The sequence below is a fragment of the Streptomyces sp. NPDC048255 genome (genome assembly GCF_040652415.1).
GTDB lineage: Bacteria > Actinomycetota > Actinomycetes > Streptomycetales > Streptomycetaceae > Streptomyces.
Map to the genome: position 1 here is coordinate 1 of NZ_JBEZMA010000020.1, position 87,529 is coordinate 87,529.

Sequence of the window (87,529 nt, forward strand, 5' to 3'; positions counted from 1 at the left end):
GACGCAGATAACCCCGCGCCAACTGCACACCCGCCAGATACAGATCCCCCGCCACACCCGGCCCCACCGGCCGCAACGACGAATCCAGCACATACGCACGGGTATTGGCCACCGGAGCCCCGATCGGGGCTGCTCCGCCGTCCGGAACCAGTGCACCGCTCAGGGTCGACGCGACCGCGGCCTCGGTGGGGCCGTAGGCGTTGACCAGTCGGCGGCCGGCCGACCACCGGGCCACGAGCTCGGGGGAACAGGCTTCGCCCCCGGTCACCACGCACTCCAGCGACGGCAGCCCGCCCTCGGCGAGCGGCACGGTCGCCAGCACGGGTGCGGGCAGCATCACGTGCGTGATCGCCGCGGACTCCAGCAGCGCCGCCAGTTCATCGCCGACGACCTGGCCGCGAGGCAGCACGAGGGTGCCGCCCGACAGCAGGGTCATCAGCAGGTCGCCGAGCGACGGGTCGAAGTTGGGCGACACCGCCTGCAGCACTCGGGCACCGGCACCGATCTCCAGGTGCTCGATGTGCACCGCCGCCATGTTCACCGCGGCCCGTTGCGCCACGACGACGCCCTTGGGGCGTCCCGTGGACCCGGACGTGTAGATCACGTAGGCGGGGTGCCGGACGTCCAGTGGTGCGACGCGCTCCCCGTCGGACACGTTCTGCTTGGGCAGGGAGGCCAGTTCCTCCTCCGGCACGGCAACGAGGGTCAGTACCGGGGCCGAATCCTCCAGCATGTACGCCACGCGATCCGCCGGGTACTCCGGATCGACCGGCAGGTAGGCCGCGCCGGCCTTCCAGATCCCCAGCACGGCGGCCACCCAGTCGACCGAGCGCGGCAGGGACACGGCCACGATCCCCTCGGGTCCCGCCCCGCGGGAGATGAGGAACCGCGCCACCCGGTTCGCCCGCGCGTTCAGCTCCGCGTACGAGACCGATTCTCCGCGGCACACCACCGCGATGTCGTCCGGACCCCGCTCCACCTGCGCCTCGAAGAGGTCCGGCAGGGTGCGGTTCAGCTCGTCGGAGTCCAGCATCAGGGAGTGGTGACCTCGTGAATCAGACATGACTGGGGACCTTCGCTGGAGGCATTCATCCGGGACGGTGCAGAACTGGCAGCGGCAGACCCGGAGGGCAACGCAGGTGGCCGCGATCGTGTCGTGCGGCGGGCTCGACCTCCGCAGCGCACTGTTCCAGTTTCACCCGAAGCGGCCTTCGAAGGGCTGGAGCTGCATGAAACTGCCAGCTCCTCCTGCTGGCTCCGGCCGGCGGCACGCCGGAACCGGCTGCTCGCGGACAGCGGAAGGAAGCCGCCGCCGCGAGCCGTGGGTGTTGCTCCGGTCAGCGGATCCTGGCGAGACCGCGCGCATTGCGACGTGCGGTGCCGCGGGACACCGCGAGCGGGTCCCAGCCCTCGGGCCGTTCGGGCAGCAGGCTGGAGTCCGCCACGACGGACCCCGTGTGGACCTCGTTCATCAGGCGCCGGTCGAGGATCTGCCCCGCGCAGGCGATGCCTCCGACGGCCACGCCGGTGATCCCGCTGCCGTACCGGGTGTTGGCGCCCACGACGTACAGGCCCTCCACCGAGGTGCGGGTGTCCGGCCGGCTTCCGCCCGTTCCCCATTCCGCCAGGCCGAACGGGGTTCCTCCGGTGGAGAGGGTGTACCGCTCGTGGGTCAGCGGTGTGGCCGCCTCCAGGTGGACGATGTGCTTGCGGAACGGCCCGATGGCCTCCTCCGCGGCGTTCAGCATCGCCTCGGTCAACTGGGCCTTCCGCTCCCGGTACACGCCCTTGCGCCGGTACGGCTCACCGGAGGCGGGCCCCTCCTCGACGCCCCAGCGGTCGTAGCTCGGCGGGCACAGGGTCATCACCTGGAAGTTGCTGTGTCCCGGCGGGCAGACGTTGCGCGAGCCGGGGTCCTTGAGGGAGGCGAAGGACATGAAGAGGAACGGCACCGGGTCGAGGTCGCCGTCGGCCAGCCGCTTGTAGTAGCCGTCGATGTCGTTGTCCCGGTACCACCACAGGTTCGCGTTGGGGCGGCTGGGCAGCTCCGTGTCCAAGGCGATGTAGAGCGTGGCGAAGGGGAGACCCATCGTGGCGTCCCGCGTCTTGGACACCAGACGGCGGGGGAAGTGCTCTTCCCCGACCAGGTCGAGGACCGTCCTGCGGTAGTCCGCGTTGGACACGACGAGGTCGGACTTGATCAGTCGGCCGCCCTCCAGGCCGACCCCGGTGACCTTTCCGTCCTCGACGAGGATGCGTTCCACCTTGCTCTTGGTGAGAAGCTCCCCGCCGTGCGACTCCAGGACCTCCACCAGCGAGGCCGCCAGCATCTGACCGCCGCCCTCGGGGTAGTAGGCCCCGCGGACGTAGTGGTCGGTGACCGTGGCGTGCATCGAGACGCTGGCCTGGTCGGGGCCCATACCGTAGTTCGGCGACTGGGCGGCCAGGATGGTCCGTGCCTGCGTGGACAGTCCGCAGTGGTCGAAGAGGTCGGACAGGGTGCGGCGTCCCCACGTCACCGTGTTCGGCGTACGGGCCACCAGCTCGGTGATCGTCAGGTTCTCCGCCGACAGGAGCGCCGAGCGCATCTCCTCGCCCAGACCGGCGCAGATGTCGATGAACCGGTCGATGCCCGCCGCGTCGCCGGGCAGGGCCTCCTTCAGGCGCTGCCGGTACTGCGGCCAGCCGGCCGGCATGTCCATCGTGACACCCGGAGTGACGATCCGGTCGAATCCGGACTGGTCCATCTCCCGGTAGGTGACCCGGTCCTTGAGGCCGAGCCCGCTGAAGATCGCGGGCAGGACCCCGTCGGGGCCGCAGTCTCCGAGGTAGTGGACCCCCACGTCGAACTCGTAGGCGCGACGACGCCGGAACACGTGGCTGTTGCCGCCGGCGACGTCATGCTGTTCCACGACCAGTACCCGGCGCCCGCCCGCCGCCAGGTAGGCCGCGCACACCAGCCCGCCCAGTCCCGAGCCGACGACAACGGCATCCCACTCATCCTGAGCCGACATACCAGCGATTCCACCCTTCCAGTGATCCAACCCACGCGAATGCGCGATGGGGACATCGCGAAGACAAAGGGACCGCGCGTGCTGACACCGTGCCAGCGCGCACCCCTCGCGACGGGTACGGATGACCGGAAGGTGCCAGCGCTGTCCGCCTACAGGTAGAAGACGGCGCGGTATCCGGCCCACCGGAGTGCCGTCGAGCCCGCCGCGGCGGTGCGCACACCCGCCAGCAGGCTCTCCTCCCCGGTCAGCCCGTGAAGCCTCAGGTCCGATTCCTCGGCCCAGACCCCCACCCCGGAGTCGAGCAGGACGCCCAGACCCTGGCGCGGTTCGTTCAGGGTGGTGAGGTCGCGGTTCCCCAGGCGAAGGTGCGGGGTCCGGCCCGCTCGAGCCGCGTACGTGACGGCTGACCCGCGCAGCAGCACGTCGAGTCCACCGAGGTGGCGGTGGAAGAGGAAGGCGCAGTACAGCTCGTCGGAGAACTGGGTCTCCACAGCGCCCCGATAGCCGCGCTCGATGATCGCGAGCGCGCGCTGGGTCCCGGCCTCCATCACATCACTCCCAGGTACAGGGTCTTGCCCGCGGCCGCGACGTGCTCGGCGAACTTGGTCGGCGCGCGCAGCGGGACCTCGGGGATGTGCGCCACCGCGCCCCGGTCGTCGCTGCAGAAGCGGCAGGCGTACCAGTGGAACTGCTCGGGGAAGGCGCGGAGCATCTCCTGGATGACGGTGACCGTCGAGGGGTACTCCGTGGACCATGCGGCCAGGTTGCGCGGTTTGCTGTCCCCGAGGCCCTGTTGCGTCAGCATGGTCGCGTATCCGCAGGCCCATACGTGGACCTTCGCTCCGCTTTCGAGCAAGGACTGGGAGAGCCGCAGGACGCTGGTGACGATGTCGCTCTCGTAGGGGGAGCCCATCAACGTCATCAGCACGTCCGCGGCCGGGACCTTGGTCGCCATGTCAGTGCCACACCACCCTCACGTCCGGCTCCAGCACACAGGCCGCCACCTCCGCCATCTCCACGGCCCTCGCCCCCGGCAGGAGGCCGGACTCGTCGAGTCCGCGCTGGGCGAGCGAGAACCGGTCCACCCAGATCTCGCAGCCGGCCTCGGCCGCCGAGGCGGTCTCGCGAAGCGAACCCGCCACCGCCGCCGAGACACCGTCCTGGATGAACAGCAGCCGCACGCGGTGGCCGCTACGTGCCAGCTCACGGGCATCGCGCAGGAATCCCGCGCAGCCCGGCCCGGACCACGGCCCCTTGGTCTCCACCAGGAGTTGGGACGTGGCCGGGAGGTACTCGCTTCCCTCGTCGCTCATCACAGCCGTCCGCGTCAGCCGCAGCCGCCGGCGTGGCCGGTGTCGCCCGCCGCAGCGGAGAAGAGGGGCAGCTCGACGTGGTCCTGCCAGCCCTTCTCCACTTCCTCCACGGGCTGCCCCCGGTGAGCGGCGACGAAGGGCCTGAGGCGGTCGGCACCCCAGAACTTGTCCCTGCCGTGCACGAAGAACGGAACCCCGAACAGGCCGTCCTGGTAGGAGGAGACCAGGCACTCCAGACCCAGCTTGCGCACGTCCGGGTCGTCGGAGGCGCCGGCCAACAGCTCGGGGTCCAGCCCCAGGACGCCGGCGATCTCAGCCATGGTCTCCCGCTTGGTGATGTCCCGGCCCTCCTCCCAGCGGGCCCGGTAGGCGAGGTCGATGAACTCCCGGCCCTTGCCCTCCCGTTCTGCCACGAGGTAGGCCAGGTGGGAGATCTCCCAGTTGGGGTCCTTGTCGATGGGCCAGGTCATCGCCAGGCCCCGGGCCTTGGAGAGCCGTGCCGTGTCCTGGAGGATGTAGAAGCCCTTGGCCCGCGACATGGCGACGATGGGCAGTTCGACGTCTGCCTCGTCCAGCATCCCCTGAGTGATCTCGTCGGGCTCCCAGAAGGGGATCCACTCAATGGCGTCGGCCACATCGGCGTAGTGCTCGGTCAGTTCCCGGTAGGCGAACCAGGAGTACGGGCTGCGCAGGGAAAAGTACCAGCGCGGCTGCTTCTTCTTCTTGGCCATGGGAACAACTCCGACTCGTCGGGGGAGGAGGGTGGGAAGGGGCGCCAGCTAGATGATGATTCCGCCGTCGATCTGGAGCACGGCGCCCGTGATGTAGGAGGCACGGTCGGACGAGAGGTACGAGACCAGGTCGGCGACCTCTTCGGCACGGCCGAGGCGCCTGAGCGGAATCGACTGCATGGCCTGCTTCTTGACCTTCTCGCTGAGGTCGGCCGTCATGTCGGTCTCGATGAAGCCCGGTGCCACCACATTGGCCCGGATGCCGTACCGGCCGACTTCCTTCGCCAGTGAACGGGAGAACCCGATGATTCCGGCCTTGGACGCCGCGTAGTTGGTCTGAGTGGCGTTCCCGTACACACCGGCCACGGACGAGATGTTCACGATGGAACCGGACTTGCGCTTCATCATCTCGAAGATCACCGACCGGCACACGTTGAAGACGCCGCTCAGATTCACGTCGATGACCTGGTGCCAGTCGGCGTCCGGCATCATCAGCAGGGCGTTGTCCTTGGTGATGCCGGCTGAGGTCACCGCGACGTCGATCGGGCCCAGCTCGTTCTCGGTCTCGGCCACGAACCGGCGCACCGAATCACCGTCGGAGACGTCCGCCCGTACCGCCTGGGCCTTGACGCCCAGCTCCGCGATCTCCTGCGCCAGTTCCTTCGCCGCCTGCTCGTTGGACTGGTAGCAGAAGCCCACGTGGAAGCCGTCCCGGGCCAGCCGGAGGGCGGTCGCCCGTCCGATGCCCCGGGACCCGCCGCTGATCAGGGCCACTTTGGTTGCGCTGTTGTCGGTCACGCTTGCTGTTCCTCCCTCGGCCGGAGCTGTTCGCCCGGCCGGAATGCCATCACCATGCGCGAGAACGTCATGGCGACCTGGCCGTCCACGAGGCTCTCGCCATCGAAGACGACGGTGTCGGTCAGTGCCCGGAAGACCCGGACCCGGTGCTCCAGGACGTCCCCGGGGTAGACGGCCCGGTGGAACTCCACACCGGACATGGCACCGGCCAGCATGACCTGGCCGGCGAGGTCCGCCTCCCGCGATCCGGCGTGCACGGCGAGCAGTCCCGCGGCCTGGCCCCAGGACTCGACCAGCAGGGTCTGCGGGTAGGCGAACTCCTCCTCGGCGGCGTCGTCCCCCACGTGCTGGTACCACGGCTCGTTGCACGTGATCGCCTTGACCGCGCGCAGGCTCTCGCCCGGCACCAGCTCCAGCACCCGGTCCACCAGGAGCATGGGGTACCTGTGGGGCAGCATCCGCTTGATCTCCGCGGCGTTCATCACCCGTTGCCTCCGGCTCGGTAGCGCAGGCGGACCTTCGCGGCGGTCCCCCGGACGGTGTACGCCTCACCGAGGGCGGTCCAGCCGCCCTCCTGGGCCTTCCACTGCAGGTCGACCGTGAGCGTGTCACCGGGGAAGACGGCTCCGACGAAGCGCGCGGACTCCAGGGCGGCCAGGCTCAGCCCGGCCGTCGGAGCCGTGGCACGGGCGGCCCGGTGGACGCATTCGACGACGCACACGCCGGGGAAGATCGGGAAGTCCGGGTAGTGCCCCGCGAACACCGGCTCCTCGGCGCTGATCAGCGTCTCGGCGCTCGACCGCAGTACGCCCTCCCCGCCGTCGGCCCGCGCGGGCCGGAGTACCCGGATCACCGCGCGGACCGGACTGTTGTGGTGGAGCGACGTCACGACGCCAGCAGCTTCTCGGCCAGCAGGCCGTGCGCACGCTGGAGGGTGACGACGTCACGCAGCTCCGCCTCGGAGAACTTGACGCCGTACTTCTTCTCCAGCACGACGACCACCTCGAGGGCCATCAGCGAGTCCACCTCCAGGTCCTCGAGGAAGTGGGCGTCATCGGAGACGTCCTCCGCTTCTACGTCGAGGATCTCGGCGACGGTGGCGCGCAGTTCCTCCTTGTCCAGGACTTCTGGGGAGACGTGCTCAAGTTCGCTGATGGACATGGCAGATCCTTTCGTGAGGACGGTTCGTGGCAGGCCGGAGAACGGATGACGGGGTCAGCGCAGGCGCAGGATCGCGCAGGCCAGGACACCGTCCCGGTCGACCGAGGTGAGGGCCGCAAGGCGCCCCGCGGCCCGGGGGTCGTCCTGGGCGGCGGTCAGTACGGACACCATCTGGAACGCGGCGGTGGCCGCTGCGGTGTCGCCGATCTGGGCCGGGGACGGTACGTACCGAGGGCTCAGGCTGCCGAAGACGCTCTCCAGCCCTTCCCGCTCCTGCTCGCCCGCGGTCCCCGGCGGGTTCGAGGGGGACACCGCCCACACGTCCCCGCGGTCGGACCCGGTCCGGCTCAGCGCCCGGGTGACGCATGCGGCCAGCGACTGCGCCACGCCCGCCGGACCCACGATGCCCGGTTCGACGGTCACGACCTCGGCCAGGGCCTCGCCCTCCGCGACGGCGTCCGCCGGCCGGAGCCGCAGTACGGCGCATCCCTCGCCGAGGACCGTGTCCGCCTCGTCCTCGGACCGGGTGTGCCAGTCCAGCCAGGAACGGGACGAGGAGTACTCCTCCACCGCACCGCACAGCACGGTCCGGGCACGGCCCGATGCCAGGAGCCGGCGCGCGTAGTTGAGCGCCAGCAGACCCGAAGCACGTCCGGCTGCGACCGTGGTGTTCGGCCCCTTCAGCCCGTACCAGATGGCGCACTGACCCGCGGCGCAGTTCATGATGGCGTTGGGGATGTGCGAGGGGTCGATGTAGAAGGGCTTCTCGTGGACGAGGGTGTCCCGAGTGATGTTCATCATGCTCTCGGCGCTGCCGGTCGTCGTGCCGATGACGAGCCCCACGTCCGCGCCGCTCTCGACGGCGCCGTCGCCGGCCGCCTCGGAGATCAGTTCGCGCACCGTGGTGACGGCCAGGCCGGTCACCCGGTCCATGGACCGGGTGCCCTTGCGGCCCAGCACGTCCTTGATGACGAACCCCGGTACCAGGCAGACCTGTTCGTCGGGCCCCGTCCATTCCGTGGGATCCGGCGCCACCGCCGTCGGCCGCCCCGACCGCGCACCCTCGACGAAGGCCTCGCGGCCGATGCCGAACGGCGACACCGCCGACCAACCGGTAATCACCGGACCGCGCACCGCGGTCACCCCTCTGCTCACAGCCGAATCCTCCGACGTCTCGTGGTCTGGCGACCGGTCAGGCGCCGGGCTCTGTCTCGTTGTTGAAGGCGCGCAGGACACGGTCGTCAAAGGTGACGAGGCGCCCCTCGCGCCCGTTCTCGACGACTCCGTAGGCGTGGGTGATCGAACCGGTGGCGGTCTGCACCAGCTTTCCGTCACGCACCACGTAGCAGTCCAGCCGGGAGGTGTAGAGGAGGTTCTTGAAGATGTTGTCCACGGTGTAGACGACGTAGAGGTCCTCCTCCAGCAGCGCCTCGTCGAGCAGCGTCACCTGGGAATGCGTCACCGCGGGAATCCAGTTGGTCTCGGCCAGCAGCTTGCGGATCGAGATGCCGCGGGCGTCCACGAAGCGGTGCTTGGCCTCCTCCATGAGCCGCAGGTAGCCGGACATCTGGAGCCGGTCGAAGAAGTGCACGAACGGGTAGGGGATGCGGAACTTCCAGCCGTACGCGTTCTCGCCGGCCAGCAGCTGGTCCAGCACCGGGTCCGAGTCGGTGGACCCGCCGGAGACCAGGGGCTCCCCCAGGGCGGGCACGGCCGCGCCGGGCTCCGCGCCTCCGATGGCCGCGGTCACGAAGGGCTCGAGGCCGGCGGGAACGGGCAGCCTGCGCAGCATGCGCGTGTCGTTCTCGTCGTACCGCAGTACGGCGCGGACCTTCGAGGTCACGGCCTTCTTGGGCGCCCCGTCGCGCTCCACGGTGATGACGACCTTGAACGAGAGCTCCGAGGCGCCGTCCTGGGTCACCGGCTTGACCTCGATCGACGCCTCGTCGTCGACCACCAGCGCGGTCTGCAGCCGGGAGTCGATGTACGTGATGTCGAAGCCGAGGCCGTTCTCCTCGTAGAGGCGCCCCACCGGCAGGCCGCTGCGCCGGAAGTGCTCGATGACGGCCTTCTCGACCAGGTAGTTGACGTGCTTGAAGCCGATGATGGTGCCGATGTTGGCACCTTCGTAGCCAGGGGTGAGGACTACGGTGGTCGACTCGTTGAGCAGCGTCTTCGTCGCGGTTCCGGGCATTACATACTCCTAGAGATGAATTCGTCCAACAAGGCGGAGAAGAGCGCCGGGTCCTCGGCCATGGGGTAGTGGCCCTGCCCTGGGATCACGCGGAGCTCGGCATCGGGGAGGTCCGTGGCCAGCGTCGAGCTCTCCGCGGCCGCGAAGTCCCGGCTCCCGGTGACGACCAGGCAGGGCACCTTGATCAGGTCGGTGCGCAGCCCGGGGGTGCGCAGGTAGGTCTGGAAGAACTTCAGCCAGCCGTGCGGGCCGACGCGCTCGCACACGCGCCTCGCCATCTGGTGGCGGAGTTCCGGGTCGATCGGACGGCCCGGTCTGCTCCGGATCCCCTCCTCCATGAGGTGGAGGAACTTCTGCTGCAGTCCGGCGGCCACGTCCCATTCGAAATCGCCGGCGAGCCGCCGGTAGAAGGGCGAGACCAGGACGATGCCACGGATCCCGTACTGCCCGATCGGGTCGGCGCCCCGAGCGGCCTGCCCGCTGAGGAACTCCAGCAGCAGGTTGGCGGAGAAGGAATGGGCGATCACCAGCTGCGCTCCGCCGGGCACCTGGTCCAGGGCGGCGGAGATGCCTTCGGCGTCGTGTTCCTGCTGCCCCCACTGGGAGACGTACTCCGCACGCCAGGGCAGCTCGGCCGTCCAGGCCTCCAGGCCCGCGGGGGTGTTCTCCCACAGCCCGTCCCACACCGCGCCGCTGCCGGCCAGGCCGTGCAGCAGCAACCCGCGCAGGGTGGGGGCGGCATCCGCCGGGCGGTGCCGGACGTACAGGGGGCTCGGCAGTCCGGCCGGCGCCCCTGGGCTCCCGGCCCGCGCACCCCGGTCCCCGCGCGCCACCGGCGCCGGCGCGAGTGGGCTCACCGAGCCGCGCCCGGCGCCAGGAGGGCCAGCCCCGCGGTGGCGTCGTCACCGGTCCGTCCGGCCAGAGCGTAGACCGGTCCGGTTCCGCCACCCGCGTACCAGCCGACCGCTCCGACGCACTGGAGGACGCCCAGTACGGCCGACGCCTCGCCCCACACGTCGGAGAGGTCGTAGCGGCGGACCTGCGGCAGGAGGTCCCCGAGCGCTTCGCCCGGGCCTTCGCCCGGGGTGAACCACGCGCCGGGCGCACTGTCCGGCCTCGCACCGCCCAGGCTGTCCAGGCAGGCCTGGACGCTCGGGGTCCGTACGCTCAGGCCCACTTCGGCCCGCGGCTCGGCGCCCCGGGCCCGGGCGAGGTCCGGGTGCTCGACGACGACAGCGGCGGCGCCGTCGATGACGCGGTCCGCGCCCGTCAGTCCGCGGACCATCTCGTTGTCGGGCTCCACCCCGAGGACCAGCGCCCGGCCGGCCCGGCCGGAGGTGATCAGGGCGTCGGCCCAGCGGACGGCGTCCAGCCCCGAGGTCGGACCGTTGCAGATCATCAGGTTCGGCCCGCGCAGGCCGTGCTTGATGGCCAGCGTGGACGCGATCACGTTGCTGGACGCGTTCGGGGTGTCCATCGGGCTGATGCCACGGGTGCTGCCGTCCGCGGCGATCAGTTCCACCACGGAGCAGACCGTGTCCACGTTGCCGTAGTTGGAGGCGACCAGGACTGCGATCGTCTCTCCCGGTACGGTCAGCCCGTCCTCCCCGATCAGCCCGGCGTCACGCAGGGCTTCGTCGGCGCAGCACAGCGCCAGCTGGGTGGCCCGGTCCTTGTAGCGCAGCCCCTTCTTGCCGATGCGCGCCGCCGGATCCACGGCGGCGGAGTCCGCGCTGACGGCGCCCAGGAGGTCTCCCGCCGAGCTGACGCCCGGCAGGGCCAGGCCGACTCCGGTCACCACTGCGTTCACTCTGCCGCCTCCACTACTGCCACCGCGTTGATCCCGCCGAAGCCGAACGCGTCGATCTGCGCCAGCCGCACGTCGGCGGGCACGCTCACGTCGCGGACGAACCTGAACCCGGCCGCCTCGTCGGCGACGTTGTCCAGGCCGGTGATGGGTGGGATCCGTCCTTCCCTCATCGACTGCAGGGCCACGATCAGGCTCAGCACTCCGGATGCTCCCGAGGTGTGTCCCGTCATCGACTTCACGCCTGTCATGACCGGGCGCCCGATGTGCGGTCCGTACACCTCGTGCAGGGCGATGCCTTCCGCGGCGTCGTTGAGCTGGGTGCCGGTGCCGTGCACCATCACGAGCTCGATGTCCTCGGCCTTGACCCCGGCCCTGCTGTGCGCGTCACGGATCGCGGCCGCGATGCCCTGCGGATCGGGTGCGGTGGCGTGGAAGGCGTCGCAGTTGACGCTCACGCCGCGGACCCAGCCGTGTGAGGCGCCGGGGTCCGTGGGGGGTTCGCGCCGCAGCACGATCGCCGCCGCGCCCTCCCCCATGACCGTGCCCTTGCGTTCCTGGTCGAACGGGCGTACCTGGTCCGGCGGTTCCAGCTGGAGCCGGTCCGACAGGCCGAACATGCTCTCCGTGATCACGTCCACCCCGGCGACGATCACCGTGTCCGCGCCCTGGAACTCCAGCAGGTCCACTCCGAGTGCCAGGGCGTACAGAGAGGCCGAGCAGGCGTTGGAGATGGTGTGGGTGTCCTCCGCCCCGAAGCGCTCGCGCAGGGCGGTGCCGAAGTGCATCCGCGAGGCGTCGAACTCCTGGCCGTCGCGCGAGTGCAGTTCCAGGGAGCGCAGCTCCCGGAGCCCGGTGCCCACCAGCACCGGGATGCCCCGCAGGTCCTCGCCCAGTCCGGCGTCCCGTGCGGCCTGTCCCACCGCCTCCAGCAGCAGACCGGTGGCCCGGCCCACGACGTCGGCTCCGGGTTCGGGGCGGTTGTCCACCTCGTAGAGGTGCCGGGCGTTGTACCAGTCCCGGTTGAAGCCCCGCAGTTCGCCCAGCCCGCTCCGGCCCGAGCACAACTGGCTGAAGATCGTCTCGACGTCACCGCCCGTGCTCGCCACCGCGCCCACGCCGGTCACCGGCCAGCGGCTCATCGCTCTCCCTCGTATTTCCCGAGGATGACGATCGCGTTGTTGCCGCCGAAGGCCAGTCCGTTGTTCTGGACGATCCGGAGATCGGCCTCCACGGCCTCGTTGGGGACGCAGTCCACCTCGCACTCCGGGTCGGTGGTGACGTGGTTGATGGTGGGCGGAATGAACCGGTGCACGATGGCGAGCGAGCACGCGATCGCCGCGAGCGCACTGGCGGCGCCCATGGTGTGCCCGAGCATCGACTTGATCGAGATGGTGCGCGGCGGACCGTCTCCGTACACCTCACGGATCGCGCGGGCCTCGGTGATGTCGTTGGCCTTGGTGCCGGTGCCGTGCGCCGAGATCAGGTCGACGTCCTCGGGCTTGATGCCCGCGTTCTCCAAGGCGAGTTCCATGCAGCGTGCGACGCTCGTCTGATTGGGCGCCACCTGGTGGTAGGCGTCGCAGTTCAGCCCGTAGCCGAGCACCTCGGCGTAGATCCGGGCGCCGCGTGCCAGCGCCGACTCCAGGCTCTCCAGGACGAGGACGCCGGCGCCCTCGCCGGTGAGTATGCCCTTGCGGTCGGCGTCGAAGGGTTGGCACAGCTCGGGGGCGATCGTGCCCAGCCGGTAGAACCCGGCGAAGGTCTTGCGGCACATCGCGTCGGCGCCGCCGCACAGGGCGAAGTCCACTTCGCCCGTACGTACGGCGTCGAAGCCGTAGCCGATGGCGTAGTTCCCGGCCGCGCACGCCGTCGGGATCGTCACCGCTTCTACATCGGTCAGCCCCAGCTCATGGGCCACCGCCGCTGACAGCCGGCCGGCCCGGACCCGGCGCGCGATGGTGGAGTCCATCTGCTCGGGCCCGAACCGGATCTGGCTCTCGACGAGCTGGTCCAGGTCGAAGGACTCGCCGTCGGTCGTACCGATCGAGATCAAGCCCCGCTGCTCCCGGAGGCTCTCCTCCTCGAGTCCGGCGTCCTCGATGGCCATGCGTGCTGCCGCTACCGAGAACTGGCTGGCCCTGCCGAGCTCGTCCACATCGAGGTTGCGGATGTACTTCTCGGGCTCGAAACCGACGATCTCGCACCCGTTGGCGTGGGCGAATCCGTTGGTGTCGAAGGCGGTGATCGGTTTCGCGCCGCTCCGCCCCGAGCGCAGCCCTTCGGCGAACTCAGCTGCTCCCACTCCGATGCTTGAGAAGACCCCAAACCCGGTCAGAACCACTCTATGAGCTGTTGAGCTCGGACCATTACCTGCGAGATTCGTCATCGGATTCCTCAACCAGTCTCGGCCTGGACAGCGACAGGAACTACCAGCCGGCGGACTCGGCGACGACCTCGTTGACACCCTTGAGGTTCACCATGCGAGCAAGCTCGGCCTGGTCGATGACCAGCTTGAATTCCTTCTCGAGCGACGCCAGGATCTCGATCGCACGGAGGGAGTCGGCGTCGTGGTCTTCACGGAAAAGGCTGGTCTCGGTGACCTCGTCCTCTTCCAGTTCAAGGATTTCGCAGACGATCTCCTTGATCGTCGCGGCACGCTCGGCAGTCACAGAAGCCATGGTGTTTTAACCTCTCGATGTTCTAGTTTTCCGCACGGATCACTCATGCGGCAAAAACCGGAAGAGTGGAAGTGGCGGTGGGCCGTACAGAGCAGATGGCTCCGCGGCTTGCTATCAATCAGGCTCGAAACTCGATCGCCTTCCCGAACCGCACTCGGGAAACAATAGGTCACCTATGGCGCGATCCTCGCCGCCGATTCTCCAACCGTCAGGAAGATGCCATCCGGGATTCGAGGTCCCGGAGCAGTTCGCCCTGCTGGGGTACGAGATAAAAATGGTCACCCGGCAGCACTCGGAGTGCGAAACCTCCTGAAGCCACCTCAGACCAGGATTCCATGTCCGCCGCCCCCACATTCGGGTCCCGGTCGCCCACGTAGGCAAAAATCGGGCATTGCACGGGAATCGGTGACGACGCACGGTACGTGCCGACGATCCGGAAGTCCGACCGGATCGCGGGCATCACCAGCTCTCTCAGGTCCGGGTCGTCCAGGACCGCCGCGTCCGAGCCGCCCAGGCCCCGGACCTCCTCGATGATCGCCTCGTCGCCCCGCAGATGGACGTCGGAAGGTGTGACCCGGTGCGGAGCCGCACGGCTGGAGACGTAGAGTCCCTGCGGCCGGACGCCGTACCGGTCCTCCAGCCGCAGGGCCACTTCGTAGGCGAGTGACGCACCCATGCTGTGGCCGAACAGTGCCAGGGGCCTGTCCAGGAACGGCCGCAGCGCTTCGACCGCCGCGTCCGCCAGGTCGGCCATGCTCTCCAGGCACGGTTCGGCGATCCGGTCCTGCCTGCCCGGGTACCGGGCGGACAGGACCTCCACATCGCTCCCGAAGGCGTCGGCCCAGGAATGGAAGAAGCTCGCCGCCCCTCCGGCGTGCGGCAGGCAGACCAGCCTCAGGCGCGGAGCGGTGGGGCGGGCCGCGCGACGGAACCACCGGGCACCGGCACTGTCGACCGCGAGGGGCATGGGTTCCGGTGTCACGGTCTGCCTTTCTGGTTCTGAGAGCGCAGTCTTGCTCCGGCGGCACGTCCGGGGGTGACGGCCGCCGGAGCGGGGATGAGCCGGAGTCTTCACGGGAACTCATTCCGGACGTCATTACTGGTCCAGGGCGCGGGCGGACGCAACCGGCCCTACAGGAAGATGCCATCCGGGGCAATGGCGGGAAATCACATCGCTGCCCGGAGTCCGAATGGTGACAGCTGGCAGGACATTGTCATGCCGACCGGCCGCTGGAGCCCGGCCCTGATTCATGGGCCCCTTCCACTGTCATCAATCGGCCACTCCCGCTGAGCATCCGGCGGCTGGTCGTACGTTTCTCAGGGTTGTTCACGGGCCGCCCCGGCCCTTGGCCTTCGTGGCGCCGCTCCACCACTAGCCCTCCTGGGGGATGATCAATGCCACCGAACACCACGACGCAACACCGTGTGACCGAGCTGCGAACGCTGCAATCCGCGGTGAGACGAGGCAGTGAATCCGGCACCGAACGGCAGCACGCCAAAGGCAAGCTCACCGTCCGCGAACGCCTGGACCTGCTCTTCGACGAAGGCTCGTTCTGCGAAGTGGAATCCCTGCGGCGGCACCGTGCCACCGGATTCGGGCTCGAGGGCAACAGACCCCACACGGACGGAGTGGTCACCGGCTGGGGCACCGTTCACGGCCGGACGGTCTTCGTCTTCGCGCACGACTTCCGCATCTTCGGGGGTGCACTGGGCGAGGCGCACGCCCAGAAGATCCACAAGATCATGGACATGGCCCTCCAGGCGGGCGCCCCCCTGGTGTCGCTGAACGACGGCGCCGGCGCCCGGATCCAGGAGGGCGTGTCCGCGCTCGCCGGATACGGCGGAATCTTCGAGCGCAATGTCCGGGCCTCCGGCGTCATCCCGCAGATCAGCGTGATGCTCGGCCCCTGCGCGGGAGGCGCCGCGTACTCCCCGGCGCTCACCGACTTCGTCTTCATGGTCCGCGAGACGTCACAGATGTTCATCACCGGCCCGGACGTGGTCGAGACCGTGACCGGGGAGAAGGTCTCCCAGAACGGTCTGGGCGGCGCGGACGTGCACGCGGAGGTCTCGGGCGTGGCGCACTTCGCGTACGACGACGAGCAGACCTGCCTGGCGGAAGTCCGTTACCTGTTGTCCCTGCTCCCCTGCAACAACCGCGAGACTCCCCCTGCGGTCCACTCCACGGATCCGGCCGAGCGGCGCGGTGACGCACTGCTCGAACTGGTGCCCTCCCACGGCAACCAGCCGTACGACATGCGCAAGGTCATCGAGGAGATCGTCGACGACGGCGAGCACATGGAGGTCCACGAACGCTGGGCCGGGAGCGTCCTGTGTACGCTCGCCCGCCTCGGCGGCAACGTCGTGGGCATCGTGGCCAACCAGCCGCAGTCCCTCGCCGGCGTACTGGACATCCACTCCTCGACGAAGGCCGCGCGCTTCGTCCAGCTCTGCGACGCGTTCAACATCCCGCTGGTGACCCTCGTGGACGTCCCCGGGTTCCTGCCCGGCGTCGACCAGGAGCACGGTGGCATCATCCGGCACGGCGCCAAGCTCCTGTACGCCTACTGCAACGCCACCGTCCCCCGCGTCCAGGTGATCCTCCGCAAGGCCTACGGCGGTGCGTACATCGTCATGGACTCCCGCTCGATCGGCGCCGACCTGTCGTACGCCTGGCCCACCAACGAGATCGCCGTCATGGGCGCGGAGGGCGCCGCCAACGTCGTCTTCCGCCGCCAGATCGCCGCCGCCGACGACCCCGAGGCCGTACGCGAGCAGCTGGTCAAGGAATACGCCAGCGAACTCATGCACCCCTACTACGCCGCCGAACGCGGCCTGGTGGACGACGTCATCGACCCTGCGCTCACCCGGGAGACACTGATCCGGGCACTGGACATGCTGCGGGCCAAGCACGCGGCGCTTCCGGTGCGCAAGCACGGGAACCCGCCGACGTGAGCGCCCCGGGCCACCACCCCCTCGTCCGGACGCCGCCGGTGCCCACCCTGCTCACGGTGGTCCACGGCCGTCCGACGCCGGAGGAACTCGCCGCCGTCACAGCCGTGCTGATCGCTTCGGCACGGCCCGCGGACGACGGTCCGGAACCGCGCACCGGCAGGGCCGGATGGGCCGACTGGGCCCGGCCCGCGGACGGCCCCGCACAGTCCTGGGCCGCACGACCGGCCCGGCACACCTGGAGATGACCCGATGACCACCGCACCGACCACCGCGGCTCCGCTCCGGACCAGCCCTCGGAGCACCCTCGCCGCCCGGGGAACAGCCGTGTGGTGGTGGCCCATTCCCGGTACGGCGGACCCCGCCGACCTCGCCCTCCTCCACCCCGCCGAGCGGGAGCGGACGGAGCAGTTCGGCTCCCGGACCCGGGCGGCCGAGTACGTCACCTCCCGGGCGGCGGTCCGCCGGACGCTCTCCCTCCTTCTGGAGGTCGCACCGCGATCGGTCGAACTCGGGCGCCTGCACTGCCCCTGCTGCGGCGACCCCGAACACGGCCCGCCCACGCTCCTGAGCCCCGTCACACCGTGGTGGATCAGCATCTCGCACACGGCGGGGCTCGGGCTGCTCGCGGTGTCCGGGGCTCCCGTCGGCGTGGACGTCGAACGGATGCGCAAGGTGCCGGCCGAGGACCTGTCATCCGTGGTGTTCACCGCCTCGGAACGGGAGTTCGTCCTCTCCGCCCCGCCCGGGGAGGACCGGGTGACGGCGTTCCTGCGGGTCTGGACCCGCAAGGAAGCCACGCTGAAGGCCGTCGGCATCGGGATCTCCAGCGATCTCTCCTCGCTCGAGACGCACCCTCAGCTCCCGGGGACGGCCGAGGTGACGGCAGGCCTGCCCGGTGCCCCGCGCACCTGGCGGGTGACCGACCTGTCACTGGCCGGACCGTGGTCGGCCGCCACCGCTGTCGCCCGGTGCGACGAGGCCTCGGGCCCGGTGCACCTGTACCCGGCCCCCACTCCCTCCGCCGGGGCCCCGCTCGATCACGGTTGACCGGGAGGACGCCCTCGCCGAGGAGCTCGGCACCCACCCGGGCACGCGCAGGACCATTTCGCGCCAACTGCTGGGGCCCTTGGGCTGGCTGGGACTGGCCGCGCTCTTCGCCGTCGCGTCGCTCATGACCCGACCCATCGTCCGCAGCCTGGAGGCGAACCGGCCGGCCGCTGCGGCCACGGCTCCCTGATCCTGGTGGCAGCGGCACAGGACTAGGGCGTGCGACCGCCCTCGGGCCGTACTCCCAGGACGCCGAGTGTGGCGGTACGAAGGCACCTTGCGGCCTCGTCGACCGTCATGCGGCCTGACCCCGCCTCGTCGCCCGCGGCGTGCCCTAGGGCGGTCACCGCGGTCACGAGCCAAGCGGCGGGCACGCCGGGATCGAACTCTCCTGCCGCCTGCCCCTTCTCGATCAACCGCGTCAGCCGGGCCGCGACGGGTTCGTGCCGTGCCCGGTCGGCCTCGACGTTCACAGGCGCGGCTCCGAGCTGGAGCAGCACCGGATGCCTTTCGAACAGCCGCCAGCCGATGTCCTGCAGCCTCAACAGCGCGTCCAGGGCGGAACCCTCCTCGACATCCGCCGCGTCCATCGCCGCCATGGCCTCCTGGGTGACGTGGGCGGCCACGGCCTCCAGCAGCTCGTCGCGTGTGCCGAAGTGCGCGTATACGGTCTGGCGGGTGACGCCGGCCGCTGCGGCAACCGCGGCCATACCGGCGTCCGGCCGCTCGGCGAGCAGCCGCATCGCGGCGTCGAGCACTGCGGCCCTGCTCCGTTCGGCGTCGGCCCGACGACGTCGCTGGGGGGCCGAGGACCCTCCGGGAACCTCCGGGACAGTCAATTCTTACACCCTTGTCAAAAGTAAGGAGCCTGGATATCTTACAGCTATGTAAGCGATCGTAGTGGGGTACAGCCCTGCCCGCCCGGCCGGAGCACTCATGGAACCGCTGAAATCCAAGACGCCCGAGCAGTTCGTCGCAGACTTCTTCACCTCCTTCACCGAGGCGGTCGTCCGCGACGAGGAGGACCCCGCCGAACTGATGGCGAGGTACTACACCCCGGACATCGTGCAGACCGCGGACGGCGTACGGCTCGACTGGGACCGGCTCCTCGCCCATCTCCGTCCCGTCCGCAGAAACCTGAACGGCTTCCGGATCGAGATCCACGAAGCGCTGGCCGACGGCAATCGGATCGCGACCCGGTTCACCATCCACGCCCGGATGCGCAAGAGCGGACCGGTCTCCACTCAGGTGCACATGTTCGGGGAGTTCACGCCGGAGGGCCTGCTGCGGCGGGCCGACCAGCTCACCCGGACCATCGACCCACCCGAACCACGACGCGAGGGGTAGCACAGATGCGCATCCGACTCACCCAGGCGATCGCCCTGTTGTCCACCGGCGCCCTCGCAGGAGCGTTCGGCTACGGCGCGGCCAACCTGGTTCCGACGTTCAACGCCGTCCCGCTGGAGATGAGACTGTCCTTCCACGCCGAGCTGATGAAGATGAACGGCATCACCATGCAGGGGGCCATGGGACTGTCGGTTCTCAGCGCCACGGCCCTCGCCGTGATGACCCGTGGAACCGCACGGTGGCTCGCCGGCGGGGCAGGACTGCTGGCGCTGGCGTCCTTCCTGATCACCCGGCTCGGCAACGTTCCGATCAACGGCCGGATCAAGGAGTGGGCCGCGACCTCCGCCCCTACCGACCACGCGGAGATCCTGGGGCGCTGGGAGGCGTTCAACTACGCCCGCACCGGGGCCGCGTTCGTGGCCTTCGCACTCCTGATCCTCCTCGCTCTCCGTCAGCAGCGGACCGTTCCTGATCCGGGAGAGAGGCGCTGACCGACGGCCCGCGGAGACGCGGAAGACCCGTCAGACACCTTCTCCGCATTGGGTAGTTCGGCGACCAGGATTCAGCCTTGCGAGGCAGTGGTGCGAGCCTGCTGCGCGGCTGTGCGCAGCGCTGCGATGACGGCCGTGTTCGTCGGGTTCGCGGTCTCGGTGTGACGCGTCGCGGCGAACAGGAGGCGCCGGATCGGATGGTCCTCGATGGGCACCGTGCGGATTCCCGGTGTGGCCGGGTCGATGGCCGTTCGGGGGACGAGCGCGGTGGCGAGGCCGGCCCGGGCGAGGGTGAGCTGGGCGGCGATGTCGGCGGTGACGTAGCGCGTCGTGGGGGTGAAGCCGGCCTGGTGGCAGGCGTGCAGGATTGCCTGTCCGCAGTCCGTGGTCGGCGGCGGCACGGCGAGGCTGTGCGTGGCCAGGTCCCGCAGGGCGATGGGCCGCTCGTCGGCTTGGCCGGCCGCGGTGACGACGAGCAGCGGATCGTCGAGCAGCGGCGAGACCTCGATCCCCCGGGGCGCGGCATCGGGCAGGTGGTGATACCTCTGCCCCAGCACCACATCGACGGTGCCGAGCGCGAGTTCCTTCAGTTGGGCCTGGTCGGTGAGAAGACAGGTCACGGTGAGCTGGGGCTGGTCCGAGCTCAGTGCGGTCAGTGCGGGGGCCACGATCCTGGCGGCGGTCGACGGCAGCGCGGCGAGGGTGGCGCTGGCGCCGACCGTGCCCTTGACCGCCGCGAGGGCGCTCTCGGCTTCCTCCACGGCTGCGAGGATCCGGTCGGCGTGTTCGAGGAGCACCCGGCCCGCCTCAGTCAGTGCCACGGTTCGCCCGTCGGGGCGCAGCAGATCGACTCCCACGTCGTGCCGCATCGGAGGAAGCCGCTGCCTGCTACGCACGGGCCGTCCGGACCTGGGGGTGCGCCAACATCCCCGCCGACGCCGACGTGGAGCACTTCAACCGCTTGGCACAGCATCTGATCGACGCCGCCGACGCCGACGCGCTGCCACTGTTCGCCGGCTGGCGCGCGCAGGCCTGCCCCGCCGACGACCCGGTCGGCGCAGCCATGCAGCGCATACACGTACTGCGGGAACACCGTGGCGCCAGCCATCTTGCGGCGGTGCGCCTGTGCGGCCTGAGCGCCCGAGCGGCCATGGTCATCAACCTCGGCGTCGAGCAGGCGACCCACTACGGCTGGCAAGAGCCGCATCCCGTCGCCGCAACCCTGATCCCGCGATGGCAGCGTGCCGAGCAACTCACCGACGAGCTACAGGCACCGCTCTACGCCACCCTGACCGACCGGCAACGTACCGAATTCGCCCAGCTCGTCAACGCACTGACGTCCCCGCGCGTCGCGGTTGTGGGCGATCTGGAGAGCCAGAGTCCTTTTACTCGACCATCCACCATGTCCGGGTCCGCCATCCCCTGCCGGCGGGACCACATCCAGCACTCCGCGACCACGTAGTCGACCTTGCCGTGCCCGCGACAGGCACTCCACCACACATGCGTAGAGGTCCAGCGCCGGGGTTGCCTCCAGGCTCACGGAGACGAAGGGGAGGTCTCTTTGCGGAGGGGGTCTGGGACCGGGTCGCCGGAGAGGCGGACCGTGCTGAGGATGCGCATGACCAGGTCGTCGCGGACGGCCCCCTGGACGCCCGACCGGCCGTAGAAGTCCCAGGCGACGAAGTCGCCCTTGGAATTCTTGAAGCCGAAGGCGATCGCCCAGCCGTCCCCCGCGCACTTGTGGTCCTTCTTGGCGCCCTCGGTGCGGGCCTTCACGTAACTCCCCTTGACCCCGGCCTTGGTTGTGTAGGCCACCGGCTTGTCCCACTTGACGACCTCCTTGTCCGGGGATGCGAACGCGGAGTATGCCCAGGCCGTCGCCGTCTTCTCGGCGACCTCGTCGGTGGTCTTTGCGCCGTCGGCGCCCTTGGTACCGGTGGACGCGAGCGCGATGTCGTTGACGTAGCCGTCGCCGTTGGCATCCAGACTGCACCACTTCTTCTTGAAGAAGGCGGGCGCGGTGTGGCCGATCACCGGCTTGTCGGGGTCCTTGTCGTCCGAGAAGCCGCTGAAGATCTGCGACTCCAGGACCTCCCAGTCCGGCGGTACGTCGAAGGCGGTGCCGTGCGCCGGATTCACCACGACCTTCCAGCCCTTGACCGTCGACTTCACGGTGCCCGGGGCGCCCGAGGACACGGAGCCGGACGGGGAACCGGAGGCGGGTGCAGGGGAAGCCGGCCCCCCGGCGCCGTCCGCCCTGTCGCCGTCCCGGAAGAGGACCGCGGCGGTCACCGCGACGGCCACCCCCGCAGCCACCGTCACCGATATCGCCACGACGGCCTTACGCCGGGGCGCGGAACGCGGCGCCGGTCCGGGAGGCGGAGTCGGCGCGCCGGACGGGTGCTGCTGGTGCGTACCGGGCGTGGCGCCCTGCCAAGGTTGGCCGGATATGCCAGGTCCGTAGGGGCCGGTCTGGGCGCCCTGTTGTCCGGGAACCGGCTGCCGGTAAGGGTTTTGCCCCGGGTTCTGCCTGCTCTGGTCCCCATCGGGCGTCTGCTGTCCTGGCCACATGGCGCGCAACAATAGGGCGGTGGCCGCCGCTCGTCACGCTTCGGGGGCGGGGAGGGCACGGATCCGGCCACCCTGCCCGCCCGGGTCCCGCGACCTACTTCCCGAAGGACAGCAGGGAGTGGTCCACCTTCTTCGGCTCCGGGCTGCGTACGGACCCGTTGAGCAGGAAGACGCGTCCCTCGACCCAGGCCAGCCGGACGCTGGAGGTGTAGAAGGCGGATTCGGGCCCCTTGGCGATCTTCGGGCTCTGCAGGAATATCTGGGGCCGGCCTCCGCCTGTCGGGATGGCCGCCATCGCCGCGGACAGGCCCTTGTCCGTGTCGACGTAGACGACGACCTTCCCCTCCTCGATGGCCAGCGGGAACATGACGCGGCCGTCGGGGCCCGTCGTGCGCCACTTCACCTGACCGGTGTTGAGGTCGACCGCGATCACCTCGTCGGGCTTGTCGACGTCCAGCGGGTACTTGGCGTCGGGTGTGCCGCCCGCGATGTAGAGGGTGTCCGCGTCGGCCACCGCCGCGTTGCAGTCGTGCAGGTCGCCGCTGCCGCTGCCCCAGCCGTTGCACCGCTTGCTGACCCCGAAGGCGGCATTGGTCTGCGAGCGGACCTTGCCGTCGGCGGCGAAGGCCATGATGTTCCAGACCTTCTCCTGCGTGTTGTAGGTGCTGACGACGAGCGGGTCCACGGACAGGATCTGGCCGAGGTTCGAGCCCTTCGCGTACTGGTGGCTCCACTTGGCAGCGCCAGTCGCCGGGTCGATCTCCTCGATCACCGACTGCCGGTCGGCCGAGTCCTGGCCGAAGCAGTCGCGTACGAGCATCAGCCTGGCGGCGGCGCCGCCGACCGTCGCGGGGGCGCAGCCGCTGCTCGGTGTACCGAAGAGTTTGTGCCCGTCGGTGACCGAGAAACCGCTCACGACCGCGGCACGCGCCACCGCGACGGTGTCCCCTGAGATGGCCAGCCGCAACTCCAGAGCCTGGTCGAAGACCTTCTCCTTCGGTATCTCCAGCTTCCAGCCCGCCTGGCCCGTGGCGAGGTCGACCTGCTGGAGGTGGGTGCACTGGGAGGTCGCGCTGTCCTTCTCGCGGACCCCGACGACGATCTTCCCGTTCAGGGCGGGACTCTCCGGGATCCCGCACAGCGGCGTGGCGAGGGGAAGCCTCCACTTCTCCTGGCCGTCGATCGCGGTGTAGGCGGTGACCTCCTTGTACATCGCCTTGATCACGGCGTCCCCCACGCGCCAGGGGCCGTGCTGCGAGGCACCGGAGCCGGCCAGTTCGGTCCGGTTCGACACCAGCCAGACCCGGCTCTCGCCCGGCTGAATCCCGGCGTTGGGGTCGAAGACGAACGGGGGGCCGCCGGGGCCCTGGCCGTCTCCCTGGTCCACGGACGCGGACGATGCGGGGGCGGCGGTGTCGCCGTCCCCGGCGTCGCCGGAGCCGTCGCGCAGGAGGATGTACGAGCCGCCGCCGAGGGCGAGCAGGACCGCGACCAGGGCCGCCACCAGCACACCGGTCCTGCCCCGCAGGCCGCGGCGGGGCGGGCGTACGAAGTCCCCTGCTTGCACCGGCGGTTGCGCGTAGGGATTGCCCGGCGCGGGCCCCGATCCGGGCTGTGGCGTCCGGTAGGCCGAGCCGTAGCCCGGCTGGACTGCCTGCGGTTGCTGATCAGGGCCCGGCAGTTCGTCGAAGTCGCGACGGGTCATGGGGTCAGTGTGGCTGGCGGGACGGCCGAACTGGGATACTTTTTTAGACTACTTCCCGTCACTGTGCCCGGTTCCGGCCCTGGTTCCCCGGCGCGTGTACCCGCCAGGTGCGGGCGGGCTCACCCAAGTCGACAGCGTCTCCCTCGCGCACGCCGCGTTCGGGCTCACCCTCTCAGGCGTGGTTGACCGGGAGGACGTCCGGGGAGAGGGCGCCCGCGTGGGCTGCGGCCGAGGTCATGCGGCGGAGATGGTGGCGGCGGCACAGGACCTCGTAGCCGATCTCCTCCGCCGGGCGGTTCACGTCGCCGACCACCACCTGGGCGCCCTCGACCACCATCTCCCCTCCCACCGTACGGGCGTTGTGCGTGGCGCGGGATCCGCACCAGCACAGGGCCTCCACCTGGAGCTGCTCCAGCCGGTCCGCCAGTTCGATCAGGCGCTGCGAGCCCGGGAAGAGCTTCGTGCGGAAGTCCGTCGTGATGCCGAAGGCGAACACGTCCAGCCCGAGGTCGTCCACGATGCGGGCCAGCTGGTCGATCTGCTCCGGCGCGAGGAACTGCGCCTCGTCCACGATCACGTAGTCCGCCTTGCCGCCCTTCGAGAGCTGGGCGACCAGGTACGCGTACAGGTCCATGCCCTCCGGCGCCTCCACCGCCTCGGTGACCAGGCCGAGACGGGAGGACAGCTTGCCCTCGCCCGCCCGGTCGTCCCGCGTGAAGATCACACCCTGGAGTCCCCGCGCGTCGCGGTTGTGGGCGATCTGGAGAGCCAGAGTGCTCTTTCCGCAGTCCATCGTTCCGGAGAAGAACACCAGCTCGGGCATGGGAAGTACGGGACCTTTCGGGTCGTGGGCAGCGGGTGGGAAGGGGAAGGCGGTCAGGAGCGGATCTCGAGCAGCGGGACCAGCTGCTCGGCCGCGGTCATGGAGCCGTGCATGCCGACGAGGGCGGACTCGTTGGGCTCGTTGCGCGAGGCGGTGATGGCGACATCGGCCTGGGCGGCAGCGACCACGTCGCCGATCCGGCCCCGCACCCGCTCGTCGCACTCCCCCGGGGCCCCGAACCAGCCCAGTTCCAGGGCCTCTTCGCGGCTCGCGATCCAGAAGCGGTCGCCGAGGACCTCGCGCCACACGGTCAGGACGTCGGCCTCGGCGCCGGGGACCGCGTACACGTGCCGGGCCCGGCCCTCGCCGCCGAGCAGGGCCACGCCCGCGCCCAGCTCCCAGTCCTCGTCGTAGTCGATGCGGGAGTCCTCGTCGAAGGGGACGTCGACCATGCCGTGGTCCGCGGTCACGTACAGCGCGGTGCGCGGGGGCAGCTGCTCGGCGAGCCGCTGCACGAGCCGGTCGACGTACATGAGCTGGCCGCGCCAGGCGTCGGAGTTCACGCCGTGCCGGTGGCCGGCCCCGTCGAGCTCGCTGTAGTACGTGTACACGAGCGAGCGGTCACCGGCGGCGAGCCGCTCCGCCGCGAGGTCCATCCGCTCCTCGCCGGTCATCCGGCCCAGGAAGGTGCCGCCGCTCAGCGCGACCTTGGTCAGCGGGGTGGTCTGGAAGGCGGGCGAGGACACCTGCGCGGTCGCCACCCCCGCCTTGTCGGCCAGCTGGAAGACGGTCGGGTACGGCTGCCAGGGCTTGGGCTGGGTCCACGGGTGCCAGCGGAGCTGGTTCATCAGCTCGCCGGTGGCCGGGTTGCGCACGGCGTAGCCGGGCAGGCCGTGGCGGGCGGGCGGCAGGCCGGTGCCGACGGAGGCCAGCGAGGTGGCGGTGGTCGCCGGGAAGCCCGCGGTGATCGGGCGGCCGGTGCCGCCGCGCGAGCCGGCGAGCAGGGAGGTGAGGTACGGGGCCTCGTCCGGGTGGGCCTTGATCTGCTCCCAGCCCATGCCGTCGACCAGGAAGACGCAGTTCCGGTCGGCCGGGGTCAGCTCCGGGATGGAGGCCGTGAAGCCGGGGACGCCCTGGCCCGCCACGAGGGTCGGCAGCAGGTCGGCGAGCGAGCCGGTGCCGTACGCGGGGACGGGCGCGGCCGCGAGATCCAGCAGCTCCGGCTCGTCCTGCCAGTTCTGCGCCGCGGGGTACGACATCAGCGGGCGGCGGGGGAGGACGTGGCCGCGGTCGCCTCGGAGAGCGCCTGCGCGAAGACCAAGGTCTGGCGCACCGCCTCCGGGCCGTCTCCGGCCTCGCTGACCCGCAGGCTCAGGTCGTCGGCGGTGGAGTTGCCGGTGTAGCCGTGGTCGGAGTCGCAGTTCGGGTCGCCGCAGGCGGCGGGCTCCAGGTCGATCCGGGAGACCGCCCCCCAGCCGATGGTCAGGACGACCTCGCGGGGCAGGGTGCCCGGGGTGTAGGACTCGGGGTTGGCGACGACGCGGCTCAGCACCACCGAGGAGATGCTGGAGAGCTTGACCGACTCGGTGGAGGTGGTCGCGTACGGGGACGGGGAGCCCGCGTCGGCGGCCTGCTCGTCGGTGTGGGAGACGATGAACCGGTTGCCGGTCAGGACCAGCACGGTGACGTGGCGGCGCACCTCGTTGGAGTCGAAGGTCGTCTCCTGGTGGACCAGGTACGACGAGATCGGCTCGCCGCCCACCGCGGCCTCCACGGCCTCGGCCACGAGGGCCGGGTAGTAGCCGCTGCGCTCGATCGCCGTGCGCAGCCCCTGGGTCGTCGTACCGGATTTCGCCATGAGGTCCATCCTAAGGCCCGTACGGGGCACCCCGGCCGCCTTGTGCAGGGTCGGTCAGGTCAGTAGCTGGGGAGTGTGCGCGGGCCGAGGTCGGTGCGGGCCGGGGCGTGGGCCACCCGGACCGTGGCGCTGAGCACGGAGAGGCCCTCGGTGGCGACGACGACCGGCTCCAGAGAGACGCCGATCACTTCGGGGTGGTCGTCGACGAGGCGAGACAGGCGCAGGAGGAGCTGCTCCAGGGCGGGGGTGTCGACGGGGTCGCTGCCGCGCCAGCCGAAGAGGAGGGGCGCGGTGCGGATGGAGCGGATCAGTCCGGCGGCGTCCCGGTCGGTGGCCGGGACGAGGCGGTGGGCGGTGTCGCCCAGCAGCTCGGAGGCGACTCCGGCGAGCCCGAAGGAGAGGACGGCGCCGGCGGCCGGGTCGATCACGGACCGGACCACGGTGTCGACGCCCCGGGGCACCATGGATTGCACCACGGGCTGGATCTCGGCGGGCTTCCCGAGGGCCTCGGTGAGCTCCTCGTACGAGCGTCTGAGCTCGGCCTCGTTCGTCAGGTCGAGCCGTACGCCTCCCAGGTCGGCGCGGTGGCGCAGGTGCGGGGCGGTGGTCTTGAGCACGACGGGGTAGCCCAGGGCGCGGGCGGCCCGGGCGGCGGCGTCGGCCGAGAGGGCGGGCAGGGTGGGCATGACGTGGATCCCGTAGCGGCCCAGGAGGGCGTGGGCGTCGAAGTCGCCGAGGGTCAGTACGGCCTCCCCGTCGACGTCGGCCAGCAGCCGGGCGAGCTGGGCGCCGGCCGCGGCCTCGTCGATGTCCTCGTACTCGGGGACCAGGCCGGCCTCGGCGTTGGCCCGTCGCCACTGCCCGTAGCGCACGGCTTCGGCGACGGCCTTCACGGCGCGCTCGGCCGCGGGGTAGGCGGGGATCCGGTACCCCTCGGACGGCCCGGGCCCGGGCGCCGTCGCTTCCGCTGCCGGTGCCGGCGCTTGCGGGGGTCCCGGCGGCGGGGGCGATGCCTGCGGCCGCGGCGGCGCGGCCGGGCCGGGCGCGGCGGGGGCCGGGGCCGCGGGCGCCGGGGCGGAGGCCGTCGCCGCCGAGAGGGCGTCGGCCAGGGCGCCGAGCTCCACGTGGACCACCGCCACCGGCTTGCCGGGGTACGCGGCCACCGCCTCGCGCAGGGCTTCGGCGAGGTCGTCGGCAAGCTCGTGCTCGCTGACCCAGGGGATGGCCGTGACGACGACCGCGTCGTTGGCCTCGGACGCCAGGGCCCCGGCGAGCGCGTCGCGGAAGTCCGCCGGTGAGGCGGCCGTCGTCAGGTCCAGGGGCGGCAGCGGCCGAAGGCCCTGGGTCAGGCAGGCGTCGTAGGTGAGGACCCCGAGGGATTCGGAGTTGCCGAGGATGGCGATGCGCGGGCCCGCGGGCAGCGGCTGCGAGGCGAGCAGCAGGCCGACGTCGACCAGTTCCGTGACGGTGTCGACGCGGATCACGCCCGCCTGCCGCAGCAGGGCGGAGACGGTGGCCTCCGGCAGCCGGGTTCCCGGGACGACGTGCCCGGCCGGGGTGTGGCGGCCGCCCTTGGCGACGACCACCGGCTTCACGGCCGCCGTCCGGCGGGCGAGGCGGGTGAACTTCCGCGGGTTGCCGAGGGTTTCCAGGTAGAGCAGTGCGACGTCCGTCGCCTCGTCCTCGTACCAGTACTGGAGGATGTCGTTCCCGGAGACGTCGGCCCGGTTCCCCGCCGAGACGAAGGAGGACAGCCCCTCGCCGCGCCGCAGCAGCGCGGAGAGCAGGGCGATCCCGATGGCCCCGGACTGTGTGAACAGGCCGATCCGGCCGCGCATCGGCATCGGCGCGGGCGTGAGGGAGGCGTTGAGCTCCACCTCCGGGGCCGTGTTGATCACCCCGTACGCGTTCGGGCCGATGAGGCGCATCCCGTACGAGCGCACCTGCCGCACCAGTTCGCGCTGGCGGGCGAGCCCGGCCGGGCCGGACTCCCCGTAGCCGGCGGAGAGCACGACGAGGCCCTGGACCTCGTGCTCACCGCAGGCCGCGACGGCCTCCGGGACCCGCTCCGCCGGCACGGCGAGCACGGCGAGGTCGACGGGGGCGCCGATGTCGGCGAGCGCGCGGTAGGCCCGTACGCCGTCCAGCAGGTCGGCCTCGACCGCCTCGTTGACGGCGTACAGGTGGCCGTGGAAGCCGCTGTCGCGCAGGTTGCGCAGGGCCGCGGCGCCCAGGCCCGCGCCGGAGCGGCTGACTCCGATCACTGCCACGGAGCCGGGGGCCAGCAGCCGCTGGACCGAGCGGGCCTCGGCCCGCTGTTCGCGGGCGCGCTGGACGGCGAGGGACTCGGCAGTGGGTTCGAGGTCGAGGGTGAGGTGGACGGACCCGTCCTCGAAGCTGCGCTTCTGCTGGTAGCCGACGTCCGTGAACACTTTGATCATCTTGGTGTTGGCGGGCAGCACCTCGGCGGCGAACCGGCGGATGCCCCGCTCCCTGGCCACCGCGCCGATGTGCTCGAGGAGGGCGGAGGCGACGCCGCGGCCCTGGTGGGCGTCCTGGACGAGGAAGGCCACCTCGGCCTCGTCGGCGGGGGCGGAGGCGGGCCGGCCGTCGGAGCCGATCCTGTCGTAGCGGACGGTGCCGATGAACTCCCCGCCGATGGTCGCCGCGAGTCCCACCCGGTCGACGAAGTCGTGGTGCGTGAAGCGGTGCACGTCGCGGTCGGAGAGCCGGGGGTAGGGGGCGAAGAAACGGTAGTACTTCGACTCGTCGGACACCTGCTCGTAGAAGCTGACCAGCCGCCCGGCGTCCGCGGCGGTGATGGGCCTGATCCGGGCCGTGCCGCCGTCGCGGAGGACGACATCCGCTTCCCAGTGGGCCGGGTACGAGGGGTCCGACTCGGTGGTCATGGGGCCACCTTAGGCGGTTCCCGGGTCGCGCGGCCCTGGCGCGGCGCATCGGGCAGGCGGGCACGGATCAGTGCAAGCTGGGGAAGGTCGAACGGCGGCGGATCCGGGCCGAAGGTCGGTCGGAGCATTCAGGGCGTCGTGAGAGACTGGTCTAGACAACCGTAAGAACCTGAAGGGCATCACCATGGCAGAGCGCCGCGTCAACGTCGGCTGGGCCGAGGGCCTGCACGCTCGTCCCGCCTCGATCTTCGTCCGCGCGACGACCGCTTCCGGCGTCCCGGTGACCATCGCCAAGGCCGGTGGCGACCCCGTCAACGCCGCCTCCATGCTGGCGGTCCTGGGCCTGGGCGCCCAGGGCGGCGAGGAGATCGTCCTCGCCTCCGACGCCGAGGGCGCGGAGGTCGCGCTGGACCGTCTCGCGAAGCTGGTCGCCGAGGGTCTCGAGGAGCTCCCCGAGACCGTCTGACCCTTCGGGTTTCGCCGAAGCCGTGGTTCCCGGGCATCCGGGGGCCACGGCTTCGCCGTTTTCGGACGGGCCGCTCCGGAGGCCGGGTACGACGGAGAGCCGGCGCGGCCGAGAACCAGTACGGCGGAGAGCCGGCGCGGCCGAGAACCGGCGCGCACGGCAAAAGGCCGGCACATGAACCGGCCCGTTGCCCACACGGACCGGCCGCGCGCATAAACCAGCCGCGCGCATAAACCAGCCGCACATCAAAACGCTCCGCAGGAATTCGGCACGGCGGAATTCAGCCGACTGCCGGCCGACCGCCGCGCAGTGAATGCGCGGACCGGATACCAGCCCTTTGTATACGGCCCCTGTTAATGCCGACCGCTCGACATGTTTACGGCAGGTTGCGAAGTGCTCACCGCGGCCCGCGGCCGCAGCCGGTGCACCCCGGCCACCCGGTCGGCGTGGACCGCGGTCAGCGTCCGGGCCCGCTCGGCGTCCCCGCGCGCCACGGCGTCCACGATCGCGCCGTGCTCCGCCCAGGACTCCACGGGCCGCTCCGGGGCCCCCACCACGTACATCCAGGCGATCTTGTGCCGCATCTGGGTAAGCAGCGCGATCAGCCCGGGGCTGCCGGAGGCCTGCGCGAGCGTCTCGTGGAACCAGGCGCCCAGGGACCGCAGGTCCTCCCCCTGGCCCCGCCTGGCCCGTTCCTGGCCCAGCCGGACCAGCCCGCGCAGCACCTTGAGGTGTGCCTCGGTGCGCCGCCGGGCGGCCCTGGCGGCCGCCAGGGGCTCCAGGAGCATCCGCAGCTCCAGGAGATCGGCCGCCTCCTGCCCGGTCGGCTCGGCCACGCAGGCGCCCGCGTGGCGCCGCGTCGTGACGAACCCCTCGGACTCCAGGGTCCGCAGGGCCTCGCGGACCGGGACGCGCGAGACCCCGTACCGGCGGGCCAGTACCTCTTCGGTCAGTCTGCTGCCCGGTTCGAAGACCCCGGAGACGATGTCGTCGCGAATTGCCGTGCATACCGCGTGCGCAGGAATACGCAAGACCGGACCTCCGCTTATTTCCGACTGCCGTCGCCATGGAACACACATGCGCGTACTGAGACTCTATTGCAACACACGATATTTTCCGAGGGCGGCCGGAAATACGAAACATTTACCGCGCTGCGCAACACCAACGCGAAGACCCCGGCTCGGGGAGCCGGGGTCTTCGAAGAAGCGGTGAGCGCGAGCGCTGCGGACGGGTCAGAGGCTGACGCCGTGCGAACGCAGGTAGGCGACCGGGTCGATGTCCGAGCCGTAGTCGGCGCCGGTACGGGCCTCGAAGTGCAGGTGCGGGCCGCTCGAGTTGCCGGTGGAGCCCGACAGGCCGATCTGCTGGCCCGGGGTGACCTGCTGGCCGACGGAGACGCTCAGCGAGGCCAGGTGCCCGTACTGGGTGTACGTGCCGTCGTTGTGCTTGATGACGACGTTGTTGCCGTACGCGCCGCCCCAGCCCGCCTCGACGACCGTACCGAGGCCCACCGCGTGGACCGAGGTGCCGGAGGCCGCGCGGAAGTCGATGCCGGTGTGGCTGCCGGAGGACCACATGCCGCCGCCCGCGTGGTACTGGGTGCTGATCCCGCCGCCGACGGGGGCGACGAAGGTGTTGAGGCGCTTGCGCTCCTCCTCGCGGGCCGCACGCTCGGCGGCCTCGCGCTCGGCCTTCGCCTTGGCCTCGGCGAGGCGCTTGGCCTCGGAGGCGCGCTGCTTGGCGTCGGCCTCGGCCTGGGCCTTGGCCGCGGCGTGCTCGGCGGCGCGCTGCTGGGACTCGGCCTGGTCCTGGACGTCACTCGCGAGGTCCTCGGCCACGACGACGGCGCCGAGGGCGTTGTCCTGGACGGAGTTGTCGCTGTTGTCCGCCGCGAAGGCGGGACCGGCGAGGGTGCCCACGACGCCCGTGGTGGCGAGGGCGGCGATACCGGCGTAGCCGGCGGTCTTGCGGCTCAGACGGCTGGAGCCACGGTGCTTACCGGAACCGGCGGGACGACTGCCAAACGCCATGAAGGGGTTGATCCTTTCCTTCCTTCTCGCCTACCGGGTTAGCTGACGGGTTCGGAGCAGGAAGGTCTCCTACGGGCCTCCTCTTGCGAGGCGGTCCGATTCACCCCAGGGACACATGTGGGTCCCCGGCTCCCCAGGCTCGCGCCTGACGGGGACTCGGCGATCGCTGTCCGGTGCCGCGGATGCGGCGGGTACAACTGACGAACAGCAGGGCCGACGCTAGGCGGATCATCAGTCAATCGCCAAACAGACGCGCCTTTTTGTTGCGTACGCCACACCACATAAAAGCAACCTCCCCATTAAACGGACAAAAGGGGCCCTGGCGAACAAACCGCCAGAGCCCCTTCCGTATCCGTCAGTTGGTGACGACGCTCACTTCACCGATCCCGAGGGCCCGCACCGGCTCCTCGATCTGCGAGGCGTCGCCCACGAGGACCGTGACCAGCCGGTCCACCGGGAAGGCGTTCACCACCGCGGAAGTCGCCTCGACGGTGCCGGTTTCGGCCAGCCGCGCGTACAACTGCGCCTGGTAGTCGTCCGGGAGCTCCTGCTCCACCTGGTCGGCGAGGGTGCCGGCCACGGAGGCCGCCGTCTCGAACTTCAGCGGGGCCACGCCCACCAAGTTCTGCACCGCCACGTCCCGTTCGGCGTCGGTCAGACCGCCCTCCGCGAGGGTGCGCAGCACCTTCCAGAGGTCCTCCAGCGCCGGGCCCGTGTTGGGGGTGTCCACCGAGCCGCTGATGGCGAGCATCGAGGCGCCCTTGCCGTCGGCGGTGGAGCGCAGGACCTGGCCGAAGGCGCGCACGCCGTACGTGTACCCCTTCTCCTCGCGCAGCACCTTGTCCAGGCGGGAGGTGAGGGTGCCGCCGAGGCAGTACGTGCCGAGCACCTGGGCCGCCCAGACCCGGTCGTGCCGGTCCGCCCCGATCCGGCCGATCAGCAGCTGCGTCTGGACCGCGCCGGGCCGGTCGACGATGACCACCCGGCCGGTGTCGTCGGCGGTCACCGGCGGAACCGGGAGGGGCTCGGCGGAGTTGCCCGTCCAGGCGCCCAGGGTGTCGGCGAGGACCTCGTCCAGGTCGATGCCGGTCAGGTCGCCGACGACCACCGCGGTGGCCGTGGCGGGGCGTACGTGGGCCTCGTAGAAGGCGCGTACGGCCGCGGAGTCGATCCGGGCGACCGTCTCCTCGGTGCCCTGGCGCGGGCGGGACATCCGCAGGGTGGCCGGGAAGAGCTCCTTGGAGAGCTGCTTGGCGGCGCGGCGCTGCGGGTTGGCCAGCTCGTGCGGGATCTCGTCGAGCCGGTTGCGCACCAGCCGGTCGACCTCGGCGTCGGCGAAGGCCGGCGCGCGCAGGGCCTCGGCGAGCAGGCCGAGCGCCTTGGCCAGCCGGGAGGCCGGGACCTCCAGGGAGACCCGGATGCCCGGGTGGTCGGCGTGCGCGTCGAGCGTGGCGCCGCAGCGCTCCAGCTCGGCGGCGAACTCCTCGGCGGAGTGCTTGTCGGTGCCCTCGGACAGTGCCCGGGCCATGATGGTGGCCACCCCGTCCAGGCCCTCGGGCTCCGCGTCCAGCGGGGCGGCGAGGTTGACCTCGACCGCGATCACCTGCTGGCCGGGGCGGTGGCAGCGCAGCAGGGTGAGGCCGTTGGACAGCTTCCCGCGCTCGGGCGCCGGGAAGGCCCACGGTTGCGGCTCCCCGGCCTGCGGCTGCGGGTGGAAGGTCATCGTGACGGCTGCGGTGTCGCTCACTGCTCCGCCCCCTCGTTCTCGTCGTGCTGGTTGGGCTCGTCGTTCTCGTCCGCCGCGATGGGCTCGTAGACCAGCACCGCGCGGTTGTCCGGGCGCAGCCGGGCAGCGGCCACGGCCTGCACCTCCTCGGCGGTGACGTCGAGGACGCGCTGGACGGCGGTCAGCGCCAGCTGCGGGTCGCCGAACAGGACCGCGAAGCGGCACAGTTCGTCGGCGCGGCCGGCCACCGTGCTCAGCCGGTCCAGCCATTCCCGCTCCAGCTGCGCCTGGGCGCGCTCCATCTCCTCGGCCGTCGGGCCCTCGGCGGCGAAGCGCGCGAGCTCCTCGTCCACGGCCGCCTCGATGGTGGGGACCTCGACGCCGCTGGAGGTCTTGACGTCGAGCCAGCCCAGCGAGGGCGCCCCGGCCAGCCGCAGCATGCCGAAGCCGGCCGCGACGGCCGTCTGGTCGCGGCGTACCAGGCGGTTGTGGAGCAGCGAGGACTCGCCGCCGCCCAGGATGGTCAGCGCCACGTCGGCGGCGTCGCACTCGCGGGTGCCGTCGTGCGGGAGCCGGTAGGCGGCCATCAGGGCGCGCGCCGGCACCTCCTCGACGATCTCCTCGCGCAGCTGCTCCCCGATGACCTCGGGCAGCGAGCCGTCGCGGGGCGGCTGCTTGCCGTCGTGCGCCGGGATGGTGCCGAAGTACTTCTCGACCCAGGCGAGCGTCTGCTCGGGGTCGATGTCGCCGACGACCGACAGCACCGCGTTGTTGGGCGCGTAGTACGTGCGGAAGAAGGTCCGCGCGTCCTCCAGGGAGGCGGCGTCCAGGTCGGCCATGGAGCCGATCGGGGTGTGGTGGTACGGGTGGCCCTCCGGGTACGCCAGGGCGGTCAGCTTCTCGAAGGCGGTGCCGTACGGGACGTTGTCGTACCGCTGGCGGCGCTCGTTCTTGACGACATCGCGCTGGTTCTCCATGGACTCGTCGTCCAGGGCGGCCAGCAGTGAGCCCATCCGGTCCGCCTCCAGCCAGAGCGCGAGCTCCAGCTGGTGGGTCGGCATCGTCTCGAAGTAGTTGGTGCGCTCGAAGCTGGTGGTTCCGTTGAGGGAACCGCCCGCGCCCTGGACCAGCTCGAAGTGCCCGTTGCCGGGTACGCTCGCCGAGCCCTGGAACATCAGGTGCTCGAAGAGGTGAGCCAGGCCGGTACGTCCCTTGACTTCGTGGCGCGAGCCGACGTCGTACCAGAGGCAGACCGCGGCGACCGGGGTCAGGTGGTCCTCGGAAAGCACCACGCGCAGGCCGTTGGCCAGCCGGTGCTCGGTCGCTGTCAGGCCGCCGGAGCCGGCCTGAGCTGTGGCCGTGTGACCCATGGGCATGTGGTCCCTTCGATCGCGATGCAGAGATTTCTGTCAGACCTGCCACTGTATGCAAGCGCGTCGGCCGCCGGATAAGTTCCCGGGTCACACCTGGGTCGGAGTCCGCGTTGTCGGTGCCTCGGGCCACAATGGTCCGCGTCGACCACGGTCGGGCACCTCGTGAGCCCCGGCCGGACCCAGCCGAACCGCCAGACCCGTCAGACCCGCCCGACCCAGCAAGACCTGCAAGACCAGCCAGACCCCCAGCACACCCCTTTCTTGGTTAAGGAGCCGCGCAGCGATGGCCCGCCGCAGCACGAAGACCCCGCCGCCGGAGGATTTCGAGGAGAAGATCCTCGACATCGACGTCGTCGACGAAATGCAGGGCTCCTTCCTCGAGTACGCGTACTCGGTGATCTACTCCCGTGCACTCCCCGACGCCCGGGACGGCATGAAGCCGGTGCACCGGCGCATCGTCTACCAGATGAACGAGATGGGCCTGCGCCCCGACCGCGGCTACGTGAAGTGCGCCCGCGTCGTGGGCGAGGTCATGGGCAAGCTCCACCCGCACGGCGACGCGTCCATCTACGACGCGCTCGTGCGCATGGCCCAGCCCTTCTCGATGCGGCTGCCGCTCGTCGACGGCCACGGCAACTTCGGTTCGCTCGGCAACGACGACCCGCCGGCCGCGATGCGTTACACCGAGTGCCGGATGGCCGACGCCACGTCACTGATGACGGAGTCGATCGACGAGGACACCGTCGACTTCACCGCCAACTACGACGGCCAGGAGCGGGAGCCGGTCGCACTGCCCGCGGCCTACCCGAACCTGCTCGTCAACGGCGCCTCCGGAATCGCCGTCGGCATGGCCACCAACATGCCCCCGCACAACCTGGGCGAGGTCATCGCGGCCGCCCGCCACCTGATCCGCCACCCGCACGCGGACCTCGAGGCGCTGATGCGCTTCGTGCCGGGGCCCGACCTGCCCACCGGCGGCCGCATCGTGGGCCTCTCCGGGATCAAGGACGCGTACGAAAACGGCCGCGGCACCTTCAAGATCCGCGCGACGGTGGCCGTGGAGAACGTCACGGCGCGCCGCAAGGGCCTGGTCGTCACCGAACTGCCCTTCACGGTCGGCCCCGAGAAGGTCATCGCGAAGATCAAGGACCTGGTCGGCTCGAAGAAGCTCCAGGGCATCGCCGACGTCAAGGACCTCACCGACCGCTCGCACGGCCTGCGCCTGGTCATCGAGATCAAGAACGGCTTCCACCCCGAGGCCGTCCTGGAGCAGTTGTACAAGCTGACGCCGATGGAGGAGTCCTTCGGCATCAACAACGTGGCGCTGGTGGACGGGCAGCCGCTGACGCTGGGCCTCAAGGAGCTCCTGGAGGTCTACCTGGACCACCGCTTCGAGGTCGTCCGCCGGCGCAGCGAGTTCCGCCGCACCAAGCGCCGCGACCGGCTGCACCTGGTCGAGGGCCTGCTGGTGGCGCTCATCGACATCGACGAGGTCATCCGCCTCATCCGGGACAGCGAGAACTCCGCGCAGGCCAAGGCCCGGCTGATCGAGCGGTTCTCGCTGAGCGAGATCCAGACCCAGTACATCCTGGACACTCCGCTGCGCCGGCTCACCAAGTTCGACCGGCTGGAGCTGGAGTCGGAGCGCGACCGGCTGACCGGGGAGATCGACGAGCTGACCGGGATCCTGGAGTCGGACAGCGAGCTGCGCAAGCTGGTCTCCACGGAACTGGCCGCGGTGGCGAAGAAGTTCGGCACCGAGCGCCGTACGGTGCTGCTGGAGTCGGCGGGCACGGCGGTCGGGGCGGTTCCGCTGGAGGTCGCGGACGACCCGTGCCGGGTACTGCTGTCCTCGACGGGCCTGCTGGCCCGTACCGTGACCGGCGATCCGCTGCCCGAGGCGGAGGGCGGCGCCCGCGCCAAGCACGACCTGATCGTCTCGCAGGTCACCGCGACCGCGCGGGCCGAGGTCGGCGCGGTCACCTCGTACGGGCGGCTGCTGCGGCTCTCGGTGATCGACCTGCCGCAGCTGCCGGACACCCATGCCGCGCCGAACCTGGCGGGCGGCGCCCCGGTCTCGGAGTTCCTCTCCGGGCTGGAGGCGGACGAGAAGCTGATCTGCCTGACCTCGCTGGACGAGTCCTCGCAGGGCCTGGCCCTGGGCACCGAGCAGGGCGTGGTCAAGCGGGTCGTGCCGGACTACCCGGCCAACAAGGACGAGCTGGAGGTCATCACCCTCAAGGAGGGCGACCGGATCGTCGGCGCCGTGGAGCTGCGCACGGGCGATGAGGACCTGGTCTTCATCACCGACGACGCCCAACTGCTGCGCTACCCGGCGGGCCAGGTGCGCCCGCAGGGCCGCCCGGCGGGCGGGATGGCGGGCATCAAGCTCGCCGACGACGCCAAGGTGATCCACTTCTCGGCGGTGGACCCGGCCCGGGACGCCCTGGTGTTCACGGTGGCGGGCTCGCAGGGGACGCTGGACGACTCGATGCTGTCCGGGAAGCTGACCCCCTTCGACCAGTACCCGCGCAAGGGCCGGGCCACCGGCGGGGTGCGCTGCCAGCGCTTCCTCAAGGGCGAGGACCTGCTGGTCCTGGCCTGGACCGGGAACAGCCCGGTCCGCGCGGCGGCCGCGAACGGCACTCCGGCCGAGCTGCCTGCCGTGGACCCGCGCCGGGACGGCTCGGGGACGGCGCTCCCCGCGTCGGTCGCGGCGCTGGCCGGGGCCGCGCTGTAGGAGGTACGAGGTCATTCGGGTGGTACGTCCGGGGGACGTACCACCCGAATGGCGACTAGTGTTTTCCCTCTTGGCACTGTCGGTTGGGGCGGGGAGACACAGAGCTGATGAGTCGTCGGCCGGGCGGATTGATCGGGGACTGGGCCGAGGCCCAGCGCCGCACGCAGCAGACGCAGCTGATCCAGCTGCGCGAGGCGGAACGCCGCCAGCGGGCGTACGAACGCGAGGTGGCCCGGGGCCAGCGCGAGCAGCAGGCCGCCTACCGCCAGCACCGCGAAGCCGAGGCGCGGCGGCGCACCGAGCACATCGAGGCGGAAGTCGCCGCCCTGCAAGGCCTGCTGGCCGCGGGCTGCCGGGCGCCGGCGTTCCGCACGGCCGCGCTGGTCAGGTCCGAGCAGCTGGAACCCTTCTCACCGGGGAATCTCGCGCATCCGCTGCCGATGCCCCGTATCGAGCAGTTCCAGCAGCAGGACGCCGGCTGGGCCTTCGGTTCGAACCGCCGGGCTCAGGCGGAACGCGAGGCGCACGCCCGGTACACCCAGGCCTGGCAGGCGGCGCACGCCGCGGAGACGCAGCGGCAGCAGCAGCTGGCGGCGTACCGGCAGCAGTACGACCGGTGGGCGGCGCAGCAGCTCGCCGGGATCCGGGCGCACAACAGCGGGCTCACCGAGCTGGCCGGGGCCCTGCGCGCGGGCGACGCCGAGGCGGTGGTGGAGTACTTCTCGGCCGCCCTGTACGCCTCCACGGCCTGGCCCGAGTCGCTGCCGAGGCAGCTGGCGGCCGCGTACGACCCGGGGGCGCGTGAGCTCGTACTGGACTGGCAGCTGCCGGGGTACCAGGTGGTGCCGGAGACCAAGTCGGTGCGGTACGTGCCGAGCACGGACCAGGAGAAGGAGACGGCCCGCCCGGTCACGCAGCGGCGGGCCCTGTACCGGGACCTCCTGGCGCAGTGCGTACTGCTGGTGGTGCGTGATCTGTACGCGGCGGACGAGTTCGGCGTACTCGGCTCGGTCGTGGTCAACGGCTTCGTGGACGACCACGACCCGGTGACGGGGCAGGAGGCGCGGATCGTCCTCGCCGCGGTGTCGGCGGAGCGGTCCGCCTTCGCGGGGCTGCGGCTGGAGCAGGTCAGCGCGGTGGACTGCCTGGTGGAGGGCTTGCGCGGGCAGCTGGCGGCGCGGCCCGACCAGTTGGCCGCCGTACGGCCCGGCCGCCGGCCCGGCGAGGTGGGCGGCGTCGTCAGCCACGGCGGGCACGCGGACGGCGGCGAGGACGAGCCCGACCTCTTCGAGATGGACCCGATCGCCTTCGAGAACCTGGTGGCGGAGCTCTTCCGGGCGATGGGCATGGAGGCGGTGACCACCCAGCGGTCCGGCGACGGCGGTGTGGACGTGGAGGCGCTGGACCCGGCCCCGATCCGGGGCGGGCGGATCGTGGTGCAGGTCAAGCGCTACCGCAACACCGTGCCGCCCACGGCGGTACGGGATCTGTACGGCACGGTCCAGGACAAGGGGGCGAACAAGGGGGTGCTGGTCACCACCGCGTCCTTCGGGCCCGGGTCGTACACCTTTGCCAACGGCAAGCCGCTGGAGTTGGTTCCCGGAGTCGAGCTCGTGCGGCTGCTGCACCAGTACGGGCTGCGGGGCCGCCTCGGCGGCGGCGCCGCGGCCGGTGTCCCGGCGCAGCGGGTGTCCGAGCCCGAGCCCGCCCCTTCGCCCGAGGACCACAACGTGCTCGGCATGTCCTGGTCGGGCTCGGTCGCGCTGGACGTGTGCGCGCTCGTCTGCACGGGCGGCCGGGTGCTGAGCGAGGACCACTTCGTCTTCTTCAACAACCCGCGGACCCCGGACGGTTCGGTGCGGGCCCGCGCGCACGCGGCGCCCGACAGGGCCGCGCTCGAGGTCTCCTTCGACGGCCTGCCCCGCGAGGCCGACCGCCTGGTGCTCGTGGCCGCCGTCGACCCGGAGGCCGGTCCGCACGCCGACCTCGCCGGCTTCACCGACGCCCGGATCCGGCTCCTCGACCCGTCCGGCGCGGAGGCCGGGCAGCTGGAGGTGTCCGACGGCCGGGCCGGTGAGACCGCACTGGTGCTGGGCTCGTTCCGGCGCCGGGGGAACGGCGACTGGGACTTCGTGATCGGCGGCAAGGGCTACCGGGGCGGGCTGGAGGACCTGCTGCGGGAGTACGGGGTCGAGGTCGCCTAGAGTCGAGGTCGCCTAGAAGGGTTCCGCCTCGGCGGGCTCGACCTCGGCGGGCTCCGCCTCGGCCCGGGCCCGGTCCGCCGCGGGGCGGGCCACGTACCGCAGCACGCCCCACATGCTCTCGGGGCGCGCCTCCCGCGGGGCCGGTTCGCGGCAGGCCTCCAGCTCGGCGAGCAGCCCGGCGCCGTCGGTGCCCGAGCCGATCAGGACGAGCTGGGTCAGACGGGCTTCGCCCCGCCCCCAGGGCTGCGGGGCGAAGCGGAGGAACCGGCCGACCGCGTGCACCTCGTAGCGCTCCTCGTGCCCGGGGACGCCGAAGTAGACGAAGCCCTTGATCCGGTAGAGCCCGGCCGGGCGGCGGTCGAGGAAGTCGATGAACCGCCGCGGGCTCAGCGCCTGCTCGGACACGAACTCCGTGCTCTCGTACGCCGCGTGCGCGTGGGAGCAACGCCCGTGCCCGCCGTCGTGACCGCAGTCGTGCCCGTGGTCGTGCTCGGGCTCCTGGTCCTGCGCCAGCAGGTCCTCGAAGGAGAGCTGGCCACGGGTCTCGGTCCAGGGCCGGCGGTCGAAGAGCAGCTCCGGGTCGATCCGCCCGTGCTCGGCGCCCACGACCGGGGTGCCGGGGCCGCAGAGCTCCGCGAGCCGCGCCTCGATGCGGGCGCGCTCGGCGCTGTCCACGCGGTCGGTCTTGTTGAGCACCACCAGGTCCGCGACGGCCAGGTGGCGGTCGGTCTCCGGGTGCCGGGCCCGGGTCGCGTCGAACTCCGCGGCGTCCACGACCTGCACCATGCCGCCGTAGCGGATGTCCGGGTTCTCGCTGGCCATCAGCATGCGCACCATCTCCTGGGGCTCGGCCAGCCCGCTCGCCTCGATGACGATCACGTCGATCCGGTGGGCGGGAGCGGCGAGCTTCTCCAGGTACGCGTCGAGCTCGCTGCCGTCGACCGCGCAGCACAGGCAGCCGCCGCCGAGGGAGACCATCGAGTCGCCGACCTGGCCCGCCACGGACATGGCGTCGATCTCGATCGCACCGAAGTCGTTGACCACGACGCCGATCCGGGTGCCTCCCCGGTTGCCGAGGAGGTGGTTGAGCACGGTGGTCTTGCCGGATCCGAGGAATCCGGCGAGGACGACGACGGGGATGGGCTGCCTGCTGTTCACCCGGTCGATCGTAGCCAGCCGCCGTCAGCCGAGCACCGGTACCGGCTGCGGCGGGACGGGGCCGGTGTAGCGGGCGGCCGGGCGGATGATCTTCGGGTCGGCGGCCTGTTCGAGGATGTTCGCGCCCCAGCCGACGACGCGGGCCGCGCAGAAGGTCGGGGTGAACATCTCGCGCGGGATCCCGCACAGCTCCATGACCACGCCCGCGTAGAACTCCACGTTGGTGTGGAGTTCGCGGCCCGGCTTGAGCTCGGCGAGGATCTCCTCGACCTGGCGCTCCACCTCCACCGCGAAGTCCACGAGCGGTCCGCCGAACTGCCGGGCGATGTCGCGCAGCATGCGCGAGCGCGGGTCCTCGGTGCGGTACACGGGGTGGCCGAAGCCCATGATCCGCTCCCCCGCCAGCACCCGTTCGCGGATCCACGGCCCGATCCGGTCCGTGGTGCCGATGGCGTCGAGGGTGTCCAGGGCCCGGCTGGGGGCGCCGCCGTGCAGCGGGCCGGAGAGCGCGCCGATCGCCCCGGTCAGGCAGGCGGCGACATCGGCGCCGGTGGAGGCGATGACGCGGGCGGTGAAGGTGGAGGCGTTGAATCCGTGGTCGACGGTGGAGATCAGGTACCGCTCGACCGCGCGGGAGGTGACGGGGTCGGGCTCCTCGCCGGTCAGCATGTACAGGTAGTTGGCGGCGTACGGGAGGTCAGCTCGCGGCTCGACCGGCTCCAGCCCCTGCCCGAGCCGGTGCAGTGCGGTGAGCAGGGTCGGTACGGCGGCGCAGGCGGCCAGGGCGTCGCGGGCACGGCCCGCGGGGTCCAGGTCGTAGACGGGGCGGAAGCCCGCGGAGGCGCCGAGCAGGGAGAGCGCGGTCCGCAGCCCGGCGAGAGGGCCGGAGAGGGCGGTGGCCCGGGCGAGGGCGGGCAGGGCCTCGCGGACCTCGTCCGGCAGCCGGCGCAGGGGGACGGTCTCGGCGGCGAAGGCGGCCCGCTCGGCCTCGTCTGCGGGCAGCGCGCCCCGGAACATCAGGTGCCACACGTCCTCGAAGCTGCGGCTTCCGGCGAGGTCGACGGCGGAGTACTGGCGGTAGTGGTAGAAACCCTCGCGGCCCCTGACGTCACCCAGTTCGGTCTCGGTGACCACGACCCCGGCGAGGCCGCGCGGTCCTTCGATCCTGCTGTCGGTGGTGCTGTCCGTAGTGCTGCCCATAGTGCTGTCCGTGGTGTTCATGGATCGACCATCCATGATGGATTCAATCGCTGTCAATGTTGATTGAATCAACATAGCTGGACGTCTGTAAGGTGTCGGTCATGGACGACCAGACGGACGGCGGCGGACGCCGGATCGGCACCCAGGAGGCGGCCAGGCTGCTGGGGGTGAAGCCGGCGACGGTGTACGCGTACGTCAGCCGTGGCCAGCTCACGAGCCGCCGCGAGGCCGTGGGCCGCGGCAGCAGCTTCGACGCCGCCGAGGTGGAGGCGCTGGCCAGGCGGAGCAGGCGCGAAGCGGCGGCCCCCGCCGGGGACCTCGCCGTACGCACCTCGCTCACGCTCATCGAGCCCGACCGGTACTTCTTCCGGGGCGTGGACGCCGTGGAACTGGCCTCCCGGTACGCCTACGAGGAGGTCGCCGAGTGGCTGTGGACGGGCAGCCTGCCGCGCGGCGCCCGGTTCACCGCTCCTCCTGAGGTCCTGGCGGCGGCCCGGCGGGCCGTGGCCGCCCTGCCGGAGCACAGCGGTCCGGTCGACCGGCTGCGGGTGGCCGTCGCCGCCGCGGCCGTGGCGGATCCGCTGCGCTTCGACCTGTCCGAGGAAGCGGTACTGGGCTCCGCGCGCTGCCTGATCCCCACGCTGGTCGGCGCGCTGCCCGAGCTGGGCGCGGCGCAACCGGGCGACGGGCCGCTGGCCCGGCAGCTGTGGTCTCGGCTGACCCCGCGGGAGCCGGACGAGCAGGCGCTGCGCGTGCTCGACCTGGCGCTGGGGCTGCTGGTCGATCACGACCTGGCCGCCTCGACCCTGGCGGTACGGGTGGCCGCGTCGGCGCGGGCCCATCCCTACGCGGCGGTGTCGGCGGGCCTCGGCGCGCTGGAGGGGCCGCTGCACGGCGCGGCCGGGCGGCTCGCCCACCGGATGCTGGCCGAGGTGCTGGAGCGGGGCGGGGCCGCGCCCGTGGTGGCCGATCACCTGCGGGCGGGACGGCGGGTGCCCGGGCTCGGCCACCGGCTGTACCGGGGCGAGGACCCGAGGGCGACGGCGCTGTTCGCCCGGCTGGACGGGCTCGCACAGGCCGGCCCGGCGCTGGCGGCGGCGCGCGAGGTGGCCGCGGTGATGGCCCGGCAGGGCGGGCTGCACGCCAATGTGGACCTGGCGCTGGCGGTGCTGACCGTGTCCTGCGGGATGGCGGCGGAGGCCGGGGAGACGGTCTTCGCGGTGGCCCGCACGGCGGGCTGGATCGCGCACGCGCTGGAGGAGTACCAGGAACGGCCGCTGCGGATGCGGCCCAGCGGGCAGTACCAGGGGCCCCGCCCGCCCCAGCCGATGCCCTGACGGGCAGATCCGGCACCCGCGCCCCGGGCGGCCGGGCCCGGCCCGCAGGGCCCGGGACCCGGCTGCGGGGAGCAGCCCGGCTACGGGGGCCGGGCTGCGGCGCCCGTTCCGCGACCGGACGGCGGCGTCCCGCCGGAGCGGCCCCGTAACGTAGCTCCCCATGCGGTTCCTCTTCATGAGCGCTCGGCGCCTCGGGCTGCCCAGACGGGCCGTCTCCCAGATCCTCCTGACCCAGCTGGCCATCGCCGCGGGCGTCGTCGTGCTGGCCACGGGGCTCTTCCTGGCGCCGCTGAGCGCACAGCTCGACGACCAGGCGATGCGACGGGCTCTGGCCATCGCGCAGAGCGCCGCCGCAGACCCGGCGCTGGCCGCCGGCCTGCTGGACTCCGGCGCCTCCGCGGACGGCCCGGTGCAGGCCTCCGCCGAGCGGATCCGCCGGGCCACCGGCGCCGAGTACGTGGTCGTCCTCGACCTGGACGGCATCCGCCGCTCGCACCCCAGCGCCGACCGGATCGGGCTGCCCGTCTCCACCGACCCGAGCGACGCCCTGGCCGGCCGCGAGGTCATGGAGATCGACGAGGGCACGCTGGGCCGCTCGGCCCGCGGCAAGGTCCCGCTGATCGCGGCCGACGGGGAGATCGTCGGCGCCGTCTCCGTCGGCATCGCCTACGACAGCGTGCGCGACCGGCTCCTCGGCGCCATCCCCGGGATGCTCGCCTACGCGGGCGGCGCCCTGGCGGCAGGCGCGCTGGCCGCCTACCTGGTGTCCCGCCGCATCCAGCGGCAGACCCGGGACCTGGCCTTCTCCGATATCGCCGGCCTCCTCGCCGAACGCGAGGCGATGCTGCACTCCATCCGCGAGGGCGTCATCGCCCTCGACCGGGAGGGCCGGGTCCGGCTGGTCAACGACGAGGCAGCCCGCCTGCTGGGCCTCGCCGCGGACTCCACGGGCACCCTCGCGGGACGCCCGCTGGACGACGTACTCGGTGCTGGCCGTACCACCGACGTCCTGTCCGGCCGCGTCACGGGCCGCGACCTGCTCACCGTCCAGGGCGAGCGGGTGCTGGTGGCCAACCGGATGCCCACCGAGGACGGCGGCGCCGTGGCCACCCTGCGCGACCGCACCGAGCTGGAGCACCTGAGCCGCGAGCTCGACTCCACCCGGGGCCTCATCGACGCCCTGCGCGCCCAGGACCACGAGCACGCCAACCGCCTCCACACCCTCCTCGGCCTGCTGGAGCTGGGCCTGCACGAGGAGGCGATGGAGTTCGTGACCGAGGTCGCCGGGGTGCACCGCACCACCGCCGAACAGGTCACGGAGAAGATCCACGACCCGCTGCTGGCCGCCCTCCTGGTCGGCAAGGCGACCGTGGCCGCCGAACGCGGCGTCCCCCTGCGGCTGGCCGGGAGCAGCCTCCTCCCCGACCGCCTGGTGGACCCGGGCGGCCTCGTGACCATCGTCGGCAACCTGGTGGACAACGCCCTGGACGCCGCCGCCGGCTCGATGGCGCCCCTGGTCGAGGTGGAACTGCGCGCGGAAGGCCGCACGGCCGTACTGCGGGTGCGCGACAGCGGGCCCGGGGTCCCCGCCGCGCGCCGCGAGGAGATCTTCACGGAGGGCTGGTCGACCAAGCAGCCCAAGGCCCACCGCGAGCGCGGGCTGGGTCTCGCCCTCGTACGCCGTCTCGCGCAACGGCAGGGCGGCAGCGCCCGGGCCGGTGAAGCAGCGGACGGAGGGGCGGAGTTCTCCGTCGTACTCCCGGAGGCCCTGCGATGAACGAGACCCCGATTCACGTATTGGTCGTCGACGACGACATGCGTGTTGCCCGGATCAACGCGGCGTACGTGACGAAGGTTCCCGGTTTCCAGGTGACGGGACAGGCCCACTCGGCGGCCGAGGCACTCGACTTCCTCACCACCCACCCGGTGGACCTGGTCCTCCTCGACCACTACCTCCCGGACGAGAACGGCCTGGACCTGGTCCGCCGCCTGCGCCAGCTCGGCCACCGCACCGACGTCATCATGGTCACCGCCGCCCGCGACCTGGCGACCGTCCAGTCCGCCATGCGCCTCGGCGCCCTCCAGTACCTCGTCAAACCGTTCACCTTCGCCGGCCTGCGCACCCGGCTGGAGGCCTACGGAGCCCTGCGCCGCACCCTGGAGACCGGCGGCGAGGCGGAACAGTCCGAGGTCGACCGGATCTTCGGCACGCTCGCCGCGGCCGGCACCCCCAACGAGCTCCCCAAGGGACACTCCCCCACCACCGCGGATCTGGTCCGTCAGGTCCTGCGCGCCGCCGGCGGCCCGCTCTCCACCCAGCAGATCGCCGACCGCGCGGGCATCAGCCGCCAGACCGCCCAGCGCTACCTGAAGCTCCTCGAACGGTCCGGCCGCGTTACGCTCGCCCTCCGATACGGCGAAACCGGCCGCCCCGAGCACCGCTACACCTGGCTCCCCTCGGAGGGAACCACCTGACGGCCCTCAGACGGCACCGGCGCCCGTGAGGGAGCGGACCTCCGTCTCCGCGTGCTTCGCCCGGTCCGGTTCCTCCCCGGAGGAGACCGTGCCCAGCCAGCCCGCCAGGAAGCCCAGCGGAATCGAGACCAGGCCGGGGTTCTGGAGCGGGAAGAGCTGGAAGTCGACGCCCGGGAAGAACGCGTCGGGACTGCCGGAGACCACGGGCGAGAGCACGACCAGGACCAGCGCCGGAACCAGCCCTCCGTACACCGACCACACCGCGCCCCTGGTCGTGAACCCGCGCCAGAACAGCGAGTACAGCAGCACCGGCAGGTTCGCCGAAGCCGCCACGGCGAAGGCCAGCCCCACCAGGAAGGCCACGTTGAGGTCCTGGGCGAACAGCCCGAGGGCGATCGCCACGGCCCCGATGCCGACGGCCGCTACCCGCGCGACCGCGACCTCGCTGCGCTGCCTGGCCCGCCTGCGCTTGAGGGAGGCGTGCAGGTCATGGGCGACGGAGGCCGACGAGGCGAGAGTGATCCCGGCGACCACGGCGAGGATCGTGGCGAAGGCGATGGCAGCCACGAAGGCGAACAGCACCGTGCCCCCGGTGGACCCCGCTCCCCCGCCGAGGTGCGCCGCGAGCAGCGGGACGGCCGTGTTCCCCGAGGCGTTGGAGGCCCGGACCTCCGCGGGCCCCACCAGGGCGGCCGCTCCGAAGCCCAGCACGATGGTCATCAGGTAGAAGGCGCCGATCAGCCCGATCGCCCAGACCACCGAGCGGCGGGCGGCCCGCGCCGTGGGCACGGTGTAGAAGCGCGACAGGATGTGCGGCAGCCCGGCGGTCCCGAGGACCAGCGCGAGGCCGAGGCTCATGAAGTCGAAACGGGCCGTCCAGTCCCCGCCGTACTTGAGGCCGGGGCTCAGGAACCGCGTCCCGTGCCCGCTGCGGTCGGCGGCCGTCGTGAGCAGCTGGTCGAAGTTGCCGTGGAAGCGCAGCAGCACGAGCACCGTCAGGGTGATCGCCCCGCCCATCAGCAGGACGGCCTTCACGATCTGGATCCAGGTGGTGGCCCGCATCCCGCCGAAGGTCACGTAGACCACCATCAGGGCGCCGACCCCGATCACGGTCAGCGTCCGGGCCGTGGCGCTGGAGTTCCCGAGCAGCAGCCCGACCAGGCTGCCCGCGCCGACCATCTGCGCGACGAGGTACAGCACCGAGACGACGACCGAGGAGGCCCCGGCGGCGATCCGCACCGGCCGCTCGCTCATCCGGGCCGCGACCACGTCGGCGAGGGTGAACCGCCCGCAGTTGCGGACCAGTTCGGCGACCAGGAACAGCACCACCAGCCAGGCGACGAGGAAGCCCACCGAGTACAGCAGGCCGTCGTAGCCGAAGAGGGCGATGAGACCGGAGATGCCGAGGAAGGAAGCGGCCGACATGTAGTCGCCCGCGATGGCGAAACCGTTCTCCAGTGGTGAGAACAGCCGCCCGCCCGCGTAGAACTCCTCCGCCGAACCGTGCCGGTTGCGGCTGACCCAGGTGGTGATGCCGAGGGTGACGGCGATGAACAGGCTGAAGAGGATCAGGGCGAGGCTCTGGTGCTCGGTGGTCACCGGCCGGCCTCCCTGGAGGACCGGGCCCGCTCCCCGGCATCCGCCCGGCGGACCTGCTCCTGCTCGAAGACGGTCCAGCGCAGGTCCAGGGCGGCCCGGTCCCGGCGCAGCCGCGCGTGCCGGGCGTAGGCCCAGGTCAGCAGGAAGGTGCTGAGGAACTGGCCGAGCCCGGCCAGCAGGGCGACGTTGACCGCGCCCACCACCGGCCGGGCCATCAGGCCGGGCGCCGCGGTGGCGGCGACCACGTAGGCGACGTACCAGAGGAGGAAGCCGATGGTCGCGGGGACGACGAACCTGCGGTAGCGGCTGCGGACTTCCTGGAAGGCGGCGCTGCGCTGCACTTCCAGGTAGATGTCGGACGCGCCGGGTGCGGGCCGGCCGCCGGGGGCCGGGCGCGGCGGGGACGATTCCTCCACCTCGCCCCAGCCGACGGCGAGCGCGTCGTACCAGGGGTCGGTCAGCCGGATCGTTCCGGCATCGGGACCTTCGTGCTTGACCACCGAACTCTCCTTGTCCGCTGCCGCATTGGCCGCGTGCCCACAAGGATGTGCGGAATGGACGGTTTCCGGACTGGTGTCCCGGCGCTCTTCACTCCTTCAGGTGATGGAGTGAACGCCACCGGTGTGCCGTCGCACCGGTCCGTGGCAGCGGGGACGGCCGCCACGGCCGGGGAGCGGTCCTCCCCGGCCGTGGCGGACCGGCCGGATCAGGCGTCGATGCGCGAGCGGTCCAGGGTGGCCGCGGAGCTGGTGATGAACTCCTTGCGCGGGGCCACCTCGTTGCCCATGAGCAGGTCGAAGACCTGCTCGGCCGAGTCCAGGTCGCCGATGTTGATCCGGCGCAGGGTACGGAACCGGGGGTCCATGGTGGTCTCCGCCAGCTGGTCCGCGTCCATCTCGCCGAGGCCCTTGTACCGCTGGATCGAGTCCTTGTACCGGATGTTCTTGCGCTGGTACTCGAGCAGGGTCTGGCGCAGCTCGTTGTCCGAGTACGTGTACACGTACTTGTCCTGGCCCTTCTTCGGCTGGACCAGCTCGATCCGGTGCAGCGGCGGCACGGCCGCGAAGACCCGCCCGGCCTCGACCATCGGCCGCATGTACCGCTGGAAGAGCGTGAGCAGCAGGCAGCGGATGTGCGCGCCGTCCACATCGGCGTCGACGAGCAGGACGATCTTCCCGTAGCGGGCGGCGTCGATGTCGAAGGTCCGGCCCGAGCCGGCCCCTATGACCTGGATGATCGCCCCGCACTCGGTGTTCTTGAGCATGTCCGAGACCGAGGACTTCTGGACGTTGAGGATCTTGCCGCGGATCGGCAGCAGCGCCTGGAACTCGGAGTTCCGGGCGAGCTTGGCGGTGCCGAGCGCGGAGTCGCCCTCGACGATGAAGAGCTCGCTGCGGTCGACGTCGTCGCTGCGGCAGTCGGCCAGCTTGGCGGGCAGCGAGGAGGACTCCAGCGCGGTCTTGCGGCGCTGCGCCTCCTTGTGCTGGCGGGCCGCGATCCGGGTCCGGGCCGCCGCGACGATCTTCTCCATCACGGCGCGGGCCTGCTGCTTGTCATCGCGCTTGGTCGAGGTCAGGAAGGCCTTGAGCTCCCTGGCGACGACGGCGGAGACGATCCGGGTGGCCGCCGAGGTGCCCAGCACCTCCTTGGTCTGACCCTCGAACTGCGGCTCGGCGAGGCGGACGGTGACGACGGCCGTCATGCCCTCCATCGCGTCGTCCTTGACCACGTCGTCCTCGGCCACGCGCAGCAGCTTGGCCGAGCGCAGCACCTCGTTCACGGTCTTGGTGACCGAGCGTTCGAAGCCGGACACGTGGGTGCCGCCCTTGGGGGTGGCGATGATGTTCACGAAGGACTTGAGGTTGGTCTCGTACCCCGTGCCCCAGCGCAGGGCGATGTCCACGCCGAGCTCGCGGGTGACCTCGGTGGGGGTCATGTGGCCGCGGTCGTCGAGGACCGGGACGGTCTCCTTGAAGGTGCCCGTGCCGGTCAGGCGCTGGACGTCGCAGACGCCCTTGTCCTGGGTGAGGTACTCGCAGAACTCGCTGATGCCGCCGTCGAAGCGGAAGGTCTCCTCGGTCTTGCCGGCTCCGTCGATCCCCCGCTCGTCGCGGACGACCAGGGTCAGCCCGGGAACCAGGAAGGCGGTCTGGCGGGCGCGCTGGTAGAGCGTCTCCAGGCCGAGCCGGGCGTCCTTGAGGAAGATCTGGCGGTCGGCCCAGTAGCGGATCCGGGTGCCGGTGCGGCCCTTGGGCACGCGCTTGATCTTGCGGAGGCCGTTGGCGGGGTCGAAGGGGCTGTCGGGGCCCTGTTCGGTGAACATCCCGGGGACGCCGCGGCGGAAGCTGATGGCGTGCGTCGAGCTGTTGCGGTCGACCTCGACGTCGAGGCGGGCGGAGAGGGCGTTGACCACGGAGGCGCCGACGCCGTGCAGGCCGCCGGAGGCCGCGTACGAGCCGCCGCCGAACTTGCCGCCGGCGTGCAGCTTGGTCATGACGACCTCGATGCCCGACAGCCCGGTCTTGGGCTCGACGTCCACGGGGATGCCGCGGCCGTTGTCCCGGACCTCTACGGAGGCGTCCTCGTGGAGGATCACCTCGATGTGGTCACAGTAGCCGCCCAGGGCCTCGTCGACGGAATTGTCGATGATCTCCCAGAGGCAGTGCATGAGGCCCCGGCTGTCGGTGGAACCGATATACATGCCGGGGCGCTTGCGGACGGCCTCGAGGCCTTCGAGGACGAGCAGGTGCCGCGCGGTGTAGTTGGAACCGTCCCGGTCTGCTCCGGACAGCAGCGCGCTGGAAGGCACGGACGTGTCGGCGGTCACGCAGTTCGCTCCTCGCTGAATTTCTTTTCTGGCCCGGTCGGGCTCAGGGGTGGCGGGGGTGCCGGTCGAAGGGTACCGAGGCCTGGTAGAGCCGATGCAACGCCACCCTCGCCGTTCACCAGCGTAGTGCAGGTCCGTACGGGTGTTCGATCGCCCGTGGGAGTGAAGCAAACATCACGTTCCCTTCCAGGCATGAACCATTTAGGGTTCGGGCACGTCCTCATGAACAACCTGGCACTCAGCCGGGGGAGGATGGAACTGCGACAAGCGAACGACTGACAACGCGAAACCGTAAAGCAACGCAATACGGCTCCTTCGCCGCCAACCGGCAACAGCCGGCCAGCTTCGGAAGGAAGTTTCGAGGAAAAGCCGCGAGCGGGAACGTTTTCGGCCTGGTTGGATGTTGACCCTGGTACGACAGCTCGTCGAGCTAGAGAAGAGGCGACGTGACTACTGTTCTGACACCCGCGACCCCGCTGACGGCCGCTGACCGATGCGACCGTTGCGGCGCCCAGGCATATCTGCGCGTCGTCCTGCTGAGCGGCGGTGAACTGCTCTTCTGCGCCCACCACGGACGCAAGTTCGAGCCGGAACTCAAGAAGATCGCCGCGGAAATACAGGATGAGACCGAGCGGCTCACGTCCGCTCCGGCTGCCAATGCCGAACCCGAGGACCGCTGACACAGGCCTATACCTCGCATCCGACGAGCCAGGACCGGCCAGGCCGGTCGACGGGCGGCCCCTCTGAGACCCAGGGGGAGCCGCCCGTCCTCATGTCCGCTTGCCGGTGGGCACCCCGGGCGGGGGTATCCGGCGGGCCACGGCCAGGGGCGCCCGGCGGGCGACGGCCGGGGGGCCGGGCGGGTGCCGGGTGGACCCCACCCCGATCCGGCGGACACTCCCTAACGCGTGCGATGCCCCTGTGCGGGCCATCCTCCTGGCCCGTAGCCCCCCGCGGGGCCCGATGCGGCGCCCTGGACCCTTCCCGCCTGCGCGCCCGTCTCCGGGCCCGTCACGAAGCCGGCCAGCGGCGCCACGCGCGTGTACACCCCCGGGCTGTCCGCGCGCCCGCAGCCGCGCCCCCACGACACGAGTCCGATGAGCCGCCCCTGGGCGACGAGCGGCCCCCCGCTGTCCCCCTGGCAGGCGTCCTTGCCGCCTCCGCCGTCCCCCGCGCACACCATGGACTCCGCCCGGTACTGCCCGTCGGCGTCCCCGGGGTAGGCTCGCCCGCAGACCTCGTCGGCCAGGACGGTCACCCGCGCGGCACGCAGTGCGTACGCGTAGTCACCGAAGCCGCTCGTGTCGCCCCAGCCGTAGACGGCCGCGTCCGTGCCCGGCGCGTAGGCCGGGTGGCCCGTCCCCGCCATGGGCAGGACGTAGTGCGCCGGCACGGCTTCCTCGAGTTCCAGTACGGCGAGGTCCCCGGCATTGCTCCGCGGGTCGTAGGCCGGGTTCACCCGGGCCGCGCGCACCGCGATCTCCCTGCCGTCGGCCGCACGCAGCTCCGTACGCCCGGCGATCACCCGGAAGTCGGGAACGGACTCGACCGGGCCGCCCAGCACCTGGCTGGCGAGGCAGTGGGCCGCGGTCAGCACCTTGGTCGGGGCCACGATCACGCCCCCGCAGAACTGTCCGCCCCGCGTACCCCCGAACCGGTCACGGCTGGCGAGGGCCACCACCCAGGGACTGTCGGCCGCCTTCACCGGCTTCCCGCCGATCACCACGCTGTCCGCGGCCGCCTGTGGCACCTGGGCCAACGGCGCCGCGGCCGCTCCCGCCACCAGGGTCAGCGCGCCCGCCAGGACACGGGCAAAGGGACGACGCATGAGGCCTCCTGACTCTGAGTGTGCATGACTCCACCCAGAGTGGGATGCCCGGTGGCCGTGCGCACCCGCGCGGCCACCGGAGCACCGCCCCGTGCCGGTCAGTCCAGGTAGTCGCGCAGGACCTGGGAGCGGGACGGGTGACGCAGCTTCGACATCGTCTTGGACTCGATCTGGCGGATCCGCTCACGCGTGACGCCGTAGACCTTGCCGATCTCGTCGAGGGTCTTCGGCTGGCCGTCCGTGAGACCGAAGCGCATCGAGACCACGCCCGCCTCGCGCTCGCTCAGCGTGTCGAGGACCGAGTGCAGCTGCTCCTGCAGGAGCGTGAAGCTCACGGCGTCGGCCGGGACGACCGCCTCGGAGTCCTCGATGAGGTCGCCGAACTCGCTGTCGCCGTCCTCGCCGAGCGGGGTGTGCAAGGAGATCGGCTCGCGGCCGTACTTCTGGACCTCGATGACCTTCTCGGGGGTCATGTCGAGTTCCTTGGCCAGCTCCTCCGGGGTGGGCTCGCGGCCCAGGTCCTGGAGCATCTGGCGCTGCACGCGGGCGAGCTTGTTGATGACCTCGACCATGTGCACCGGGATGCGGATGGTGCGGGCCTGGTCGGCCATGGCACGGGTGATCGCCTGCCGGATCCACCACGTGGCGTACGTGGAGAACTTGTAGCCCTTGGTGTAGTCGAACTTCTCGACCGCGCGGATCAGACCCAGGTTGCCCTCCTGGATCAGGTCCAGGAAGAGCATGCCGCGGCCGGTGTAGCGCTTGGCGAGGGAGACCACGAGGCGGAGGTTGGCCTCCAGCAGGTGGTTCTTGGCGCGGCGGCCGTCCTCGGCGATGATCTCCAGTTCGCGCTTGAGCTTGGGCGCGAGCTTGTCGGAGTTCGCCAGCTTGTCCTCGGCGAAGAGCCCGGCCTCGATCCGCTTGGCGAGCTCGACCTCCTGCTCGGCGTTGAGGAGGGGGACCTTGCCGATCTGCTTGAGGTAGTCCTTGACCGGGTCGGCGGTGGCGCCGGCGACGACGACCTGCTGGGCCGGGGCGTCGTCCTCGTCGTCGGAGATGACGAAGCCCTTGTTCTCGCCGCCCTCCTCCTCCTCGTCGGCCTCGGCCTTCGCCGCGTCGGGACCCTCGTCCGGGGTCTCGTCGTCGGTCTCGTCGGAGGCCTTCTTGGAGGCGGTCTTCTTCGCCGCGGTCTTCTTGGCGGCGGTCTTCCTGGCGGGAGCGGCCTTCTTCGCCGCGGTCTTCTTCGCCGCCGCCTTCTTGGCGGGGGGCTCGGTTCCGGTCTCGTCCACGAGAGCGTCCGCGGTCTCCGGGTCGGCCGTCCCGGCCGCCGGGGCCTCGGCGGCGGGGCTGGTGGTGGCGGGCTGCGCTGCCGCCGTCTTCGCCGTGACGGTCTTCGTGGCCGTCCGCTTGGCGGGGCTCTTCGCTGCGACGCTCTTGCGGGTGGTGCGCTTGGGCGACTCCGCGGCACTGACCATCAGCGTCACACCCTCTTCCTCGAGGATCTGGTTGAGGCTGCGCAGAACATTCTTCCACTGGGTCGCAGGAATCTGGTCAGCCTCGAAGGCCCGACGCACGTCATCGCCGGCGATCTGCCCCTCGGCCTTGCCCCGCTCGATGAGCGCCATCACAGACTCGGAATCGGCGATCTCCGGCGGGAGCGTACGGGATGTGCTGGCCGACACGAACAACCTCTCGGAACGATGGGAACGGCTTCCGACCCCGGGCCTGGTGGTGCTGGACCGGAGCCGACGACCACCGACTGGGGATGGGCCGGGGGCGCGGGCAGGGGCCGGGGAGCTGCACAGCACCCGCAAGGGCTGCTGTCTTCCCTCCGTCGGCCATCACCTCTTAGGTCATCGCGTGACCTCGCGGAGCGTTACGCCCAATCTTCGTGGCCCGAGTCACACCCCGTATCCGCCAATGCCCGCGATACGGCCATACGCGTGGTTCCGGCGCGGCCCGGCGGCGGCCCGGTGACGGCAGGGCCGCGGCCCTGGAGGGGCGGCCGGCGGCCGGGCCCGGCGTACGGCTCCGGACGCGGGTGTCGCCGGACCCGACCGGGCCCGGCGACGTGTCGTGCACCCCCGCGCGTCCGCCCGTCAGTGCTCGCGCGGGGCGGGCACCACGCGCTCGACCTCCGGATGCACCGTCAGCAGCTGGCGCATGGCGTTCTCCGCACCCGTCGCGTCACCGGCGGCCAGGGCCTCGACCATCCGCGCGTGGTGGGCGACGCAGGTCTCGCTGGGGCGGTCGCAGGCGGTGATCGGGCTGCCGGAGACCTGGAGGGCGGCGGAGACGATGCCGGAGAGGTGCTCCAGCATGCGGTTGCCCGCGACCTGGATGAGCAGGGCGTGGAACTCGTTGTCGGCCCGCGCGAAGGTGATCGCGTCGCCCTGGCCGAGGGCGTGGCCCATGATCTCGACCATGTCGGCGAGGCGCTGCTGGATGTCCGGACGGCCGTGGCCCGCCGCGAGGCGGGCGGCGAGGGGTTCGATGGTCCAGCGGAGCTCGCCCAGCTCGCGGCGCTGGTCGTCGCGCTGGGGGCCGAAGGCGCGCCACTCGATGATGTCGGGGTCGAGCAGGTTCCAGTCGGCGACGGGCCTCACCCGGGTGCCGACGTTGGGGCGGGCGCTGACGAGGCCCTTTGCCTCCAGGACCCGCAGCGATTCGCGGACGACGGTGCGGGAGACCTCGAAGCGCTGGCCGATCTCCTCGGGTACCAGCGGGCGGTCCGCGCCGAGATCGCCGGAGACGATCATCTGGCCGAGCTGCTGGACGAGTTGGCCGTGCAGTCCGCGGCCGCGGCTGCCGGCGGCGCGGCGGCCGACCCGGCTCAACTCGACGTCGGCGCCGTCCCAGTGGGGCGCTCCGACCCGGTCGGACCCGGGGGTCTCCGCGTAGGGGTAGCGGTCGAGTTCGCCCGGGCCGGCGAGGCCGGAGTCGGCGTGGCGGGCGGCGGTCATCATGGTGTGCGCAAGGGTACTCACGAATCCTTTGTCGGCCGTGCCTCCGTGACCCTTGAGGTCTTTGGTGAAAAGCACACGAAAGGGTGATCGGTGCCACCTACGCAATTGACGACTTATCGTAAAGAACCGGGCCTTTTTGGGGGACTTGCGGTCCGGTTCACGCGCGGCGGACTTCAACGGTCCTACCCGGCCTCGTCCCGCACCGGAACGATCACCAACGGACTCGACTGCGCAGTCCGGTGAACCCATAGGCGCACAACAGGACCATCAGCGACAACACCAGAGCGGTGCCCACGGGTTGGGTCATCACCCGCAGCGCGCCGAGGACGATGCGATCTGCCTCCGGCGGCCACTGCGCCCAGGCCAGGCCGCGCAGCCGGGACGCCAGCCCGGTCGTGGGGTACGCGGAGGGGCCGTCCAGCGCCTTGCGGACCAGCGGGACCACCATCACCGGTACGGCGAGCACCGCCGCCAGTCCGACGGTGGCGGACCGGAAGACTCCGGAGGCCAGGACTCCGGCCCAGGCGCAGCCGACCAGCAACCCCGCCCAGCTCACGGCCGGGGCCAGCCATTCCACGGGGGTGCGCGGCGGGCCGCTGTCGAAGACCAGCGCGAGGGCGCCTGCGTCCGCGGCCACGGCGAGGGCGCCGAGCAGCAGGGCGAGGGCGGCGCAGACTCCGAGCTTGGCGGCGAGCAGCCCCATCCGCCGGGGCACGGTCCCGCGGTCGGCGGCGAGCGCCGGGTAGCGGTACTCCTCGCCGAAGGCCAGGGCGCCGAGCAGTCCCGCGCCGAGGGCGGCGGGCGGCAGCGGCAGCAGCTCCGGCCAGGCGGCGAGCAGCCGGTTCTGCGGGGTCTGGCCGGCCCGGGCCAGTACGAGGGCGGTGACGACGGAGGCGGCGACGACGAGGGCCGCCGTGAGGAGGGGGGTGGCGGTGCCGAAGACGCGGAGGAGCTCGTAGCGGAGCGGGCGCAGCGGCCCGCCGACCCGGCGCACTGCCGAGGCGGGCCTAGGGGAGCGGTCGCGCCGCCGGCGCCCCCCGGACGCCTCGCCGGACGCTTCTCCGGGCGCCTCACCACTGCCACCGGAGGCGGCCGTGGTCCCGGCCCCGGCTTTGGCGCGGGCGCGGGCGTGCGGGACCGCGGACCCGGGCGCGCCTGCGTCACCGGTCTCGTCGGCGAGCTGGTGGACCAGCACGCCGTGCCGGAACGCCGCCTCGCCGACCTCAGCGCAGTTGCTCCCGTACACGGAGAGGCGGCTGCCGCTCTCCTCGACGATCTCCACCGCCCGCTGGGCGGCCCGCGCCTCCCGGCCCAGTACGTCGGCCAGCCGGGCGGCGTGCGGGGTCCGCACGGCGACCCGCGGCCGCAGCCGGGTACGGGCGAACTCGGCGGCCTCCTGGTCGGCGACGAGCCGGCCCGCCTCGATGCTGACGACCCGGTCCGCGCTGCGGGCGGCCTCCTTCGCGTCGTCGGTGGTGAAGAGCACCGCTCCACCGAGGGAGGCATGACCGCGCAACAGCCCGTGCAGCCAGCCGCTCTCGCGGGGGGAGAGCCCGGCGGCCGGCTCGTCCAGGAGCAGGGTGCAGGGGTCGGCGAGCAGGGCCGCCGCCAGCCCCACGCGGCGCTCCATGCCGAGCGAGAGCGAACCGAGCCGCTGGTCCCGCAGGCCCGCGATGCCGACGACCTCCAGCATGGTGTCGGCCCGCGAGGCCGGCACCCCGGCGGCGGCGCAGAGCATCCGCAGCTGGTTGCGGACGGTCCGCGACGGGTTGCCGGGGACATCGCCGAGCAGTACGCCGACCTCACGGCCGGGGTACGGGATCCGGTGGAGCGGACGACCGCGGAAGTAGGTGACGCCGCGGCCGGGTTCGAGTTCGAGCATGAGCCGCAGCGCGGTGGTCTTGCCCGATCCCGGCTCGCCGAGCAGGGCGGTCACGCTGCCCGGGCGGGCCTCGAAGGTGAGGTCGTCCACGCGGGGCGGGACGCCTCGGCGCGGTGTGCTGGTGAGTCCGATGGCCTGGAGCATCGCTTCTCTCGCAGGGTGTGAGACCGCTCTGCGGCAGGATGAGTACCCCAAGCAAGATAACGCGATATGTCCGATTTTCGGCGCAACCGGTCCGATGGAACACCGGTATTACTCTCAGGCGCGGCAAGGACAGCGGGACGGCCTCCACACGCCGGGCGGGCGACCGTGCCCGGCGCCGCCCATGGGCAGGGGCCGGGCGCGGCGGCGGGGACGGTGCAGCGGCGTCAGACTTCCGGCCGCAGCATCGGCGGGTTGAGGAGGGTGGCCCCTCCCGCGCGGAACAGCTGGGCGGGGCGTCCGCCCTGACGGGTCGTCGTCCCCCCGGCCGGAACGAGGAACCCGGGGGTGCCGGTGACCTTGCGGTGGAAGTTGCGCGGATCGAGGGCCACGCCCCAGACCGCCTCGTACACGCGGCGCAGCTCCCCGACGGTGAACTCCGGGGGGCAGAAGGCGGTGGCCAGGGAGGAGTACTCGATCTTCGAGCGGGCCCGTTCCACGCCGTCGGCGAGGATCCGGGCGTGGTCGAAGGCCAGCCCCGCGGCGCTCTGGGCGTCGTCCGCGGCGAGAAGTTCGTCGACGGGGGCCCACCGCGCGCTGTTGGCGTCTCCGCCCGCCCGCGGCGCAGGCAGGTCCGGAGCCAGCACCAGGTGCGCCACGCTGACGACACGCATCCGCGGATCCCGTTTCGGATCGCCGTAGGTCGCCAGCTGTTCGAGGTGCGCCCCGTTGCCCCCGTCCGGCACGGCGGGGTCGTGCGCGCACAGCCCGGTCTCCTCGGACAGCTCCCGGGCCGCGGCACCCGCCAGGTCCTCGTCCGCGCGGACGAAGCCGCCGGGCAGCGCCCAGCGTCCCTGGAACGGCTGCTCACCCCGCCGGACGACCAGCGCGCAGAGCGCGTGGCGCCGAACGGTGAGCACGACCAGGTCGACGGTGACGGCAAAGGGCGGAAAGGCCGACGGGTCGTAGGGCGACATGCCGCGATCATAGTCGTCTGCCTGACGATAAACAGCGCTTTCGTGACCTTGAAGCGCCCGATCCGGAGGCCAGGGCCCTACCCGCCCAGCTGGAGCGCATCGGCGGCCTCCTCCACCATGCCGAGGCCGAGCCTGCTGATCCGGACGGCGAACGGCTCCCCCGAGACCCGCAGGCCCGACAGGCGCAGCGCGCCGAGGGGCGCCCCGGGCAGGGGCACGAGGGCGACGGTGCCGGCAGGGGCGTCGGGCCGGATCCCCGCCAGGGCGGCCAGTACGTGGATCCCTGCCGCCGCGGCCACCGCGGCGGGGCGGCAGGCCGCCGGGTGCGGGAGCGGGGCACTGCCCGCGGTGCGCTGCTCGGCCGCGAACATCTCCGGCAGCCGGTAGCCGAAGGCCTCCGCCGCGTCCAGCAGCCCCCGGACCAGGGCCGCGGCCTCCTTCTCGAAGCCGCCCTGGGCCAGGCCCGCCACCGCCACGGCGCTCTCGTACGCGCGTACCGAGCCGGAGCGGTGGCCGAAGGGGTTGTGGCCGGGCTCTCGCGCCGCCATGCTGCGCAGCCCCCATCCCGAGTCCATGCCGGGGGCTCCGAGCAGCCGGGCCAGCTGCTCGGTGCGGGTCTTGTCCAGCAGCCCCTGGGCGAGTCGGCCGCCGCCGAGCAGGCCTGTGTCGAGCAGGTGGGCGACGGCTCCCGTCAGCCGGGGCAGCGGGCGTCCGTCGGGATGCAGGGCGGCGGCGGGCCGACCGCCGTCGGGGCCGTCGATCCAGAACCCGGCCCGGAACCGCTCCCGCAGTGCCGCCGCGCGGTCCCGCCACTCCTCGGCGCCCTCCAGTCCGCAGCCGTCGAGCAGCCCGGCTCCGAGCAGCGCGGCCCGGTGGGCGTGGGCCTGCGTCTCGCAGCGCCTCGGCCCGGGGTCCGGGTCGGCCAGGAAGCCGTCCTCCCCGAGGGCGCCGCGCAGCCAGCCGAGGCACCGCTCGGCGGCCGGGAGCAGCCGGGCCACCTCGTCCTCGGGCAGCCCCCAGAGCCGGGCCTCGGCGAGGACCGCGGGGAAGGCGAGGGTCGCCTCGGTGCCGGTGCATCCCGGCGGGAGCTGCGGGCCCGCCCCGCGCAGCGGTCCCGGGATCATCCCGGCGTCGGGGCCGCGCCCGTCCCGCTGGAGGCGGGCCAGGACGCGCAGGGTCGCCGCGGCCAGCCCGGTCCCGAGCGGCAGTGCCATCCGGGCCGCCCACAGCGACTCCGCGGGGGCCAGGCCGAGCCGCCACGGCACGCCCGCCGCCGCGTAGGCATCGGCCTGGTCCCCCGGATCCCTCAGCAGCAGCGCGCCCAGGTCCTCCAGGCTGGTCCGGAACCACTTCTCGGCCCTCGGGTCGTCCGCTTCGGCGCGGGCGTCGGCCAGCGGGTTGGCCACCTGCCCGGCCGGAGCCCGCGCGGTGCGGTCCTGCGTGGTCCGCAGCTCGATGGTGCGGGACTCCCCGGGAGCCAGTTCGAGCTGCCAGCGCAGGAGCCCGGCGGAGGCCAGCGCATCGTCGGGGGCCGGCTCGGCCACGGTGACGGCCTGGGTCTCCCCCGTGCTCCAGCGCAGCCCGGCGGCATGCACGACGGCGGGCAGCTCGGGCCCGGCCAGCCCCGCGGCCACGGCGGCCAGCTCGGCCAGGTCGGTGCCGAGGGAGACCTCCACGGGCAGGCGCAGCGGACGGGCGGTGAAGCTGCGCAGGGTGATCCGCTCGGTTCCGTCGGCGTGCCGGATCCGCTCGACCCCGATGTCGGGGTCCGGGCCCGGTTCGGCCCCGGTGCGGACCGTCGCGGTGAAGGCGGCCCGGTCGGCGCCGAGGCTGCGCCCCTGCACCGCGACCGGGTCCCGGCCTCCGACGCGCAGGACGCACCGGGAGAGCAACCTGCGCCCCGAGCGGTAGACGCCTTCGATTCCCCGCCCGGTCAGCTGGCCGTGTTCGGGCGAGATCACCAGGCAGGGCGCGGCGAGACAGATGACGGCTCCGTGCACGGGCGGCAACTCGGGCCTGCGGGCGGCGGGTACGCCGGGTGGGCGGGAGGGTGCGGGGTGAGACATGCGTCGCCTTGTCTGCGCTCCGGTCGGTTCAGCTGGGCGGCGGCGCGGCCGGGCCCCCACCACCCCCCAGCTGAACGCCCCCACCCCCGCCCGGGTCACGGGCCCCGGCCGGGCGTGCCCGGGGCGGAGCAAGCCCCTTGGGCCGTCTCCGCGGAGTCCCGCCTGCCCGGTCGGGTCCGGAACGCGCGCTCGCCGCGTTGCCGTCGGTCGCCGATGGTCCGCATCACCTCCCTCCTCCGCCTTGCGACCGCACGCACCAGACGGCGCCGAGGCCGTCCTCCAGGCGGCCATCGCTGCCATCGCTGCCATCCGGACACTCCCCAGGGCCGCGCCCAGGGCCCCGCGCCCCCGCGGGGTGTACCGCGCCGGGAGCCGGCGGGGGCTCACTGCTCGCTCCCCGTCGCGCGGCGGACCTCACGGCGGGCACCCGTACGTCCGCGGCGGCCCGGAGGGCGGGTGGCCGCGGCCTTGCGCCCCCGCCGGGGCTCGCGGCGCCGCCGCTCCTCGCGCAGGCACTCGCGCAGCCCCTCAGGGTCGATGCCCTCGTTGCAGGCGTGGTGGAGCAGTTGGGCGAAGCGGTACTCGGCGTCCGCCCTCAGGGCCATCCCGAAGGCGATCCGTGCGGTCGGCTCGTCCCCGGCGGACCAGGAGACCCAGCCCGCGAGGGTGAGGGGGGCCGCCGCGTGCTCCCCGTAGGCCCCGACGCAGCGGCGGGCCAGGGCCCGCCACAGCCGCAGGGCGGGGGCGGCCTCCTCGTGCTCCATCCACTCGGCGGCGATGTCCCGGATCTCGCGGTCCTGGAGGCCGAGGATCAGTGCGGCGGCCTCGTCGTGGCCGAGCAGTGCGTCGTCCCACTCGTCCGCGCAGGGGCCGCCTTCGACGGGCGGGGCGAGGGTCATGCGCCGCATCAGGGTCCGAGCCAGCGCGATGGTCTGGGCACCCGCCTCCTCCCGGGTGACCCCGTCGAGGATCTTCGGCACCAGGGCGGTGGCCACCCGGTCCAGGGCCGTTTCCATCTCCTCGGCCACGGCTCCGCGCAGTGGCGCCAGGCGTCCCTCGATCTCCTTGAGGGAGCCCCGGACCTGGAGCCCCGCGAAGGTCGCCGCGGCGGCCAGCACCGAGGTGCCGACCGCGGCCAGCGGACGGCCTTCGGCCGGGCAGCAGCGCTCGTCGGGGCAGCTGTAGGACCAGTAGCGGCCGCCGGAGAGGCACAGGGCCTCCAGGACGGGCACGTCCAGCGCCCCGCAGGCCAGCCTGATCCGCTGGGCGAGCGGGCGCAGCCGGGTCATCACGCGCTGGCCGCTCTCGTCGCCGCGCGGGTCCTGGCAGAGGAAGACGACGATGCCGTCCGGCTTGCCCCCGCGCCGTTCGCTGCCCCGCACGAGGGTGTCGGCGACCTGCCGGGCGGTGTCCTCCCACTCCGCGGGGCCGGTGGGGATGCCGACCCGAAGGCGGCCGCCGAACCGGCCGCCTTCGCCGTGCACGGCGACCATGACGAGGGAGTCGGTGGGGTGCAAGCCGAGCATGTAGGGCAGCGCGTCGGCCAGTTCGGCCGGGCTGCGGAGGGTGATCTGCGGGGCGGTGGCGGATCCGGTCCCGGCGGCGGAAGGCTGATCGGAGGAACGGTCGGACGGACGGTCGGAGGGGCGGTCGGACGGGGTGCGTGATGCGTGATTGTTCGTCATGTCCCGACGGTCCCGCGCATGATCGGATCCGGAAACCCCTGTGGATAACTGTTGACGCTTCAATGTCCGCAGGCTCAGGGCGACACGGACGACATGGACGCGCTGTCACCGGCACGCGCCTTCACCGGCACCGAAGCTGAGCCGCGACCGGGTGGCGGGGCCGCCCGGGCAGAGCAAGGGGGCACGCGACGCGACCCGGGAGATCGCCGAGACGGCCAGGGCCGGTGCCCGGGCGGCCGTCACCGAACTGCGGGAGCTGGCGCGGGAGGCTCCGTGTGATCATCGGTGACGACGGCGCGGGCGCCGCGCATCCGGCCCGCGGCGGCGGCCTGTCGGGACTCACCGGCCGGCTCGCGGGGATCGACGGCACCCTGACGGTGAGCTCGGGGAGTTGCCGGCCGCGTGCGCGGCCGTCGCCCTGACGGCCGCGGTCCTGCCCACCGCGCTGGCGCTGCGCGGCAAGGACGGGCGGAGCATCGTCGCCGGGATCAGCGGCGAGGCCGGCTGACTCTCGCGGCCTTTGCGCGCCGGACAACGGACCGGCGCGGCCGCCGCGTCAGCCCGCCGCGGCGAGCACGAGCGGAAGGACCTGTGCGCTGCCCGCCTTGCGGAGCAGGCGGGCAGCGACGGCGAGGGTCCACCCGGAGTCGGCGCAGTCGTCCACGAGCAGGACGGGGCCGGGTGAGGCGGCCAGTGCCGCGGCCAGCTCCTCCGGGACGGCGAAGGCGCCGGACAGCGCCCGGAGGCGTTGGGCGGAGTTGCTGCGGCGTGCCGCGTGCGCGCCGCCCGGCCCGGTGTAGGCCAGGGTGCCCAGGAAGGGCAGGCGGCCGATGGTCGCGATTCCCTGGGCGAGGGAGCCGACCAGTTGCGGGCGGGTCAGGGACGGTACGGCCACCACTCCCACCGGCCGGGCGGAGGCGTCCGGGACGTTCGGCGCCCAGCCGCCCGCGGAGCGCGCCCAGTCCGCGAGGACGGCCACCGCGGCCTGCAGGACGTCGTCGGGCACCGGCCCGTCCGGCGCGTTGTCGGCCAGCAGCGGGCGCAGGCGGTTGCCCCAGCCGATGTCGGAGAGCCGGCCCAGGGCGCGCCCGGTGGAGCACTGCTCTCCTACGGGGATCCGTCCCTTGAGGTTGACACCCAGCGCGGGCATCCCCGTCGGCCACATCCGCCGCGGCTCGACCTCCACCCCCGGGCGGTCGAGTTCCTTCGCCGCCCCGGTCAGCGTCTCCGCCGAGACGGAGGTGTCCGCCCAGGCGCCCGCGCAGTTGTCGCAGCGGCCGCAGGGGGCGGCTCCCTCGTCGTCCAGCTGCCGGCGCAGGAACTCCATCCGGCAGCCGGAAGTGCTCACGTAGTCGCGCATGGCCTGCTGCTCGGCGGCCCGCTGCCGGGCGACCCAGGCGTACCGCTCGGAGTCGTAGGTCCACTGCTGGCCGGTGGAGCTCCAGCCGCCCTTCACCCGCTTGACCGCCCCGTCCACGTCGAGCACCTTGAGCATGGTCTCCAGCCGGGTGCGCCGAAGGTCCACCGCGCCTTCCAGGGCCGGCACGGACAGCGGCCGCCCCGCGTCCGCGAGGGCCGAGAGGGTCTGCCGGACCTGCGTCTCGGGCGGGAAGGCGGTGTCGGCGAAGTAGCGCCAGATGGCCTCGTCCTCCTTGCCCGGCAGCAGCAGCACGTCGGCGTGCTCGACGCCGCGGCCGGCGCGCCCGACCTGCTGGTAGTAGGCGATCGGCGAGGACGGCGACCCCAGGTGCACCACGAAGCCCAGGTCCGGCTTGTCGAAGCCCATGCCCAGCGCCGAGGTCGCGACCAGTGCCTTGACCCGGTTCTCCTGGAGGTCGACCTCGGCCTGCAGCCGGTCGGCGTTCTCCGTGCGCCCCGTGTAGGAGGCCACCTTGAAGCCGCGCTGCCGCAGGAAGGCCGTGGCCTCCTCGGCGGCGGCGACGGTGAGGGCGTAGATGATCCCGGAGCCCTGCAGCTCGGTCAGGTGCTCGGCGAGCCAGGCCAGGCGGTGCGCGGCGTCCGGCAGCTGGACGACGCCCAGGCGCAGGCTTTCCCGCTCCAGCGGACCGCGCAGCACCAGGGCCTCACCCGCACCGGTGCCCAACTGCTCGGCCACGTCCGCGGTGACCCGCGCGTTGGCGGTCGCGGTGGTGGCCAGCACCGGCACGCCGGGGGCGAGCTCGGCGAGCATCGCCCGCAGCCGGCGGTAGTCGGGGCGGAAGTCGTGACCCCAGTCGGAGATGCAGTGCGCCTCGTCGACCACCAGGAGACCGGTCGTGGCCGCGAGCTTGGGCAGCACCTGCTCGCGGAAGTCCACGGAATTGAGGCGTTCCGGGCTGACGAGGAGGACGTCGGTCTCGCCGCGCTCGACCTCCTCGTAGATCGTGTCCCACTCCTCCGGGTTGGCCGAGTTGATGGTGCGCGCCTGGATGCCGGCCCGTGCCGCCGCCTCGACCTGGTTGCGCATCAGCGCCAGCAGCGGCGAGATGATCACGGTCGGGCCGGAGCCACGGCGGCGCAGGAGGGCGGTGGCGACGAAGTAGACCGCCGACTTTCCCCACCCGGTGCGCTGCACCACCAGCGCCCGACGGCGCTCCTCGACCAGGGCCGCCACCGCCTGCCACTGGTCCTCCCGCAGCCGCGCCGAACCCCCTGGGGCACCGACGAGCTCAGCGAGGATGGCATCGGCTTCGGTGCGGAGCTCCAGGTTGTCCATGCCCCCCATGCAACCCGATGCCACTGACAATCACCCAACTCACCCAAAGTGACACTCCGCTCACCCGTCCCTCACGGAGGCCGGGGGGATGCCGCCGACCCGGAGACGGCCCGTACGGAAGCCCCGACGGTAAGGCGCGAAGGGGGTGTTGCCGCTGGTGCCGGCACTCCGGCCATGGCGGGATGCGTCATTTCCGGTGGAGCCGGGCAAGGATATGAACGGCATACCGGCGAATTCCGGTCGGCGGCGTCAATTGCTCGTTGCCGCATCCTCCGGAGCCCGCGAGAATCGGAGTGCTCCCGCTCGGTTCCCCGGCATTCTCCCGGGCGCCCCGCGGCGCGCCCACACTCCAGCCGTGCCCGTCCGCGGGCGTGTACCCGAAGGGAGGACCGTGACCTTCGGATCCGCCCCGCCCTCGACCACGTCCCTGCGAACGGCCACCGGCGGCGCCCACCGGCACGGCAGACGGTTGGAGCCCGCCGAGTGGACGGCCGCGGGCATCCCGCTCCTGCGCGATCCGCGCGAGATCGTCAGCGGGCTGCACTCCCGGCACAGCCCCGTCCCGTCCACCGCGGTGATCGCCGTCCTCGGCCCGGAGGACCGGCTCGTGGCGAGCGCCTCCTTCGTCCAGCGGTCCGCCTCGGCCGACGGCTGGGACTACCGCAACGCCCTGCTGTCCCGGCTGCGCCGGGTCCTCCCGCACGACCTGCGGCGGCGGACCCCGGTGCGCACGGCGGTGCTGCTCTACTGCCGCGAGGGCGACGAGCAGTGGACCGAGGAGGACGGAGCCTGGATGTGGGGACTCCGGGACGCCTGCACCCTGCACGGGCTGCGCTGCGGCGCGTACATCACGCTGACCCGCGAAGGCTGGCAGGTTCTGGGTGAGGGCCGGGGCGGCCGCAGGCCCAGCTCCGACTCGCGGCCCCCGCGCCTCGGCGAGAGCACGGCCGAGTACGCCCCCTTCGCCCTTCACACCGGCGGTGGCGCGGCCGAGGCCCTGCGCCGTACCGCCGCGCGCTGAGGCCCGTACCCGGGACACCGTCCTCAGGGCAGGCCTCACGGCCGTACGCCCGGTCGAGCGTACGGCGGATCAGGCCCGGGCTTCAGCGGGGCCGGCTCACGGCCCGCCCCGCCCCTCGCCCGTACCGGGTACGGGGCGTCAGACGCCCGCGCCCAGCACGGAGTTGATCTGCTGCGGGTCGCCGCACACGATCAGCAGCGCACCGGCGCGCGCGAGCGCGACCGGCAGGGCGCCGGCCACAGCGTCGACCGGTCCGCCGTTGGCAGCGAAGACCACGACGGGACGGCCCGCGGCGCGCTGGACCTGCGCCGCGTCCGCGTAGAAGACGTCGTCCCCGGCGTCGTGCAGGGCCCAGTAGGCGGCCTCACCGAAGGACAGTTCGTGTGCGGCCCACGGGTGCGGGTCGCCGGCGGTCAGCACCAGGATGTCGCCGGGCGCGCGCCCGGTGTCGAGCAGCAGGTCGACGGCCTCCTCGGCCGCGTCCAGCGCGCCCTCCACGGAAGCCGGGATCAGCTGGATCTGCGGCACCGCGGCCGAGACGGACGGCGCGGCGGGGGCTGCGGGAAGGGTTCCGGGGGCGGCCTGCGGTGCGCGCTGCGCGGGCGGTGCGGGCCTGGGGGCACCTGCCGCGCCGCTTGCCGCTGCGGGGGAGGGACCGGGGCGCCCGGGCCGCGGTACGGCTACGGGACGCGGACCAGGTACGGGGCGGGGGGTCTGCGCGGTGCGGCTCGCGGCCGGCGTGACGCGGGGACCCTGGGCACTCTCGTGAATCTGAGGCTCCTCGATGGCGGGGGTGAGAGGCATGAGTTGATTTCTATCAAACACCGGTACGAAACGTACCGGTCGGTGGCACGTGGGTGCGATCAGAAATCGAAGCCGAGTTGGCCTCCGTTTTCCAGCTCCACCGTTTCCTCGCTGCGGCGTACCTTTTTGAGGTGACGCCATTGCGGCAGCGCGTCGAGGTAGGACCACGACAGCCGGTGGTACGGGGTGGGGCCACGTTGCTCAAGTGCCGCCCGGTGCACGGGAGACGGATATCCGGCATTGGCAGCGAAAGCGAAATCCTCTATTCCGCCGCCTGGTCCACCGAGTTCGGCCATCATCCGGTCGCGCCGGACCTTGGCGATGACCGAGGCGGCCGCGACGGCGACGCAGGACTGATCGCCCTTGATCACCGTACGGACCCGCCAGGGCGTGCCGAGGTAGTCGTGCTTCCCGTCGAGGATGACCGCGTCGGGTCGCACCGGCAGGGACTCCAGGGCGCGCTCCGCGGCGAGCCGCAGGGCGGCGGTCATACCGAGTTCGTCGATCTCCTCCGGGGAGGAGTGCCCGAGGGCGTACGCGGTGACCCAGTCCTCCAGGATCCCGACGAGGGCGTCGCGCCGCTTGACGGTGAGCAGTTTGGAGTCGGTGAGCCCCTCGGGCGGCCGGCGCAGACCGGTGATCGCCGCACACACGGTGACGGGACCGGCCCAGGCCCCTCGTCCGACTTCGTCGACCCCGGCGATGACCTTGGCGCCGGTGGTTGCACGGAGGGAGCGTTCGACGGCGTGGGTGGGTGCTTCGTACGGCATGGCGCCAGCAAGGTTACGCCGCCCCGCGCCGCCTGCACACCCCGGCCCGGCTCCGGCTCGCGGCGCGTCCCCGCGCCGCGGCGCTGGAGAGGTCCGCCGCGCGGCCGGTCCCGGGGGGCGAGGCCTCGCCGGGCCCGGCGGCGCCCGGCCGGAACGGCGCTCCGCATTCGCTCCCGCACACCCCGCACCTCACGCGCAGGGAATCGCGGGGACCTCCCCGACCGAGGGCTGCCGAGCGTCGAGGCTGGCACCCCGACCCTTCCCACACCCGGTGGTTGAGGCTCCCCCAGGCCACCGAGCACCCCCGGACGCCCGAGTAGGGAGGACTCCGGATAACCGGTCCGCACCCACTCGGTCACATCTGTGAAGCACAGCACGAAGGGGGTGTCCCGGCTTTCGTACCCGCCCGGACACCCCCTCGTACGCGAATCAGTCGTACGCGAATCAGTGCTCGATGCGGCTCCCGAAGGCGCCGAGGCGCGAGCAGACCTCGTACGGGGCCGTCACCGGCCTCTCGCGCAGGATCGCCCGGGCCCGGTACTCGCCGAGGCTCATGGCGTACCAGGGCACCTGACCGGCCTTCGACAGTTCGTCGTTGATCCCGCGCAGGGCGCAGGACCGCAGGGGCTCCGGCAACCCGTCCAGGCCGGGCACCGCATCCGCCGACAGGGACTGGAAGTACGCGAGGTCGATCTTGCCGTCCTCCTGGAAGCGGGCCACGTTGCGCTCGGCGACCATCCCGTCCGGGGACATGAGGCCGAAGACGAGAACGGCGCCCGCCGCGCTCCCGACGACCGCGCGCGGCAGCCAGCGCGCGCCGAACACCCCGGCAGCCATGATCAGTACGATGACCAGCCCGAGCCACAGCTCCATGGCGGCCACCGACACCCGCAGCTGGGTCAGTCCGTACGCGTCCACGTAGAGGTCCATGCGGCGCAGCGCGGCGGCGACCACGACCAGCGTCAGCGCGCACAGCGCCCCGAGCACCACGCGGACGAAGCGCCGGTCGCCCGCTCCGCCGCGCGGGGCCCAGCGCAGGGCGAGCGCGATCACCACGAGGGTGAGAAGGGTGGCCCAGAGCAGCTGCCAGAAGCCCTGCCGGGCGTATTCGGCGTAGGTGAGGTCGGTGCTCTTCAGCACCTTTTCGTAGCCGCCGAACAGGACGGCCAGCTGTACGGCGTTGAAACCGGCGAAGAGCAGGTTGAGGAGGACGAGCGGAAGGGCCCATTCGAGGCGGGACCGCGACGTGCCGGGGGCCACCTTGATGCGGTCCCAGCGCAGCGGGGCGGCGGCCGCCCGGGCGGCCGTCAGCGCGATGAGGGCGCCGAAGAGGAAGAGCACGGTGCGCAACGGCCCGTCCCCGACGGAGATGTCGGGCGTCAGGTCTCCGAGCAGATCGGCGAAGGCGGCGTCGGCGGAGGCGAACAGCGCGCCGAAGAGCAGCAGCAGGGCCACGGCGACCGCCACCGCCTTGGCCACGGGCAGCCAGCGGTCCTTGCTCACGCCGCTGCGCGAGCGCAGCCCGGTCCAGGCCCAGCCGAGCCCGGACACGGCGGCGTCGACGAAGCCGAGCGGGCTGAGCAGGACCCCGGGCCAGGTCCGGCTGCCGTGCAGGGCCAGGGCGCCGAGCAGGGCCATGGAGAGGATCGCGAGCGTGGACGGCCAGGCGGAGTCCCGCAGGGCGGGGATGGCGAGGAGCGCGACGCAACCGGCCACCCAGACGAGGGTCCACGGCCTGGCGCTACGGCCGGCCCTGCGGGCGGCGGCGTACGCGGCGACCATGGCGGGCACCGCCGCGAGCAGCAGGCCGGGGCCCATGCCGTCGCCGAGCAGCAGGGCGAAGGCGAGGCCGGCGACGAGGACCGCGCCGAGCGTGGCGGTATCGACCGGGGCGGCCTCGGCGGGACGCACCAGCCTGGGCCACGCGGGCCCGGCGGCGGCCCGGACGGCGGCTTGGGACGCGGCCCGCTGCCGCTGCTGCACCTGCCAGGCCTGCCACGCGGCGGCATCAGCGGGCACACCCGTCGCACCGGGCGCGGCGGCCACGGGCGCAGGCACCGCGGCGGGCGCGGCAGCAGCGGCAGCGGCGGCGGGCGCGGCAGCGCCGGCGCCGGCCTTGGGCTCAGCAGCAGCTTCAGTAGGCGCGTCGGTAACAGGCGCGGCGTCAGCAGGTGCGGCCGCCGCAGCCGGCTCCGCCGGTTGCGCGGCCTTGCGGGCCTCCTGGTCCGCCGCCCGGTCCCCACCCTGCCGCGCCCCGGCGACCTCGGTGCCCTCCACCCCGTCAGTGTTCTCTGACATCGGGTTCCCCTCCCCTGTCGGCCGCCCCCGGCATTCCGGTGGAGGCGGCGAAGCGGACAGAGTAGGCCCGTGACGTGCGGCTTCTACCAGGCGCGAGGGCCCCTGTGGCAGGACCGTGACAATCGGAACGGCCCATGGCGCCCGAGTGCGCACGACCCGGCCGCACAGCACCCGGACCCGCCCCGAACCCGCGCCGGGGCGCGTCGGGCTCAGTGCGCCGCGGCCTCCGGCAGCCAGGCCGGCAGGGCCTCGGTGCGCGCCAGCCACGCGGCCGGAAGGACCTCGTCCCCCCGCGCACCCAGCACGCCGCCGACGATCGCGCAGGTCGTGTCGACGTCCCCGCCCACCTGCGCGGTGGTCCAGAACGCCCGCTCGTAGTCCCCCAGCGCCCGCGCCGCCGACCACAGGGCGAACGGCACCGTGTCATGGGCGCTGGTGCGCCGGCCGCAGCCCAGGACCGCCGCGACCGTCGTCGCGTCGCCGTAGTCCAGCATGTCCCGCGCCCGCCGCAGGCCGGCGCCCACCGCGCTGCGCGGCACCAGCGCGACGACCCCGTCCAGCAGGTCGGAGGCCTTCGGCGGCCCGGCCGGATCCGCCGCCAGCGCGGCCGCCGCCGCGACGGCCATCGCCCCGCACACAGCCTCGCGGTGCTGGTGGGTGGTGTAGGCGGAGATCTCCGCCTGGTGCGTGGCCTGCTCCGGGTCGTCGGCGTACCAGGCGCCCAGCGGTGCGATCCGCATGGCGGCTCCGTTGCCCCACGAACCCTGCCCGTTGAAGAGTGCGGCGGCCAGCGTGCGCCAGTCCTCGCCCTCCCGGATGAGCCGCAGCATGCGGTTCACGGCGGGCCCGTAGCCGCGGTCGAAGTCGTGGTGGTGGGCGAAGGAACTCGCGAGCGCGTCCTGGTCGACGCGTCCGTGCTCGGCGAGGACGGCCACGACCGAGCAGGCCATCTCGGTGTCGTCGGTCCACTGCCACGGCTCGGTGCCCGCGGGCAGCTGCCGCCGCTTGAGCAGCGGGTAGTTCACGGGGACGAAGTACTGGGAGCCCAGGGCGTCACCCAGGGACAGCCCGCGGAGGCTGGCCATGGCGCGGGCGTAGCGCCGTTCTGGAGAGGAATCAGGGGTCATCGCGGGTCACTCTAGCCGTCCAGGTCGTAGGGCTCGGGTGTGGTCCACCGCTCAAATGGGCGGTCCATCCGGTACCGGCCGTCCGGGCCCAGCATGAGCACCCGGTATTCGCCGTTCCCGGGGTTGGACAGGGCTTCGAACTCGGCCACCGACCAGTGGAACCAGCGCATGCAGAACAGTCTCATCGTCAGTCCGTGCGTGACCAGCAGGACGTTCTCCGGGTGGTCCGGGGCCTCGAAGCTGCGGTAGAGGCTCTCCAGGAAGGATCCGACCCGGTCGTAGACGTCCGCCCCCGACTCGCCCTGCGCGAAGCGGTAGAAGAAGTGCCCGTAGGCGTCCCGGTAGGCCTTCTGGAGGCGTACGTCGGTCCGGTCCTGCCAGTTCCCCCAGTCCTGTTCGCGCAGCCTCGGCTCCTCGCGCATCCGGACGCGCGTCGGGTCGAGCCGCAGCTCCCGGAAGGTCTGCAGGGTCCGGCGGTACGGGGACACGTACGCGCTGATGTGCTCGTCGCCGAAGAGCTCGCGCAGCCGTGCGCCGGCCTCCGCGGCCTGCTCGCGCCCTTTGCGGGTGAGCCGCAGGGCGTGGTCGGGCTCCCGCTCGTAGACGGAGTCGTCGGCATTGCCCTCCGATTCGCCGTGCCGGACGAGGACGATGCGCCGTGGTCGAACCATCCCCCGACCTTATTCGGCCATCCTCGGGCGGGCCGACCGGGCACGCCGATCGACGGGACGATCATCGTACGGTCATACGGTCCAAGAGGGTTCGAGGTCGACCACGTCCCCGGTGAGGGCCTCGACATCCGCCTGGATCTGGGCGCGCAGAGACAAGCGCTCGACCCGCTCCTGGCGGTACTTGCCGTGCTCGGCCGCCGCGTGCCACATCGACAGCACCAGGAACTCCCGGCCGGGGGCCTCCCCGAAGAGACCCCGGACCATGCCGGGCGAGCCCGCCATGGCCGGATTCCACACCTTCTCCTGCATGAGGGCGAAGTGGTCGACGCGGCCCTCCCGTACCCGGGTGTGCGCGACCCGGACGACATCTGCGTCGGTGAAGCGCGGCTCGAATCCGGTCTTCACGTCGAAGCGGTGGTCGAAGAGGGTCACCCGCAGATCCGTGTAGGTGCCGTTCTGCGCGGCGGCGAGGCGGTCGTGCGAGCGGGCCATGAAGGAGTCGTAGAAGGAACGGCTCTCCCAGAAGGTGAAGACATGCGCGACCCCCTGCCGGCCTCGGCTCCAGCCGCCGCCCTGTCCCCGGAATCCCGGCTCGCCAGGCAGCCCCGCCCATTTACGCTGTCCGCGCTCGAACCCGCGTCGGTCCGTCACCGTGCAGCGAATCCACTTGACCAGCACGGCGCCATCGTACGGGCCCGGCGCGGCCCCGGTCAGTCCCCGGCCTGCTGGATCCGCACCAGTTCCGCCGCGTCCCGCTCGGACAGCCGGATCCCGAACTCCCGGTCGAGCACGGAGAGCAGCTCGCCGGAGCCGACGTCCTGCCGCTCGACCCGCCCGTCGGGATGGAGGCGGGTGAGCTCCCGTCCGACCAGCGCCCGGCGGGTCCGTGCGGCGTCGCCCGGATGCTGGACGACGACCTGCCCGACGAAGGCGGAACGGGGGTGCGTGGAGCTGTAGTGGTTCAACAGGACGTAGTCGACGGGGTGGTACCGCTGCGGGGAGAACGCGTACAGGTCCCGCCACACGCCTCCGCGCAGCAGGGACAGCGCGAGGACGCCGTCCTCCTCCGCGCGGACCCGGTACGTCCACCCGCCCTGCGCCACCTCGGCGCCGGGCCGCGCGAGGGGAACGGGCTCGCGGGGTCCCTGGTAGCCGAACCCGGCGTCGCACAGCCAGGGTTCGTCCTCGACGGTGGCGACGAGGACGGCGTGCGTCACCGGGCGCAGGTCATCACCCCGGGTGCGGTTGCGGGCACCGCGCCCGGACACCTCGAAGCCGATCCGCTCCAGGGCAGCGGCCAGCAGCGAGTTCTGCTCGTAGCAGTAGCCGCCGCGGCTGCCCCGTACGAGCTTGTCCTCCACGGCCTTGACGTCCAGCTCGACGGGCCGGCCGAGCAGCACGTCCAGGTTCTCGAAGGTGAGGGCACCGGTGTGGGCCCGGTGCACTTCCTTCAACGTGCGCAGGTCCGCCCGTGGTTCCCGCCCGCCGTCGCCCTCGTACCCGATCCGCTCCAGATAGGCGTCCAGGTCCAGCTGGTCACCGCTCCACATGGCTGCACTCCCCCGTCTCACCGGCCGGGGGCCTCCGGTCACCCGGCCCCCGCTCAGTGATCAGCATGCCAGCACACCCTCACCCGGACCGTCTTGGGCCTCCATCGGCCAACGACCGGCGGACCGGCCCCCGTTCGGGCGCTTTGCGGAGGCCGGGTCATCGGGATCGCCGCCGGCCGTCAGGCGCGGCAGCGCAGCATCTCCAGCGGAGGGTTGGCGTGGAAGTCCGCCCAGAAGTCCGCACCGAACTCGCGCAGACCGGCCTCGGTGACCTCCAGCGGAACCCAGGTCAGCCCGCTGAACCCGGCCGCCGTCAGGGACTTCTCGTAGACCTCGCGGCGCGGGCGGTTGGCGACGAACGAGACCGGCGGGTCGAGCAGAGCCGTGGTCCGGACCTGCGGGCCGGTCTCGACCTCCTCGCCGGTCAGCACGGAAAGGAAGCCGTACTTCTCCGGGGTCGGCCCGTCGAAGCGGAAGTCGGGCGACTGGTTGAGCAGGAAGAACTCCGCGCCGGGCTTCAGGCTCCGGTGCACGTTGCGGCACATCCGCTCCGTGGTGGCGATGTCCTCCGCGTAGTTGAGCAGCTGGACCGCCAGGCCGATGTCGAAGCGCTGCTCGAAGGGCCGCAGCTCGGACACGTCGCCGACCTCGTAGCGCACGCCCAGCGGATTGCGCTCCTCCAACTGCTGTGCCACGGCGACCATTTCCCCGGAGATGTCGATTCCGAGCACGTCCGCGGCGCCGCGCCGCTTGAACTCCCTGCTGTAGAAGCCGGTGCCGGAGGCCAGGTCGAGGACCGACTTGCCGCTCACGTCCCCGACCAGGGCCAGGAAGCTGGGCACCACCGCGTACTGCTCCAGTCGCAGGGCCTTGAACCCCTCGTACGCCTCACCGATCTCGTCGTACTGCTGCTGCGCGCTCATCGTGAAGTCTCCCCGTTTCGGCGTGTCCTTGGCCACGGCCCCCGTCCCCGGGGCGCACCGCGGCCTCTGGCTGGAAGTCTTGCCGCACCTCGGCGGACGGCCGTACTGGCAGAAACCACAAAGATCCGGCCGCCGTCCCGGCTCCGCGCACTGTCGGACACGACGAAGGGGACCGGCCCTCGGCCGGTCCCCTTCGTGAGCTACCGCTCAATCAGCCGTGTATCAGCTGCAGCCGCTGGTGGAGCCGCAGCCCTCGCAGATGTAGCAGGAGCCGGCGCGCTGCATCTTCGTACCGCAGGAGAAGCAGAGCGGGGCGTCGGCGGAGACGCCGAGCTGCATCTCGACCAGTTCGGCGTTGCTGTGCGCCGTCTTCGGAGCCGGGACCGGGATGGCCGCCGCGACCGGCTTCGGCGTCGTCGGCACCGCGGCCAGCGGGGCCGACTGGGCCAGCGACTCGGTGTCCAGCTCGTCCTCGAGGGGCTCGTAGGAGCCGGTCTCCAGGTGGCGCTGACGCTCCTCGGCGGTGTGGATGCCGAGGGCCGAGCGGGTCTCGAAGGGCAGGAAGTCGAGCGCCAGGCGGCGGAAGATGTAGTCGACGATCGACTGCGCCATCCGCACGTCCGGGTCGTCCGTCATGCCCGCCGGCTCGAAGCGCATGTTGGTGAACTTCGAGACGTAGGTCTCCAGCGGCACGCCGTACTGCAGGCCCACGGAAACGGCGATCGAGAAGGCGTCCATCATGCCCGCGAGGGTGGAACCCTGCTTGGACATCTTCAGGAAGACCTCGCCCAGACCGTCGTCCGGGTAGGAGTTCGCGGTCATGTAGCCCTCGGCGCCACCGACCGTGAAGGAGGTGGTGATCCCCGGGCGGCCCTTGGGGAGGCGCTTGCGGACGGGGCGGTACTCGATGACCTTCTCGACGGCGGCGCGGATGGTCTCCTCCGTCTTGGCGGTGACCTCCTCCTTCTCCTCCTCCTTCTTCTTGGCGGAGAGGGGCTGGCCGACCTTGCAGTTGTCGCGGTAGATCGCGAGCGCCTTGACGCCCATCTTCCACGCCTCGAAGTAGATCTCCTCGATCTCCTCGACGGTCGCCGTCTCCGGCATGTTGACCGTCTTCGAGATCGCGCCGGAGATCCAGGGCTGGATCGCGGCCATCATGCGGACGTGGCCCATCGCGGAGATGGAACGCTCGCCCATGGCGCAGTCGAACACCGAGTAGTGCTCCGCCTTCAGGCCCGGGGCACCGACGACCACGCCGTGCTCGGCGATGTGGGCGACGATCGCCTCGATCTGCTCTTCCTGGTACCCCATGCGGCGAAGGGCCTGCGGGACGGTGCCGTTGACGATCTGCATCGAGCCGCCGCCGACGAGCTTCTTGAACTTGACCAGGGCCAGGTCCGGCTCGACACCGGTGGTGTCGCAGGACATCGCGAGACCGATGGTGCCGGTCGGCGCGAGGACGGAGGCCTGGGAGTTCCGGAAGCCGTTCTTCTCGCCGAGGCGCAGGACGTCCTGCCAGGCCTCGGTGGCCGCGGCCCAGATCGCGTTGTCCAGGTCCTCGGTGCGCGGCGCGACGGCGTTCGCGTCGGCGTGCTGCTTCATCACGCGCTTGTGCGACTCGGCGTTGCGGGCGTAGCCGTCGTACGGGCCGACGATCGCGGCCAGCTCGGCGGAGCGCTTGTACGCGGTACCGGTCATCAGCGAGGTGATCGACGCGGCCAGGGTGCGGCCGCCGTCCGAGTCGTACGCGTGGCCGGTGGCCATCAGCAGGGCGCCGAGGTTGGCGTAGCCGATGCCCAGCTGGCGGAAGGCTCGGGTGTTCTCGCCGATCTTCTGCGTCGGGAAGTCCGCGAAGCAGATGGAGATGTCCATCGCGGTGATGACGAGCTCGACGACCTTGGCGAAGCGCTCGGCGTCGAAGGACTGGTTGCCCTTGCCGTCGTCGTTGAGGAACTTCATCAGGTTCAGCGAGGCGAGGTTGCAGGACGTGTTGTCCAGGTGCATGTACTCGCTGCAGGGGTTGGACGCGGTGATGCGGCCGGACTCGGGGCAGGTGTGCCAGTTGTTGATCACACCGTCGTACTGGATGCCCGGGTCGGCGCAGGCCCACGCGGCCTCGGCGAGCTTGCGGAAGAGCGCCTTGGCGTCGACCTCCTCGATGACCTCGCCGGTCATGCGGGCACGCAGGCCGAACTTGGTGCCGTTCTCGACGGCCGTCATGAACTCGTCGTTCACGCGGACGGAGTTGTTGGCGTTCTGGTACTGGACGGACGTGATGTCGTCGCCGCCCAGGTCCATGTCGAAGCCCGCGTCGCGCAGGGCGCGGATCTTCTCCTCTTCCTTCACCTTGGTCTCGATGAAGGCCTCGACGTCCGGGTGGTCCACGTCCAGGACGACCATCTTGGCCGCGCGGCGGGTGGCGCCGCCCGACTTGATCGTTCCGGCGGACGCGTCGGCGCCGCGCATGAAGGAGACCGGACCGGAGGCGTTGCCGCCGGAGGAGAGCAGCTCCTTGGAGGAGCGGATGCGGGAGAGGTTCAGGCCGGCGCCGGAGCCGCCCTTGAAGATCATGCCCTCTTCCTTGTACCAGTCGAGGATCGACTCCATGGAGTCGTCGACGGCCAGGATGAAGCAGGCGGAGACCTGCTGCGGCTGGGGCGTGCCGACGTTGAACCACACCGGGGAGTTGAAGCTGAAGATCTGGTGGAGCAGGGCGTAGGTGAGCTCGTGCTCGAAGATCTCCGCGTCGGCGGGCGAGGAGAAGTAGTCGAAGTCCTCGCCGGCCTTCGTGTACGTCTTCACGATCCGGTCGATCAGCTGCTTCAGGCCGGTCTCGCGCTGCGGGGTGCCGACCGCGCCGCGGAAGTACTTGCTGGTGACGATGTTGACCGCGTTCACCGACCAGAAGTCGGGGAACTCGACGCCGCGCTGCTCGAAGTTGACCGAACCGTCGCGCCAGTTGGTCATGACGACGTCACGGCGCTCCCAGCTCACCTCGTCGTACGGGTGCACGCCGGGGGTGGTGTGGATGCGCTCGATACGCAGGCCGCCCTTGGCAGCCTTGGTCCCCTTGGCGCGGGAACCACGTGCCGAGCTGCTCGCCGTCTCTGTCATGCCAGGCCTCCCATATGAGGGCAAAAACGCCCTAAAGTGCCAGCGTTATTCCGCGGCACGGTGCTGTGTCTTGTATCTACGTCTCTTCGCACGGCCGACCGGCCGCACCACGGTGCGCGAGCACCTCGGCGCGGGCCGTCCGGTCAGTCGGCGGCGGAGGCGGGCACGGGGACCGAACCGGTCCCACCGGGCCCGCACTCTTCGGGGTGAGGCCGCCGCTCGCGCAGTTCCACGATGGCGGTCTCGAAGTCTTCAAGGGTGTCGAACGCTTTGTACACGGACGCGAACCGCAGGTATGCGACGAGGTCGAGTTCCTGCAACGGGCCGAGTATGGCCAGACCCACGTCATGGGTGGTCAGCTCGGCGCTCCCGGTGGCGCGCACCGCCTCCTCGACCCGCTGGCCGAGCTTGGCGAGGGCGTCCTCGGTGACCGGTCGCCCCTGGCACGCCTTGCGGACGCCAGAGATGACTTTGGTGCGGCTGAAGGGTTCGGTCACCCCGCTGCGCTTGATCACCATCAGCGAGGCCGTCTCCACCGTCGTGAAGCGACGGGAGCAGTCGGGGCACTGACGGCGCCGGCGGATCGACGTGCCGTCGTCCGTGGTGCGGCTGTCGACGACGCGGCTGTCGGGGTGCCTGCAGAAGGGGCAGTGCATGGTTCCCTCACCCTCCCTCTTGGCACGACTGAATCACCTCACGCGGCCCCTGAACGGCGGAGACGGATCTCTTCCGGGGGCCCGTGAAGCAGCCACCAGCATATGCGATGTCGGGAGCCTCGGCAGACCCGAGGACCACAACTTCTGGGCGGCAGCGCTCATCCAACCACTAGATCTTGGGTTGTGGCGGATTTACGTGGCTCCGCGTGTCGCGGTGCCCGACAGGCGGTCACGAGGCCCGGCGATGCCACACTGGACGCAGGCCGGACGGTGGCGACCCGACCGGGAAGGGTACCGTAAGCAGCGGATGCCGAGCCGAACCCGCGTTCGGCGTACTGATCGTCCATACACCCCTTGAAATGCCCACGCTGGACGATCTGCGATTTTTCACTCGAACGTGTGTTTGGCGCAACCTTTCGAAAGCAACTACCGTTGTCCAGCTAGGGAGAACATTTCGAGAGGGGCCGACGTGACCACCACCGCAGACAGTGCCACCATCACTGCCCAGAACCGCTCCCAGAGCCGACTTGAGCCGGTGCATGCCATGAACGACGCAAACCTGAACCCGGAGGCGGAGCCCGTACGCCCCGCACGCTCGCTGCCAGGTCGACCTCCAGGCATCCGCGCCGACAGCTCCGGGCTCACGGACCGGCAGCGGAGGGTCATCGAGGTCATCCGCGACTCGGTGCAGCGGCGGGGCTACCCGCCGTCGATGCGCGAGATCGGTCAGGCGGTCGGCCTGTCCAGCACGTCGTCCGTCGCCCACCAGCTGATGGCCCTGGAACGCAAGGGCTTCCTGCGCCGCGACCCGCACCGCCCCCGCGCCTACGAGGTACGCGGCTCCGACCAGCCGAGCTCGCAGCCCACGGACACCACCGGCAAGCCCGCCGCCTCCTACGTTCCCCTGGTCGGCAGGATCGCGGCCGGTGGTCCGATCCTCGCCGAGGAGTCGGTCGAGGACGTGTTCCCCCTCCCCCGCCAGCTGGTCGGCGACGGCGAGCTCTTCGTCCTCAAGGTCGTCGGCGACTCGATGATCGAGGCCGCCATCTGTGACGGCGACTGGGTCACGGTCCGCCGCCAGCCGGTCGCTGAGAACGGCGACATCGTCGCGGCGATGCTGGACGGCGAGGCCACGGTCAAGCGCTTCAAGCGCGAGGACGGCCACGTCTGGCTCCTCCCGCACAACGCCGCGTACCAGCCGATCCCCGGCGACGAGGCGACCATCCTCGGCAAGGTCGTCGCCGTACTGCGTCGGGTCTGACCTCGCTGCCCTCCGCCAGCCCTGGGACCTACTGCGCCGGTCCCAGGGCTGCTTTTCGCGCCTAAACCGGCGCCGCTCTCGCGGAGGTGGTTGCTCTCCGTTTGGGTTGCTCAATTGATGGTTGCGGTTCGTGCTCCTGGAAACTACTTCCCGTCGGCCTGCGCTGTGGCGTCGATCGCGGACAGGGAGCGACGGACCTGGTTGCGGTCCGTGGTGTACCAGAAGTCCGGGAGGGTGGCGCGCAGGAAGCTCCCGTACCGGGCCGTGGCCAGCCGGGGATCCAGGACCGCGACGACACCCCGGTCGCCGGTGGCCCGTACGAGCCGGCCCGCACCCTGGGCCATGAGCAGCGCGGCGTGCGTGGCCGCGACGGCCATGAAGCCGTTCCCGCCGTGCTCCTCGACCGACTTCTGCCGGGCGCTCATCAGCGGGTCGTCGGGGCGGGGGAAGGGGATCCGGTCCATCACCACGAGCTGGCAGCTGGCACCGGGCACGTCCACGCCCTGCCACAGCGACAGCGTCCCGAACAGGCAGGTCTTCGGGTCGGCCGCGAAGGCCTTGATCAGCTCACCGAGCGTTTCCTCGCCCTGGAGCAGGATCGGATGGTCGAGCCGGCCGCGCAGTTCCTCGGCGGCGGCCTTGGCTCCGCGCATGGAGGAGAAGAGTCCGAGGGTCCGGCCGCCGGCCGCCTCGATCAGTTCGGCGAGCTCGTCCATCATGTCGCCGCGGGTGCCCTCGCGGCCCGGCGTGGCCAGGTGCTTGGCGACGTAGAGGATGCCCTGCTTCGGGTAGTCGAAGGGGGAGCCGACGTCCAGGCCCTTCCAGAGCGGTACGTCGTCGCCCTCGACCCCCTCCGGGGACAGGCCCAGGGAGGCCGCGACCCCGTTGAAGTCACCGCCGAGCTTGAGGGTGGCCGAGGTCAGGACCACGGAGCGGTCCTCGAAGAGCTTCTCGCGCAGCAGGCCCGACACCGACAGGGGGGCGACGCGGAGGGTGGCGCCGAAGCGGTCGTGGCGCTCGTACCAGACGACGTCGTACTCGGAGCCGTTGGTGATCCGCTCCGCCACCGAGTGGACGTTCTCCACGGCGGCCAGGGCCTGCTTGCGAACGGCGTCCTCGTCGTGGACGGACTTGTCGCGGGTCGCGCCGATCGCCGAGATCACATTGCGCGCGGCGTCCCGCAGGGACATCAGCGCGTACCCCAGGTCCTCGGGGACCACCTCCAGCCGGCCCGGAAGGGCCAGCTCCATGACCCGCTCGAAGGACTCCGAAGCGGTCTGCAGGGAGTCGGCCGTCTTCTCGTCGACCAGCTTCGCCGCCCGCTTCACCGCGCGGTTGACCTGCCCCGGGGTGAGCTCGCCGGTGGCGACGCCGGTCACCCGCGAGACCAGCTCGTGGGCCTCGTCCACGATAAGCACCTCGTGCTGCGGCAGCACCGGGGCGCCCTCGATGGCGTCGATGGCGAGCAGCGCGTGGTTGGTGACGACCACGTCCGCGAGCTTGGCCCGCTCCCGCGCGGCCTCGGCGAAGCACTCGGCTCCGTACGCGCACTTCGTCGCGCCCAGGCATTCGCGGGAGGAGACGGAGATCTGCGACCAGGCCTTGTCCGAGACGCCCGGGGTCAGGTCGTCGCGGTCCCCGGTCTCGGTCTCGTCCGCCCAGTCGCGCAGGCGCAGCAGGTCCTGACCGAGCTTGCTGGTGGGGGTGGCCGCCTCGAACTGGTCGAAGAGGCCTTCCTCCTCGTCCTGCGGCGCGCCCTCGTGCAGCCGGTGCAGGCACAAGTAGTTGGAGCGGCCCTTGAGCATGGCGAACTGCGGCCGGCGGCGCAGCTGCGGATGCAGTGCGTCCACCGTCCGGGGCAGGTCGCGCTCGACGAGCTGGCGCTGGAGGGCGAGGGTCGCGGTGGCCACGACCACGCGCTCGCCGTGGGCGAGGGCCGGCACCAGGTAGCCCAGGGACTTACCGGTGCCGGTGCCGGCCTGGATGAGGCGGTGGGAGCTGTCGTCGATCGCTTCGGCGACGGCTTCGGCCATGGCCACCTGGCCGGGGCGCTCCGTGCCGCCGACGGCGGAGACGGCGGCGTGCAGCAGGTCGGGGAGGGAGGGCTTCGTCATAGCACTGACAACCCTACGGGGCCCCACCGACAGGAACGGCACCGAAGAGGATTCATGGCCGGTACAACGGGTTGGGTACGGTGCCGTACTGAACGGCGTGCGGCCGTTCGGGGCGGTCGCGGTAGCCGTCCTCGTAGAGCCGGTTCCGGTTGAGGCAGAGCCGGCCGATGCGTTCGCCGAGCAGGTCGAAGAGCTCGTAGCGCTCCTTGAGCTCCGGGAAGCGGGCCTGGTGGCGCAGGATCTCCGCCCGTACGAGGGACCAGAACTCCTCCTCCGGGACGCCGAGGCGGTCCTCGCAGAGCGCCGAGAGGTAGCGGAAGACGCCGATGAAGAGCCCGGAGTGGATGAACTGAGGCAGGAAGTCGGCGGGCTCTGCGAGGAGGACGGCCCGGACCTCGTCGGGCAGGGAGTCCAGTTCGGGCAGCGGGTGCGCGCTGATGTTGACGTCGTCCACGAAGTCCTTCACCGCGAGCCGGACGGGCACGTCGTGCTCGTCGAAGATCACGATGGCGTTCTCTCCGTGCGGGGAGAAGACGGTGCCGTAGCGGTAGAGGAAGTGCAGGAGCGGGGGCAGCAGGGCGGCGAAGAGGCGCTGGAGCCACACGGTGGGGCCCAGCCCGGAGCGGGCGACGAGCTCGGCGGTGAAGGACCGGCCCCGCGGGTCGGTGTGGAGGAGGGAGGCGAGCGTGCGGGCGCGCTCGCCGGGCGCGAGATGGCCGGCCAGCGGTTCGCGCCAGATCGCGCCGAGGAGCTCCTTGTACTGGTATGGGACCTCGGGAAGCTGGTCGTAGACGGGGTGGCGGACGGTGACGGAGGCGACCTCGCCGAGCAGGACGACCCCGCACTCGTCGCGGAGGAAGGGGTCCGCGTCGCGGAGGGAGTGGATCCAGGCGGTGACGGCGGGGGCGGCGAAGGTGAGGTCGCTGGGCAGGCCGCGCCAGACCATGGTGTTGAAGACCGAGAGCGGGAGTTTGACGCTGTGCCGGTCGGGGCGGGTGAGGTTGAGGAAGGTACGGATGGACTGCTGCGGGAGCCGTACGTCGGGGTCGGCGGGGAGCGGGACGAGGGCGCCGGAGGCGAGGGCCGGGGCGAAGAGGGGCAGGACGACCTCGTCCCACTGCCAGGGGTGGACCGGCAGGTAGAAGTAGGTGAGCGGGTCGAGGCCGCGGTCGCGCAGGGCCTGGTCGAAGGCGGCGCGGGTGCTGGAGTCGAGCTCGGCGGCGTAGAGGCGGGCGGGGTCCTCCAGGCCGGCGGTGCCGCGGTAGGCGGCGAGCGAGGTGTGGGCGGCGAGCCAGGGCAGCCGCTGACGGGTGCGCGCCTCGGGGGCCCAGGCCGCGGTGTCGGCGCCGGACAGGCCGATGCGCCCCTTGTTGAGGACGAGCCAGGGGTGACCGGTCTGGTGGCCTTCGAGGGCGGCGTAGTCCAGGTCGGCGAGGACGTCGGCCGTGAGCGCGGTGTGGTCGATGCGCGCGTCGGCGGCGAGGGTGGCGCTGAGCTCGCGGACGAGGTGGCCGAGGGTGGCTCCGTCGAGGCCGAGGAGGGTGCGGGCGCGCACGAGGAAGGCGTACGGGTCCCCGAAAGCGGTCGAAGCCTCGGTGGAGGGGGGCGGCGGGGTGAGGGTGATGGTGTCCGGGGCGACCTGCCAGCTGTCGTACGTGCGGCGGCGGGCCCGGAAGCCGAGGCTGCTGCCGTCGTCGAGGGTCAGGGTCCACGCGTCACCCAGGGCCGACGGGGCGGGGACCGGGCTGATGATCTCCTCGTAGGCGAACTCGGAGAGCATCTTCGCCAGCAGCCGGCGGGCCGCGCCCTGCCAGGTCGCCCGGTTGAGTTCTGGCGGCGTGCGGGGGTCCTGCGGCGACGGCGGCACGTCACGATCCGGGGAACCGGGGCCTGTGGAGTAGGAACCGGCGGAGTCGGGGGCTGCGGGGAAATTCGGCACGGGACTCCTCGAGGATCGGGAACTTTGCTGCGCGACGCAGAGTTTTCGAAGGGAGAGGTGCGGAGCGATGAGGGGATTCGGGGCACGCGGGGCGGCGATCAGAGGAGATTGCGCAGCGCCCGCTCCCGGATCATCAGGGCGGCGCGCTTCTCGGGAAGGTCGATTTCCGCGGAACAGCGGAATCCAGAGCTCAGGAAGGCCGATACGGAGGGGGTGTTGCGGATGTCCGGTTCCGCGATGACGCGTGTGCAGCGAGGACGGTTGTCGAACACGAGGTCGGCCACGCCGCGCAGCAGCGCGGTGCCCAGGCCGCGGCCGCGGTTCGTGCCGTCTCCGATGAGCAGGTGGATACCCGTGTCGTGGGGGCGCGCCGGGTAGTACCGGGAGAGGGGGTCGAGGTCGGCCCGGTAGATCTCCCAGTAGCTCATCGGCGTGCCGTCGAGGAGGCCGAGGCAGGGGATGCTGCGGCCGTCTCCGTCGAGCTGGGACCGCAGGTGGGCGGCGGTGACGGCGGCGGGACCGGCCAGCTCCCAATAGGCGGCCACATCCGGGTCGTTCATCCACCGCGCGAGGAGCTCCAGGTCTCGGCCCGGCCGTACGGGTTCGAGGCGGAAGGCTCCGGCGGGGGTGACGGCGCTGCCCCAGGCGGCGGGGGAATCGAGGAGGTCGGCCTCGGCGAGCAGGGGCAGCAGATGGGGCGTGAGACGCACTTCGACGGTGTCGTCTGCGGCGGAGCCGGCTGGGGTGTCGGTGGACGGCATCGGGGGCTCTTCTCCGCGTCAGCGCTGACGCGTCAATCGTGAAGGGGGTTGGCGATGGTGACGTAGACGGACTGGGTGTCGACGGGTCCGACGAGTTCGTCGAGGCCTCCCAGGCGGGTGAGCAGATTCGCCTTGCAGCGCAGGGTGGGTGAGTCGAGCAGCCGTGTGGGGAGCGGTCCGAGGCCCGCGGCCTTGCTGAGGAAGCGGCGGAAGGCGGCGAGCAGTACGCGTTCGTCGGCGAGCCGCTGGGATCCGAAGGCGCCGATGAGGCCGAGCACGTTGTTGATGCCGAGGTAGTAGGCGAAGCGTTCGTCGGTGACGGCGTCGGAGACGAAGGTGTCGCTGGCGCTGCCGATACCGGGAAGCCGGTGCTCCAGTTCCGCGCGACGGGATTCGCGGAAGTAGTAGCCCTGGTTGTCGCGGTAGCGGCCGCCGACCGGCCAGCCGGCCGGGTCGAGGAGGACCAGGGTGTTCTGCTGGTGCGCTTCGAGGGCGATGCCGGCGAGCGCGTCGAAGGCGAGGACCGGCAGTACGACGTTGTCGAGGTAGCGCAGGAACCACTCGGCGGCGACGGCGGACGGGGTGTGTCCGGTGGCGGTGGCGAGGGAGCAGACGATCTCGGCGAGCCGGGAGCGCATGGTGGTCCGGCCGGGCCAGGGGCGGGGAGCGGTGAGTGCGGCGACGCAGACGGCGTCGTCGCCCGGGCGGAAGGGGTTGTGGCGCAGCATGACGTCGAGGCCGGGGACGGGCGTCCCGTCCTGGGCATCGACGGCGACCCAGGCGGGGTCGCGGACGATGTCGAAGCGGGGGTGGGACGTCTGCCACTGCTCGGCGAGGCCGGTCCGGAGCAGCCGGTGCACCTCGACGCCGCGGTGGAGTTCCTTGCGGAGGTTCTCGCGACGGGAGTTGGTGATGCGCAGGCCCAGGGAGAGCTTGAGCATCGCGGGGGCGCCCGGCCGATGGACGGTACGGACGGAGGAGGTGGGGTACCAGGGGTCGCCGTGGGGGCCCAGGTCGTGCAGGAGTCCCGCGTCGCGGAGGCCGGCGACGGCGGGGCGCTGGAGCAGGTCGCGGGCCTGCCAGGGATGCAGGGGAAGGGGGACGGTGCCGTCGGGCAGCGGAAGCCCGGGGGCGAGCCGGCCGAGGAGCTGGGCAGCGGGTACGGGGCGGCCGCGCTCGGTCCAGGCCGAGTCTGTGGCGAGGGCGGTGGGGGCGACCGCGAACCAGTGCAGGGGGAAGGAGCCGTGGAGTTCGGGTGAGTAGCCGCGTACTTCGGCTTCGGAGAGTCCTTCGCGGCTCTTCGGATCCGGCTGGAGGGGGTGACCGAGAAGGAGGGACTGTTCGGCGGTGAGGAAGCGGTCCCCGGCGACGGGGGTGGGAGCGGTGGGGTGTTGGCGCCGGTCGGCGATGAACTCGGTGGTACGGCGCACCGAGTCGGAGACCCGGCCGACGAGATCGGCACCACCGCGCCCGCCACCGGTGCCCTCGCGGGCGATGAGGGCGGCAAGAGTGACGGCGTCCAGGGCGGGCGCCCCCGCGGGCGCGCCTTCGAGCCGGGCGGGAGCGAAGCGGTGCCAGCCTGCCGGGGACCAGTAACGGACGGCCACGAGCAGGGCGGCGCCGGATGCGGGGAGGGGGATCCGCAGCAGGGTCCCGGCGGGCCCGTCGGGCCGCGGGATCGCGGCCTCGCGGACCCAGCACCGGAGGAGGTTCTCCACCGTCGCGGCCTCGGCTGCGACCGCAGGGTCGGGGTGGTCCAGGAGGTCGGGCAGCGCGGCGGGTTCCGGGCCGACGGCTCCCGTCCAGCCGGGGCGGAGTCGGGGGGTGCCGTCCTTCTGCCGGGGCACGGTCGCCGCCGCGCCCACTGCTGCCCCGGTCCCGAAGGCGGGGGGCTGCTGCGCAGGGGCCTCGCTGGGCGGGTCCCCGGCAGGCCGGTCGTGTCCGCGGTCGCCCGGCCGGGCCGAGGCGGGCGGGTACTGCGGTGCGACCCGGGCGCCCTCGGGCCCGTGCTGGACAGGCCAGTCGGCAGCCGCGGGACCGTCGGACGAGGCCGGGTTACCGGGCAGGCCGGCCCACCCGTGGCCTGGCCTGTCCGAAGCCGCCTCGGAGGAGCCACCCGCCTGCGCCTGCTGCGAGTCGGCGGGCCCGTCCCCTCCCGGCCCCTGCCCGGGGGAGGCCCCGTCCGATACGCCGCCCTTCACCTCAGGTTCGCGTCCCTCCCCGGCACCGTGAGCGAGCAGGCCGTCAGACCCGGCGACGGGGCCGGGAGGCTCAGCGGCGTGGGGCGCGGCTGCCGCTGTGGGTGGGCGAGCCGGTCCGGCCGGGGTCTGCCCGGCGGGGGCCAGTGGTGCGGCTGAGCTGGGCTGCGCCGCACTGCCTTCCGGCTGGGCCACGGGCTGGGCCCCGGGGGTCGGCCATGCCGTTCTCCCCTGGGGCTCGGCGGCGGGCTGAGCATGCGAGGTCGGCCACGCCGGGTTGCCCCCCGCCTGGGTCGGGGGCTGGGCACCCGAGGTCGGCCAAGCCGCGCCGGTCTCCGGCCGGGCCGTGAGCCGAGCTCCGGGGGTCGGCCATGCCCCGCCTGCCTCCGGCCGGGCCGCCGGCTGAGCATCCGACGTCGGCCACGCCGTGCTCCCCTCCGGCTGGGCCGCAGGCTGAGCTTCCGACGTCGGCCACGCCGTGCTCCCGTCCGACTGGGCCGGGGGCTGGGCGCCCGAGGTCGACCAAGCCGCGCCGGACTCCGGCCGGGCCGCGGGCTGGGCATCTGGGGCAGGCCATGCCTCGTCGGTCGTGGGTGAGGGCGGGGTGTCCAAGTCGGGGCTGGGGTGGCCGAGTTGTCGGGTCGGCGCCGCGGGGGTGGTGGGGATTGGCTCCAGGAGCGGCGCCTCCCCGGGAGGGGACCCGGCCGGGGAGTCCGTGGCTCCCGGTTGGGGTGCGGGAATCGGCGGCTGCCCTGTGGTCGGCCCGGGGAGCGGGCCCTGCGGCAGGGCGAGATGGGCGGCGGAAGCCGTGGCCGGGGCCTCCTGGGGCGCAACATCGCCGGGGCGTGATGCCCGCAGCGCCAGGGGCAGGGCCTCGCCGACCTCGTGGGACGCAACGCTGGCGGGGCCAGGGGCCGACAGAGACAGGGGGGTGGCGTCGTGGGCCTCGAGTGGTGCACCGTTGCCGGTGTCAGGGGCCAGCAGCGGCAACGCGGCGGCCTCGCCGACCTCGTGAGTGGCACCACCGCCAGGCCCCAAGGCCCGCGGAGGCAGTGGGGCGGCCTCGTGCGGCGCACCGCTGGCGGTGCTAGAGGCCCGCAGCGGCAGGGAGGTGGCTTCGCCGGCCTCGTGGGGCGCAGCATTGCCCGGGACAGGGGCCCGCAAGGGCCGGGGAGCCGGGGCCTCGTGGGGTGTGGCGCTGCTCGAGCCCGGCGCCCGCAACGGGGACGGGGCGGCCTCGTGGGACGCAATGCTGGCGTGGCCAGGGGCCCGTAGCGGCAGCGCGGAGGCCTCGTCGGCCTCGTGGGACGCAGCATTGCCCGGGACAGGGGCCCGCAGGGACCGGGGGGCCGGGGCCTCGTGGGGTGCGGCGCTGCCCGAGCCCGACGCCCGCAGCGAGGGCGGGGCGGCCTCGTGGGACGCACCGCTGGCGTGGCCAGGGGCCCGTAGCGGCAGCGCGGAGGCCTCGTCGGCCTCGTGGGACGCAGCATTGCCCGGGACAGGGGCCCGCAGGGACCGGGG

Annotated in this window: 72 protein-coding genes and 1 riboswitch; of the genes, 15 read left to right on the forward strand and 57 right to left on the reverse strand. The window is 72.1% G+C overall.

Annotated elements, in window-relative coordinates; translation table 11 throughout:
• From AB0D94_RS17820 to AB0D94_RS17905, 18 genes are all read right to left on the reverse strand, one after another.
• A partial coding sequence (locus AB0D94_RS17820; RefSeq protein WP_362052307.1) for an AMP-binding protein occupies positions 1-1,063 on the reverse strand: 1,063 nt, incomplete at its 3' end.
• Between the two features lie 274 nt (positions 1,064-1,337).
• Positions 1,338-3,014 carry an NAD(P)/FAD-dependent oxidoreductase gene (locus AB0D94_RS17825; RefSeq protein WP_362052309.1) on the reverse strand — a complete coding sequence of 559 codons (1,677 nt, stop codon included), beginning with the start codon at positions 3,012-3,014 and terminating at the stop codon, positions 1,338-1,340.
• Between the two features lie 149 nt (positions 3,015-3,163).
• Positions 3,164-3,562, reverse strand: a complete 399-nt coding sequence (locus AB0D94_RS17830) for a hypothetical protein (protein WP_362052311.1) — start codon at positions 3,560-3,562, stop codon at positions 3,164-3,166.
• Positions 3,562-3,969, reverse strand: a complete 408-nt coding sequence (locus AB0D94_RS17835) for a hypothetical protein (protein WP_362052313.1) — start codon at positions 3,967-3,969, stop codon at positions 3,562-3,564. Before AB0D94_RS17835 ends, AB0D94_RS17830 begins: the two co-directional genes overlap by 1 nt.
• Position 3,970: 1 nt before the next feature.
• Positions 3,971-4,327, reverse strand: coding sequence for a hypothetical protein (locus tag AB0D94_RS17840; protein WP_362052315.1), 357 nt, complete (start codon positions 4,325-4,327; stop codon positions 3,971-3,973).
• Between the two features lie 14 nt (positions 4,328-4,341).
• Positions 4,342-5,058, reverse strand: a complete 717-nt coding sequence (locus tag AB0D94_RS17845) for a DsbA family protein (RefSeq protein ID WP_362052317.1) — start codon at positions 5,056-5,058, stop codon at positions 4,342-4,344.
• A 48-nt stretch (positions 5,059-5,106) separates the two neighbouring features.
• Positions 5,107-5,856 (reverse strand): 3-oxoacyl-[acyl-carrier-protein] reductase, encoded by a 750-nt coding sequence (gene fabG, locus AB0D94_RS17850; protein ID WP_362052319.1) that lies wholly within the window; start codon positions 5,854-5,856, stop codon positions 5,107-5,109.
• Positions 5,853-6,338: a beta-hydroxyacyl-ACP dehydratase gene (locus tag AB0D94_RS17855; RefSeq protein ID WP_362052321.1), complete on the reverse strand. Its 486-nt coding sequence runs from the start codon at positions 6,336-6,338 to the stop codon at positions 5,853-5,855. Before AB0D94_RS17855 ends, fabG begins: the two co-directional genes overlap by 4 nt.
• Complete coding sequence (locus AB0D94_RS17860; RefSeq protein ID WP_362052323.1) at positions 6,338-6,745, reverse strand: hypothetical protein; 408 nt, start codon at positions 6,743-6,745, stop codon at positions 6,338-6,340. The genes AB0D94_RS17855 and AB0D94_RS17860 overlap by 1 nt, the downstream gene beginning before the upstream one ends.
• Positions 6,742-7,017, reverse strand: a complete 276-nt coding sequence (locus AB0D94_RS17865; RefSeq protein WP_362052325.1) for an acyl carrier protein — start codon at positions 7,015-7,017, stop codon at positions 6,742-6,744. Before AB0D94_RS17865 ends, AB0D94_RS17860 begins: the two co-directional genes overlap by 4 nt.
• A gap of 54 nt (positions 7,018-7,071) precedes the next feature.
• The gene (locus AB0D94_RS17870; RefSeq protein WP_362052327.1) at positions 7,072-8,172 is read right to left on the reverse strand and encodes a beta-ketoacyl synthase N-terminal-like domain-containing protein; all 1,101 of its coding nucleotides are present in this window, start codon (positions 8,170-8,172) and stop codon (positions 7,072-7,074) included.
• A gap of 37 nt (positions 8,173-8,209) precedes the next feature.
• Entirely contained in the window at positions 8,210-9,211 is a 1,002-nt protein-coding gene (locus AB0D94_RS17875) for a hypothetical protein (RefSeq protein ID WP_362052329.1), read from the reverse strand.
• Positions 9,211-10,068: an alpha/beta hydrolase gene (locus tag AB0D94_RS17880; RefSeq protein WP_362052331.1), complete on the reverse strand. Its 858-nt coding sequence runs from the start codon at positions 10,066-10,068 to the stop codon at positions 9,211-9,213. The genes AB0D94_RS17875 and AB0D94_RS17880 overlap by 1 nt, the downstream gene beginning before the upstream one ends.
• The gene (locus AB0D94_RS17885; RefSeq protein WP_362052333.1) at positions 10,065-11,021 is read right to left on the reverse strand and encodes a beta-ketoacyl synthase N-terminal-like domain-containing protein; all 957 of its coding nucleotides are present in this window, start codon (positions 11,019-11,021) and stop codon (positions 10,065-10,067) included. The genes AB0D94_RS17880 and AB0D94_RS17885 overlap by 4 nt, the downstream gene beginning before the upstream one ends.
• A complete protein-coding gene (locus AB0D94_RS17890; protein ID WP_362052335.1) occupies positions 11,018-12,160 on the reverse strand; it encodes a beta-ketoacyl synthase N-terminal-like domain-containing protein in 1,143 nt (380 codons plus the stop codon). The genes AB0D94_RS17885 and AB0D94_RS17890 overlap by 4 nt, the downstream gene beginning before the upstream one ends.
• Positions 12,157-13,407: a beta-ketoacyl-[acyl-carrier-protein] synthase family protein gene (locus AB0D94_RS17895; RefSeq protein ID WP_362052337.1), complete on the reverse strand. Its 1,251-nt coding sequence runs from the start codon at positions 13,405-13,407 to the stop codon at positions 12,157-12,159. The genes AB0D94_RS17890 and AB0D94_RS17895 overlap by 4 nt, the downstream gene beginning before the upstream one ends.
• Before the next feature lie 40 nt (positions 13,408-13,447).
• Positions 13,448-13,699, reverse strand: coding sequence for an acyl carrier protein (locus tag AB0D94_RS17900; RefSeq protein WP_362052339.1), 252 nt, complete (start codon positions 13,697-13,699; stop codon positions 13,448-13,450).
• Positions 13,700-13,907: 208 nt separating this feature from the next.
• The gene (locus AB0D94_RS17905; protein WP_362052341.1) at positions 13,908-14,666 is read right to left on the reverse strand and encodes an alpha/beta fold hydrolase; all 759 of its coding nucleotides are present in this window, start codon (positions 14,664-14,666) and stop codon (positions 13,908-13,910) included.
• Between the two features lie 428 nt (positions 14,667-15,094).
• Here AB0D94_RS17905 and AB0D94_RS17910 point away from each other — a divergent pair, with 428 nt between their 5' ends.
• From AB0D94_RS17910 to AB0D94_RS17920, 3 genes are read left to right on the forward strand one after another with little or no spacing between them, the layout of a single operon-like run.
• A complete protein-coding gene (locus AB0D94_RS17910) occupies positions 15,095-16,654 on the forward strand; it encodes an acyl-CoA carboxylase subunit beta (protein WP_362052343.1) in 1,560 nt (519 codons plus the stop codon).
• The gene (locus AB0D94_RS17915) at positions 16,651-16,899 is read left to right on the forward strand and encodes an acyl-CoA carboxylase subunit epsilon (protein ID WP_362052345.1); all 249 of its coding nucleotides are present in this window, start codon (positions 16,651-16,653) and stop codon (positions 16,897-16,899) included. The genes AB0D94_RS17910 and AB0D94_RS17915 overlap by 4 nt, the downstream gene beginning before the upstream one ends.
• A 4-nt stretch (positions 16,900-16,903) precedes the next feature.
• On the forward strand, positions 16,904-17,701 hold the full coding sequence (locus tag AB0D94_RS17920; protein WP_362052347.1) for a 4'-phosphopantetheinyl transferase superfamily protein: 798 nt from the start codon (positions 16,904-16,906) through the stop codon (positions 17,699-17,701).
• Positions 17,702-17,913: 212 nt separating this feature from the next.
• Here the strand turns inward: AB0D94_RS17920 and AB0D94_RS17925 are convergent, their stop codons facing one another.
• A complete protein-coding gene (locus tag AB0D94_RS17925) occupies positions 17,914-18,459 on the reverse strand; it encodes a TetR family transcriptional regulator (RefSeq protein WP_362052349.1) in 546 nt (181 codons plus the stop codon).
• A gap of 178 nt (positions 18,460-18,637) precedes the next feature.
• Between AB0D94_RS17925 and AB0D94_RS17930 the strand changes: the two genes are divergently transcribed.
• Together AB0D94_RS17930 and AB0D94_RS17935 are read left to right on the forward strand one after the other, a co-directional pair.
• On the forward strand, positions 18,638-19,048 hold the full coding sequence (locus AB0D94_RS17930; RefSeq protein ID WP_362052351.1) for a nuclear transport factor 2 family protein: 411 nt from the start codon (positions 18,638-18,640) through the stop codon (positions 19,046-19,048).
• 5 nt (positions 19,049-19,053) lie between these two features.
• On the forward strand, positions 19,054-19,539 hold the full coding sequence (locus AB0D94_RS17935) for a DUF1772 domain-containing protein (RefSeq protein ID WP_362052353.1): 486 nt from the start codon (positions 19,054-19,056) through the stop codon (positions 19,537-19,539).
• Positions 19,540-19,610: 71 nt separating this feature from the next.
• Here the strand turns inward: AB0D94_RS17935 and AB0D94_RS17940 are convergent, their stop codons facing one another.
• Positions 19,611-20,360: a LysR substrate-binding domain-containing protein gene (locus AB0D94_RS17940; protein WP_362052355.1), complete on the reverse strand. Its 750-nt coding sequence runs from the start codon at positions 20,358-20,360 to the stop codon at positions 19,611-19,613.
• A gap of 122 nt (positions 20,361-20,482) precedes the next feature.
• Here AB0D94_RS17940 and AB0D94_RS17945 point away from each other — a divergent pair, with 122 nt between their 5' ends.
• Positions 20,483-21,001, forward strand: coding sequence for a hypothetical protein (locus AB0D94_RS17945; protein ID WP_362052357.1), 519 nt, complete (start codon positions 20,483-20,485; stop codon positions 20,999-21,001).
• Positions 21,002-21,075: 74 nt separating this feature from the next.
• Here AB0D94_RS17945 and AB0D94_RS17950 read toward each other — a convergent pair whose 3' ends face one another.
• From AB0D94_RS17950 to AB0D94_RS17975, 6 genes are all read right to left on the reverse strand, one after another.
• On the reverse strand, positions 21,076-21,861 hold the full coding sequence (locus AB0D94_RS17950) for a hypothetical protein (protein WP_362052359.1): 786 nt from the start codon (positions 21,859-21,861) through the stop codon (positions 21,076-21,078).
• 343 nt (positions 21,862-22,204) lie between these two features.
• Entirely contained in the window at positions 22,205-23,815 is a 1,611-nt protein-coding gene (locus tag AB0D94_RS17955; RefSeq protein WP_362052361.1) for a PQQ-binding-like beta-propeller repeat protein, read from the reverse strand.
• 172 nt (positions 23,816-23,987) lie between these two features.
• Positions 23,988-24,638 carry a thymidine kinase gene (locus AB0D94_RS17960; RefSeq protein WP_362052363.1) on the reverse strand — a complete coding sequence of 217 codons (651 nt, stop codon included), beginning with the start codon at positions 24,636-24,638 and terminating at the stop codon, positions 23,988-23,990.
• 53 nt (positions 24,639-24,691) lie between these two features.
• Entirely contained in the window at positions 24,692-25,897 is a 1,206-nt protein-coding gene (locus AB0D94_RS17965; protein WP_362052365.1) for a nucleotide pyrophosphatase/phosphodiesterase family protein, read from the reverse strand.
• Positions 25,897-26,496 carry a DUF5998 family protein gene (locus tag AB0D94_RS17970; protein WP_266940626.1) on the reverse strand — a complete coding sequence of 200 codons (600 nt, stop codon included), beginning with the start codon at positions 26,494-26,496 and terminating at the stop codon, positions 25,897-25,899. The genes AB0D94_RS17965 and AB0D94_RS17970 overlap by 1 nt, the downstream gene beginning before the upstream one ends.
• Before the next feature lie 59 nt (positions 26,497-26,555).
• Entirely contained in the window at positions 26,556-29,405 is a 2,850-nt protein-coding gene (locus tag AB0D94_RS17975) for a GNAT family N-acetyltransferase (RefSeq protein ID WP_362052367.1), read from the reverse strand.
• A gap of 184 nt (positions 29,406-29,589) precedes the next feature.
• Between AB0D94_RS17975 and AB0D94_RS17980 the strand changes: the two genes are divergently transcribed.
• Complete coding sequence (locus AB0D94_RS17980) at positions 29,590-29,871, forward strand: HPr family phosphocarrier protein (RefSeq protein WP_362052369.1); 282 nt, start codon at positions 29,590-29,592, stop codon at positions 29,869-29,871.
• Between the two features lie 353 nt (positions 29,872-30,224).
• On the opposite strand, the gene AB0D94_RS17985 is transcribed toward AB0D94_RS17980, so the two are convergent.
• The 4 genes from AB0D94_RS17985 to AB0D94_RS18000 all read right to left on the reverse strand — a co-directional run bounded on the left by AB0D94_RS17985 (position 30,225) and on the right by AB0D94_RS18000 (position 34,997).
• Positions 30,225-30,902, reverse strand: a complete 678-nt coding sequence (locus AB0D94_RS17985; RefSeq protein WP_362052371.1) for a GntR family transcriptional regulator — start codon at positions 30,900-30,902, stop codon at positions 30,225-30,227.
• A gap of 201 nt (positions 30,903-31,103) precedes the next feature.
• Complete coding sequence (locus AB0D94_RS17990) at positions 31,104-31,901, reverse strand: M23 family metallopeptidase (protein ID WP_362052373.1); 798 nt, start codon at positions 31,899-31,901, stop codon at positions 31,104-31,106.
• Between the two features lie 12 nt (positions 31,902-31,913).
• Positions 31,914-32,073, reverse strand: a riboswitch (cyclic di-AMP (ydaO/yuaA leader).
• 183 nt (positions 32,074-32,256) lie between these two features.
• On the reverse strand, positions 32,257-33,624 hold the full coding sequence (locus AB0D94_RS17995) for a pitrilysin family protein (protein ID WP_362052487.1): 1,368 nt from the start codon (positions 33,622-33,624) through the stop codon (positions 32,257-32,259).
• A 20-nt stretch (positions 33,625-33,644) separates the two neighbouring features.
• Positions 33,645-34,997, reverse strand: a complete 1,353-nt coding sequence (locus AB0D94_RS18000) for a pitrilysin family protein (RefSeq protein WP_362052375.1) — start codon at positions 34,995-34,997, stop codon at positions 33,645-33,647.
• A gap of 286 nt (positions 34,998-35,283) precedes the next feature.
• On the opposite strand from AB0D94_RS18000, the gene AB0D94_RS18005 reads away from it, so the two are divergent.
• Both AB0D94_RS18005 and AB0D94_RS18010 read left to right on the forward strand, forming a co-directional pair.
• On the forward strand, positions 35,284-37,740 hold the full coding sequence (locus AB0D94_RS18005; RefSeq protein WP_362052377.1) for a DNA topoisomerase IV subunit A: 2,457 nt from the start codon (positions 35,284-35,286) through the stop codon (positions 37,738-37,740).
• A gap of 107 nt (positions 37,741-37,847) precedes the next feature.
• Entirely contained in the window at positions 37,848-39,944 is a 2,097-nt protein-coding gene (locus AB0D94_RS18010) for a restriction endonuclease (protein WP_362052379.1), read from the forward strand.
• A gap of 12 nt (positions 39,945-39,956) precedes the next feature.
• On the opposite strand, the gene AB0D94_RS18015 is transcribed toward AB0D94_RS18010, so the two are convergent.
• Together AB0D94_RS18015 and AB0D94_RS18020 are read right to left on the reverse strand one after the other, a co-directional pair.
• Complete coding sequence (locus AB0D94_RS18015) at positions 39,957-41,102, reverse strand: GTP-binding protein (protein ID WP_362052381.1); 1,146 nt, start codon at positions 41,100-41,102, stop codon at positions 39,957-39,959.
• Between the two features lie 24 nt (positions 41,103-41,126).
• The gene (locus AB0D94_RS18020; protein WP_362052489.1) at positions 41,127-42,302 is read right to left on the reverse strand and encodes a citrate synthase/methylcitrate synthase; all 1,176 of its coding nucleotides are present in this window, start codon (positions 42,300-42,302) and stop codon (positions 41,127-41,129) included.
• A 101-nt stretch (positions 42,303-42,403) separates the two neighbouring features.
• Here AB0D94_RS18020 and AB0D94_RS18025 point away from each other — a divergent pair, with 101 nt between their 5' ends.
• From AB0D94_RS18025 to AB0D94_RS18035, 3 genes are all read left to right on the forward strand, one after another.
• Complete coding sequence (locus AB0D94_RS18025; protein ID WP_362052383.1) at positions 42,404-43,639, forward strand: citrate synthase; 1,236 nt, start codon at positions 42,404-42,406, stop codon at positions 43,637-43,639.
• 175 nt (positions 43,640-43,814) lie between these two features.
• Positions 43,815-45,416 (forward strand): sensor histidine kinase, encoded by a 1,602-nt coding sequence (locus AB0D94_RS18030; RefSeq protein WP_362052385.1) that lies wholly within the window; start codon positions 43,815-43,817, stop codon positions 45,414-45,416.
• The gene (locus AB0D94_RS18035) at positions 45,413-46,114 is read left to right on the forward strand and encodes a response regulator (protein ID WP_362052387.1); all 702 of its coding nucleotides are present in this window, start codon (positions 45,413-45,415) and stop codon (positions 46,112-46,114) included. The genes AB0D94_RS18030 and AB0D94_RS18035 overlap by 4 nt, the downstream gene beginning before the upstream one ends.
• Before the next feature lie 6 nt (positions 46,115-46,120).
• Here the strand turns inward: AB0D94_RS18035 and AB0D94_RS18040 are convergent, their stop codons facing one another.
• From AB0D94_RS18040 to AB0D94_RS18050, 3 genes are all read right to left on the reverse strand, one after another.
• Complete coding sequence (locus AB0D94_RS18040) at positions 46,121-47,713, reverse strand: cation acetate symporter (protein ID WP_362052388.1); 1,593 nt, start codon at positions 47,711-47,713, stop codon at positions 46,121-46,123.
• On the reverse strand, positions 47,710-48,213 hold the full coding sequence (locus AB0D94_RS18045) for a DUF485 domain-containing protein (RefSeq protein ID WP_362052390.1): 504 nt from the start codon (positions 48,211-48,213) through the stop codon (positions 47,710-47,712). The genes AB0D94_RS18040 and AB0D94_RS18045 overlap by 4 nt, the downstream gene beginning before the upstream one ends.
• 206 nt (positions 48,214-48,419) lie before the next feature.
• Positions 48,420-50,540: a DNA topoisomerase IV subunit B gene (locus AB0D94_RS18050; RefSeq protein WP_362052392.1), complete on the reverse strand. Its 2,121-nt coding sequence runs from the start codon at positions 50,538-50,540 to the stop codon at positions 48,420-48,422.
• Between the two features lie 446 nt (positions 50,541-50,986).
• On the opposite strand from AB0D94_RS18050, the gene AB0D94_RS18055 reads away from it, so the two are divergent.
• Positions 50,987-51,220 (forward strand): hypothetical protein, encoded by a 234-nt coding sequence (locus AB0D94_RS18055; RefSeq protein ID WP_030016583.1) that lies wholly within the window; start codon positions 50,987-50,989, stop codon positions 51,218-51,220.
• A gap of 221 nt (positions 51,221-51,441) precedes the next feature.
• On the opposite strand, the gene AB0D94_RS18060 is transcribed toward AB0D94_RS18055, so the two are convergent.
• The 8 genes from AB0D94_RS18060 to AB0D94_RS18095 form a co-directional block, all read right to left on the reverse strand.
• Positions 51,442-52,368: a serine protease gene (locus AB0D94_RS18060; protein ID WP_362052395.1), complete on the reverse strand. Its 927-nt coding sequence runs from the start codon at positions 52,366-52,368 to the stop codon at positions 51,442-51,444.
• 98 nt (positions 52,369-52,466) lie between these two features.
• Complete coding sequence (locus tag AB0D94_RS18065) at positions 52,467-54,056, reverse strand: RNA polymerase sigma factor (protein WP_362052397.1); 1,590 nt, start codon at positions 54,054-54,056, stop codon at positions 52,467-52,469.
• A 411-nt stretch (positions 54,057-54,467) separates the two neighbouring features.
• On the reverse strand, positions 54,468-55,355 hold the full coding sequence (locus tag AB0D94_RS18070) for a FadR/GntR family transcriptional regulator (protein WP_314248682.1): 888 nt from the start codon (positions 55,353-55,355) through the stop codon (positions 54,468-54,470).
• A gap of 190 nt (positions 55,356-55,545) precedes the next feature.
• Positions 55,546-57,360, reverse strand: coding sequence for an ABC transporter ATP-binding protein (locus AB0D94_RS18075; RefSeq protein ID WP_362052400.1), 1,815 nt, complete (start codon positions 57,358-57,360; stop codon positions 55,546-55,548).
• A gap of 224 nt (positions 57,361-57,584) precedes the next feature.
• Positions 57,585-58,334, reverse strand: a complete 750-nt coding sequence (locus AB0D94_RS18080; protein ID WP_362052402.1) for an NUDIX domain-containing protein — start codon at positions 58,332-58,334, stop codon at positions 57,585-57,587.
• 77 nt (positions 58,335-58,411) lie between these two features.
• Entirely contained in the window at positions 58,412-60,400 is a 1,989-nt protein-coding gene (locus tag AB0D94_RS18085) for a glycogen debranching N-terminal domain-containing protein (protein WP_362052404.1), read from the reverse strand.
• A gap of 383 nt (positions 60,401-60,783) precedes the next feature.
• A complete protein-coding gene (locus AB0D94_RS18090; RefSeq protein WP_362052406.1) occupies positions 60,784-62,085 on the reverse strand; it encodes a DUF4192 domain-containing protein in 1,302 nt (433 codons plus the stop codon).
• 556 nt (positions 62,086-62,641) lie between these two features.
• Entirely contained in the window at positions 62,642-64,801 is a 2,160-nt protein-coding gene (locus AB0D94_RS18095; protein WP_362052408.1) for a RecQ family ATP-dependent DNA helicase, read from the reverse strand.
• Between the two features lie 391 nt (positions 64,802-65,192).
• Here AB0D94_RS18095 and AB0D94_RS18100 point away from each other — a divergent pair, with 391 nt between their 5' ends.
• Positions 65,193-65,822, forward strand: a complete 630-nt coding sequence (locus tag AB0D94_RS18100; protein WP_362052410.1) for a hypothetical protein — start codon at positions 65,193-65,195, stop codon at positions 65,820-65,822.
• Between the two features lie 138 nt (positions 65,823-65,960).
• Here AB0D94_RS18100 and AB0D94_RS18105 read toward each other — a convergent pair whose 3' ends face one another.
• The 10 genes from AB0D94_RS18105 to nrdR form a co-directional block, all read right to left on the reverse strand.
• Positions 65,961-66,626: a hypothetical protein gene (locus AB0D94_RS18105; RefSeq protein ID WP_362052412.1), complete on the reverse strand. Its 666-nt coding sequence runs from the start codon at positions 66,624-66,626 to the stop codon at positions 65,961-65,963.
• A 59-nt stretch (positions 66,627-66,685) separates the two neighbouring features.
• Positions 66,686-67,396: a ribonuclease HII gene (locus tag AB0D94_RS18110; RefSeq protein WP_362052414.1), complete on the reverse strand. Its 711-nt coding sequence runs from the start codon at positions 67,394-67,396 to the stop codon at positions 66,686-66,688.
• A 444-nt stretch (positions 67,397-67,840) separates the two neighbouring features.
• Positions 67,841-69,694 carry a DUF4173 domain-containing protein gene (locus AB0D94_RS18115; RefSeq protein WP_362052416.1) on the reverse strand — a complete coding sequence of 618 codons (1,854 nt, stop codon included), beginning with the start codon at positions 69,692-69,694 and terminating at the stop codon, positions 67,841-67,843.
• 209 nt (positions 69,695-69,903) lie between these two features.
• Positions 69,904-70,821 carry an ADP-ribosylglycohydrolase family protein gene (locus AB0D94_RS18120; protein ID WP_362052418.1) on the reverse strand — a complete coding sequence of 306 codons (918 nt, stop codon included), beginning with the start codon at positions 70,819-70,821 and terminating at the stop codon, positions 69,904-69,906.
• An 11-nt stretch (positions 70,822-70,832) separates the two neighbouring features.
• Positions 70,833-71,492: a histidine phosphatase family protein gene (locus tag AB0D94_RS18125; RefSeq protein ID WP_362052420.1), complete on the reverse strand. Its 660-nt coding sequence runs from the start codon at positions 71,490-71,492 to the stop codon at positions 70,833-70,835.
• 72 nt (positions 71,493-71,564) lie between these two features.
• Positions 71,565-72,170, reverse strand: coding sequence for a YdbC family protein (locus AB0D94_RS18130; protein WP_031142343.1), 606 nt, complete (start codon positions 72,168-72,170; stop codon positions 71,565-71,567).
• Between the two features lie 32 nt (positions 72,171-72,202).
• Positions 72,203-73,042, reverse strand: coding sequence for an arylamine N-acetyltransferase (locus AB0D94_RS18135; protein ID WP_362052423.1), 840 nt, complete (start codon positions 73,040-73,042; stop codon positions 72,203-72,205).
• Between the two features lie 179 nt (positions 73,043-73,221).
• The gene (locus tag AB0D94_RS18140; protein WP_362052425.1) at positions 73,222-73,965 is read right to left on the reverse strand and encodes a class I SAM-dependent methyltransferase; all 744 of its coding nucleotides are present in this window, start codon (positions 73,963-73,965) and stop codon (positions 73,222-73,224) included.
• 222 nt (positions 73,966-74,187) lie between these two features.
• Positions 74,188-77,079, reverse strand: coding sequence for a vitamin B12-dependent ribonucleotide reductase (locus AB0D94_RS18145; protein ID WP_362052427.1), 2,892 nt, complete (start codon positions 77,077-77,079; stop codon positions 74,188-74,190).
• A gap of 143 nt (positions 77,080-77,222) precedes the next feature.
• On the reverse strand, positions 77,223-77,735 hold the full coding sequence (gene nrdR / locus AB0D94_RS18150) for a transcriptional regulator NrdR (protein WP_266940660.1): 513 nt from the start codon (positions 77,733-77,735) through the stop codon (positions 77,223-77,225).
• Between the two features lie 469 nt (positions 77,736-78,204).
• Here nrdR and lexA point away from each other — a divergent pair, with 469 nt between their 5' ends.
• On the forward strand, positions 78,205-78,996 hold the full coding sequence (gene lexA / locus AB0D94_RS18155; RefSeq protein WP_031142326.1) for a transcriptional repressor LexA: 792 nt from the start codon (positions 78,205-78,207) through the stop codon (positions 78,994-78,996).
• Positions 78,997-79,139: 143 nt separating this feature from the next.
• On the opposite strand, the gene AB0D94_RS18160 is transcribed toward lexA, so the two are convergent.
• The 4 genes from AB0D94_RS18160 to AB0D94_RS18175 all read right to left on the reverse strand — a co-directional run bounded on the left by AB0D94_RS18160 (position 79,140) and on the right by AB0D94_RS18175 (position 85,657).
• On the reverse strand, positions 79,140-81,110 hold the full coding sequence (locus AB0D94_RS18160; RefSeq protein ID WP_362052430.1) for an ATP-dependent DNA helicase: 1,971 nt from the start codon (positions 81,108-81,110) through the stop codon (positions 79,140-79,142).
• Positions 81,111-81,162: 52 nt separating this feature from the next.
• The gene (locus AB0D94_RS18165; protein WP_362052491.1) at positions 81,163-82,977 is read right to left on the reverse strand and encodes an IucA/IucC family siderophore biosynthesis protein; all 1,815 of its coding nucleotides are present in this window, start codon (positions 82,975-82,977) and stop codon (positions 81,163-81,165) included.
• 170 nt (positions 82,978-83,147) lie between these two features.
• Positions 83,148-83,810 (reverse strand): GNAT family N-acetyltransferase, encoded by a 663-nt coding sequence (locus tag AB0D94_RS18170; RefSeq protein WP_362052432.1) that lies wholly within the window; start codon positions 83,808-83,810, stop codon positions 83,148-83,150.
• A 32-nt stretch (positions 83,811-83,842) separates the two neighbouring features.
• Positions 83,843-85,657, reverse strand: coding sequence for an IucA/IucC family protein (locus AB0D94_RS18175; RefSeq protein ID WP_362052434.1), 1,815 nt, complete (start codon positions 85,655-85,657; stop codon positions 83,843-83,845).
• Between the last annotated feature and the right edge of the window lie 1,872 nt (positions 85,658-87,529).

Excerpts from the sequence above, each read along its gene's own strand:
- AB0D94_RS17900 (WP_362052339.1), bottom strand. The coding sequence starts at position 13,699 with ATGGCTTCTGTGACTGCCGAGCGTGCCGCGACGATCAAGGAGATCGTC.
- AB0D94_RS18075 (WP_362052400.1), bottom strand. The coding sequence starts at position 57,360 with ATGCTCCAGGCCATCGGACTCACCAGCACACCGCGCCGAGGCGTCCCG.
- AB0D94_RS18125 (WP_362052420.1), bottom strand. The coding sequence starts at position 71,492 with ATGGTTCGACCACGGCGCATCGTCCTCGTCCGGCACGGCGAATCGGAG.
- AB0D94_RS17835 (WP_362052313.1), bottom strand. The coding sequence starts at position 3,969 with ATGGCGACCAAGGTCCCGGCCGCGGACGTGCTGATGACGTTGATGGGC.
- AB0D94_RS17890 (WP_362052335.1), bottom strand. The coding sequence starts at position 12,160 with ATGAGCCGCTGGCCGGTGACCGGCGTGGGCGCGGTGGCGAGCACGGGC.
- AB0D94_RS17865 (WP_362052325.1), bottom strand. The coding sequence starts at position 7,017 with ATGTCCATCAGCGAACTTGAGCACGTCTCCCCAGAAGTCCTGGACAAG.
- AB0D94_RS18030 (WP_362052385.1), top strand. The coding sequence starts at position 43,815 with ATGAGCGCTCGGCGCCTCGGGCTGCCCAGACGGGCCGTCTCCCAGATC.
- AB0D94_RS18000 (WP_362052375.1), bottom strand. The coding sequence starts at position 34,997 with ATGGGTCACACGGCCACAGCTCAGGCCGGCTCCGGCGGCCTGACAGCG.
- AB0D94_RS17990 (WP_362052373.1), bottom strand. The coding sequence starts at position 31,901 with ATGGCGTTTGGCAGTCGTCCCGCCGGTTCCGGTAAGCACCGTGGCTCC.
- AB0D94_RS18095 (WP_362052408.1), bottom strand. The coding sequence starts at position 64,801 with ATGGACAACCTGGAGCTCCGCACCGAAGCCGATGCCATCCTCGCTGAG.
- AB0D94_RS17875 (WP_362052329.1), bottom strand. The coding sequence starts at position 9,211 with ATGCCCGGAACCGCGACGAAGACGCTGCTCAACGAGTCGACCACCGTA.
- AB0D94_RS17930 (WP_362052351.1), top strand. The coding sequence starts at position 18,638 with ATGGAACCGCTGAAATCCAAGACGCCCGAGCAGTTCGTCGCAGACTTC.
- AB0D94_RS17970 (WP_266940626.1), bottom strand. The coding sequence starts at position 26,496 with ATGGCGAAATCCGGTACGACGACCCAGGGGCTGCGCACGGCGATCGAG.
- nrdR (WP_266940660.1), bottom strand. The coding sequence starts at position 77,735 with ATGCACTGCCCCTTCTGCAGGCACCCCGACAGCCGCGTCGTCGACAGC.
- AB0D94_RS17825 (WP_362052309.1), bottom strand. The coding sequence starts at position 3,014 with ATGTCGGCTCAGGATGAGTGGGATGCCGTTGTCGTCGGCTCGGGACTG.
- AB0D94_RS17935 (WP_362052353.1), top strand. The coding sequence starts at position 19,054 with ATGCGCATCCGACTCACCCAGGCGATCGCCCTGTTGTCCACCGGCGCC.
- AB0D94_RS18160 (WP_362052430.1), bottom strand. The coding sequence starts at position 81,110 with ATGACGAAGCCCTCCCTCCCCGACCTGCTGCACGCCGCCGTCTCCGCC.
- AB0D94_RS18145 (WP_362052427.1), bottom strand. The coding sequence starts at position 77,079 with ATGACAGAGACGGCGAGCAGCTCGGCACGTGGTTCCCGCGCCAAGGGG.
- AB0D94_RS18020 (WP_362052489.1), bottom strand. The coding sequence starts at position 42,302 with ATGGGCAGCACTACGGACAGCACCACCGACAGCAGGATCGAAGGACCG.
- AB0D94_RS17975 (WP_362052367.1), bottom strand. The coding sequence starts at position 29,405 with ATGACCACCGAGTCGGACCCCTCGTACCCGGCCCACTGGGAAGCGGAT.
- AB0D94_RS17955 (WP_362052361.1), bottom strand. The coding sequence starts at position 23,815 with ATGACCCGTCGCGACTTCGACGAACTGCCGGGCCCTGATCAGCAACCG.
- AB0D94_RS17910 (WP_362052343.1), top strand. The coding sequence starts at position 15,095 with ATGCCACCGAACACCACGACGCAACACCGTGTGACCGAGCTGCGAACG.
- AB0D94_RS18085 (WP_362052404.1), bottom strand. The coding sequence starts at position 60,400 with ATGTCTCACCCCGCACCCTCCCGCCCACCCGGCGTACCCGCCGCCCGC.
- AB0D94_RS18110 (WP_362052414.1), bottom strand. The coding sequence starts at position 67,396 with ATGCCGTACGAAGCACCCACCCACGCCGTCGAACGCTCCCTCCGTGCA.
- AB0D94_RS18105 (WP_362052412.1), bottom strand. The coding sequence starts at position 66,626 with ATGCCTCTCACCCCCGCCATCGAGGAGCCTCAGATTCACGAGAGTGCC.
- AB0D94_RS18005 (WP_362052377.1), top strand. The coding sequence starts at position 35,284 with ATGGCCCGCCGCAGCACGAAGACCCCGCCGCCGGAGGATTTCGAGGAG.
- AB0D94_RS18035 (WP_362052387.1), top strand. The coding sequence starts at position 45,413 with ATGAACGAGACCCCGATTCACGTATTGGTCGTCGACGACGACATGCGT.
- AB0D94_RS17965 (WP_362052365.1), bottom strand. The coding sequence starts at position 25,897 with ATGTCGTACCCCGCGGCGCAGAACTGGCAGGACGAGCCGGAGCTGCTG.
- AB0D94_RS17845 (WP_362052317.1), bottom strand. The coding sequence starts at position 5,058 with ATGGCCAAGAAGAAGAAGCAGCCGCGCTGGTACTTTTCCCTGCGCAGC.
- AB0D94_RS17840 (WP_362052315.1), bottom strand. The coding sequence starts at position 4,327 with ATGAGCGACGAGGGAAGCGAGTACCTCCCGGCCACGTCCCAACTCCTG.
- AB0D94_RS18090 (WP_362052406.1), bottom strand. The coding sequence starts at position 62,085 with ATGACGAACAATCACGCATCACGCACCCCGTCCGACCGCCCCTCCGAC.
- AB0D94_RS18025 (WP_362052383.1), top strand. The coding sequence starts at position 42,404 with ATGGACGACCAGACGGACGGCGGCGGACGCCGGATCGGCACCCAGGAG.
- AB0D94_RS18140 (WP_362052425.1), bottom strand. The coding sequence starts at position 73,965 with ATGAGCGCGCAGCAGCAGTACGACGAGATCGGTGAGGCGTACGAGGGG.
- AB0D94_RS18010 (WP_362052379.1), top strand. The coding sequence starts at position 37,848 with ATGAGTCGTCGGCCGGGCGGATTGATCGGGGACTGGGCCGAGGCCCAG.
- AB0D94_RS18120 (WP_362052418.1), bottom strand. The coding sequence starts at position 70,821 with ATGACCCCTGATTCCTCTCCAGAACGGCGCTACGCCCGCGCCATGGCC.
- AB0D94_RS18060 (WP_362052395.1), bottom strand. The coding sequence starts at position 52,368 with ATGCGTCGTCCCTTTGCCCGTGTCCTGGCGGGCGCGCTGACCCTGGTG.
- AB0D94_RS17980 (WP_362052369.1), top strand. The coding sequence starts at position 29,590 with ATGGCAGAGCGCCGCGTCAACGTCGGCTGGGCCGAGGGCCTGCACGCT.
- AB0D94_RS17855 (WP_362052321.1), bottom strand. The coding sequence starts at position 6,338 with ATGAACGCCGCGGAGATCAAGCGGATGCTGCCCCACAGGTACCCCATG.
- AB0D94_RS17830 (WP_362052311.1), bottom strand. The coding sequence starts at position 3,562 with ATGGAGGCCGGGACCCAGCGCGCGCTCGCGATCATCGAGCGCGGCTAT.
- AB0D94_RS17895 (WP_362052337.1), bottom strand. The coding sequence starts at position 13,407 with ATGACGAATCTCGCAGGTAATGGTCCGAGCTCAACAGCTCATAGAGTG.
- AB0D94_RS17905 (WP_362052341.1), bottom strand. The coding sequence starts at position 14,666 with ATGCCCCTCGCGGTCGACAGTGCCGGTGCCCGGTGGTTCCGTCGCGCG.
- AB0D94_RS18135 (WP_362052423.1), bottom strand. The coding sequence starts at position 73,042 with ATGTGGAGCGGTGACCAGCTGGACCTGGACGCCTATCTGGAGCGGATC.
- AB0D94_RS18080 (WP_362052402.1), bottom strand. The coding sequence starts at position 58,334 with ATGTCGCCCTACGACCCGTCGGCCTTTCCGCCCTTTGCCGTCACCGTC.
- AB0D94_RS17960 (WP_362052363.1), bottom strand. The coding sequence starts at position 24,638 with ATGCCCGAGCTGGTGTTCTTCTCCGGAACGATGGACTGCGGAAAGAGC.
- AB0D94_RS18170 (WP_362052432.1), bottom strand. The coding sequence starts at position 83,810 with ATGCCGTCCACCGACACCCCAGCCGGCTCCGCCGCAGACGACACCGTC.
- AB0D94_RS18115 (WP_362052416.1), bottom strand. The coding sequence starts at position 69,694 with ATGTCAGAGAACACTGACGGGGTGGAGGGCACCGAGGTCGCCGGGGCG.
- AB0D94_RS17920 (WP_362052347.1), top strand. The coding sequence starts at position 16,904 with ATGACCACCGCACCGACCACCGCGGCTCCGCTCCGGACCAGCCCTCGG.
- AB0D94_RS17995 (WP_362052487.1), bottom strand. The coding sequence starts at position 33,624 with ATGACCTTCCACCCGCAGCCGCAGGCCGGGGAGCCGCAACCGTGGGCC.